The following is a 115343-nucleotide window of genomic DNA, read 5'->3' on the forward strand; positions in this document are numbered from 1 at the left end:
ACCCCCGGCAGCCCCGTGGTGAGGCCGCGGGCGAAGCCGGACCGGTCCGTGTTGAACCCGACCGCCCGCCCGTCGGTGAACACGACGGTGTTCACCGCGCCGATCGCGGCGGCGTCCGGGGAGATGTCGTCGAGGTGGGCCAGTACGTGCTGCTTGCAGGGGTGGGTGACGTTCACGCCGCGGAAGCCCTCGGCACGTGCGCGGGCGAGGACCTCACCCACGCGCTCGGGAGGGACGCCGAACACGTCGAGGTCCATCCGCACGTAGCGGTAGCGCAGGCCGAGCTGCCGCGCCTCGCACTCGTGCAGGGCAGGGCTCAGGGAGGGCCCGATTCCCGCTCCGACCAGTCCCACCGTGTACTCCACAGCGACCCTTCTCTGAACGTACTGGTTCGTTAGTTGTACCTGCCGGGCGCGTCCCGGGGAAGGGGCAACTGCGCCTAGAGTCAGGGCTCTGTCAACGGTCGGCCAGGAGGGCTCTCGGTGGTGGCATCGTCCGTCCCGTCGCAGGAGCGCACGCGAGACGCCGACCGGACCCGCGCGGAGATCCTCGACGTCGCCACCCGCGAGTTCGCCGACCACGGCTACACCGGCGCCCGCGTCGACGAGATCGCCGCCAAGACCAGCACGACGAAGCGGATGCTCTACTACTACTTCGGCAGCAAGGAAGGGCTCTACCTCGCGGTGCTCGAGCGGGCCTACGCCGGCATCCGCGCGCTCGAGCAGGAGGTCGACGTCGAGCACCTGCCCCCGGAGGCCGCACTGCGCCAGCTCACGGAGCTGACCTTCGACCACCACGAGTCCCACCCGGACTTCATCCGCCTCGTCAGCATCGAGAACATCCACCGGGCCGAGCACCTCAGGAAGTCGCCGGCCCTCGACGGGTTGGCCGGCCCCGCGCTCGACGTCCTGACCAGCATTCTCGAGCGGGGCCGCACCGCCGGGGTGTTCCGCGACGACGTCGACGCGCTGGACGTGCACATGCTGATCAGCTCGTTCTGCGTCTTCCGGACGGCCAACCGGCACACGTGGAGCGCGATCTTCCGGCGGGACATGCTCGACCCCGCTCGCCGGGAGCACTACCGGAAGCTGCTGGCCGACGTGGTGCTGGACCACCTCACCGCGCGCTGACGCCCGCCTCCTCCCGCCGCAGCCCTTGACAGGTACGGGACGCTAACTCACCATCCGGTACATCACTGAACGGTACATAACCGTTCGGTCCATAGCGGTCCCCCGCCCCTGTCCTGCAGCGACGCATCCCTCAGGGAGCCCAACGTGACGTCTGACCCCGCACCGGCCACGGGCAAGCCCCGGAAGGCGGCCCTGGCTGCCTGGATCGGCAGCGCGCTCGAGTACTACGACTTCTTCATCTACGGCACGGCTGCGGCACTGGTCTTCGGGAAGATCTTCTTCCCGTCGTCGGCACCTGCCACCGGCACGCTGCTGGCGCTGGCCACGTTCGGGGTCGGGTACGTCGCCCGGCCCGTCGGTGCGGTCGTGCTGGGCCACGTCGGTGACCGTTTCGGGCGCAAGCGGGTGCTGGTGTTCACGATCCTGCTGATGGGCGTCTCGACGTTCCTCGTCGGATGCCTGCCCGACCACGGGCAGATCGGCACCCTCGCCCCGGTGCTGCTGGTCGTCCTGCGGCTGTTGCAGGGGATCTCGGCAGGCGGCGAGCAGGCCGGGGCCAACTCGATGAGCCTCGAACACGCACCGGAGCACCGGCGCGCGTTCTTCACCAGCTTCACCCTCAGCGGGACGCAGGCCGGTTCGATCCTCGCCACCGCGGTGTTCCTGCCCGTCGCCGCCATGCCGGAGGACATGCTCCTGTCCTGGGGCTGGCGGGTGCCGTTCTGGCTCTCCGCGATCGTCGTCATCGTCGCGTACATCATCCGGCGCACGCTGGAGGAGACCCCGGTCTTCAACGCCGAGGTCGAGCAGAACGCGCGCGCCGAACTTCCGCTCGCGGTGCTGCTGCGTGACCACTGGGCCGACGTCGTGCGCGTCGTCGTGGCGGCCACCGTTGCCGCCGTGAGCACGATCTTCGGTGTCTTCGCCCTGTCGTTCGCCGTCGACACCGCCGGGCTGGACCGCTCCGCGATGCTGTGGGTGGCGATCCTCGCCAACGTCGTGGCACTGGCCGCGATCCCGCTGCTCGCCTCGCTCGCCGACCGGGTCGGCCGCAAACCCGTCTTCATCGCAGGCGCCCTGGGCAGCGCCGTGCTCACCGCCATCTACCTCTGGTCGATCACCACCGGCTCCTACCTGCTGGTGTTCCTCGCCGGGGTGCTGCTGTCCGGAATCGTCTACAGCGCGGCCAACGGGGTCTGGCCGGCCTTCTACGGGGAGATGTTCCCCGCGCACGTCCGCCTGTCGGGCACGGCCATCGGCACCCAGATCGGCTTCGCGATCGGCGGCTTCGCGCCCACCGTGGCCGCGGGCCTCGCCGGAGGGAGCACGGCTGGCTGGGTTCCGGTCGCGGTGTTCACCGCGGCCCTCTGCGTCCTGTCCGCCCTCGCCGCCGCGACAGCGCGGGAGACCTACCGGACCCCTATGGGCGAGCTCGGCCGGAAGCGGGCAGCGGCGGACGAGCCGGGGGTCCGGGCAGCCTGAGGCGGGCCGGGCGGTTGCCCCCGGCCCGGCGCGTCTCAGGCAGCGGGCACGTCGGCCCGATCATCCACGCCGACCGAGCCGGGTGGGACCGCGCGGACTCAGCGCGGACTCAGCACAGGCCGGCGCGGCGGCGCACCCAGGTCTCCGGCTCGCCGCACTCCTGGGCGATCCGGTGCCAGGACAGGCCCGCGGCGCGGCGGGATCAGCAACCTGCGGCTGAGCGAACCCACGACCTCCTGGATGCGGGGTGCCTCGAATGCCAGAGTCATCATCCGGTAGGTCGGCGGGGACCTCCTCCGAAGGTCGCAAGCGCAGCGGGTACCTGTGCACGATGTGAGAGCGAAGTCGGACCGACAGGCTGGACGGGTGACCACACATGCCCCGGTCCGGCGCTCGTCCCGCGGCACCCGGACCACGGCGCTCGCGGCCGCCGGTGCCGTCGCCGCGCTGCTGGCCGGCTGCGGTGCCGCGGCGCCCGCGACGACGCCCGCTCCCCCGATCCCGGCCTCCGGCACCGCGACGCTGACCGCGCCGGACGTCGACGCCTGGCTGGACGGGCTGGTGCCGGCCGCGCTCGACCGGTCCGGCATCGCCGGTGCCGCGGTGACCGTCGTCCACAACGGGCAGGTACTCAGCGCCCGCGGGTTCGGCTACGCCGACTCCGGTTCCGAGGGCACCCCGCCGCGTCCGGTCGATCCCGACCGGACGCTCTTCCGGGTCGGGTCGGTCTCGAAGGTCTTCGTGGCGACCGCGGTGATGCAGCTGGTCGAGCAGGGGAAGATCGACCTCGACGCCGACGTCGGCCGGTACCTCGACTTCCCGCTGCCCCGCACGTTCGACCGCGCCGTCACGATGCGCCACCTGCTCTCGCACACGGCGGGCTTCGAGGAGCGGCTCGGGAACATCATCACGCTCGGCGAGACCACGGTGAACCTGCGGGACACCGTTGCCGTCGAGCCTCCGGACCAGGTGTTCGAGCCCGGAACCGTGCCTGCGTACTCCAACTACGGCTACGCGCTCGCCGGCTACATCGTCGAGCGCGTGAGCGGCACGCCGTTCGACGACCACGTCGAGCGCACCGTGCTCGGCCGGGCCGGCATGACCTCGTCGAGCTTCGCGCAGCCGTTGCCGCCGGAACTGCGCAGCCGCCTCTCCCACGGCTACGCCACCGACTCCGGCCCCGCCGCTCCGTTCGAGTCCGTCGGGCCCGCTCCCGCCGGCGCGCTGACGGCGTCCGTCACCGACATGGGCCGGTTCATGCTGGCGCACCTCGGCGAGGCCGGTCCGGAGCAGACGCTGCTGCGCCCCGGCACGGCGGCGCTGATGAGGCAGCCCGCGCTCGACTCGACCTCCCTCGGCACCCTGGCCGACGGCCCCCGGATGGCGCTGGGTCTCTTCGACGAGAGCCGCAACGGTCACCGCATCGTCGGCCACGGCGGCGACACCCAGTACTTCCACTCCCACCTGCAGATCTATCCGGACGACCGGACCGGGGTCTTCGTCACGCTCAACAGCACCGGCCGCGGTGCGACCGACACCCTCGACCTGCGGCAGTCCCTGCTCGACGGGTTCGCCGAACGGTACTTCCCCGCAGCGGCGGCGGCCGCCGCACCCAGGACGGCGACGGCCACGAGCCACGCCGCGATGGCCGCCGGCACCTACGAGAACGCACGGGCACCGTTCAGCACCTTCCTCTCCGCGCTGACCGTCACCGGTCAGACCCGGGTGACGGCGCGTGGGGACGGGACCGTGCTCATCGAGCCGGGGCCGCTGAGCCTGTACCCGGCGCTCTACGAGGAGATCCGGCCCTGGGTCTGGCAGGAGGTCGGCGGCCGGCGGATCGTGACGATGCGCGCGGCAGGCGACCGGGTCGAGGCGATCAACGTCGCCGCGGCGTTCACGCTCCTGCCCACCGGGGCGGCCCGCGACGCGGGGATCGCCGTGCCGGTGCTCCTGGCGTCGGCCGCAGTGCTGCTCATCAGCCTGCTGACCTGGCCGATCGGCGCGATCGTCCGCCGTCGCCACTCCCTGCCCGCACCCGCGTCCCTCGGCCGGGTGGGCCGCACGGCGCGCATCCTGACCCGGGTCGCCGCGGCCGCAGGCGTGCTCGCCCTCGCCGGGTGGGCGGTCGTCATCGTCACCATCTCGGGCCTGCAGGACCTGCCGGCGCCCCTCATCCACGCGCTGCAGGCCGCCCAGTGGGTGGCACTGGCCGGCGTGGTCCCGGCCGCGGTCGGCCTGGTCGTCGCCGTCCGGCGGCGCGCAGGCCGGGCGACCGTCCTCGGCAGCGTGTTCCTGTTGCCTGCCCTGGTCGGGATCTCGTGGTTCGCGCTGGTCTTCGGCCTGCTCTCACCGTCGGTGTCGTACTGACGGCCCGGTCTGGCATCGTCCACACTCTCCGATTCACGAAGATCCGGTGATCGCATGACCTCGCACGGCGGCGGCCCCCGCCCGGATGTCCCTGCTCTCGTCGAGTCCGACATGGCGAACGGCTGGCCGGACAGGTTCTCGGCATGGGTCGACGACCGGCTCACGAGGGTGGGGCTGACCAGCAGCTTCCAGCGGGACTGCGCGCTGGCGGTGGCGGTGGTCCTGGCCTCGGCCGTCCTGTTGCTGGTGCTGTTCGCCGACTCCGGGGAGATGGAGAGCCTGGGCTTCGGGCCGTTCCACATGGCCGCGGTGTTCGTCGTCATGACCGCGCAGGCGCTCCTGTTGTGCATCCGGCGCGTGAACCCCGTGCTCTGCCTCGCCGTGGTGGCGGTGCTGCAGGTGGCGCTGATCGCCGTGCTCCCGGTCGAAGGCGCCGTCCGCGGCTTCGCACCGTTCGTCGCCGCGTACACCTGTGGTGTCCTGCTGCCGGTTCGCCGGGCGGTCCGGGTCGTCACCGGCGTCGCGGTGTTCGAGACCGCCGGGTTCGTGGTGACGCACTTCGTCCCCGGCCTGACCATGGCAGCCCAGCTCGGCGGGCAGGCACCGGACGCGTCGTGGACGTCGGCGGTGTGGCTGGCGATCGGCCAGCTGGTCTCGAGCGTGCTCACCTACGCCGCGGCGGCGGTCGTCGGGGCGTACGCCGCCACGCGCCGGCAGTACGTCGAGCTGCTGCGGGTCCGGGCCGCGGAGGCGATCGAGTCGCAGCGGGCGAGAGCGGACGCCGCCATCGGGCTGGAGCGGTCCCGGATGGCCCGGGAGCTGCACGACATCGCCGCTCACCACCTCTCCGGCATGGTCGTCCAGACGGCGGTGGTCGAACGGCTCATCGACCGCGACCCGCAGGCGGCGAAGGACGCGGCAGCGTGGATCCGGGCGCAGGGCAAGGAGACACTGCACAACCTGCGCCTCGTCGTCGGCACCCTCCGCGAACCCGGGCAGGGCGACGCCCGTGGTGACGCCGGTGTCCTGGAGGACGGCGGAGCCCCGGTGCCCGGCCTCGCGGTCCTCGATCGCCTGCTGGGGACGGCGCGTGAGCTCGGGACGCCGGTCGAGTTCGTGCAGGAGGGCGACCGGCGGGAGCTGCCGCCGATCGCCGACGTGACGTTCTACCGGGTCGCGCAGGAGGCACTGGCGAACGCCAGGGACCATGCGCCGGGTGCACCGGCGCGGGTCCTGCTCCGCTTCCTCGGGTCGGAGGTCTCGCTGGACGTCGTCACCGATGCCGGCCCGCCGCGCGACACCGCGACCCCGCCGCGCGGCCATCGAGGGTTCGGCCTGGTCGGGATGAAGGAGAGGGCACAGGTGATCGGCGCGACCTTCGACGCCGGGCCCACCCCGTTCGGCGGGTGGCGGGTGTCGCTGGCACTTCCGGTCGACCGGGAGACCCCGGAAGCAGCGGCACTGCGCGCCTGGGGCACCAGCACCGGCGGTACGTCATGATCAGGGTGGTTCTCGCTGACGACCAGTTCGTGGTCCGGGCGGGGTTCCGGGTCATCCTCGAGCTCGCCGGTGACATCGAGGTCGTGGGCGAGGCGTCCGACGGCCCGACCGCAGTGGCACTCGCCCGCCGCGTGAACCCCGACGTCGTCTGCATGGAAGTGCGCATGCCCGGCGGCAACGGGCTGGCGGCCACCCGCGAGATCGTCACCCGGGGAGTCGTCACCGGCGCGCCGCCGGAGTCGTCGCCTGCCGTGCTCGTCGTGACCACCTTCGACCTCGACGAGTACGTCTTCGGTGCGCTCGAAGCCGGTGCGAGCGGGTTCATCCTCAAGGACACCGAGCCCGACGACCTCGTCGACGCCGTCCGGCGGCTCGCGAACGGGTACGGGCTGGTCGACCAGGCCGTGACGCGGAGGGTGATCGCCGAGTTCGCCCGGCGGCGGCCCGCGCACCCCACCGGCACCGGCGCCGCGCAGCAGCTCACCGCCCGGGAGACCGACATCGTGCGGCTGCTCGCCCAGGGGCTGTCGAACGCCGAGATCGCGAAGGAGCTCGTCATCGAGACGAGCACCGTCAAGTCCCACCTCGGGCGGGCCATGACCAAGATCGGAGTCCGGGACCGGCTGCAGACGGTGGTGTGGGCCTACCGGAACGGCATGCACACAGCTCCTCAGAGCACGGGCATCGACGGGCTCCGGCCGAAGTAGAGTCCCCCGGCCCATTCCCGCATCAGCTCCTGACCCACGATGTGCTGGCCCAGCGTGGTCAGGTCACGCAGCTGTCGCTCGAGCGGGCACGTCTTCCTGATGGCGGCGGTGCCCACGGTGTCCACGAGGATCCGAACCGCGTCACGACACGTCGACACCGTGTGGACGTAGCAGCCGGCCAGGTCGGCTCGCTGTTGGAACGTCGGCTCGTCGCCGGCCTCCACGGTGGTCCACAAGGAGCCGATGGTGTCGTGCGCGTAGCTGCGGGCCGAGCCGACGAGCGCCCGGGCGCGGGCGATTCCGGATCGCATGCGAGGTTCGTCGCTGGCCGGAGTCATCTGGGGCATCAGCACTTTTCCGGCGATGATGTCGGCGGCCGTCTCGCAGGCGTCCAGGGCCACCCCCACGGGCACTCCCACAACATTGGCCACGAACATTCCGCGCCAGGCGTAGAGCGTTCCGGAGCGATGAGTCTCGCCGGGAAACCAGGTGTTCTCAGCGGGGACGAATGCGTCGGTGATCGTGTAATCGTGACTGCCGCTGCCGGCCAGTCCTGTCGTGTTCCAGGTGTCGAGCACCTGCCACCGGGCCGCGGGGAGCATTGCTATCCGGAACTCCGGCGTACCGTCGGCCGTGATTCGAGGTACCCCGTTCTCGGTCACCCGGGCACCGCCGGTGATGACGTCGGCATGGGTCGACCCGCTGCCGAACGACCATCGACCCGACAGCCGGTAGCCGCCCTCGCAGACCTCGAGGGTCCCGGCCGGGGAGATCCAGCCGGCGGTCACCGCGTCGAGGTCCGGGTAGAGCGACCGGGCGGTGGCATCGTCGACGTAGCCGCTGTAGTAGCCGCTGTCCGATCCGATCATCGCGCACCAGCCGGCCGAGGCATCGGCTCGCGACAGGGTCTCGATGATCTCGATCTGCTCGAAGATGTCGAGTTCGGGTCCGCCCCAGATCTTGGGCATCGCCATTCGGAAGACACCCGTCGATCGCAGTGCGTCGATGACCGGTTTGGTCAGGCGGCGGGCGGATTCCACCTCATCGGCGTGCTCCCGCAACAACGGCCCGATCTCGGCCGCTCTGGAAAGAATGGTCGAATTGCCCGGCGCCGACTCTGCCGCTGTTTGCATCTGCAAGGTCCCCATAGCAGAGCACCGTAATCCCGGACGTTCCGAAACGGTAGGCATCCCGACGATAATTCGGCTACCTTTACCGGGATTTGGAGCGATGCAGATTTATGAATCGCTTCCGAGAGGGAGGACACCCACGACGAGCTGCAGCCCAGCTCCTCCACGAGCGAGGAGCTGGGCTGCCGGTAGGCACTACCGGGCGGGAGTGGCCTACTTCTTCTTCGTCAGGCCGATGCCCTTCGGGTTGAGGTGCCCGATGTTGCCGCTCTCGGTGCCGGCGGAGGGGTCGATCACGCAGTCGATGAGCGCCGGGCCACCCGAGGCCAGTGCCTCGGTGAGGGCCGCGGTGACCTCGGCGGGCGTGGTGGCGCGGTAGCCCTTGCCGCCGAACGCCTCGATCATCTTGTCGTGGCGCGCCTCGATCATCAGGGCCGTCGGCGCCGGGGCGTCCCCGAGCGGGTTGACGTCGTCACCACGGTAGACACCACCGTTGTTCATGATGACCGTGACGACGGGCAGGTTGTAGCGGCAGATCGTCTCCAGCTCCATCCCGCTGAACCCGAACGCGCTGTCGCCCTCGACGGCCACGACCGGGTCGCCGGTCTCCACGGCGGCGGCGATCGCGTAGCCCATGCCGATGCCCATGACGCCCCAGGTGCCGCTGTCGAGGCGGTGGCGCGGCACATGCATGTCGATCACGTTGCGGGCGAGGTCCAGCGCGTTGGCGCCCTCGTTGACGATGTAGGTCTCGGGGCGCTCGTGAACGACGTCCCGGATCGCCTTCAGGGCACCCATGAACTGCATCGGGTGCTTGTCGGCCTTGAGGCGCTCCGCCATCTTGGCGACGTTCTGGGCCGAGCGCGCCGCCAGCTCCTCACGCCATGCGGTGGGGGCCGCGATCTGGCCCGGCTTGGTCCGCTCGGCGAGCGCCTCGAACACGGACTCGATGTCCCCGACGAGCGGGGCGGCGATGGGCTGGTTGCTGTCCATCTCCGTGGGCTCGATGTCCACCTGGACGAACTTCGCGTCGGGGTTCCACTGCGGGGCCTGGCCGTGGTTGAGCAGCCAGTTCAGCCGGGCACCGACGAGCATCACGACGTCGGCCTTCTTCAGCGCCAGCGACCGGGCGGTGGCCGCCGACTGCGGGTGGTCGTCGGGCAGCAGGCCCTTCGCCATCGACATCGGCACGTACGGGATGCCGGTGGACTCGATGAACTCGCGGATCTGGTCGTCCGCCTGCGCGTACGCGGCGCCCTTGCCCAGCACCACCAGCGGCCGCTCGGCGGTCGCCAGCACCTCGATCGCGCGGTCCACGGCCTCGGGCGCGGGCAGCTGGCGCGGCGCGGGGTCGACGAGACGGCTCAGCGTCTTGGCCCCGGCCTCCGCGTCCATGATGGAGCCGAGCACCGCGGCCGGGATGTCGAGGTACACCCCGCCCGGACGGCCGGAGATCGCGGTGCGCAGCGCGCGGGCGATGCCACGGCCGATGTCCTCGACGCGGCTCACCCGGTACGCGGCCTTGCAGAACTGCTGCGCCGCGGCGAGCTGGTCCATCTCCTCGTAGTCACCCTGCTTGAGGTCGACGACGTGCCGCTCGCTCGAGCCGGAGATCTGCACCATCGGGAAGCAGTTCGTGGTGGCGTTGGCGAGCGCGACGAGCCCGTTGAGGAAGCCCGGCGCGGATACCGTCAGGCATACGCCCGGCTTCTTGGTGAGGTAGCCGGCGATCGCCGCGGCGTGCCCCGCGTTGCTCTCGTGCCGGAAGCCGATGTAGCGGATGCCCTCCGCCTGCGCGAGCCGGGCCAGGTCGGTGATCGGGATGCCGACGACCCCGTAGATGGTCTCGACGTCGTTGAGCTTGAGCGCGTCGACGACCAGGTGGTACCCGTCGGTCTGCTCGGCCGGAACGTCGGGGGTCGGCGCAGTCTCCTGCGCTGAAGGGGCGGTCATGGTCCGAGGTCCTCCTGGGGCGGCTGTGCCTGTTCGGATGCTCCTGATCACTTTCCGCAGCGTTCGTCCTCGCGTCCAAGACCTAAAGACGACCAGCCGATAAACAACATCTATCAAATGGTGATCGTTGCATGTCCCACGGGTCGTGAGGCAGGTTGATAGATGCTCGCTATCGGCTGGTCGCCGGTGCGTATTGGACGCACGCTCCGCGCCCGCGCAGGCTCGCCGGGGCATGCTTGATCAGAACTGGCGCGAGGAGGTGGTGATCATCGCGGTTCCGACGGCGGCGTCGGTGAGCGACGCCAACCGGTACCGGCCCCCGGCGCTCACAGGCCTCGCCGACCTCCTCGACCGGCAGGTGCGCGACCACCCCCACGCCCGGGCGCTCGTCGTCACCGAGGCCAGGGCACACCTGTCCTACCACGCCCTTGCGGCACTGGTCGAGGACGTGACCGGCCGGCTCGGCGGCACGGGGCTGCGCCGCGGCGACGCCATCGGCCTCGTCTGCGCCAACACCGCCGAGTTCGTCGTCGCGCTCCTGGGCGCGACACGGGCGGGGCTGGTGGTCGCCCCGATCGACCCCACGCTCCCCGCCTCGCAGATGTCCGCCCGCATCGGGGCGGTGGGGGCGCGGGCGATCCTCCTGGGGCCCCCGGCGGCAGGCGACGCACCGGTCGCACAGGCCGACGTCCCGTCCTGGAACCTGCGGGTGGACATCTCCCCGGCCGGGACCGCGACGGTCGAGCTCGAGACCGGTGGGCCCGTGGTGCCACCCGTCCGTGGGGCTCGTCACGACCTCTCGGCCGACGACGCGCTCGTGCTGTTCACCGCGGGCACCACCGACCAGGCCAAGATGGTCCCGCTCACCCACGCCAACGTGGCGGCCTCCGTCCGGGACATCTGCGCCACCTACGAGCTCGGCCCCGACGACGCGACGGTCGCGGTGATGCCGTTCTTCCACAGCCACGGCTTGTTCGCGGCGCTCCTGGCCTCCCTGGCGAGCGGCGGGTGCGTGCTGCTGCCCGGGCAGGGGCGGTTCTCGGCCGACACGTTCTGGGACGACATGCGGGCCGCGGCCGCCACCTGGTTCACCGCGGTCCCGGCCGTCCACGAGACCCTCCTGGACCGGTCGGCGGTGGAGTACCCGGGCCCGCAGGTCGTGCCCGTGAAGTTCGTGCGCAGCTGCGGCGCCCCTCTCAACACGGCCACGCAGCGGGCGCTGGAGCGCACGCTCGGCGCCCCGCTGCTGTCCGTGTACGGGATGACCGAGTCCGCGCACCAGGTGACCAGCGAGCCGCTGCCGCAGCAGGGACCGCTGAAGCACGGGTCGGTCGGCCGGTCGACCGGCGTGGATCTCCGTGTCGTGGACGACCACGGGCACCCGTGCCCACCGGGCACCCAGGGCGAGGTGTGGGTGCACGGTCCCACCGTCACCCGCGGCTACCTCGCCGACCCGGGCGGCACGGCGCAGAGCTTCCCCGACGGGTGGTTCCACACCGCCGATCTGGGCTTCCTGGACGAGGACGGCTACCTGTTCCTCACCGGGCGCATCGCGAGCCTCATCAACCGCGGCGGCGAGAAGATCTCGCCGGAGTACGTCGAGGACATCCTCGCCGGGTGCCCCGGTGTCGCCGAGGCGGCGGTGTTCGCCATCCCCGACGCCGTCCACGGGCACCGGGTCGGCGCCGCCGTGGTGGTCGAGCGCGAGGGCGAGGGCGTCGGGCCCGAGCAGATCCTGCAGTACTGCCGCCAGCGGCTGTCCGCCTTCGAGGTACCCGACCGGCTCGAGGTCGTCGCCGCCCTGCCGCACACCGCCGAGGGCGGGCTGGACCGGCGGGCGGTGGACGCCCTGTACGCGCACTGACCCGGCCGGCCGGCCGGCCCGGTCTCACCTGACGCGGTGCTCGGTCGGCAGCGGCTGGTCGAACAGCTCGGCCAGCGACAAGCCCGTTGCCGCCTTCACGAACGCCCGGGCCGCCACCGACCCGGGGGTGGCCGAGTGGATCCCCACGGAGACCTGCGCCCTGACGACCGGGTCGACCAGGCGGACGGCCCTCGTCCTGCCGATCACCGGCATGGCCCGCAACCACGTGTGCGGCACGATGCTCGCCCATTCCCCCGCGCCCACGTGCGCATACAGCGACGCCACCGAGTCGGTCTCCACCTGCGGGGTGACCGCGACCCCGATGTCGGCGAAGGCGCTGTCAATGACCTGGCGGTTCCTCATGTCGGGCGTCAGCAACGCGAGCGGCAGCTGCGCCGCGTCCGCCCACGTCATGGTGTCGGTCTGGGACACCAGCTGGTCGGCCGACACCAGCACCACGTACCGCTCCTCGTAGAGCGGCACCACCTGCAGGCTCTCCCGGTCGTCCGGCGCGAAGTGGGCGATCGCGGCGTCGAGCTCGTACTCGCGCAGCTGGCGGTGCAGGTCCGCCGTGGACAGTCGCGAGCTGACCTGCACCTTCGCCAGCGGGTGCGCCGAGCAGAACGCGGCCACGGGGATCGCCAGGGTGGTGGATGCCGTGGGTTCCGTTCCCAGCCGCAGCGTCCCGGTGATGCCGGACTGGACGGCGGCCACCTCGGCCTTGAACGCGTCCTGCTCGGCGAGGATCCGCTTCGCCCACACGACGAGGCGTTCGCCCTCCGGGGTGAGGCCCTCGTAGTTGTGCCCGCGGTTGATCAGCGTGACGTTGAGCTCCCGCTCCAGCTTGGCGATCGCCGCCGAGAGCGCGGGCTGCGAGACGTAACAGGCTTCCGCCGCCCGCGCGAAGTGCCTCTCCCTGGCTACTGCCACGAAGTACTCCAGCTGGCGGAACAGCACGAGCGACTCCTCTCTGCCTGGGCACCGCGTCGGACCCGGCCGCTCGGTTCGGTCGCTCCGGCGACTCCTCCCATCATCCTGTGGGTGCCGGCCGACGGTGTCACCGCCTCCGCCCGGCGCTCCGTTCCGGTGGAGAGACCGCCGGGCGGCCGGCCGGACCGGTCCGCTGCCGGGCCCACGGCGTCCGGTAGCGGAGGAGGAACCCGCTGGGGTGGAGGCCGTCCTCGGCGGTCTGACGGCACGAGCCGCACGGCGCCGTCACGGGTAGGCCGAGCCCCTCCGGGCCCCTATCCGGAGATCGCCCCTGCCTCCAGCGCGGTGGGATGGTGGGCGAGCACGGCGTGGTGGTCGCGGTCGCCGGTGTCGCGCGGGCTCACGTGGACCGTGGCCGCCACCAGGCGGGGCACCCCGTGCAGGAGACTGTGCTCGGCGGTGGTGGCTATGTCGTGGGCCTCCACGATGCCCAGGCGCGGGTCGACCACGATGCCGGTCTCGGCGCGGACGCGGTGCCCGATCCAGCGCAGCCGGAGCTCCTGGACGTCCACGACGCCGGGCACGGCCCGCAGGGTGGCCTCGGCGGTGTCCACGAGCTCGGGGTCGACGGCATCCATGAGGCGGCGGTAGATCTGCACCGCCGCCCCCTTGAGCACCACCAGGATCGCGGCCGTGATCAGCAGCCCGACGATCGGGTCGGCCAGCGGGAACCCGGCCAGCACCCCGAGCGCACCGGCGACCACGGCGAGGGAGGTGAATCCGTCGGTGCGGGCATGCAGGCCGTCGGCCACCAGGGCCGCCGACCCGATCCGGCGCCCGACGCGGATCCGGTAGACCGCCACCAGCTCGTTGCCGGCGAACCCGACGAGCCCGGCGGCGATCAGCACGCCGATGTGCGTGACCGGCTGGGGGTCCAGCAGCCTGCGGACCGCCTCGTACCCGGCCACCACCGCGGACAGCGCGATCATCGCCACGATGAACACCCCGGCCAGGTCCTCGGCGCGCCCGAAGCCGTAGGTGTAGCGCCGGGACGCCGCCCGCCTGCCGAGCACGAACGCGATCCACAGCGGCACCGCGGTGAGCGCGTCGGAGAAGTTGTGGACGGTGTCGGCGAGCAACGCCACGGACCCGGTCAGCACCACCACCGCCGCCTGCGCCGCGGCGGTGATCCCCAGGGCGACCAGGCTGATCTTCACCGCGCGGATGCCTGCCTCGTCCGCCTGCAGCGCCGCATCCACGGAGTCCGCCGCGTCGTGGCTGTGGGGCCGGAACACGGACCGGGCCCACCCTCGCAGGCCATTCGCGTGCCCGTGCCCGACGGCTCCCGAGTGGTGGTTGTCGCTCACGGTTGTGACGATCCCGGACTTCCCGCCATTATGCAACCATGCGCGCGCACGATGAACTGGCAGATGCCAACCGCCTGCAGCCGCCCGTGGTGGGCGATCAGCTCGTGCTGGCCGCGGAGGTGCTGGGACATCTGGCCGACCCCACCCGCCTGCACCTGCTGCGGTTGCTCGCCGGCGGCGAGCAGGACGTCACCGGCCTCACCGCCCAGGTCCCGGCGTCCCGCTCGTCGGTCTCCCAGCATCTGGGGCGGCTACGCCTGGCCGGCCTGGTCCAGGCCCGCCGCGAGGGACGCCGGATGGTCTACCGCCTCACCAGTGACCATCTGCACGCGCTCGTCGAGGAGGCCTACCAGTTCGCCGGGCATCTCGTGCACCAGATCCCGCACCACAGCGCGGAAGGGTGATTCCTAGTCCCCGACGGGTCCGACCTCCATCGCGGGATTGCCCGCCCACCGGGTGCGTGGTGGCACTTCCTCGCCCTTCATGAGGAAGGAGTCGGGCTCGAGCACCGAACCGTCACCGACAGTCGTGCCGTAGTGGACGAAGGCGCCGACCCCGAGCGTGACCCCGGAACCGATCGTGACGCGGTCGGACTTGAAGGCGCCGTCCTCCTGGGAGTGGCATTGGATGACCGAACCGGCATTGAGGATGACGTCGTCACCGATTGTCACCATCGTCTTCTCCACGATCTCGCACCCGTCATCGAACAGCCGCTTCCCGACCCGCATGCCCAGCAGCCGCCAGATCACACTCTTGAACGGGGTGCCGTTGAAGATCGGGAAATTCGCCGTCACGGAGAGTTTCCAGAACCGCTCGTGCCGCCAGAAGTCGACGTCATAGATCGAGCAGCCCGCCGGCCGCAAGGTCTGCAATGACGTGACCGCCCGGGCAATCAGCACGAAGTAGGCGACGGTGAATACAACGATGAGCGTCGTGGCTGCGGCGATCGCGGTCGCACCGAAACTCTTGTAGAGGTCCACCCCGGCCATGGCGATGAGCGTGACACCGAGAAAGAAGACCCAGCCCGCCAGGAGGAACAGGACCATCGTGACGATGTTGTGCCGGTTCTTCGCGGCGAGGCGGCGGTGCAACTCGTCGCGGCTCTCGAGGTCGAATCCGACATCCCGCCGGACCGATCTCGGAATCTCGAAGCTCGGCGAACCCAGAAGTCCGACACCCTCTCTGATCCGACCGTCCAGCGGAACCATGACCTTCGTCGCGAGAAGACAGTTGTCACCCGTCCGGCCCTGCGCCGGGTAAGCAATCCTGTTGCCGAGAAAGTTGTGCGCCCCGATCGACGCACGGGACACCCGAAAAGATGTGCTCGAGAACTCCGCATTCATGATCGACAGCCCGTCGGCAACCATTGTCCCGCTACCGACCGAGCTCAGGTACGGGGACTCGTGCTTCACCTCCAGACCGAAGTTCGACCCGGTCTGCTCGACCTGTGAAAGGTCGTGCCCGAGGCGGCCCAGATAGTTGACGATATAGGAGCTGTCGCCGAAGAGGATGGTGAAGAACCGCAGGTTCGTCATGCGCGAGATCGCGTGATGGACCCAGTAGTGAATGCCGTACAGACGGTAGACCTGGTCCGGCTCGATCAGGCGGTTCAGGACGCGGGGCACGGTGACCATGACGAGGAGAGCTACGAGTGACGAGCCGAAGAAGAGCACGACAGAGGCGATCAGCGCGTCGAGGTAGAAGATCGGGTTCGCCATGCCCAACGACCGCGGATCCAGGAGTGCGGCCAGCTTCGGAAACTCCAGGAGCAGCATGGAGACGCCACCGAGGAGCAGCGGCAGACCGACGACCAGCACTCCCAGCAGTTGCAGGGCGGGGTAGACGACCCTCCTCAGGGTGCCGCAGCCGGCGGGCTCGACGGACTCGTAGTCCACGTCCGTCCGCCGCGCGGGCGTGCCGTGCCAGTGCTCGCCGCCGGGCACGGCCTGACCGGAGTGCAGCGACGAAGAATGACCCAACTGGGATTCGTCACCCATCGAGGTGTCGATGTCGACAACCGTCGCCTCGCCGACGAAAACGTTCTGACCGAGAGTCACCGTACCGGTCTGGATCAGTCCGGCCTGGGCGCGATAGCAGTTGAAGAACGAGTCCTTCCGGATCACCGTGCCGTCCCCGATGGTGAGCAGGTCGGTGCATACCGGCACGTTTCGGGAGAAGATGGCCACCCCTCGTCCGACACGTGCGCCGAGCGCCCTCAGGTAGAGCACGTGAAGCGGCGAACTCGAGCTCGTGCGCGACCGGCCACCCGCGACCAGCAGCAGCGGATTCGACCGCACCAGCGACTTGACGAGCCAGAAGCGCACGTACCCCGGACTCCAGATGCGGATCTGCCGGGGCCGCCACCGACCGATGAGCACCCACTTCGCCAGAATCGGAAGTAGGCACAGAGCCACGAAGCCGACGACTCCGAACAGCACGGACCGCAGATAGATGTCGACGAGGCCGGAACCTGCGGAGATCCACTCGAAGCCGCGCTCGAGGATGAGTCCGGAGAGATAGGCAAATCCGAGGAAGACCAGGAGTTGGAGCACTCCGCACAGCACGTACTGCATCCGGCCGACCGGCTGCACCTGCGGGACGGGCGCCGTTGCCACCACCTCGGCCGGAACGGGTGCCGGTTCCACGAGCGCGGTCGCGAGGCCCCGGATGGTGGGGCTCCGGTAGATGTCCTGCATCGAGACGGACGGGAGATCGGGTCGCTTCCGGACTTTCGCGCAGAACTGGGCCATCACCATCGAGTCCGCACCCAGATCATCGAAGAAGTGGCTGTCCGCCGCCACCTGCGGCACATCCACGAGGTCGGCCAGAATCTGTCCGAAGGCCTTCTCGAGGGAAGTGGACGGAGGCGCCGCGAGCGCCCCGGCAAGCGCCCTGACCGTCGGATACCGATAGACATCTGCCATCGAGACGGACGTGATGTCCGCTCGCTTCCGCACCTTTGCACAGAAGCGTGCCATCACCATCGAATCGGCACCGAGGTCGTCGAAGAAATGGTCCTCCACCGAGACCTTCGAACCGCCCACGAGGCCTGCCAGGACCTCGGCGAAAATCTCCTCGACAACGGTCGTCGGGCCAGCGCACTCCCCCTCTACGACCGCCGCGTCAACCAGATCAACCATCAATAATTCTCCAGATTTCCGCACGAGTCCGAATGCACACGAGACATGGGGCAGCACGTCCACTGGGCCATCCAGTGGAGCCTGGTCCGTGCTCTTCATTCATGTCACGCAGGACGAGGTAGCAGGGGGTGAGAGGTCGTGAGCAATCCGTGTCCGGGGCAACATTTACGGAGCCGACGAATCGTGGACTCGATCCCCGACAAGGCAGACTAGTCGCCCGTTCTGCCGAGGTGTCAAGAGCGGTTGGCAGAGTAAAAAAACGTTTGCCGACCACATCGGGGGCAGGTCCGGGCAACCACCCCGCAAAGGGGCGCGGATTCTTGGTCCGAATGCCCGGCGCTCCTACGTCGTTTGGTTCCCGAATACCGGGCGAGGCGCATGAATGTGAACACACGGCAGGGCCGCGATCGCGAAGCGTGAGCAGTCCGGCCGGCGCACCAGCAGCTGCGCCGGGCGCACCGGGACGCCGCCCGGCGAGGACCGGCGCCGGAGGCGGGGCTGAAGCACCTCGACGCTGCGTTACGGTGTTGTCTACTCTTTCCGGGTGACGCAAGGGCTGCTGCACGGCCACCTGATCGGCTTTGCCCGGACGGGAGTGTCGGCCGTCGCCACCGCGTCGTACGACGGGCACCTGGGGCGACGCCCGTTCCGGGAGAGGTTCAGCTGCGCGGTAACGCCACGCAGTCGATCTACGAAAGTCCGGGTGCCGGGTTTCGCTCAGTGTGAGCGGGTCGTCCGGTTGCTCGAGAACCGCACACACGCACCAGCACGATGCTCAGGCACAACACGGAGGAAGGGGCTGAGGCGTGACCAGCACTCCGTGGACGCCCGGGTCCGGAGCGGCGCTGCGCTTCCCGGCTCCGGTCCGTCCCGCCCGGTCCCCGTCCGGCTAGATTGTCGTCCCGCTCGCTCCCACCCCGGCGAGGTGTTCGGCCCGCTCCCGCTCCACCCGCTCGTCGTCCCGCCCGAATCCGTCGCTCGCTCCCTGTCCGGCCCACTCCCCGTCCGGCCCGCCATCGAGGAATCTGCATGAACACCCCGCCCGAATCCGCTGCTGCGCCGCTGAAGCCCGCCGAGCTGATGTCGGCAGGCTCCCTCGGGGACGGTCGCCGGAGGCAACCCGGCGCACCGCTCGCCCCAGCGGCCACCGGCGCCTTCGAGCCGATCCAGGTGGTCACCATCGACCTGGCCGAGCCGTTGGAGGCGCTCGAGCGGCTCCCGTCGACGAGCGGCGTCCCCTACTGCGGGGTTCGGGTGCTGGTGCTGCTGCACGACATCCCGATCGGGGTGGTCTGGGTCGGCTTCGACTCCGACAAGCTCTCGGCGCCGACGCTCGCCGAGGCGATCTGCGCCGAGCTCGGCGACCACCTCATGGATCACCTGATCCGCGACGGAGTCGACCCGGAGACGGCCCGCTCGGCGTTCGACCCCGAGGCGCTGGCGCTCGGCTTCCCCGGCACCTGCGCCGCGGTCCCGTCGGCGCTCCCGGGCGTCCGGGCCAGCGTCGTGCTCGCGACCCGCGGACGGCCGGCGTCCCTCCCGCACGCCCTCGACGCCCTGCTGCGGTCGGATCACCCGGACTTCGAGATCGTGGTGGTGGACAACTCGCCCTACGACCTCCGCACGGCCACGCTCATCCACGAGCAGTACGCGGACGACCCGCGCATCAGGCTCGTCCCCGAGCCCCGACCCGGCCTGTCGTACGCGCGCAACCGCGGCCTGAACGCCGCCGAGGGCGACATCATCGCGTTCACCGACGACGACGTCGTGGTCCAGCCGTCGTGGCTCAGCCGCATCAGCGCCGAGTTCGCGGATCCGGCCGTCACCTGCGTGACCGGGCTGGTCGAACCGGTGGAGCTCGAGTCGTTGTGGCAGTGGTGGTTCGAGTGCGCAGCCGGGTTCGGCCGGGGCACCGAGCGGCGCGTCTACCACCTCACCGCGTCACCCGCCGCGTCGCCGCTCTTCCCGTACGAGCTGGGCAGCTACGGCACCGGTGCGAGCATGGCGCTGCGGAAGAGCGCGCTCCCGCCGGGATGGGCCTTCGACGAGGCACTCGGCGCAGGCAGTCCGGCCGCGGGCGGCGAGGACCTCGACCTGTTCCTGGACGTGCTCACCCTGAGCGGCACGCTCGTGTACCAGCCTGCGGCGTTCTCCTTCCACCGCCACCGTGCCGACGGCGCCGGCCTGAGCGCGCAGATGCGCGGTTACGGCCGCGGGCTGACCGCTCTGCTCGCCAAGCGGCTGCTGACCCGGCCGCAGGAGCGCGCGCTCCTGCTCAAGAAGGCAGCGGCCGGCGTCCGCCACGTCCTGGGCCCGGAGTTCCGCACCGGGGCGAAGGACACGGTCGCGGCAGCGCCCTATCCCCGTGCGCTGCGGATCCAGGAGGCGCTCGGCATGCTCCAGGGCCCCGCGACCTACCTGATGGGCGTGCGGCGGGCGCGGCGGCTCAGGAAGGTCTGGGGCCCTGGCGGCCGGTAGCCGGCCGGGTGGTCGTCAGTACCACTCTTCCCAGTTGTCGTAACAGCCGGCCAGCGCGGCGCGGAACAAGCGGGGGCTGTCGAGCCGGGTGATGAACGTCCGGGGCACGGTGCCTGCCGGCCGGGTGTCGACCGACTGGGCGTACACGATCTTGTAGCCCACGTCTGCCGCCGCGGCCCGTGCCGCGTCCGACCAGTTGCGGGACTGCCCGAACGGGATCGCGAACTCCTCGACGGGCTGGCCGAGCACCTGCTCCATCCGCTCCCGGGACACCTCGAGCTCCGCGCGCGCCTCGGCCGCCCCGATCCGGCCGAAGTCGGGGTGGGTGGCCGAGTGGCTCGCGAGGCTGATCCCGTAGTCCTGGAGCGCTCTCACGCCCCTCCAGTCGAGCACGTGCCGGTACTGCTCGGGGTGCTTCCCGTCGGCCCATCCGGAGACGACGAACATCGTCGCGGGGATGCCGTGGTGGCGCAGGACCGGAGCGGCGTTCGTGAGGACGCTCGTGACACCGTCGTCGAAGGTCAGCGCCAGAAGCTGCTTCTCCGGTTCGGCCATCACCTCGGCCGGGGTCGCGAAGCTCCAGCCGTCGTCGGCCGCGAGCTGGAGATGCCGCTCGAACTCCCGTGGGCGGACGTCGTTCACGCCCCACGAGGGAGTGCCGATCGAGTGGTAGGCGAGGATGCGGCCGCGCCGCGCCGACGGTGCCCATTCGAGCATCCGCCGGGCGAGAGCCCAGCGCTCGACGCCGAGCCGCCCCGTCACCGCGCAGCCGTAGGCGACCTGCGCCGCGCGCGAACCGACCACCGCCTTGCGGATCGACGCCGCGTTGATCCCTGCCTTGCCGGTCGACGCCTCACCGGTCGACTCCGTGCTCATGTAGCAGCCACCTCTCCATTTCCGGGTCGTCGCTCCATGGCTTCCGACGTTCAGCGGCTCGGATCAGCCCCGGCACCGCGCGCCGCAGCCTATGGCCCGTTCGGGGCCCGGCCGGACCGGGCCGGGGCGCAGCCCCGCGGTCGCCGATGCACAACGAAGCTGAAGGTGCACTGAGAACACAAAGCCCACGCTCAGCGTCCCCACAGGGACGAATGAAGATCCTTCAGTTGTGCTCAGTGCCCAGCTACCCCGGACCCGCCCTCCTGCACCGCCGTCGACGACCGGGCGGGAGCCGATCGGCAGGGCGGCGCTCTCCGTGGTCGCCGTCGTCACGCTGCTGTCGGTGGTGCGAGCCTTCGGTCCGCTGACCTACCCCGGGGACATCTGGCGCCAGTCCGACACGGCGACGATCGCGCGGAACTTCGCGACGGGCGGGATGCAGCTGTTCTACCCGCAGATCAACTGGGGCGGCGCCGGACCCGGGTACGTCGAGACCGAGTTCCCGTTGATGCCGTGGCTGAGTGCGGCGCTCTACGAGGTCTTCGGGGAGCACGCCTGGCTGGGCCGGCTGGTCTCGCTGGTGTTCATGCTGGTCGCCACGGCCGCCTTCTGGGGACTCGCCCGGCGGCTGCTGCCGGTGCGCGTCGCGCGGTGGGCGCTGGTCGCCTTCGCCGTCTCCCCCGCCTTCATGCGCTACGGCACCGCCTTCATGCCGGAGGCGACGGTGCTGGCCTGCTACCTGCTGGCGCTGCTCGCGTTCTGCCGCTGGCTGCAGGAGGACCGCCGGATCTGGCTGGTGGCGGCCGCCGCCGCGACCTCGGCCGCGGCGCTGGTCAAGCCGACGTCCCTGCACATCGGCGTGGTGCTGGGGATCTGGCTGGCCCTCGCGGCGCCGTCGCGCCTGCGGCGCCCGTCGCTCTACCTGGCCGGGGTAGCCGCACTCGTGGCGCCGGCGCTGTGGCTGTGGCACGGCGCCCGGTTGCACGCCGAGTACGGCAACACCTTCGGTGTGCTCTCCGGCGGCGACAGCAAGTGGGGGAGCCTCGCGCTGTGGTTCTCCCCGGCCTTCTACCTCGGGAACCTCAAGACCGAGACGATCTTCGTGTACGGGCTGGTCGGCGTTCCGCTGGCCGTGCTCGGCGTCGTGTGGCTGTGGCGGCGCCGCTCGGCGGGTACGCCGACCGGCTCGGTCTTCCCGCTCGTGGTGGGCGGCGTGGTCGCGCTCGTCGTCTACTACTTCGCCGTCGGCCGCTACAGCAGCTCCGACCTGGGGATCCAGTACCACATCTACTCGTTGCCCTACGCCGCGATCTGCACCGGCGCCGGCCTCGGCGCGGCGGCGGAGTGGCTGCGCCCCAGGCTGTCGGCAACGGTGTTCGCCGTCGTCTCCGGGCTCGCGGTGGTCGCGCTCGGCGCGCAGTCGGTCAACGTCCTCGCCGAGTCCCTCCGGTCGAGCGCGGGAGCCTTCGGCACCTGCGCCGACGCCCTCACCCAGGTCTCCGCACCCGGCCAGCTCGTCGTGGTCGGCACGACGAGCCGGAGCGTGGAGAACGGGGTGCCCAACAACTACCAGGAGCCGGTGATCTTCTACCTGGCCGACCGGAAGGGGTGGAGCCTCGCGGCCGACCAGCAGGACCCCGCGCTCCTCGCGCAGTACCGGCAGGAGGGCGCCCGGTTCTACGTGGCACCCGACTCCGACCTCGTCCCCGCCGGTGGCGCGCTGTCCCAGTGGCTCGGCGCGAACGCCACCCAGGTCCGGTCCAGCGGGTCCGACGGCTGCGCCGTGTGGGCACTCGACCATCCGGTCACCACCTCCTGACGACCTCGGAGCGCGGTGATCGGGTCACCCGACCGGGGTTGTACGATCGCGCGGTGCATGTCGACGACAAACAACTCGTCGACGCCGAAACAGTGCACGGAGGCCTCCAGAGGGTCCACCGGGGATGACGCAGCCCAGCAACGCTCCCCACTTCGGTCGCCCGGATCTGGAGGCCACGGTCCGCCTCATGGCGGTCTCGGCCGACGGGCCCGAGCCCGCGGCGGAGGATCGCCGGCGCGGCGTGCGCAAGCTGCTCGGCGGCGGCCTCGAACTGAACGCGATCGCGCTCATGGCCACCTCGGGGATGACGGCGCTGTTCGGCCTCGTCTTCTGGGGTGTGGCCGCGAGCTACCCGGCGGAGGAGGTGGGCCGGTCCTCCGCGCTGATCTCCACGGCCATGATGATGAGCGTCGTGGCCAGCCTCGGGGTCGGCCTCCTCTTCACGCGGTTCCTCGGGTCGGCCGGTCACCGGGCGCGCGCGATGGTGCTGGCGGGATACGGGGTGGCGGCCGTCGTCGCCGTGGTGCTCGGCGGCGCCTTCGTCCTCTTCTTCACCGACGACACCCTCTTCGGTTCCGGTTCGGAACGCGCCGCGTTCCCCCTGCTCGTCGTGATACTGGCCCTCTTCGCGCTACAGGACTGGGTCCTGATCGGCATGCAGGCCGCGCGGTGGGTCCCGATCGAACAGCTCCTGTACTCGGGCCTGAAGCTGGGGCTCGTCGCGCTGTTCGCCGTCACGGCGATGCGGAACGGGATCGTGCTCGCGTGGGTCGCGCCCGCCGCGCTGGCCGTTCTCGTCGTCACCCCGGTGCTCCTGCTGCGCGTGCTGCCCCGGCGCGGTTCCAAGGAGGGCGCGGTCGCGCTGCCGGGCAGGCGCACGCTCGTCGGTCTCTTCGTCGGTGAGTACGCCACCGGCGCCACGTCGGTCATCGTGCCGCTGTTCATGCCGCTGATCGTGGTGACGATGCTCGGCACCGAGGCCAACGCCTACTACGCGCTCCCGTGGCTGATCAGCGAGGCCGTCACGGTCCTGCTGTGGAACATCTCGTCGTCCTACATCACCGAGGCGTCGAACGACGTCCGGCAAGGGCCCGCGCTGATGCGCCGCGCGTGGCGGCTCTCGTGGCTCATCGGGGTCACCGGAACGCCGTTCCTGCTGGTCGGCGCCCCGTGGTTGCTCTCCCTGCTGGGCGACGCCTACGCCGAGGAGGGCACCACGCTGCTCCGGCTCATGGCCGCGGCGCTGCCCTTCACGATCGTGCACAGCATGTACATCGCGTTCTCCCGGGTGAAGCAGCAGATGGGCCGGGTCGTGGCCCTGCAGACGCTGAGCGCCGTGATCGTCGTCGTCCTCGCCCTGGTCCTCGTCCGGCCGCTGGGGGTGGCCGGGGTCGGCGTGGCGTACCTCTGCGCGGAGGCCATCGGCTGCGCGATCGCGGCCGTCCCGCTGATCCGCGCCTTCCGCGCAGCCGCCGCCCAGGACGGCGCGCAACAGGGAGAACCCGAATCCGAACCGGTGACCGAGCCCATCGGCTGGGTCAGAGCGGAAGGTAGAACGTGAACCCCACCTCGTCGATCCACGACAAGCGGGTGGCTCGTCCGCTGCGCATCCTGGTCGCCGTCCACCAGCTCGACCTCGGTGGCAGCCAGATGAACGCCGTCGACCTCGCGTGCGGCGCCGCCGCCCGGGGCCACGACGTCCTCGTCGCCGGCCCGGACGGACCCCTCGTCGACGTCCTGCGCGAGCGCGGCGTCCGCCACATGCACATCCAGCTCGACAGCATGGACGGGGCAGCGGGGTCCTACCGAAGGCTCTCGGAGCTCACCCGCATGTTCCGGCCGGACATCCTGCACGCCTACGAGCTCACCCCGTCGCTGCTCGCGTTCTTCGGCCCGCACCGCAACAGCGGGGTGCCGATGACCATGACGATCAACAGCATGTCGGTGCCGGACTTCATGCCGGGGTCGGTGCCCCTGCAGGTCTGCAACCCCGTGATCGCCGCGGCCGTCCGGCCGCGCAGCGGGCGGGTCGGCGTGCTGGAGATCCCCACCGACTGCGTCGGCCAGAACCCGGGCTTCCCCGGCGACGGGTTCCGCACCGAGATCGGCGCCGCCGACGACGAGCTGCTGGTCGTGGTCGTGAGCCGCTTCGCCCGCGTCCTCAAGCAGGAGGGTCTGGAGACCGCCATCCGGGCCGCGGGCCGGCTCGCGCCGCGCCACCGGATGCGCCTGGTCCTCGTGGGCGACGGCCCGGCCATGCCCGACCTGCGCGCGCTCGCCGACAAGACCAACGCCCAGGCGGGCCGGGAGGTGGTCGTGCTCACCGGCCAGCGCCCGGACCCACGCTCGGCCTACGCCGCCGCCGACGTCATGCTGGGCATGGGCGGTTCGTTGCTGCGGGCGATGGCCTTCGGCAAGCCGTGCGTGGTGCAGGGCGAGCACGGGTTCTTCCGCATCCTCGACGCCGGGTCGGCCCGCCAGTTCCGCTGGCACGGCTTCTACGGCATCGGCGACGGCGGCACGGGCGAGGACACGCTCGTGCAGCTCCTCGACCGACTGCTCGGCGACGAGGGGCTCCGCAAGGAGAACGCCGACTTCGCGCTGTCGCTCGTGCGCCAGTTCTACAGCCTGGAACACGCCATCGACGTGCAGCTGGACTGGTACGACCAGGTGCTCGCCGACCACCGGCCGCCGCCGCTGAGCGAGGTCGCGCGCACGGCCAAGGCGGTGGGTACCTGGGTGGCCGAGCGCGCGGTGAACCGGCGCCGGGGCACCGCCCAGGAGGACGTCTTCAACAGCGCTGAGCGGATCCGGCCCGGGTTCGTCAACCCGGTGCCCGACTGGTTCGACCCCGAGCCGGTCCGCTGAGCGTCAGAGGGCGCGCAGGCCCGCTCCTGCGCGCTCGTGCTTCGTGCCGCAGTCGGGGCAGACCAGGTCGTCCCCGAGCCGCTCCCCGCAGGCGCAGACCCAGCCCTTGACCCGGGCCGGGTTCCCGGCCACGAACGCGTGCGCTGGCACGTCCCGCGTGACCACGGCTCCGGCGCCGGCGAACGCGCTCTCCCCGATCTCGATGCCGCAGACGACCACGACACCGGCGCCGAGCGACGCGCCGCGGCGCACGGTGGTGCGCAGCAGCTCGTCGCCGCTCCGCTTGATCGCCGCGCGCGGCCGCATGTCGTTGGTGAACAGCACGTTCGGACCGAGGAACACCTCGTCCTCGCACGTCACCCCGGAGAAGACCAGCGTGCCGTTCTTGACCGTCACCCGGTCGCCGAGAACGGCGCCGTCCTCGACGAACGCGCCGTCGCAGATGTTGCAGTCGCGGCCGACGCGGGCCCCGGGGAGGACGTGGGCGAAAGCCCAGACGCGGGTGCCCTGACCCACGTCCGTGCTCTCGCAGAGGCCCTGCGGGTGGACCCGGACCCCCGTGAGGGTCACCGGCGGACCGCCGCGGCGAGCACGGACACGACGCGCTCCTGCTGTGCCGGGGTGATGTCGGGGAACATCGGCAGGGAGATGATCTCGTCGGCGAGCCGCTCGGTGACCGGGAAAGCGCCGGACCCCAGGCCGAGGTGGGCGAAGGCCTCGGTGCGGTGCACCGGCACCGGGTAGTGGATCCCGGCGCCGATTCCGGACTCGTGCAGCTCCCGGAGCACGCGCGCGCGCTCGGCGACACGCACCACGTACAGGTGCCAGACCGGCTCGTTGCCCTCGGCCACCACCGGCCCGACCACGCCGTCAACATCGGACAGGAGCTCGTCGTAGCGAGCCGCGGCGGCGCGGCGGGCGGCGTTCCAGTCGTCGAGCCGGCGCAGCTTCGCCGACAGGACCACGGCCTGCAGGGCGTCGAGCCTGCTGTTGAACCCGAGCACGCTGTGCTCGTACTTGCGCGGGGAGCCGTGGTCGCGCAGCAGCCGGATGGCCTCGGCGAGGTCGTCGCGGTCGGTCAGCACGGCGCCCGCGTCGCCGTAGGCGCCGAGGTTCTTGCCCGGGTAGAAGCTCGTGCCCGCGATGTCCCCGAGCTTGCCCGCGGCCACCCCGTGCCGGCGCGCGCCCTGCGACTGCGCGGCGTCCTCGAGGATCGCGACACCCTCCGGGAGCACCGCGCGGAGCTCCTCGACGGCAGCCGTCTGCCCGTAGAGGTGCACGGGCAGCACGACGCGCGTGCGCTCGGTGACGGCGGCGGCCGCGGCCTCGACGTCGATGAGCGCGGTGTCCTCGTCGCAGTCGACGAGCACCGGGGTGGCGCCCGCCCTGGCGACCGCTTCGGCGGTGGCGATGAACGTGTTGGCCGGCATGATGCACTCGTCACCCGCCCGCACGCCCAGTGCGCGCAGCGCCAGCTCCAGCGCGTCGGTGCCGTTGCCGACCCCGACGCAGTGCCGGATCCCGGACCACGTGGCGTAGTCGGTCTCGAACGCGGCCACGCGTGGCCCTCCGACGAACGCGGTGCGCGCCAGGATGTCGGCCCATCCGGCGGCGATCTCGTCGGCCACCTCGGCGTGGGCGGACGCCAGGTCCAGCAGCGGCACCGGGTCGGTGGTGGGGAGGGTACTGGTCACAGGTGTTCCTCGGTCGTCGTCGAGTGGGTCGTGGTCATCGCAGCGAGGGTCGTCGAGCCGGGGTTCATCGATACGACGGGGCGGCGCTCTGCAGGCCGATCGCCGCGGCGAGGGCCGACACCACGAGGTCCTGGTCGGCGTCGGACAGCTCGTGGTGGAGCGGGAGGATCAGCGTGCGGGCGGTGAGGTGCTCGGTGACGGGAAGCGGCCCGTGCGGGTGCCCCGCGTACGCGGGCTCCAGGTGGGCGGCCATGATCCCCCGACGCGCCGACACCCCGGCCTCGGCCAGCGCGGTGAGCACCTCGCTGACGGGCGGCGCCGCCTCGGGGAGCTCCACCCAGAAGGACTGGACGTTGGACGTCGCGTTGTCGGGGTCACGCACCGTGCGCAGCCCGAGCGGAGCCAGGAGAGCGCGGTAGCGGTCGGCACGCTCGCGGCGGTGGGCCACGATCGCCGGCAGGCGCCGCAGCTGGACCAGGCCCATCGCCGCCTGCATGTCGGTGAGCCGGTAGTTGAACGCCGTCTCCCCGTACTCCTCCATGACGTTGCGCCCGCCCGCGTGCCGGTCGGCCGCGGACACGCTCATGCCGTGTTCGCGCAACCGCCGCAGCCGCGCCGCCTGGTCGGCGTCGTCGGTGGTGATCATCCCGCCCTCGCCGGTGGTCAGGAGCTTGCGGGGGTGGAAGGACCAGGCCGCCATCAGTGCGCCGTGGCCGACCGGCTTGCCGCCGAGGGTGGAGCCGGCCGCGCAGGCCGCATCCTCGACCACGGGGATCTCGCCGCAGGCGGCCCGGATGGCGGGGACGTCGGCCGGCACGCCGGCCTGGTGCACCACCAGCACGGCGCGTGTCTGCGGCGTGCGGACCGCGGTGATCGTGTCGGGGGTGAGGTTCCCGGTCAGCGGGTCGACATCGGCGAAGACCGGCACCGCGCCGCAGTACCGCACGGCGTTGGCCGTGGCGATGAACGACAGCGACGGGACGATCACCTCGTCACCCGGTCCGACGCCGAGCACGTGCAGGGCGAGGTGCAGCGCCGTGGTGCAGGACGACGTCGCGACACCGTGGGCCGCGCCGACGGACGCGGCGAACTCCTTCTCGAACTCCGCCACCCTCGGTCCTTGGGCGACCCAGCCGGAGCGGACGACGTCAGCGACGGCCTGGGCCTCCTCCTCACCGAGCAGCGGGCGCATCACCGGGATCATTGGTCACCTCTCTGCGGACGGACGGTGTTCGTGGGACGTGCCGGGCTCACCCTGCAGCCGGCTGGGCGGCGTGGCGCCACCACTTGACCAGGTCGTCCAGGCCGTCCTCGAGACCGATCTCGGGAGTCCACCCCAGGTCCTCGGCCGCGGCGGAGATGTCGGCGAGCCGCCGCGTCACCCCGTTCACCGCGCGCTCTGGCCCGTGCTCGGGAGTCATGTCGGAGCCCATGACCTTGAGCAGGGCCTCGGCCAGCCCCTTGAGGCTGGTCTCCGTGCTCGTGGCGATGTTGTAGACGGAGTCGGTGACGTCGGCGCGCGCCGCGAGCAGGTTGGCCCGGGCGATATCGCGGACGTGCACGAAGTCCATCGTGGCCGCGCCGTCGCCGAAGATCAGCGGCGCCTCGCCGCGCGAGATGCGCTCCATCCACCGGATCAGCACCTCGGTGTAGAGCCCGTGGGTGTCCATGCGGGGGCCGTAGACGTTGAAGTACCGCAGCGCGACGTAGTCGAGCCCGTTCATGGCGTGGAAGCTGCGCAGCATGCCCTCGTTGAAGGCCTTGGCGGCCCCGTAGAAGGTGTCGTTGTTGTAGGGGTGGTGGCGCTCGGTGGTCGGGAACGACTCGGCGAGCCCGTACACCGATGCGGACGAGGAGGCGACGACCTTCTTCACGCCGGCCGCCACCGCCGCCTCGATCACGGTGAACGTGCCGTCGACGAGCGACTCGAGTGCGAGCCGCGGCTGTTCGGCGCACTGCGTGATGCGCAGCGCAGCCAGGTGGAAGACGACGTCGATGCCGTCCATGAGGTCGCGCACGAGCTCGGGGTCGTTGATGTCGCCGGTGACCACGTCGAGCCGGCGGCCGCCCGTGGCCACCGCGTCGGCGAGGTTCTCCATCCGGCCGCGCGCGAAGTTGTCGAGGACGACGACCTCAGCGGCGTCGGCCTCCAGGAGCAGGTCGACGACGTGGGAGCCGATCGTGCCGGCACCGCCGGTGACGAGGATGCGCTGCGCGGCCAGCGGCTGGCCGGTGCTCGTGGTCACTGGGAGATCTCCTGGGGGGAACGCGTGTGGTCGGTCAGAACGGGCATGAAGACGCCACCCTGCTGGAGGCTGGCCGTGGCCGCTTCCAGCAGGGCGAGTACCTGGAGGCCGGAGCGGCCGTCGGTGAGCGGCGCGCGCTTCTGCGTGATCGAGTCGGCGAACTCCTCCATCACCGAGCGCAGCGCTTCCTTGTCCTTGAGCGCGGGGGCGACCATGTCGCCGGTGCGGTAGGAGACGATCGTGGCGGCCCGGTCGTCGCGGCCCAGGTCGGCCGGGTCGGCCCGGTCGACGCCGCGGTCGTACACCGACAGCCGCTGCAGCGGGTTGAGGTCGTCCCACACCACCGTGCGAGCCGAACCACCGATCACGATGGTGCGGATCTTCGTGGGCGAGAGCCAGTTGACGTGGATGTGGGCCATCGCGCCGGTGTTCATCTGCACGTTGAGATGGGCCAGGCAGGCCCGGCCAGCACCGACCGGGTCCGACCCCTGCGCCGACACCGAGACCGGCGTGACGCCGTCGGGGAGGATCGACAGGAAGATCGACAGGTCGTGGGGGGCGAGGTCCCACAGCACGTCGACGTCGTGCTGCACGAGACCGAGGTTGATGCGCACGGAGTCGAGGTACTGCAGGGTCCCCAGCCCGCCCCCGCGCACGAGCTCCCGCAGGTACTGGGCCGAGGGCGTGTAGCAGTAGGTGTGGTCAAGCATCAGGACGAGCCCGCGCTCCTCGGCCGCCTCGACGAGCTCGCGGCCCTCGACGAAGCTCGCCGCGAGCGGCTTCTCGACCAGGACGTGCTTGCCGGCCTCGATCGCCGCCATCACCACCGCGTGGTGGGTGGCAGCGGGGGTCGCGACGGCGACCGCGTCCACGGCCGGGTCGGCCAGCACCTCGTCGAGGGAGGCGGAGGCGCGGACGGTGGAGTACTTCCCGAGCACGCGGTGGGCGCGCTCGACGTCGACGTCGCACAGGTACTGCAGTTGGAAGGCCGCAGTGGCCTGGGCGTTGCGTACGAGGTTGGGACCCCAGTAACCGGCCCCGACGACGGCTAGGCCGATGGGACTCTGCGTGTTCTCCACGCGTTCCTCCTCCAGCGCGAGCTTCGCGCCGATCGCTACAGCATCAACGGGCCACGTCATGAGCAGTTGCTGTGACCCTGCTCGCCCGGCAGTTGTCGGACAGAACGGGACGCCACCCGGCAGAAGCTCCCCCAGCGCAACCCATCACGTCAGCGATGCCCGACCCGGTCGGCCACGTGGGACGGGCCTGCGTTCCCGTCATCGGCCCTGGACGGTACAACGTCAACAGAAGCGGACCGCGACATGGTCATCGGACCGCCGGATCCGGCGCCTGCGGGAGCGGGACGGGCGCCGCTCATGACACGGGGTGCGACGGTGCGCGATCGGCTCGACACCCGAGCTTGGTCGAATTGCCGCTCGTCAACGGCCGTCACGCACACGTTCAGCCTATCGCCGTGATCCGCGCCCCGTTACCGACCGCGACGACCATGATCGGTCCGCTCGGCAGCTACCGGCGCGCAGTCAGCCCTGGAGGGGCTCCAGCAGCGCGAGGCGGACCGCCGGCGGCAAGGAGCGGGCGCCGGGGCGGGCGGCGAACGACTGGATCAGCAGCGCCGCGAAACGGCGGGAGGCAGCCACCGCGGACGCGGACGAGGTGGCGCGGATCCCGCCGTTGGCCATGAACACCATGACCAGGTCGTCGACGACGAAGTCGGGACGGAGCTTTCCCGTCTCCCTGGCCCGCGCGGCGAGTTCGGCGAGAGACCGCAGTGCCTGGTCGCGGGCCTGACCGAAGTCGACAGCGCTCGGGAACGCGGACACGAACGCCGCGGTGAAGCCGCGGTCCAGTGCGTGCATCACGCAGACCTTCTCGATGACCGTGCAGAAGCCGTGCCAGGGGTCCGGGTCGGCGAGTGCGTCGTCGAGGACGGCCGTGCACGTGGCCATCTGCTCCGCGAACGCCTCGACGACGAGCGCTTCCTTCGTCGGGAACCGGCGGTACAGGGTGGCCACCCCGACCTCGGCCCGGCGGGCGATCTCGCGCATCGTCACGTCGAGCCCGTCGCGGGCGAATGTCGCGCGGGCGACCTCGAGGATCCGGTCGCGGTTGTCCCGCGCGTCCGAGCGCAGGAACTGAGGCGATCGCTCCGTCACCGTTCCCACTTTAGCTAAGTGGACGCGGTGTTCCACTACCGTCCGAGCCATGGAAGCACTGCAGTTCTCGACGTACGGGCCCCCTGATGTCCTCACCGTCGCCGAGGTCGACGAGCCCCACGCCGGTCCCGGTCAGATCCGCATCGCCGTGCTGGCCGCCGGCGTGACGCCGGGCGACCACTACCTGCGATCGGGCCGGATGCGGGACATGGTTCCGATCGCCCTCCCCCACGTCCCCGGCGTGGATGCCGCCGGGATCGTCGACGAGATCGGCGCCGGCGTCACGGGCGTCCGGCTGGGCGATGCCGTGTTCGGCCTCGTCGACATCGCCCGGCTCGGCGGTGCGGCGGCCGGGTTCGCCGTGCTCGTGGCCTGGGCCCCGAAGCCGGAGTCCTTCAGCTGGGAGCAGGCGGGGGGCGCGGCCGCCAACGTCGAGACGGCCACCAGAGCCCTCGACCGGCTCGGTGTCGAGGCAGGCACGACGCTGCTGGTCGAGGGCGCAGCCGGCGGTGTCGGCACGGTCGCGATCCAGCTCGCCGTCGCCCGCGGAGCGACCGTCCTCGGCACGGCGCGCGAGCCCAACCACGGCTTCCTCGCCGCTCTCGGAGCGATCCCGACCACCTACGGGCCCGGCCTGGCCGACCGGGTCGCCGCACTGGCGCCCCACGGCGTCGATGCCGTGCTCGACTGCGCGGGTTCCGGATCGCTGGCCGACCTCGTGGCCATCGCCGGCGGTCCGACGCGCGTCGTGACGATCGCTGACCTCCGCGCCGCCGAGCACGGTGTCGAGATCTCCCGCACCGGCGGGCCCGGTGCGACGGAGGCACCCCACTACGAGAGCCTTGCCGTGGCCGCGGCACTCGCCGACGAGGGCCGCTTCACCGTGCCCCTGGCCGCGGTGTTCGAGCTGAAGGACGCCGCCGCAGCGCACGAGCTGAGCGAGTCCGGGCACGCCAGGGGAAAGATCGTGCTGACCCTCTGACCGGGCGGGTCCCGGATCTGCTACAGGTCGGCCGCCAGGCGGTCGAGCCATTCCCCCAGCAACCTCCGCTCCGCGCGGCTCAGCGCCGAGAGCTGCGGCAGTGCGGCGCGCAGGGTGACCGCCGTGGCGACGGGCCCGGCGTCCGACCCGGCGTGGACCGACCGGTCCGTGGTGACGGTGGCCAGCACCGATTCCCGGGCGAGCTCGGACAGGGCCGGGTCGCGCTGCTCGGGAGGCAGCCCGATCAGCGTGAACGTGATCCCGCAGCCCGCGGAGTGCACCAGGCGCACTGCACGTTCCTCGCTCACACGCAGCCGACCGGCCTCGGCGATGCGCCGGATCATGCCGGCGAGCACGGCGGTCGCCTCGCGCTTGGCGGCGGACTCGACGCCCGGCCGCGGCTCGCCGTAGATCAGCGCGTAGAGCGCGGGATGAGCCAGGCCGAAGCCGACGTGCAGGTCGAAGCCCCGCCGCAGGTCCTGCACCGGGTCCGGGTCGCGCTCACGCGCGGTCTTGCCGCGCAGGTAGTCGGCGACACCGCGGCTGGCGACCGCGTCGAGCAGGCCCTGCTTGTCACCGAAGATCCGGTAGATCGTCGGCGCCTGCACGCCGGCGGCCGCGCTCACCGCGCGGGTGGACACCGCCTCCCGCCCACCCTCGGCCAGCAACGCCGCGGCTGCGTCCACGATGCGCTCCCGGGTGACCGTCGCTTCCATGCTGCCAACGGTAACAGCTCAATGTTAGCGATGTTGCGCTGACGTCGGCAGCGTGTTTCAGTTACCGGCGGAAGCACGCTGCCGTCGAGCAGGAGAGTTGGCCATGAGAGGGATCGCGAGAGGACTTCGTACCGCGTTGCCGGCGCTGGCCGTACTCACGCTGGCGGCGGGATGTGCGGCCGGAGGGGGCGGGTCCGACTCCGGCCGCCCCGGCAGCGCCGCCCCTCCCGCCCGGAACTACGCCGACGACAACAGTGCTCCCGCCGTCAGTCCGGTCGTCCCGCCGGTGACCGCCGCACCACGGGGACCCGTCGCGCCCGTCGACACGTCGACGCCCGGGCGCGTCACCGAGATCGCCTCGGGGCTCCGCATGCCGTGGGGCCTGACGTTCCTGCCGGACGGCTCGGCCCTGGTGTCGAGCCGCGATTCCGGGGAGATCAGCCACGTCCCGGCCGAGGGTGGGCCGGTGACGCGGCTCGGGACGGTCCCGGGCGTGACCGAGAGCGCCGAAGGGGGCCTGCTGGGCATCGCCGCCTCCCCCGGCTTCGCCGTCGACCGCACCGTCTACGCCTACGTCTCCGCCACCCCGGCCAACCGGGTCGTCGCGGTACACGTGGGTGCGGACCTGCGCTCCATGACCCCCGGGCGGACCGTGCTGGACGGGATCGGCACGGCGGACCGTCATCACGGGGGCAAGCTGGCCGTCGACCCGGACGGCAACCTGTGGATCGGCACCGGCGACGCCTTCGAGGAGAACCGCTCCCCCGACCCCGGGTCACTCAACGGCAAGGTGCTGCGGATCCGGCCCGACGGTTCGGTGCCCCCGGGCAACCCGGACGGCACCGCGGTGTACTCGCTGGGCCATCGCAACGTGCAGGGGATCGCCTTCGGCCCCGATGGCACGGTGTACGCCTCGGAGCTCGGCCACCGCACCTGGGACGAGGTCAACGTGCTGCGCCCCGGCCTGGACTACGGCTGGCCCGGGGCCGAGGGCGTCGACGGGTCGACCGGCGAGCCGCCGATCTTCGCCCTGCATCCGGATGAGGCCTCGCCGTCGGGCATCGCCTTCGCCGGCAACTCGCTGTGGATGGGGGCGCTGTCCGGGCAGCGGCTCTGGCAGCTCCCGGTGAGCGCCGGGCAGGCTGCCGGGCCCCCCGTCTCCCACTTCGTCGGCGAGCACGGGCGGATCCGCGCGGTCGAGGCGGCGCCGGACGGCGCGCTGTGGATCGTCACCTCCAACACCGACGAGGCGACCTGGGGCGGCACCGACCCGCGCCCCGGCGACGACCGCATCCTCCGCGTCGAGCTGGCCGGATAACGGGTGGGACGGCGTCTCCTGCCCTACCGTCCAGGCGTGAGACACGAAGGCATCACCGCTGCCGTCAACACGGCCATGGGCGCCATCCGGCTCGTCGTGGCCGAGCACGAGAACAGGTTCGAAGGCTCCGGCAACGCGGTCGTCGAGCTGCTCGAGGCCCTCGGCGAGGAACACGGGCACCGTGCCGTCGAGATCGCCGGCCTCTTCCTGGCCCGGGCGGCGGCCGCGGGTTTCGAGAACCTCGCCCGCGCGGAGGGCGATCCCGTGGAGGACGTGCTGGCCCAGTACCAGGAACATGTCGAGACGAACGTCGACTTCACGTTGATCGTCGCGGGGCTCGACGAGGACGACCCTCCGGCCGCTCCCTAGAACCCAGGTGTGATCCCGAGGCGGAATCAGGTGAACCTCCGGTTCGCCGGATCCGTGCGAACAGTGTGGATCGAACATCATCCAGCGACTCTGATCCGGTCCGTCGATCACGTGGACCGGTCCCCCCGTGCTGCGCGGGAGGCATCTCCCGCCCGCCGAACCACGGGCACCGGACCGCCGCACAGGAAGGATCTCCAGCTTGTCGCTTCGCACCCCACCCCGCCCGCACGCTCGGAACGAGCCGGCAGGGGGTGCCACGGCAGCCCGGAGCGACAAACGATCCCGACGCGCCGCGATCCCGGCGGTTCTCACGTGCCTGGCCGGGGTACTGGTGTTCGTCGCCCTCGTCGCGCCGCGGGAGGTAGGACAGGTCAGCCTGCCTGCGCTCCTGCGCATCCCGATCGAAGGGCTGCTCGGCGTCGCGCTCCTGATCGTCCTGCCCCCGCGGGCCCGTCGGGTGGTGGCCCTCGTCGCCGGGGCGGTGCTCGGCCTGCTGACGCTGCTGCGGGTGCTGCAGATGGGCTTCCTCGCGATCCTGTCCCGGCCGTTCGACCCGATCTTCGACTGGTCGCAGCTGGTCAGTGGCGCGACGCTGGTCGAGGACTCGATGGGCCGGACCGGCGCGATCAGCGCCGCGGTCGGCGCGCTCGTCGCGGCCGCCGCCCTGGTCGTGCTCATGGCCCTGTCCGTCCGGCGCCTGGCGAGCCTCGCGGCCCGTCACCGGACCGCCTCGATCCGGACCGTCGCGGTGCTCACCGCCGCCTGGCTCGCCTGCGTCGCGTTCGGTGCCCAGATCGTCGCGCCCGTGCCCGTGGCGGCCAGGAGCGCCGTCGCACTCGGCGTCCAGACTGCCGAGCAGGTGTCCACCAGCCTGCGGGACCAGCAGATCTTCGACGAACAGGCCGCGTCGGACCCCTTCAGCGGCACACCGGACGCTGACCTGCTGACCGCGCTGCGCGGCAAGGACGTCGTCCTCGCCTACGTCGAGAGCTACGGGCGCTCGGCGCTGGAGAGCCCGGAGTTCGCGCCGACGGTCGGTGCCGTCCTCGACGACGGCACCCGCACGCTGAACGCGGCCGGGTTCGCCTCCCGCAGCGCCTACCTCACGTCCTCGGTGGCAGGCGGCGGCAGCTGGCTGGCGCACGCCACGCTGCTCTCCGGGCTGCGGGTCACCAACCAGCACAGCTTCGACAAGCTCGTCACGAGCGACCGCCTGACCCTCACGAGCGCGTTCCGGCGCGGCGGCTGGCAGACCGTCTCGGTCATGCCGTCCAACACCGGCCCCTGGCCGGAGAAGGAGTTCTACGGCTTCGAGCGGAGCTACGACTCCGCCAACCTCGGCAACCGGTCGGAGACCTACTCCGGCTTCCAGACCCCCGACCAGTACACGCTGTCGGCCTTCGAGCAGGCCGAGCGCAGCAAGCCGGACCGCGGGCCGCTCATGGCCGAGATCCCCCTCGTCTCCAGCCACTGGCCGTGGGCGAAGGTCCCCCGGCTCCTCGACTGGGACGCCGTCGGCGACGGTTCGGTGTACGACCGCCCGGGCGCCGGGCAGAACGATCCCGTGCAGGCCGTCGAGAGCGACCCCGACCGCATGCGCGACGGGTACCGCCGCTCCATCGAGTACTCGCTGTCGACCCTCGTGTCGTACGTGCAGACCCACGGCGACGACGATCTGGTGCTGGTCTTCCTCGGCGACCACCAGCCCGCTGCCTTCGTCGCCGGGGACGGCACCGGCCGGGACGTCCCGATCACGATCGTCACCCGGGACCGCGCCGTCCTGGACCGGACCGCGGGGTGGGGATGGCAGGACGGGCTGCGGCCCGGCCCGCAGGCTCCGGTCTGGCCCATGGAGTCCTTCCGCGACCGGTTCCTGACCGCCTTCGGCCCGTAGGCAGGCGGCCCAACAGTGGTCGTGGTTGTGGTCGTGACCGGCGGGGCGCTGGACCGACGTCCTGGCTCGCGCGGTGACCTCGTCGGCGAACCGCGGGTCCCGGCCTGCCGGCACATCCTCCAGCGCGCCCAGCCAGTGCACGTAGTAGTTCCAGCTCTCGTCCCCGGTGGCGGCGGCCTCCCAGGCCGCGATCCGGGCGACGAGCGTCGAGGTCCAGCGGGGCGGTCATGGCGCGCTGGCCTTGGCCACACCGACCATTTCGTCCCGGGTGACCAGCGGCACGAGCTCGTCCTCGGTGAGGCCCTCGGTACCGGCCGGACGTTCGGGCAGCACCAGCCAACGCACCTCGCTGCTGGAGTCGTGCACCCTGATCTGCACGTCGTCGGCGAGCTCCAGGCCCATCTCGGACAGCAGCGTGCGCGGTTCCCTGCCACCCGCGCCCGATAGGCGGGGTCCGATCCCGGACCCGATGAACCGGCGGATCGGGGAGCTACCGGGCTGGTCGAGCGCCGGCGTTCACGTCGACAGTCTTCTGCCACGGCCACCGCCCGGTGATCTCCAGCTCCAGCGAGAAGCTGAGGAAGGTGCGGATGGCCACGATCAGAGCCAGCACCCCGACGCTCGCGTAGGTCGGTGAGACCGCGACGGTCCGGATGATGTCGCCGGCAACGAGGAACTCCAGCCCGAGAAGGATCGACCGGCCGAGGCGACGGCGATAGTCGCTGTACACATCTGCCCGCCGGTGGGCCAGCCCGAGAGCCGCGAGAACGCTCGCCACGACCGTTCCCACGACGATCGTGGCCACCCCCACGGCATCGACGGCCGTACCCACCAGCTCCACCACGTGTTGGAACTGCACCGGTTCTCCTCCGTCATCGACCCGCTCATCGGCGGACCGCTACGCAGCCTGCGGCCGGCCACGGGCCTCCCACCACCCACGGCCGATCGCTTCACCTCATGTGGTGAGTGGTCACCGCATGCGGACCGCGGCGAGGACGAGCCCGTAACTGAGCGCGTCCTCCGCGACCGCCGCCGCCAGCTGAGCCGGTCGGCCCTGCACCGTCGTCCGCAGCCGCGAGCCGGCGAACGCGGCGGCCAGCGCCGCGACCGCGGCGATCCCCGCGCCCTCCCAGCCGCCCAGATCACCTCCCCCGGTGCTCGAGAAACCGAGCCGTAGCCCCAGGCCCCGCGGGGCCAGCCGGCTGCCCATCTGCGGCTGCTTGTCCGCGATGACCTCGCCGACAGCTGCACCGAAGGCGATGAACCGGGCAGCTCCGGCGAGGGGCCCACGACCGTGCAGGGCCAGTGCCACGGGTGGCGCGAAGGACCGCAGACCTCCGCCGAGGCCGAGCAGGGCGGCAGCAACCAGTCGTCGATCACTCACGAGAATCTCCCTCCGACTGCGGTGTGCACCATCGTCCAGCCGTCAGTGCGGACTGACGCCGTGCGCCGGACGCAGGCTCCGGGACTGGTGTTGGCCCAGCCGATGCGCCGCGTACGTCAGCAGCCAGAGACTGATCGCCGCGAGGACGACGAACCCGACCGTGCTCCCGATGCTGTCCCATGCGGTGTGCAACGCCACCGCGGCGAGGAAGACGAGGACGAAACCGCCGATCGTCCTGGCCGACCAGCCCTGGCCAGCGGCGCGCCACAGCGCTGCGGCTGTGAGGCCCGTCCATGCCATGTGCGCCGCGGGGCTCAACAGGCCTCGCAACAGCAGCACACCGTCGACCGCGGCGAGGTTGCCGCCGGACTCGACGAGCACCACGAACGCGTAGCCCATGGTCTCCAGCACGGCGAAACCAGCGCCGGACGCGACACCCAGCACCAGCCCGTCCGCGGGATGGCGGGGCCGGATGACGAACAGGAGCACGACGGGGACGACGAGCTTGGCGGCCTCCTCGATGAACCCGACGGCGATCATGGGCACGACGTCGAGGTCGCGCAGCGTGTCGTACTCGAGCGTCCCCGCGGTGACCACGCCGACCACACCGCCGAACAGGGCCGTGAGCCCGATCGTCGCGCTGCCGACCCCGTACTGCAGCCTCCGGCCCGCGATGAACGCGACGAACGTGACCGGTACGACGGCCGCACCGAGCAGGATGAGCGCCGGCACGAGGTTCGGGTTCCCCGTGTCGATGAGGGTGTGTCGGACGGCCTCGAACAGCAGCAGCCCGACGACCAGCACCCCCAGCCAGGCCCAGCGCCGCGTCATGTGCATGCCATTCCTCCGGTCGGGTCGTCTGCCTGCCCGGCAGCAGCCTCCCCGCGGCTGCTTCCCGCGCACATCACATGAACGCGTGATCCGTGCGGGACGCGGCGGTCCTGGCCGGGTCTCCCCGCGACGCAGGCCGGCCCGCGTCACAGCGGTTCGACGACCTCCGACTCGCCGGGGACGCCCTGCTCGACCTCGACCGGCGGCCCGTCCACCCGGCTCCACAGCCGGTAGTCCCGGAAGGACATGGGAAGGCCACGCGCTGCGAACGGGTCGGCCGAGTCCATGACCTGGATGTGCAGGTGGGGCTGCGTGGAGTTGCCCGAGTTTCCGCAGGCGCCCAGCTCCTGGCCGAGCGCGACCGACTCGCCGTCGCCCACCCGGATCGAACCGGCGCGCAGGTGGGCGAGCACGACGTACCCGGCATGACCGGCCAGCTCGAGAATCACGTGGTTGCCTGCGATGGCGCCCGCACCCCCGCGGACCCGGGCCGCCTGGGTCAGGGCGTAGGGCAGCAACGCGAGCTGCGACCGCCGCGCCTCGTGGTCGGTCTCCCCGTCGTGGACCGCCACCACCCGGCCGGCCGCCGGCGCGAGGATGGGTTGGCCGAAGGCGAAGAACCGGTCCGCCGGCTCCGTGGACACCAGCGTTCGCCAGTCCCGCGTCATTGCCGTGCGCCGTCCCCTGACGGCGATGAAGTCCACGGCGTACGTCGTGGCGAAGAGATGGGTGCCGTGGCTCGGGACGCGCCGCGCCGGGCTGTTGCGGGTGAGCCATGTGCCACGGAACGGCAGCGTGAGTGCGACGTGGTCGAGGGTCATGGTGGCCCCTCCCGTGTCACGCACTCGTGGCCCGGCGGCGAACCCTACCGTTACGGCTCGGTGCCGCACCGCTCCATCGCCACGGTCGGCCGGGCCGTCACGATGACCTCACCGCCGCAGTTCCAGCAGCTCGGCTCGTTCTCCAGGTCACGCCCTTCGACCTCGCACGTCCGGCAGAGCCACTGCGCAACGACGTGGAACCTCATGGCCGTCTCCCCTCCGGGTGGGGACCACCCTGGTACCGGATCACCGCTGCCGTCATGCGGCGTCGGTGATCTGGAGGTCCAGTTGCAGGAACATGCGCCGCTCGAGCAGCAGGTCGATGTCCGCCCAGAGGTCCTGGATGGAGCTCGCCGATTCCGCGCCGTCGATCCGCCGGTACAACCAGGCGATGTGGTTGTCGACCGCCGAGACGTCGGGGCAGGCATACGGAGTGCCGCGTACTCCGATCACCGAGATGAGGTGCACGTCGTGGGCGCGATGGCCTGACCCGGCGCTCCGTTTGGGCATGCCACAAGCTTCGCGGCCACACCTGCTGCGCGCATCACCGCCAGCAGCCGTCGCGGTCTGGTGCTGGCCGGGGTGGACCACCCCTGCTGGCAGGGAGCCACGCCGGCACGTCGCCAGCGGCTTTCCCCGGCCGAGGCTTCCGCCACGATGAGCGGATGGTGAACGAGGGGCCGAGGACGACCGGGGATGTGCCGGTCGGAAGCCCGGGCACGTGCCTGGTGATCCTGCGTGGCAACTCCGGGTCCGGGAAGTCCACCATCGCCCGCGCCGTCCGCGACCGCTACGGCCGCGGCTGCGCGCTGGTCGAGCAGGACTACCTGCGCCGGACGGTGCTGCGCGAACGCGACGTGCCGGGCGGCAACGCCGCCGCGCTCATCGAACACGTCGTCCGTTTCGCCCTCGACGTCGGCTACCACGTCATCTGTGAAGGCATCCTGCACGGAAGCCGCTACGGCCCGATGCTCACCCGTCTCGCGCACGCGCACCGGGGTGCGACGACGGTCTTCTACCTCGACGTGCCCTTCGACGAGACCCTGCGTCGCCACACCGGCCGTCCGCAGGCACGCGAGTTCACCCCTGACGACATGCGCGGTTGGTACGTCCCGCACGACCTGCTCGGCATTCCCGGCGAGCAGGTGATCGACGGCAGCAAGTCCCTCGACGACGCCGTCGGGCTCGTCGCCGCGCACCTCCCGCCGATCGCCACACCGTTGCCCGTCGCGAACGGCAGGGAGGAGTGGCGACCGCGCACATGACGGGGCTCCCGTGCACGCGAACCGGGTGCACGGGAGCCGCCTGGTGGACTTGTCGGTCGGCTACCGCCGTTGGGCGTGGTCCTCCTTCAGGGAAACCGCAGCGATCACGATCACGATCCCGATCACGATCACCGGCAGGACCGCGGCGTACGGGTGCGCGTGCTTGAGCAACCAGGTGCCCACGAACGCGCCCAGGATCAAGGCCACGACGACCCCGGTCAGGCGACGTGCCGCGGGCGCCTTGTGCGACCAGGTTGCGGCACCGGTTGCCAAGGTGATGAAGGTGGCGGTCGCGGCCGTGGTGGAGATGCCCGGCACGTGGAGCGCCCGGATGGCGTTCATCTGCATGCCCAAGGCGAATGCACTCAGGGCGACCAGGATGTTCTCGACATCGCTGGACAGCGGGAAGGCGACCCACAGGGCGAGAAAGGCGACCTGTGCGACAAGCGCGACCCCGAGTGCGGCCGACACGCGGCGCGGCCAGACCTGGAAGACTTCGTCGTCCTCCAGTTCCTCGTCGCCGTCGAACGCCTTCAGGATCCGCACCGCCACCATCGCGCCTATCGCGAACGCGGCGAGGGATATGAGGACGCGTACCTGGTCCGGACCATCGGGCGGCCGGACGCCGGCGATACCGAGACCGAGAAACACGATGTTTCCGGTCTGGAACGCCGTGAAGACTTTACCGAAGGAAATGAAACAGACCGCCTCGTAGATACCTGACGCGAACGCCAAGCACACGAGCAGCCGATCCCGGACCGCCAAAAGGCCTGGTGACGCGGTTGCGGCGGCCAGGTCCACACTACGGTCGTCCGGTCGGTCGTCAGGTCTGGTACTTCTGGACGTGGTCAACCGATTTCACCCCCATCGCGGAATTCGCGCGGCGTCACGCTGACGCACACGCCGGCGCTCTGACGTCTCCGCAAGGGTCGGTCGATCCCGCTGATGCTCGACGTCGTCGTCTTGTACACGCCGACTACGTTCAACCGCCGTTTCGCTGATGTCAAGCTCGGATTCGAGTCGGTACTTCCGCTGTAACAACCTTCCCGCACTCCCGGTGCGGTTTCGCCGGATTCGGATGCCGGCGCAATCGGTCGGTTGTTGTCAATCGCCCCGGATGGGCCGTTCCGGTTCAATCGGACGAACAAGGATCCGGCACGACCGGCGCGGCATCAGACGGGGTGAGGAGCGAGAGAAGACTGCCGACGCTCCGGTGCTCGGCTATCCGTCCGGAACCACGCCCATGGCGTCGACGACTCGAACCGACCCTCGCGGCAGGCCCGGGGCAGCGGTCAGGACCCCGCGACGGGAGCGCGGTCGGATGCCCAGGCGATGTCCATCTCCTTGACCAACGGATCCTCGTTGGTGCCGAGAATGCGCCACTCCTCGCCCGGCTCCAGGATCTTCTCCGCCGAACGGACCTCGCGGTAGTCGTGGTCGGCGGAGGTGGCAGGCGCCGCGCCGCCGTCCCGGACGTGCTTGGCTGCGGCGATCAGCAGCCGGCGCATCCGGATGATCGCCTTGTCGGAGGTGCCCAGCCGCTCCTGGGTGCGGTCATAGATCGGACCCATCGACTCGGTCACCATGAGGTCCTGGCTGGCGAACTCGGCGACGCCCGAATAGGTCGTCGACCGCTGCTCGTCACGGTCGATGCCGTAGTCGTTCTCGGCCGTGTACTCACGGGGGACGATCCCGTTGCCGTTCACCTCGGCCCGGGCGAGCCGGAACGGCGCCACCGCGAACAGGTTCGCCCCGCCCACGCCGCGGGAGTTGTCGATCACGCGGGTGGTGAAGCTGTACCGCCAGCAGTTCTCGTCGTCGATCGGCACGAACATGCTCTGCCGGACCCCGAACGGAATGGTCGCGACAGCCGTGTTGTACGGGTAGCAGAACGCGGTCATCCGGACGTGGGTGAACCCGTTGGGAGTGGTGCGGATGCCGGCGTACTTGAAGCCGTACCAGGTGTCCTCGATCTCCAGTCGCGGCGCGCGGTCGTGGCGCCAGAACTTCCACGACATCGCATTCGACGGGTAACCGGGCTTGTCGCTGCCGTCGTCGGGGATGTCGTCGACGCCGTCCCACTGGTGCAGCCACGAGACGTGGGAGGTGTCGAGGTTGCCCTCCATCGCCTGCACCCAATTGCACGTGGTGTGCATCTTCGTGGCGGCGACGTGCTCGGGCGCGAGGGACTCGGTGCCGAAGTCCCGGAACGGGGTCATCTCCTCCGGCGGGCCCATGTAGGTCCACACGATGCCCCCCGACTCGTGGGTCGGGTAGGCCGTGAGCTTCACCTTGTCCTTGAAAACGCTGTTCGGCGGCTCGCTGGGCATGTCGACGCACGCGCCGTCGGCGTCGAACTTCCAGCCGTGGTACGGGCAGCGCAGCCCGCACCCCTCGTTGCGTCCGAAGTAGAGCGACGCGCCGCGGTGCGGGCAGTTCTCCTGGATCAGCCCGACCCGCCCGTTTGTGTCGCGGAACGCGACGAGGTCCTCGCCCAGCAGCCGGACCCGCACGGGATCGCCGTCGGGGGTGGGCGCCTCGCTGACCAGGAGCGCCGGGGTCCAGTAACGGCGCAGCAGCGCGCCCATCGGCGTGCCGGGCCCCACGCGGGTCAACAGCTCGTTGTCCTCGGCTGACAGCATTCGTCCTCCTCGCCGCGACACCGTCCGGGCGCCCACCATGGCGTCCGGATGTGCATTGCTAACCATAACGGCCGCCACCGGCAGTGGCAACGAGATTGTTAACAATCTGGCCCAGCCGGATGCGCTCAAGCGGCTTGATCGTCGTCCACGGACGCTGAACGCTCGAACCCCGACAGCTCCCCCACGGAAGGAACCCCATGCGGATCACCGGCGCGGACGTCATCGTCACCAGCCCGGGACGCAACTTCGTCACGCTCGCGATCACCACCGACGACGGCCTGACCGGCTACGGCGACGCGACGCTCAACGGCCGCGAGCTCGCGGTGGCCAGCTACCTCGCCGACCACGTCGCTCCCCTGCTGATCGGCCGCGACGCGCACCGGATCGAGGACACCTGGCAGTACCTCTACCGCGGTGCGTACTGGCGGCGCGGCCCGGTGACCATGGCCGCGATCGCCGCGGTGGACGTGGCACTGTGGGACCTGAAGGCGCAGGTGGCGGGGCTGCCGCTGTACCAGCTGCTGGGCGGAGCGAGCCGTAGCGGGATCCGCGCCTACGGGCACGCGAGCGGGCGCGACCTGCCGGAGCTGCTCGACTCGATCCGGGCCCGCCGGGAGCAGGGCTTCCGATCCATCCGGGTGCAGTCCGGCGTGCCGGGGCTGGAGACGATCTACGGCATCTCCGACGCCGCCGACCGCAGGTCCGGGGACGGCCGCCACCCGCAGCCGCCGGAGGAGATCTGGGACACCCAGGCCTACCTGCGCCACCTGCCGACGGTGTTCGAGGCGGTGCGCAACGAGTTCGGCCCCGAACTGCCGCTGCTGCACGACGTGCACCACCGGCTCACGCCGATCCAGGCGGCGAAGCTGGGGAAGGCGCTCGAGCCCTACGACCTGTTCTGGCTGGAGGACTGCACACCGGCGGAGAACCAGGACGGCCTGCGGCTGGTCCGCCGGCACACCACCACCCCGCTGGCGATCGGCGAGGTCTTCAACTCGGTGGTCGACTACCAGACGCTGATCCGCGAGCAGCTGATCGACTACGTCCGCTCGGCGGTCACGCACGCCGGCGGCGTCACGGCCATGCGCAAGCTGTTCGACCTCGCCGCGCAGTACCAGATCAAGTCCGGCATCCACGGCCCCACCGACATCTCGCCCGTCGGAATGGCCGCCGGGCTGCACCTCGACCTGGCGATCCACAACTTCGGCATCCAGGAGTTCATGCCGCACAGCGCGCAGACCTACGAGGTGTTCCCGCACTCCTACACGTTCCGGGACGGCTACCTGCACCCCGGCGAGACGCCCGGCCTCGGCGTCACCGTGGACCGCGCGGCCGCGGCGCGCTTCGAGTACCGGCCCGCCTACCTCCCGGTGAACCGGCTGCGGGACGGGACCGTCCACGACTGGTGACAATCGGTCCATTTCGGACACTTCGAGGCGGGCGGCGAGTTCACACCGGCGCAACCTCCGGGTCGCACCCGCCATCCATACTCTGGCCATCCTTCACGACGTCGACCCCTTCATCGGGACCGCCGCGACGAGCCTGCCTCCCGCGAGCGGTCTCGCAGCGACCTGGTGGTCCCCCAAGCCGCAGGTCGGCAACACCCACCCCGGGGCCACGTCGCCGCTGGGCATGGTGTCGGCGTGCGCCTACTCGGGGGCGTACCCCACCGGTTACGGGCGCTACGCGAAGAGCACCGAGGGCGTGCCCGAGGAGATGCTCGAGTCCCTCCAGGCGTCGGGCTTCACGCACTTCCAGCAGTCCGGCACCGGCGCGATCCGCAAGTACTACAACTACGTGCGGGTCACGCCGATGGTGCAGCCACTGGACGACCTCGGGGAGGCGTGGCCGCTGCAGGACGAGACGGCCGCGGCCGGGTACTACGCCGCCACCCTGGACACCGGCATCCGGTGCGAGCTCACGGTGGGCGAGAAGGCCGCCGTTCATCGCTACACGTTCCCCGCGAGCAGCAGCGCCCGCCTGGTGCTCGACCTGTCGTGCGGCGGGCTCGCCATCGAGCACGGCCGGACGGTCCCCCTGCGCGCCCACGTGGAGAGCCTCGGGCACGGCCGGGCGCAGGGCACGGTCGTGATGGAGGGCGTGCCCCTGTCGGTGTACGTCGAGGTCCACAGCCCGAACTGGCGGCAGATGCTCTGGTACGACCGCCGGCTCGTCGAGGGCGGCACCCGGCTCGACTTCGACAGCATCCGGCAGACCACGCTGCGCCCGTTCGGGCTGCTGTTCATGGGCCGCGCGCTCGCGGGCCAGGCGGTCGAGGTGCGGCTCGGTTTCTCCCTGCGCGGCTGCGACCAGGCCCGGGAGAACCTGCGGCGCGAGTGCGGCGAGGGGGAACAGTCCTTCGACGACGTGAGGACCCGGACCAGCGCACGGTGGGCCGACCACCTCGACCGCGTCCGGGTGGACGGCGGCACGCCCGCGCGGCGGACGGTGCTGACCACGGCGCTCTACCACTCGCTGATCAAGCCGTGCTTCGGCGACGACGAGAGCCCGTTCTGGCCGGCGTCGGGCCCGTTCGCGTTCGACGTCTGCACGATGTGGGACATCTACAAGACCCAGATCCCGCTGATGATGGCGATCACGCCCGACCGGGCCGCCGACCTGCTGGAGTCGTTGATCCGGGTCTGCGAGGAGGAGGGCAACTTCCCCATCGGGTACCGGATGGCCCGCGGCGCGGACCGGTTCTTCCGGCAGGCCAGCGCGCTCGCCCACACCGCGCTGGCCGACGGCCACGCCGCCGGGATCGGCGACCTGGACTGGAGCTGGGCGCTCGTGCACATGGAGGCCGACCTGCGACGCCTCTACGGCGAGGACTTCTTCGAGCACGGCGTGGCCTACCCCATCTCGCACACGCTCGACCTCGCCTACGCACACCAGTGCACGGCCCGGATCGCCCGGGCACTGGGCGACAAGAGGCTGGCCGACGAACTGGAGGCGCGGAGCCGGCTCTGGGTGAACGCGTTCGACTCCTCCACCGGCCTGCTGCGCGACTCGGAGTTCTACGAGGGCGGCAAGTGGAACTACTCGTTCCGGCTGCTGCACGACATGCGGGCGCGGATCACCATGGCGGGCGGCGACGACGCGTTCGTCGCCATGCTCGACGCGTTCTTCGGCTTCGGCGCAGGCCCCGTCACCCAGCCCGGCCGGCGTCCCTCGCCCACCACTATGGCCGCGGGCTACGCCCTCAACCGGTTCGAGGGGCTGAACAACGAACCGGACATGGAGGCGCCGTGGGCCTACCACTACGCGGGCCGCCCCGACCGGACCGCCGAGCTCGTGAACGCCGCCCTGACCTGGCAGTTCGGCACCGGCGCCGGTGGGCTGCCGGGCAACGACGACTCCGGTGGGCTCAGCTCGTGGTACGTCTGGGCGTCGCTGGGGCTGTTCCCGGTGGCGGGCCAGAGCCTGTTCCTCGTCAACACGCCGGCCTTCTCCCGGGCCGCGCTCAGGGTTGCCGGCGGCGAGTTCGTCATCGAGACCACCGGGCACCGAGATACGCCGATCGGCGCCGACGGCGCCGAGACGACACCCCCCACCCAGTACGTGCAGTCGGCGACGCTGAACGGACGGCCATGCGAGACAACCCACATCAGCGCGGCGGACGTGTACCGCGGCGGCGTCCTGCACGTGGAGCTCGGCCCGGAGCCGTCCCCATGGGGACGCTCGGCCCGCCCTCCCTCGCTGTCCGACTGCCGACCGGAGGCAACGAGGGCGTAGAGCGTCCCGAGCGGCGGCTCGTCATCGTCGTGCGCGCGGACCCGGTGATCTGCGGCCACTCCGGCGAGGCCCGCAACCTCGCCGAGGTGGCACTGACCCGGGGGTTCGACGACGTGCGCCTGTTGACGTGGCCGATCGCGACGCTGCAGGCCGCCGGGCTGCCGCTCAAGCCACTGGACCGGCTGCAGCCCTACAGCGCCGGGATCACCGTGGAGCGCCCGGAACCCGTCGGCGACTACCGGGTGCCGGACGGCCGGCACCTGGCCGGTCTCACCGGGCGGCTCGTCGAGCTGCTCGCCGAACCGGTACCGACCACGTGCCTGTCGATGTACCTGGCGCCGCACGCGAACGTCGTCATGGACGCCGTGACGGCGGCGGACGCGGCCGGCGTCCTCACCGACGTCCACACGATCGCCAAGGCGGTGGGATCGGACATCACCAACGTCATCCGCTCCAGCCTGCGCGAGCAGCGGTTCGGCGCCGCCATCACGACGCTGACCACCTACCTGGCCCACGACGAGGTCGTGGCGGTCTCCGAGTACACCCGCGAGCAGATCGTCGCCTCCGCCGAGGACGTCGACCGGCACTGCGGCACCCTGTTCGCCCAGCAGTGCCGCGCCAGGGTGACCGTCAGCTACCCGCCGATCGACACCTCGGCCTACCTCGACCTCGATCCGCAGGCGGTGGACGCCGCGCTCGCCCGCCGCGGCCTGCACCGCGACGGCTACGTGCTGTTCCTGTCCCGGGTGACCAGGGCGAAGGGCATCCACGACCTGGTGGCGGCCTACGCAGCGTCGCGGGCCCGGGAGCAGGTCAAGCTCGTCGTCGCGGGCACCGGCCCGGGACTGGCCGAGGTCCGGGAGCTGGCGGGCGGCGACGACCGCATCGTCTTCCTCACCGACGTCGACGACGACGAGAAGCCATTGCTGATGCAGGGCTGCGCCACCTACGCCCTGCCCACCAAGGAGGAGCCGGACTTCGTCGAGACGTTCGGCATCGCGCTGGCGGAGAAGCTGCTGGCCGGCGGAGGGCCCGTGATCACCGCGCTGACCGGCGGCTCCGGAGAGGCCGTCGGCGACGCCGCCGTCATCGTGGAAGCCGGCAACGTCCCGGCCCTGACGGCGGCGCTGGACCGCGTGGTGCTGGAGATGTCGGAGCACGAGCGCCGCTCCCTGGAGCGGCGCGGCCGCGAGCACGCCATGGCCTTCGACCGCGCCCGGGTCTTCGACGACCTCTTCCGCACCGAGATGCCCCCACGCCGGACGATCACGTCGCTCGGGCCCCACGACGACTAGCGCTCGCCCAGCACGGCTGCCGGGACGGCCACCGCGAACTCCAGCTCGGGGCTGTAGCGCGGCGCGCCGTCCGCCGCGCCGCCCAGGTAGAACCGCGTCGCCATCGTGCCCAGCTCCAGGTCGAACACGGTGCGCCAGACCGTCCGGACGGGATATCCCATGTCGGTGGCGGCGTCGACGCGCACCGCGTCGAGCGCCTCGCGCATCCGCTCCCCGGACAGGCCATCGCCCGCCGAGCGCTCGGAGATCGTCCGGTAGCGCTGGTAGGTCAGCATCGTCTCGGCGTTGTCCGCCGGCAGGTCAGCCGGGTCGCGGTGGCGGTGCACCAGATGGTTGGTCACGCAGAGCGCGCCGCTGTCGGCCCGGACGACGTGCTCGTCACCGCCCGGACCACGCTCCCAGACGAAGGCGTCCCCGGAGCGGTCGGCCACGAGGTAGTGCAGCGGGGTGCCCAGGTCGTACTGCTTGGCGCCGAGCAGCGCGTCCACCGCCTCCGCGGCCGTCGCGCAGGTGTCGAGCAGGAAGCGCGGCAGCTGGACGCTGGACACCCCGACCTGCGGGCCGGCGTCCACCGGACCGGACGCGGACTCGGCGTCGGCGATCAGCAGGGCCACCGCGAGCCCGTGCTCGTTGATGCCCTCCATGCAGCCGTCCAGCTCGTTCATGCTGAGCACGGTGGTGGCCGGTCCGCCGTCCGGCACGCTCGTGAGCACGTGCGGCCGGGAGGACATCGGTGGCTCGTTCCCGTCCGGGGCCGGGGCGCCGGCGAGCAGCGCGAACAGCGCCGTCGCGCTCGTGGTGAAGAAGTCGTAGTTCCGGCCGAGCACCGCGCGCCCGTCGACCGTGCTCGCCGGCGGGTAGTAGCTCGCCGAGCAGGCCGATCCGGTCGGGATGCCGGTGAGGCCGTCCAGGTACACCTCGTCGGCCTCGAGGTCGAGACCGAGAGCCTCCGCCGCGCCCTGCATCCGCTCCAGGTGCTGGGGCCAGTGCCGGGCGAACCAGGCACGGCGGGCGCGGGCCTTGACCCGGTTGGCGGGGACCGGCGCCCAGTCGTAGGCCAGCCGGGCCTGAGCTGCGAGCGCCCGACCGATCTCGACCTGGCTGCCGGACGCGGTGACGTGCCGCACGGCCATGAAGTCGGTGCTGCTGCCGGCGACGATCTCGGTGGTGACGGGCATGGTTCCTCCGGTTCGGGTGGGGTTCAGGGACGGGGGTCGCGCCACATGGGCCACAGCGGCGGACCGTCGGGCAGGGTGATCGGATCGCCGGTGACGCGGAACCCGTGGCGCTCGTAGAGCGGCAGGTTGCGGGGCGAGCTCGCCTCGAGGTACGCGGGCATACGGGCGTCGTCGGCCCGGGAGAGGCGGTCACGCAGCAGCGCCCCGCCGAGCCCGCGGCCCTGCGCGTCGGGCCGGACGCCGAGGAACACGAGGTAGAGGTGCGCGCGGCCGCTCGGGTGCCGCCGCTCGGTCAGAGTCATGAAGGTGCGCAGCCGCACGAGGTGGTCCGGGAGCGACTCCACGTCGGGTGCGGGCGGCTCCGCTCCCCGCGGCAGCCAGACGGCGACGGCCGCTCCGTCGGCGGAGACGGCGAGCTCGCCGAGCGCCGCCGACTGCTGCACGACCGGACGGAACACCCGCTCGGCCGCGCCACCGGGAAGGAGCCACCGCGCCACGGGATCGTCGGCGAACGCCGTCACCAGCACGCGGACCGCGAGCTCGCAGTCGGCTGTTGTCGTAGGCATGCGTACACCGTATGAGCAGCGTCCATGACGACGCGAGCACGAGCAGTGCACTTCTCTAAGTGCACCATTAAGACCGATCGATCCGAGAGGAAAACTCGAACTCGCCGCTGTTCCAACACCAATACGTACTAGTGCAGTTGAGTCGTCGCGTGACCTGGACGGCCCGGCAGCAGGGCCGGCTCCGCCCTCCGCCCGGATGTGCGACGGCAGCGCGCCTCAGGAGAACCCGAACGCGACGGGCAGCCCGGCACGGGGTCCCCGACTGGGACGCCCCGCGCGAGCCGGTCCGGTCCTGCCCCACCTCGGATACCTGCCAGCACCACCTCGAGGACGCCCGTCAGCACCTGACGATGACGACCGCTGGCGGTGATGCGCAGGAGTGGGTGTGACCGCGATGCTCCTCGTATGAAGCGGAAACCGGTCACGCTCCTCGTCGGTGGCGGAATCGGTGGTGATGGTGGGGAGGTCGGCGGCATGAACCAGCGGGAGCCCCGTGGTCAGGTGCGCAGCTCGACCGATCATGACTTGGCACACTGGCTGTCCGCGGAGGACCAGGCGGAGGACGCCGGCCGGGTCGACCCCGACGATCGGCTCACATGCCACGTGCACGGCCGGTGGATCCACCAGTGCGTCTCTTCACCGGTTCACGTCAACCCGGTCACGCGACACCGCTGGTGTCGTGACTGCGCAGCGGAGCTGACCGTTGCGGTGGACGAACTCGCACGAACGGTGACCATGCGATGCCCACAGTGCAACCTGGGCAGCAGCGTCGCCACCGCCCGGCTGTTGGCGGCCTGCCGTGCCAGCCTCAGCCAGGCCGGCCGCAAGATCCAGCCCCGCCTCGTGGCTTGACGCAGTGACGTTCGGGTTTGACCGCCGGTAGCGCGCCCACGTGACCGGCACCCCTGCTCACCGGTCCAGCCACGTCGTGGCGAAGAAGATGTCACGGCCGATAGTCCGGTCGATCCCCTTCACCTCCGGTTTCGTGATCGTCGACGCGTAGCTGCGGCTGAGGAACAGCAGCGCGATGTCCTCGTTGACCAGCCGCTCGACCTCCTGGTACGCCCTCGTCCGTACGCCGGAATCGAGAGTGGCCGCAGCCTCGTCGAGCAGCCGGTCGACGTCCGGGTTCGAGTACTTCCCGAAGTTGATCGCGCCGCTCGTTCCCAGCAGGCGCGCGATGGCCGGGAACGGGTAGTCCACCGGGGCGAGGTTGCTGATCAGCTGGAAGTCACCGCCCTGTAGCACCCGGGACGTGAACTCGGCCAGGTCGAAGAACTCCACGTCGACCTGCATTCCGACGGCAGTCAGCTGCGCCTGCACGAACTCGCCGAGCGAGACCTCACTGCGGCTGGTCGTGAACGTGATATGCGGACTGCCGCCGTCCGCCACGTACTCCTGCACGAGCCGGCGAGACTGCTCCGGGTCGTACTCCGGCCAGAGGTCCGACGCGGCCTCGGTGTGGTACGGGCTGCGGGCCTCGAACAGGCTGTCCGAGCCGACCAGCTGGTTGCCGTACTGGCTCGCGGCCAGGGCACGCAAGTCGATCGCGCGCACGGCCGCCTCCCGCATGCGGCGGTCGTCGAACGGCGTGCGGGCGAAGTTGAAGGTGAAGAAGAACCCTGCGCTGCCCGGCCCGTAGTAGACGGTGAACTTCGGGTCGACGTAGGCCCGGACCAGCTCGGTGTTGTAGCCGCCGTAGATCAGGTCCACGTCTCCGTTGACCATCGAGGCGTACCGGGTCTCGGTGTCCGACAGCGGCCGGAACTCCAGCCCGTCCAGGCGCGGCAAGCCCGGCTGCCAGTAGTGCTCGTTTCGGGTGAGCTCCATCCGGTTGTCCCGCTGCCAGCTCGTGACCTTGAACGGGCCCGCCCCGACCGGGTTGTTGCCGATGTCGTCGCCGTACTGCGCGAGTGCGGCAGGCGAGATGATCATGCCCAGGGTCCCCGCGAAGATCGACCCGGTGAACACCACCGGGAAGTCGCCGAGCGGCGCCGCCAGCGTGAACTCGACGGTGAGCGGATCGAGAGCCCTCATCGCGGTGATCTGCTTCGCGTACACGGCCGCGGGCGAGGCGGGCGCATCAATGTGCCGCTGGGTGTTGACGATCACCGCGCGGGCGTCCAGCGGCGTCCCATCAGAGAACAGCACCCCCTCACGCAGGCCCATCACCCAGGTGCGCCCGTCGTCGGTGGTCTCCATCGACCGGGCGAGGTACGGCTCGACCTCGCCCTCGGGCGTCAGCCGCAGCAGCAGGTCGTACACCGCCATCGCCACCGCGTTGCCGTTCTGCACGGTCGGGTCGAAGCTCACGACCTCGCGGTCGTTGCCGATGACCAGGGTGCCGCCGCGGCGGGGCTCCCCCTCGGTGGCCGGGTCACCGCCGTAGGGGCGCATGGCCTGCAGCGGAGGCCGACCGTCCTCACCGCCCTGGTTGGCGCCGACCGCCCCACAAGCGGCCAGGACGACCGCGGCCGCCAGCGCGGCGCACATCCTCGACGCACGAGATCTCCAGAGCACCGGGTCCTCCTCGTCGAGTCCACCGCGGATCCGCTCCGAGCGTCCGCCATCACCGACCGCCGGCCCAAACGGCTGCGCGCACACTTTCCTGGCGATACGTGCGCAGGGACAGATCAACACCCGCTGGTCGGTGAGCGCACGTGCGCAGTAATGGACGACGTGTCCGCCAACTGGCTCATGCGACCTCTGCTCCTGCGCATCGAAAGCTGCCGGGAAGGAGCCGGCGCACCACGGGATCGTCGGCGAACGCCGCGACCAGAACGCCGACCGCGGTATCGCGGCCGACGGTTGTCGTTGTCATGCGTACACCGTATGAGTGCTGTCGGCGACGACGTGATCTTGACAGTGCACTTTTGAAGTGCCCTAGTTGGCCCGATCCATCTGAAGCGGGGAATCCACACTTGCCGTCGTTCCAGGCCCGTTCGTACTAGTACAGTTGGACGGTGTCGCCAGTCGAGGAGAGCGAGCGGCCCTACCTTCGGGTCGCCGCGGCCATCCGTCACCGGATCACGTCGGGCGCGCTCCGGCCTGGTGATCGCGTGCCGTCCACCCGTCAGGTGGTTCGCGACTTCGGCGTCGCCATGGCCACGGCCACGAGGGCTCTCGCGGTCCTGCGGGACGAGGGACTGGTGGTCACCCGGCCGGGATCGGGCACGGTCGTGCGCGCCCCGGAACCGCCGGCGCGGCGCGCCGGACGCCCACCGGACCGGGCACTCACGACGGAGCGGATCGTGGCCACCGGCATCGCGGTGGCCGACGCGGAGGGCCTGGACGCCGTGTCGATGCGCCGGCTCGCCGCCGAGCTCGGCGTGGGCCCGATGTCGTTGTACCGGCACCTGTCCGGGCGCGAGGAGCTGGAGCACCTGCTCGTCCGGGCCGTGTTCCGTGCGCATCGGCTGCCCGACCCGGGGCCGCCCGGGTGGCGCGCGAAGCTGGAGCTGGTGAGCCGCGTGGAATGGGCGGCGTACCGCAGGCACCCGTGGCTGCCCGAGCTGATCTCCCTGACCAGGCCACTGCTCGCGCCGGAGGCGATGGCCCACACCGAGTGGACGTTGCGGGCGCTCGACGGGCTGCCCCTGACCTCCATCGAGAAGACGCGGGAGGCGCTCACCCTGCCCGCCATCGTCCGCGGCCTCGCCGCCACCGCGGCAGCGGAGATGCGGGCCGAGCGGGAGACCGGGATGGCCAACGACCAGTGGTGGGTCACGCTCGACGACGAGGTGCGCGCCCTCATGGCCTCCGGCCGCTACCCTCGGCTGGCCGCCGTCGCGCCTGAAGGGGTGCAGGACCTGGACGCCCTGCTGGATCACGCCGTGACCCGCCACCTGGACGGCCTCGCGGCCCGGCTGGCCCGGAGCACTCCGGAGCCATAGCGCTGTTCTCCGAGCCGCCAGACAGCACTATGGCTCCGAACTGCGCTCTCCTAGTAGGCCCGCCCGATCAGGACCGTGTACTTCGCGGGTTCGCCCGTCATCAGACACGTGGGTGCGGGAGGGTCGGCGTCGACGATGCATCGGATCGTGGCACCGGTGCCCTCGCTGAGCGCGCGCTCCGACCCCTCCGCGCCGGACCAGGCGGCGAGGTACAGCCCTCCGTCGCCGACGCGCTGCGTGAGCTCGTCGAGGTCGGTGACGGGATGGGTGTGCTGTTCGCGGAAGGTGCGGGAGTCCTCGAACAGCGTCCGCTGAATCTCCTCGAGCAGGCCTTCGGCGGCCCGTGCGGCCCCGTCCAGCGGCACCGGACGCTTGGTACGGGTGTCGCGCCGGACCACGGTGGCCTGCCCGGCGGCCAGCTCCCGCGCACCCACCTCGATCCGGACGGGGACGCCCTTCAGCTCCCAGTCGACAGTGCGCCGGCCGAACGAGGTGTGGGCACGCGTGTCGGCGTGCGCGCGGACGCCGGCGGCGCGCAGCTCCGCGACGATGCGCTCGGTCGCCTCTGCGACCTCGTTCTCCTCTCCCAGCTGCATGACCACCACCTGGTGCGGCGCGATCGACGGGGGCAGGCGCAGCCCGTGGTCGTCGCCGTGGACCATGATCACCCCGCCGATCATCCGGGTGGACGTGCCCCAGGAGGTGGTGGCGGCGTAGCGGCGGTGGCCGCGCGCGTCCAGGTAACGGATGTCGAAGGCACGCGCGAAGCTGTGGCCGAGGTTGTGGCTGGTGCCCATCTGGAGCGCCTTGCCGTCGCGCATCAGCGCCTCGCACGTGAAGGTGTGGTCGGCACCGGCGAAGCGCTCATCAGGCGACTTCTCTCCCACCGCGACCGAGATCGCCAGCGTCTCCTCCATGAACCGCTGGTAGACCTCCAGCATGCGCCGGGTCTCCGCAACCGCGTCGTCATAGGTGGCGTGGACGGTGTGGCCCTCCTGCCAGAGGAACTCGGTGGTACGCAGGAACAGCCGCGGCCGCAGCTCCCAGCGGACCACGTTGTTCCAGAGGTTGATCATCAGCGGCAGGTCACGATGGGACTGAACCCATTTGGCGAAGTAATGGTTGATGACCGTCTCGGAGGTGGGGCGCACCACCAGCGGCTCGGCGAGCTGCTCCCCCCCGCCGTGGGTGACCACGGCCAGTTCGGGGGAGAAACCCTCGACGTGCTGCTTCTCCTTCTCCAGGAAGCTCATGGGGATGAACAGCGGGAACGCGGCGTTCTGGGCGCCGGTCGCCTTGATCCGACGATCCATGTCGGCCTGCATGAGTTCCCAGATCGCGTAGCCCCACGGTCGGATGACCATGGTCCCTCGAACCGGACCGTTGTCGGCCAACTCGGCGCGAGCAACGACATCCTGGTACCAGGCGGGGAAGTTCTCCGCCTGCGAGGTGAGTACGGCTGTGGCCACGATCCTGCCTCTTCTTGTGTGCCGGCGGCACATCGGAACGGACAGTCATGACGGTAGCCGGAGCGAGCAAGCAGTTTTCGGGGTCGCCGGATCGACAGGCGCTTGTCGTACTACTCTTCGAAGGTGACCTTTACTTCAGGCACGTTCATTTTCCCGGCCAGCCTTCTCTTGTTGGGGGCCACCATCCCGTTCCAGGTGATGTAGGCACCATCGGCTTCCCCGCCCTCGACGAAATGGGCGTCGGGCAGGTGCCCCTCCCTCTTGAGGTACTGCATCGTGCCCTGCACGGAGCCCCCGATCAGGGTGAGCGTGAAGCCGGCCCCCTGGCCGATGCCGCCGACCAACGCCCGCAAGCCGGTGATCAGGTCGATGCGGCCCTTTCCGCCGGTCCCCGTGGAGTCGCTGTGGATCATGAAAGCGATCTGGCCGTTGTACCCGCAGACAGCGACACACGGCCCCATGTCCGTGGTGGACAGCGTCTTCGAGGTATCGGTGGCGCTGATGACCTTGCCCTTGCCGTTGCCCTGGGTGACCTCGACACCCGTGAGAACGGTGGGGGCGCTTTCAGCTCCGTCCTCGTCCATTCTTTGAGCGATCAGCTGGTTGACCGCCTGATTGCCGCTGGAACGCTGGAGTTGCACGATGTTGTGCGGAGAGAGCAACGGAGACGTGGCGCCGGCGTGATCGACATCGGCTCGCTGCGGCGCCTGCCGCTTGGGTGCGACCTTTTCTTTGCCCGGATGTTGCTCTTTCGCCCTCACGCTGTGACTCCTCCCGACCTACGTGAAACATGCCTGATCACACGGGTATTCGGAATTGCGGATCCCACGCTGCGCATCACGAAAGCAGCTTGACCGGTACCTCCACAACCCTGCTGCGCAGGTACTCCCCCAGCCCTTTCGCCTGCGGGTCCGGGCGGGTGGAGGAGGCGACACCCGCGCCGAGGATCCCGTGCACGACGACGTTGAGCGCCAGCAGGTTGGGGAGCGCCCACACGTCGATCGTGAGGTCCGCCGCCTCGGGTCCGAGCAGTTCGCGGGCCTTGTCGGCGGTCAGGAAGCGCCGCAGCCACGCGTACTCGGCCTCGGTGCGGGTCCACAGCCCGATGTTGGCGTTGCCGCCCTTGTCCCCGGACCGCGCGCCGCACACGACACCGAGCGGGACCGCCGTGTGCGGCCCGTCCTCGACCGGCGCGGGGGCGGGAGCCTGCGGCGGCGCAGGCGCCTCACCGACCTCCGGATCGTCGATCACCAGCCGCTCGCCGCCGGGCAGGACCACCGTGTGCCGCACGGCCGAGCGCGGGACGGCGGCGGGCCGGTAGATCCCGAAGGCCGACTCCGGGGTGGGCGGGGACGTGGTGTGGAAGCCCGCGTACCCGCCCAGCGCGAGCTCCATGGCGGCGTTGGAGAACGCGCGGCCGACCGTGCGCGGGTCGAGGTCCTTGACCGTGATCCGCAGGTGCGCGGTGGCGCGCTCGTTCGACGGCGCGTCCGGGGTGTCGAAGCGCAACAGCCGGACATCGACCTCGGCGAACCGGTCCCTGCCCCCGAGCACCTCGAACAGCAGAGCCTCGGCGTGCGCGGCCTTGGCCTCGATGTCCAGCCCGGTGAGCACCAGCGTCACGGTGTTGCGGAAGCCGCCCGCCTCGTTGAGCGCGACCTTGAGCATCGGCGGCGGCGCGCTGCCGCGCACGCCGGAGATCGCCACCCGGTGCTCGCCGTCCTGGGCCAGCCGGATCGTGTCGAAGTGCGCGGTGCAGTCCGGGCCGAGGTAGGCGGGCTCGGCGATCTCGTAGAGCAGCTGGGCGGTGACCGTGCCGACCGAGACCAGGCCGCCCGTCCCGGGGTGCTTGGTGATCACCGACGATCCGTCCGCGGCGACCTCGGCGATCGGGAACCCGGGGTAGCGGCGGTCGGTGAGCTCGTCGAGGAAGGCGTAGTTGCCACCGGTCGCCTGCGGTCCGCACTCGATCACGTGCCCGGCGACCACCGCGCCGGCCAGCGCGTCCCAGTCCCCGCGGCCCCAGCCGTGCCACCACGCCGCGGGCCCGACGACGAGCGAGGCGTCGGTGACCCGCCCGGTCACCACCACGTCGGCCCCGGCCGCGAGGGCCCGCGTGATCCCCCAGCCGCCGAGGTAGGCGTTCGCCGACACCGGCTGGCCCTCGACGGGCGGGACGACCGCCCCCAGCGAGCCGCGCAGGTCGTCGCCCTCCACGTGCGCCACCCGCGCCGTGAGCCCCAGCCCGGCGGCGACCTCACGGACGGCCGCGGCCAGCCCGGCGGGGTTGAGACCGCCGGCGTTGGCGACGATGCGGATGCCCCGCTCCAGGCACGTCCCGAGCACCGCCTCGACCTGGGTCAGAAACGTCCGCGCGTATCCCGCCGAGGGGTCCTTGGCCTGCGCCTTCGCCAGGATCAGCATGGTCAGCTCGGCGAGGTAGTCGCCGCACAGCACGTCGATCGGGCCCCCCTCGACCATCTCGCGGGCGGCCTCGATCCGGTCGCCGTAGAAGCCCGAGCAGTTGCCGATGCGCACGGCGCGCCTGCTCACGCCGGCCCTCCCGCGAACTGCCCGGGCTCGCGGCCGGTGCCCGCCGTCCCGGCGAACGCCTGCCCGATCTCGACCCACTCCCGGGCGGCCGGCCCCGTGACCTCCAGCGCGAGGTCGTCACGGTGGCGCCGCTGGGTGACGAGGAGGGCGAAGTCCAGCGCCGGGCCGGCGATCCGGTTCGCGGCGTCCGCCGGACCCCACGTCCACACCGACCCGTCGGGGGCGTCCAGCTCGACCCGGACCGGGACGTCGGGCAGCGCACGGTCGTGGACCGCGTAGCTGAACGCCCGGGCTCCGACGCCGATGTGGGCGACGTGCCGCAGCCGCGCACTCGGCTCCCGCACGACCCCGAGCGCGTCGGCGACGTCCTGCCCGTGCGCCCAGGTCTCCATGATCCGTGCCGTCAGCGACGACCCCGCGCTCATCTCCGGCCCGAACCACGGCACCCGCAGGCGCGGATCGAGCCCGCGGAACGTCTCGACCAGCCGGTCGCGCGACCGGTCGAACCAGTGCAGCAGCTCGGCACCGGACCGGTCGCGGTACCGGGCGGCGACGGCGTCCGGGTCCACCCCGCCCGCGGCCTCCACCCGCTGCCGCTCGGCGCGGAAGCCGTCGGGATCAACGGCAGACTGCACGGCCAGGTCGTCGAAGAAGGCCAGGTGCGAGACCTGGTCGGCAACCGTCCACCCCACGGCGGGGGTGTCGCGCCGCCACCCGCCCTCCTCCAGGCCGGCGACCATCGCGCGCAGGACGGCGGACTCGGCCGCGAGGTCGTCGGCGAGCGCCGTCATCGATACCGGCATCGGCTGCTGCCTCCCGCGCTGGTCATCGTCGACCGTCCACGCCGGCCTCCTCCACCACGGCCAGCACCTGCCCGGTGTCCACCTGGGCGCCGGGCGCGACCGCCATGTCGGCGACGATCCCGTCGACCGGCGCTGCGACGGTGTGCTCCATCTTCATCGCCTCCAGCACCACGAGCGGCTGCCCCGCGGTGACGGCATCACCGGGCCCGGCGAGCACCCGCACCACGCCGCCGGGCATGGGCGCCAGCAGCGACCCGGGGTGGGCGACGGCGTTCGGATCGGCGAAGCGCGGCACCTCGGCCAGTGCGGCGGACCCGTCCGGTCCGTCCACATAGGACCAGCCGGGCACGCGGTGCACGGCGTAGGTCCGCCGCACGCCCCCCACCTCCAGGTCCACGGCGTCCGGTGCCGCCCCCAGGAGCCGGACGGGCAGCGGCTCGCCGTTCACCGCCAGCTCCAGCCCGGCCCGGCGGAAGGCGTAGGTGACCTCGAACGCCTGCTCGCCCAGGGTGTAGCCGGCGCGCTGCGGCGGCCCGCCGACGTTGCGCCAGCCGGACGGGAAGCCGCCCAGCACCCGTGCCGACGCCCGGTTCGCGGCCTGGGCGGCGAGCGCGGCGGCCGCGGCGTGCACCGGCCCACCGGCGGCCCCCGCACCGAGCGCGCGAGGGTCGTGCCTGGTCAGGTAGCCGGTGTCGGTGCGCCCGGCGAGGAACTCCGGCTCGCGGAGGATCCCGACGAGCAGGTCCCGGTTGGTCGTCACGCCGTGGATCTCGGCCCGCTGCAGCGCCCGGGCCAGCACCCGCACCGCCTCGACGCGGGTGCGGCCGTGGGCGATCACCTTGGCCAGCATCGGGTCGTAGTGGGTGCCGACGACCGAGCCGTCGACCACGCCCGAGTCGACGCGCACTCCGGGCAGCGCCGGGACGCGGAAACGGTGCAGCGTCCCGGTGGCAGGCAGGAAACCCGAGGCGACGTCCTCGGCGTAGAGCCGGACCTCGACCGCGTTCCCGGTGATCGCGGCGCCGGTGACCTCCGGCGGCAGCGGCTCCCCCTCGGCCACCCGCAGCTGCAGCTCCACCAGGTCCAGTCCGGTGACCAGCTCGGTGACCGGGTGCTCCACCTGCAACCGGGTGTTGACCTCGAGGAAGAAGAAGCGCCCCTCCCGGTCCAGCACGAACTCCACGGTCCCGGCGCCGGTGTAGCCGATCGCCTTCCCGGCCGCCACGGCCGCGGCGCCGAGCTCGGCACGCAGCGCGTGGTCGACGACCGGCGACGGGCTCTCCTCGACGATCTTCTGGTAGCGGCGCTGGATGGAGCACTCCCGCTCGAACAGGTGCACGACCTCGCCGTGGGCGTCGCCCAGGATCTGCACCTCGACGTGGCGGGGGTCGACCACGAACCGCTCCAGGAACACCGTCCCGTCGCCGAACGCCGACGCGGCCTCCCGCCGCGCCCCCTCGACGGCCGCCGCCAGCTCAGCGGGCTCCGCGACGGTCCGCATCCCACGTCCGCCACCGCCGAACGCGGCCTTGACCAGCACCGGGAACCCGATGCCCGCGGCGACCGCGGCCAGGTCGGTATCCCCGGTGACGACGGCGCCGGGCAGCACCGGCACCCCGGCCTTCTCCATCAGAGCCTTGGCCTCGAGCTTCGACCCCATCGACGCGATCGCGTCCGGCGAGGGTCCGACGAAGGTCAGCCCCGCCTCCGCACAGGCCCGGGCGAAGCCGGCGTTCTCGGACAGGAAGCCGTACCCGGGGTGCACGGCGTCGGCGCCGGTGGCCCTGGCCGCGGCGACGACGAGGTCGCCGCGCAGGTAGGTCTGCGCCGGGGCGGATCCGGGCAGCCGCACCGCCTCGTCGGCCAGCCGGACGAAGGGGGCGTCGGCGTCCGGGTCGGAGTACACCGCCACGGTGGCGACACCCATGGCGTGGGCGGTGCGCATGATCCGCGCGGCGATCTCCCCACGGTTGGCGACCAGGAGCTTCGAGATCCGGGTGGACGGCATGGGGGCGCTCACATCCGGAAGACGCCGAAGCCGCGGCGGCCGGCGACGGTGGTCGAGTGGACGGCGGACAGCGACATGCCGAGCACGGTCCGGGTGTCGCGGGGGTCGACGATGCCGTCGTCGTAGAGCCGGGCGGTGATGTGGAAGGCGTGCGACTCGGCCTCGATCTGGGCCTCGATCGCGGCGGTCCGCCGCCGGTCGGCCTCCTCATCGAACGGCTTGCCCTGCGACTCCGCCGAGGCGCGTCCGACGATCGACATCACGCCCGCGAGCTGCGCCGCGCCCATCACGGCCAGCTTGGCGCCCGGCCAGGCGAACAGCAGCCGCGGGTCGTACCCGCGGCCGGACATGCCGTAGTTGCCCGCCCCGAACGACGACGCCATGGTGATCGTCAGGTGCGGCACGGTGCTGTTGGTGACCGCATTGATCATCTTCGCGCCGTCCTTGATGATCCCGCCCTGCTCGTACCGGGCCCCGACCATGTATCCGGTGGTGTTCTGCAGGAACACGAGCGGCGTGTCGGTCTGGTTCGCGAGCAGGATGAACTCGCTGGCCTTCTTGGCCTCCTCGCTGAACAGCACGCCGCGGTGGTTGGCGAGCACGCCCACCGGATAGCCGTGGATGCTCGCCCAGCCCGTGACGAGGGAGGTGCCGTAGAGCGGCTTGTACTCGTCGAAGTCCGAGCCGTCGACGGTGCGCGCCAGCACCTCGCGGGGGTCGAACGGCACCTTCGGGTCCGGGGGGATGATCCCGAGGATCTCCTCCGGGTCGTAGCGCGGCGGTTCGGGGGCCGCCGACGGCGGCGGCCCGAGCTTGCGCCAGTTGATCCGGGAGATGATCTGCCGGCCGAGCCGGATGGCGTCGTGCTCGTCGACGGCGAAGTAGTCCGACAGCCCGGAGACGCGGGAGTGCATCTCGGCGCCACCGAGCGACTCGTCGTCGGACTCCTCGCCGGTGGCCATCTTGACCAGCGGCGGGCCGCCGAGGAACACCTTCGCCCGGCGGTCGACCAGCACGGCGTAGTCGCACATGCCGGGCACGTACGCACCTCCCGCGGTCGAGTTCCCGAAGACGATCGCCACGGTCGGGATGCCCAGCGACGACAGCTCGGTGAGCTCGTGGAAGATCCGCCCGGCCGGCACGAACAGATCGGCCTGCGTGGGCAGGTCGGCACCACCGGACTCGACGAGGTTGACCACCGGCAGCCGGTTGACCCGGGCGATCTCCAGCGCGCGCAGCGCCTTGCGCAACGAGTAGGGGTTCATCGCGCCGCCGCGCACGGTGGGGTCGTGGCCGACGACCATGCACTCCACACCGCAGACCACGCCGATCCCGGTGAGGACGGACGCGCCGACGGTGAACCCGGTGCCCCACGCCGCCAGCGCCGAGAGCTCCAGGAACGGGCTGTCCGGGTCGAGCAGCAGCTCCAGGCGCTCACGGACCGGGAGCTTCCCCCGCTCGCGGTGCCGCTGGGTGTAGCGCTCGCCGCCGCCCGCGACCACCAGCTCCAGCTGCTCGTCCAGCTGCGCCAGCACCTCGAGCTGGGCCGTGCGGTGGCTCGCATACGTCTCGGAGGACACGTCGAGCTGCGACCTCAGTACGGTCATCGGGCTCCCTGGTAGTGCCCGGCGTGCAGCTCCCGGACCACGTGCTTCTGGATCTTGCCATTGGACGGGGGCGGCGGGGCGTCGACCGTACCGCGCGGTTCCAGGTGCGGCCGGGCGCCACGGGGTCATGAGCGGCACGGGCGAGTCGAGCAGGCGGACGACCGCTGATCCGCCCCGCACCGCGTGATGCTTCTCCCCCGGGGACTCACATTTTCCGGCGGTAGCCTCGCGAGCGTGGCGCGTCCCTCGACCCGAATGCTCGACACCGTCGGCACCCTCGCCCGGCTGGGCCTGGCTGCCGTGTGGCTCGTGTCGGGCGCGATCAAGCTGGCCGACCCCGGGGGCACCGTGGCGTCGGTGAAGGCCTACGAGCTGATCCCGGACGGCCTAGTGAGCGTGGTGGCAGGGGTGCTGCCGTTCCTGGAGCTGGCACTCGGCCTGCTGCTGGTGCTCGGCGTCGGCGTCCGCCTGGTGGCGGTGCTGTCCGGGATCGTGCTGCTCGTCTACATCGCCGGCATCGCGCAGTCGTGGGCCCGCGGCCTGACCATCGACTGCGGCTGCTTCGGCGGCGGCGGGCAGGTCGCGGCGGGCCAGACGCACTACCCCGAGGAGATCCTGCGCGACACCGGGTTCCTGCTGCTCGCCGTGTGGCTCGTCGTCCGACCGAGGACGTTCGCCTCCGTCGACGGCTGGCTCATCCGCTCGCAACCGGAACCCGTGACACTGGAGAACGCATCGTGAGCAACACCCAGCAGAGCAAGGGCACAAAGCGGAAGTCGGCCTCGTCGGGCCGGGCGGTCGCCGCCGCCCGGGCCGACCGCGACAACAAGCGCAAGAACATCGTCGCCGCCATCGTGATCGTGGTGATCGCGGCGGCGGTCTTCGGCGGGGTCTTCCTCCAGAAGCAGAAGGCCACGACCGCGGCACAGTCGGTCATCCCGACCGTGACGGTGGCCGGTGCCGCCCAGTACCCGGTGGTGCTCGACCCGGCGACGGCCACCGTGCTGGCCGGAAAGCCGACCGCACCCACCACGATCGACGCGTACGAGGACTTCCTCTGCCCGATCTGCGGGGAGTTCGAGTCGGCCAACTTCCCCGCCATGGAGAAGCAGCTCGAGGCGGGCACCATCAAGGTCCGCTACCACATGCTCAACCTGCTCGATGACCGCTCGACCCCGTCGGGCTACTCGACGATGGCCGCGAACACCGCGCTCGCGGTCGCTGCGGCGGCACCGGACAAGTTCATCGACTTCCACGACAGCCTGTTCAGCAAGCAGCCCGAGGAGAACGGACCCGGCTGGACACAGGCCCAGCTGTCCAACCTGGCCGGGCGGCTGGGCGTCAGCGGCCCCGCCTTCGACTCCGTGGTCAACGGCAACACCTACGGCGCCAAGATCCAGTCGAACCTGACCGCCGCGGAGGCCGACCCCGCCCTCCAGCAGCAGGGCGCCTTCGGCACGCCGACCGTGGTGGCGAACGGCAAGGTCGTCAACTGGCAGCAGGACCCCAACTGGCTCAGCTCGGTGGTCCCGACCCACTGACCGGCGCGGTCGTACACATCGCTCGGACGCGTGATGCCATGCTGTATCGCGGCTCTTAACGTGGGGCTCGGCGCCCGGACCTCCGGGACCGTCGCCGTTTCCTACGAATGATCGAGGAGCTGGCATGGCCGACCGCTACCCGATTCCCCCCTACACGCTGGAGACGGCGCGGGAGAAAGCGCGCCTCGCCGAGGACTCCTGGAACAGCCGCGACCCGGAGAAGGTGGCGCAGGGGTACACGATCGACTCCCGGTGGCGCAATCGTCACGAGTTCCTGCACGGGCGCGACGAGATCATCGCCTTCCTGACGCGGAAGTGGGAGCGAGAGCTGGAGTACCGGCTGATCAAGGAGCTCTGGGCCTTCGAGGGCAATCGGATTGCCGTTCGCTTCGCCTACGAGTGCCACGACCTGGACGGGAACTGGTTCCGCTCCTACGGCAACGAGAACTGGGAGTACGACGAGCACGGCGTCATGGCTGTCCGGCACGCCTCCATCAACGACCTGCCGATCACCGAGTCGGAGCGCGCCTACCACTGGCCGCTCGGTCGCCGTCCGGACGATCACCCGAGCCTGAGCGACCTGGGCTTCTGACCCCGTCACCGGCCGGGGACGCTCCGTCGAGGCGGATGATGTCGTCCCAGTGGAGGGTGCGGTCGGCGACGGCATCCAGCAGCGGCTGGTCGTGGGAGATCGCGAGCACCCCGATCCCCGCTGTCCGGGCCCTGGTCAGCAGCAGTTCGGCGAAGACCACAGACCCGCGAGTCGCCCCGACCGAGTCCTCGCAGAGCGGGCGTGCTCCTCGCAGACCCCACAGCCCCTGCGACGAAACCACCCAGGCTGCGAAGACGCCCCACCACCCCGCGAGTCGCCCGGTTCAGGCGCGCGAGTCGCCCAGTTCGCGCGCCCACCCCCCACCACGTCCTCGCAGAGCCGCTGCACTCCTCGCAGACCCCACAGCCTCTGCGACGAGCCCACCCGGTCTGCGAAGACCTCGACCACCGCGCCCGCCGGGTCGGGTCAACGGGTCGGGTCAGCGCGTTTCCCGCGGGGCGGCGCCGGATGCGGACACCGAGGGCGCGCGGTTGACCAGTTGCCGCAGGGCCTCGACGTGGCCGTCGAAGGCCTTGCGGCCTTGCGGGGTCAGGGTGACCAGGGTGTGCCGTCGGCGGCCGGCGCCTTCCTTGCGGATCTCGGCGTACCCGGCGTCGCTGAGGGTGGAGACCTGTTTGGAGAGTGCGGAGTCGGTGAGCTCCAGGCTCTCCTTGAGGAAGCTGAACTCCGCCCACTCGGTGGCCGCGAGGAGTGCCATCAGGCCCAGCCGGGTCGGCGGATGGATCAGCTCGTCGAAGCCGGCTGGGGTGGTCATACCGTCGTCCGGCGCAGCAGCACCCGGTAGAGCGGATCGCCTGCCGCGACGAGGACGACGAACAGCACGCCGACGAGGGTGCTGCGCAACGGGATGTCGGTCTGGTCGACGAGCCACATCAGACCGAAGAGGAGGGCGCCTGCGGCGAGCGCCATGCCACCGAGGACGGCCCAGAACCGGCCCGTCATCTGGGACTTGTGCATGACGACCGTGCTGCGCCGCCCGGCGCGGGTGAAGCAGATCAGGGCGGCGACCATGCCGATGAAGAAGAGGGCCAGCCCCAGGGCCTCGGACACCGGAAGGTCCATTGCTGCGAAGCCGGCGAGCATCGCGAGCATGCCGGTGGCGTCCCAGCCGCGGTGCCGGCCGCGGGACGCGCCGTCGATGGCCTGGTTGCGGCGCTTGGCGACCTCCGCGAGGCCGGCGTGGGCGTCCTCGATGTGGTTCATTCCGATCCCCTCCGACTTTTGACTTGCCTGGTAGGAAAGTTACCACTCGACTTTCCTCCCGGGCAAGTCAAACTCCGAACACCGGCCAGGTGAAGTAGCGGAGATCGACGAGGTGTTCCAGGCCGTGCACCGCATCAACCCCGACCCGAACCTGCTCGCCTACCAGTACCCGCAGGTGCTGCCCAGCTCGCCCAAAGCGCGGGCTCGACGTTCTGGATGGTCCCCACCGAGGTCACCGCCGCCATGAGAGCCGTCTCGCGGGCGTTCACCGACCCTGCGACCGTGACGGACGACCGGCCGGGGCAGGAGGCCCAGTAGGATTTGCCCGATTCGGGGGCGGCGACATCGGGAGGCGAGGACGTGCAGCAGTCGAGCGCGCTCGTCCGGCGCCTGCTGGGTTCGGTGCTCGTGCTGCTCGCCACGCTCGCACTCACGGCCGCGGCTCTGCCCACCGCCCCATCGGAAACGTCCGCCCCGGCGCCGGCCGGCCCCGCCGCGTTCGGCTGGGGTGTCGACCAGTCGCCTGCAGGCGACGCCACGGTGCGCACCGACCGCCCCCTGGTGATCTGCGCGGGGATCGGCAGCCACCCCGCGATCGTCCCCGCACCACCCGCTCCCGTCGCTCCTGCGGTGTGCTCACACGCGCCCGTCCGCGGCACGATCGGGCAGCGGACGGGCGAGTCCACCGCGGTACCAGGGCGGGCGCCGCCCGCCGGGGATCAGCCGACCATCTGATCCCCCGGCCCCGCGCATGCGCGGCGGCCCTGTTCGCAAGGACCCCTGTGCACCGATCCGTGCTGGTGCGCGCCCTGTTGGCGCTCGCCGTGCTCGTCCCGTCCATCTGGTCAGCCCTGACCCTGACCCCCACCCTCGGCCTCGACCTGCGTGGCGGCACGCAGATCGCGCTGGAGACCCGCGACGCCCCCGGCATCGTGGCCGACGCCGCATCCACCAATCGGGTGCTGGGCGTCCTCCGCGACCGCGTCGACGGCCTGGGCGTCGCCGAGCCCTCGCTGTCCCGCTCGGGCGAGCGGCGCATCGTCGTCGAGCTACCCGGCCTGGAGGACCCGGCGGAGGCGGCCGACGTTCTCGGCCGGACCGCCCAGCTCACGATCCACCCAGTGCTCGGCCCGGCAACCGGCGTCGACGCGGCCCGCGTCCTGCCGGACGAGGACGGAACGCCGCTGGCGCTCGGCCCACCCGCCCTGGCCGGCGAGGACGTCTCCGGGGCCCGCGCCTCCAGCGCGACGCCCGGCGTCATCGGATCGGTCGTGGACGTCACGTTCGCCGGGGACGGGCGGGAGCGCTGGCGGGCGCTCACCGCGCAGGCGGCGTGCGCGGCGCCCGGCGATCCGGCCCGGCGCATCGCGATCGTGCTCGACGACAGCGTGATCTCCTCCCCGCAGGTCGATCCGTCGATCGCCTGCGGGGCAGGCATGCCCGGCGGCTCGACGCAGATCACCGGGTCATTCGGCCGGGAGCAGGCAGGCGACCTCGCCGTGCTCATCTCCGGAGGCGCGCTGCCGGTCCCGGTCGAGATCATCGAGCAGCGGACGGTCGGCCCCACGCTCGGCGCGGCCGCGATCGAGGCCAGTGCGGTGGCCGCGGCGATCGGGGTGGCGCTCACCGGGGTGTTCCTGCTGACGGCCTACCGGCTCGTCGGGCTGGCCGCCGTGGCCGCGCTCGTCGGGTACGTGGTGATCAGCTACGCGGGCCTGACCGCGCTGGGGGCGACGCTCACCCTGCCCGGGCTGGCCGGCTTCGTGCTCGCGATCGGGATGGCGGTCGACGCCAACGTGCTGGTGGCTGAGCGGGCGAGGGAGGAGTACCAGCGCGTACGGCGGCTGGACCGGGCCGCCGAGATCGGCTACCGCAGCGCACTGCCCGCCGTGGCCGACTCGGCCGTGACGACGCTGCTCGCCGCCGGCCTGCTCTTCGGCCTCGCGTCCGGACCGGTGCGCGGGTTCGGGGTGACCCTGACTCTCGGCGTGCTCGTCTCGCTGTACTCCGCGCTCGTGCTGTCGCGGATGCTGACGATCTGGCTCGTGCGCCGCCCGTCGATCCGGCGGCGGCCGGCGTGGTCGGGACTGGCCTCGCCAGGGCCGGTGCGTACCTGGCTCGGGCGCTGCGACCCCGACCTGCTGCGCAGGCACCGGCGGTGGCTGGCGTGCTCGGCCGTCGTCGTCCTGCTCGCGCTGGCCGGGGTCGCTGTCCGCGGGCTGAACTTCGGTGTCGAGTTCACCGGGGGCCGCGCCGTCGAGTTCTCGACCGCCCAGCTGCTCGACCCCGAGGTCGCGCGCGAGGCCGTCGCCGACGCCGGGTTCCCCGGAGTCGCCGTGCAGAGCACCGGCACGGGCGGGCTGTCCGTCCGTAGCGGCAACCTCACGGACGAGGACGTCACGGCCCTGCGCGACGTACTGGCCGACGCCGCGGGCGGTGCGGACCTGCTGCGCGATGAGCGGATCGGCCCGAGCCTCGGCGAGGAACTGCGCCGCGGCGCACTGGTCGCGCTCGGTGTAGCGCTCGCCGCGCAGCTGATCTACCTGGCCGTCCGCTTCCGCTGGGTCTTCAGCGCGGGCGCAGTCGTCGCCCTGATCGCCAACGTGAGCGTGGTCGTCGGGGTGTTCGCCTGGTGGGGCCGGCCTGTGGACGGGGTGTTCCTCGCGGCGCTGCTCACGGTGATCGGCTACACCGTGAACGACTCGGTGGTCGTGTTCGACCGGGTCCGCGAGGGCTGGACGACCCAGCACGGGCCTGCCCTGCGCAGGCTCGTCGGGTCGGCGGTGCTGGCGACGCTTCCCCGCACCGTCAACACCGGTGTGTCCACCCTGGTCATCCTCGTGGCGCTGCTCCTGCTGGGCGGCGACACGCTCGTCGACTTCGCGCTCGCCCTGCTCGTGGGCATCGTCGTCGGAACGGCCTCGACGATCAGCGTGGCGGCTCCGCTCGCGATCGAGCTGCAGGGCAGGCGCCGGCCGCCGGCACCGCGGCGCGCGCCCGCCCGGCGCCGCAGCACCGGAGCGGTGGTGTGACCGTGCCCCAGCCGGCGGCCGGGAGCACGCGCGCACAGCAGGGCTCGGTACGGCGCCCCGAGCTGCAGGGACTGCGCGCGCTGGCGATCATCCTCGTCGTGGTCTACCACGTGTGGATCGACCGCGTGCCCGGCGGCGTCGACGTGTTCTTCCTGCTCACCGGGTTCCTGCTCACCGGAGGGCTGGTGCGGGCGGCCGAAGCGCGCACTCTCGACGTCCGGCGGCAGTGGAGCCGCACGCTGCGGCGTCTCGAGCCGGCGGCAGCCGTGGTACGGGACGCCACCCACCCCAGCGCGATGGCCCTCCGGACCGGAGCCGTGGACCCGGCACCCTGCTCCCGCCACCTGTGTCGATCTACGACGACTGGGTGCGTATCGAGAACTGGGACTGCACGCCCATGTGCGGGACACGCCCCGGTTCGCCCACTCCGTCCCCGACTGCGTGCAGAGCCGGCCGGACGACCTCGACTCCTCTGCGGAACCGCGCGCGCCGACGTCTACCCGCGGGCCCCGCCGTGGACACGGCTGCCGGACATCCCGTCCAACCTCACGTTCCTCGACATCGCCGACACCGTCTGCGACACCGCCCGCTGCCCGGCCGTGATCGGGAACATCGTGGTCTATCTCGACGACAACCACCTGAGCGCCACCTACAGCACCACGATGGCCGATCTGCTCGCCGAACCCCTCCGCACGACGCAGTAGCGGCAATCGGTCAGAAAAGGCGGGTGAGGGCTGTGTCGAGGTCGGGCAGTTCAGAGAGATCGAGCAGGAAATGCTCCTCCAGCGCAGTCCGGACCGCAGCGGGTGACTCCAGGTCGCGTCGCTCCGACGGGCCGCCGAGATGATGCACGGCGAGGCTGGCGCCGCCGGACTTGGTGCCTTTGAGGGTGAAACGGCGATCGGAGTCCGGACGCCCGATCAACAGCCCGTTGACGAACTTGGAATCGGGGTGGTGCGCGTTGTACCAGCTACTGACCTCGTAGTCCGCGAGATACTGCTCGGCGAGGTCGAACCGGTACAGCGTGCGCCACTGACTTCCCGTCCGGGCCTCCATCACGAGGGCTCGCCCGTCCGGCCGGAGACGGAACGGCTCGTGCGGCGTGGCCTGTTCCACGTCGGGTTCGAGCGCCAGCACTCCGGTGAGCGTGAGGACACCGAAACCGACGTCGACGATGTGCGGGCCTTCCGGCAGGTCGACCTGCAGCAGCATGTGGCTGCGCGGGGGCATCGGCGCGCCGGCGTCCCGGTTCCACAGCACCCGCGCGGCAAGGCCGGTCGTCGTGTAGCCGAGGGCGTCGAGCACCCCACGGAGCAGCATGTTCTGTTCGAAGCAGCCACCGCCACGGGCCCGGTGGACCAGCTTGGCGGTCAGGGTGGCCGGGTCGAGCCGCACCTCCCGCCCGGTGAACTTGTCGAGGTTCTCGTACGAGATCGACCGCGCGTGCCCGGCGACGATCCGCCGCAGGGTCGCGAGACCGGGGGCCGGGGCATCGGTCTCCGCACCGGGCATGCCGATCCGGCGGAAGTAGGCGGCGAGGTCGGAGTCGAGCACGGGTGCGTCCATGACACTCACGGATTCGTCCGCGGCGCTGGACCCGGTGTGGACAAGGGCCATCGGTTCGTCGTCCAATCCGTTCCGACGTGATGCACACGGAGGTACTGGACGCTTGCCCTGGGCTCGAACCTCTCCGGTGCCTGTACTACAGGTATACCGTCAGGTTTTGTGTCACGGTCGGTGGTGTCCACCACGCCCGCGTTTCGGAGTCGTAAGCTTTCGGAGCCGTAGTGCTGTTATGGCCCCTTTCCGGTAGCAGCACGGCTCCGAAACGCCCGTAATGTCAGCGGAAGGTGAGCTGGAAAGTCGCCGGGTGTGCGTGCAGCTGGTATCGCGGCAGCACACCCGGGCCGCACGACTCGGTGCCGAGCCCGTTCTGCGCGATGTCGAGGTTCAGGTGCACCAGCGGGCCGGGCACGAGCTCGGCCGCGTGCCGGGCCTCCGCCAGCTCCTCGCTGGTCCAGCGCCGGGCCGTGAGCTCGAACGTCGGGCTGCCCTCGATCCGCAGGCCCCGCCCGTCGGCTCCGGTGAGCGTCGCCCACCGGACGTTCGCGCGGTTCCCGTTCTCCTGCGGGACGACGTACGGGGTCTGCATCTCGTCGACGGTCGAGCTGAACCGGCCCACTCTCACGGCCTGCCGGCTGTCGGCGTACGCCTCGCCGGGCCCGAGCCCGAACCACGTGACGCGGTCCAGCGCGGCGGGCAGGGCCATCCGCAGGCCGAGCCGGGGCAGGGTGGCGGGCCACTCCCCCTCCGGCTCCACGTCGAGGTGCAGGTGCACCGCGTCCGGCGCGACCGTCCAGCGGTAGGTGGCGAACATCCCGAACGCCTGCGCGGGCGGCGCGACCCTGCTGCGCACCACGACCTCGTCCGCGGCGTGCTCGACGCTGATCACGCGGTGCTGGAGGCGGTGCAGGCCGGCGGCCCGCCACGCCTTCGCCTCCACCGGCTCGTCGTTCTCCGTCGGGGCGCGCCACAGGTCCAGCCGCGGCCCCGCGACGGGGTATCCGCCGAGCTCACGCAGCGTGCCATCGACGGGGTCGAACACGGGAGCGGCGAACGTCCGGGACTGCGCAACCTTGCCGCCCGGGACTCCGGAGGCGGTCGCGCTCACCGGCACCTGCCCCCACCCGACGACGTGCCCGGCCGCGGCCCACGGCGCGTCCTCGGCCAGTGCCGCGGTGACGGTGAGCCACGACTCGCGCGACGTGGCGGGCAGCTGCGGCAGCGGCATGCAGACCGACGCGCCCGGTGCGACCTCGGGCGCGTCCAGCACGCCGGACGCCCGCGGCTCCCCCTCCTCCTCCAGCACCCACGTGAACGTCAGATGGTCGAGCCCGATGACGTCGTGGTGGTTCTCGATCGTGAGGCCCTCCGAGCACTGCGAGATCCGCACCGGCTCGATGACCTTCGCGAGCTCGAGCAGCCCGGGCGACGGTGTGCGGTCGGGGAAGAGCAGGCCGTCTATGACGAAGCTGCCGTCGTGGATCGGCTCGCCGAAGTCGCCGCCGTAGGCGAAGTACTCGCGGCCCCGGGCGTCACGCCGGGCGATGCCGTGGTCGATCCACTCCCACACGAAGCCGCCGTGGCAGGTCGGATACCGCTCGAACAGCTCGCGGTACTCCAGCAGGCCGCCCGGGCCGTTGCCCATCGCGTGGGCGTACTCGCACTGGACGAACGGCATCCCGCCGGCACGCCCGATCTGCTCGACCTCGGCGTGGCTCGCGTACATCCGGCTGTGGACGTCGACGTACTCGCACGCGCGGTCGCCCTCGTAGTGCACCGGGCGGGTGGGGTCGCGCCGGTGGACCCACTCCGCCATGTCGGCGAGGTTCTTGCCGGTGTGGGCCTCGTTCCCGAGCGACCACATGATCACGCTCGGCCGGTTCTTGTCGCGCTCGACCGTCCGGGCCATCCGGTCGAGGCAGGCGTCGCGCCACTGCGGGTCGCCGGTCGGGTTGCGCTCCCAGCCGACCGCGCTGAACCCGTGGGTCTCCAGGTCGCACTCGTCGACAACCCAGAGCCCCAGCTCGTCGCACAGGGCCAGGAACGCCGGGTGCGGCGGGTAGTGGCTGGTCCGGACGGCGTTGATGTTGTGCTGCTTCATCAGCAGGACGTCGGCCCGCGCCGTCTCGTACGGGACGGCCCGCCCGTGCTCGGGGTGGAACTCGTGCCGGTTCACGCCCCGGAACATGATCGGCAGGCCGTTGACCGTGATCCGGCCGTCGGTGATCGCGACGGTGCGGAACCCGATCCGCACCGGCACCCGCTCGGTGTCCGTGGCGAGGGTGCCGTCGTAGAGGCGGGGGCTCTCGGCGCTCCACGGCTCCACCACGCCGGCCTCGATCGGCTCGTCGACGGCCCTGTCGACGATGCCCAGCTCAGGAACCGACAGCCGGGCAGGCGCCGCGGTCTCCACGCGCAGCAGGCCGTGGCCGGTGGTGTGGTCGTAGTCGGCGCGCAGCCAGTAGTCGTCGATGCCGCCTGCCGGCCGCGCGACGAGCGTGACGTCGCGGAAGATCCCCGAGAGCCACCACATGTCCTGGTCCTCGAGGTAGCTGCCCGACGACCACTGGTGCACACGCACGACGAGTACGTTGGGGCCCGTCCGCAGCACCGCGCTCACGTCGAACTCGGTCGCCAGCCTGCTCCCCCGCGTGACGCCGAGCTCCGTGCCGTTGAGCCACACGCGCCCGCACGAGTCGATCCCGTCGAACCGCAGCAGTGCCGCGAGCCCGGCCCACTCCTGCGGGACGTCGAACACGAGGCGGTGGTCGCCGGTCGGGTTCTCCGACGGGACGAAGGGCGGGTCGATCGGGAACGGGTAGGCGACGTTGGTGTACGCGGGGCTGCCGTGCCCGTGCAGCTGCCAGTGGGACGGCACCGGCAGCAGCGACCAGCCGGAGTCGTCGAAGTCCTCGCGCTCGACGCCGTCGGGCGCGGCCGCCGCGCTCGGCGAGAGGTGGAAGCGCCACTGCCCGCCCAGATCGAGCGACGGCGCGTCGGAGCTGAACCAGGCACGAGCCGGGCGGGCACCGTGGCCCGGTGCCGGGTCGTCGATGTAGGACATGCGGGCAGCTCAGCCTTTCACGGCGCCGGCGGCGATGTTCTTGATGAAGTGGCGGGAACCGATGAGGAACACGACGAGCAGGGGCAGGATCGCCAGCAGCGTGCCCGCCATCACCAGGCTGTAGTCGGTGCCGTACACCCCGTTCAGCTGGGAGAGCGCGACCTGCAGGGTGAGGTTGCGCGAGTCGACCATGATGATCAGCGGCCACAGGTAGTCGTTCCACGCGCTGATGAACGTGAAGATCCCCAGGAACGCGAGCGCCGGGCGCAGCACGGGCAGTGCCACGTTCCAGTACGTCCGGAAGAACCCGCAGCCGTCCATCCGCGCTGCTTCCAGCAGTTCGTCGGGCAGCGCGCTCGCGCAGTACTGGCGCATCCAGAAGATGCCGAACGCGTTGGCGGCGGCCGGGATGATCAACGCCTTGAGGTCGCCGACCCACCCGAGCGTCGCCATGATCGAGAACTGCGGGATCGCCGCGAGCTGGGTGGGCACCACGAAGGTGGCGAGCAGGATCCCGAACAGCACGTTCCGGCCGGGAAAACGGTACTTCGCGAACGTGAACGCGGCGAGCGAGTCGAAGAACAGCACCAGCACGGTGGTCGCCACCGCGACGATCACGGTGTTCAGCAGCGAACCGAAGAAGTCGATGCTGGCGAAGACCTCGGCGAGGTTGTCGAACAGGTGCGAGCCGAACGTCAGCTTGGGTGGTGTCGTGAAGATGTCCGACGTCGTGTTGGTCGCCATCACGGCGAGCCAGTAGTAGGGGAACAGCGTGATCACCGCGCCGACGGCCAGCAGCCCGCCGCCCAGCAGCTTGACCCGCAGCGACGGGGTCATCGGGAGACCTCCGCGCGCTCGGGGCGCTGGATCAGCCGCCAGTTGATGATCGCGAAGATCACGACGACGACGAAGATCCCCCAGGCGATCGCGGCCCCGTAACCGAAGTCGTTCTCGAGGAAGGCCATGTTGTAGAAGTAGAGGACCATCGTGGTGCCGGCGTCCTGCACGCCGCCGCGGTCGCCCACCAGCACCTGCGCCTCCGTGAAGACCTGCATCCCGTTGATCGCCGACATCACCACGGAGAACAGCATCACCGGCCGCAGCAGCGGGAGCGTGACGCGGAAGAACGTCTGCACCGGCCCGGCCCCGTCGATGCGGGCGGCCTCGTAGATGTCGGCCGGGATCGCCTGCAGTCCGGCCAGGAAGATGATCGCGTTGTAGCCGACCCACCGCCAGATGATCATCACCGAGATGGCGACCTTGATGCCCCACGGATCGGTGAGCCAGCCGACCGGGTCGAGGCCGATCGCGCTGAGGAACGAGTTGAGGATGCCGAACTCGGTGGAGAACACCGAGCTGAACACGATCGCCATGGCGACGACCGAGGTCACGTTGGGCATGAAGTACGCGATCCGGTACAGCCCCTTGAAACGGATCGAGGAGTTCAACCCGAGCGCGATGAGCAGTGCCAGCACCGTCATCGGCACCGTCGACATCACCCAGATGATGAACGTGTTGCCGATCGCGTTCCAGAACTCGGCGTCGGTGACCAGCAACGCGAAGTTGTCGAGCCCGATCCATTGCATCGGCCCGATGCCGTCCCAGCGGTGCAGCGCGAGGTACAGCGAGTAGAACACCGGGTACGCGCCGAAGACGAGGAACAGGATGTAGAACGGCGATATGGCGAGGTACTGCGGAAGGTGGCGGAACCGCCGCCGCTGCGGAACCTGCGCAACAGCCGGCGCGCTCGGCGCTTTGCGCGGGAGCAGATCCGTCATCACAACACCCCCGATCGCTGCAGGAGCCGGTCGATCGCGGAGCGGGCGTCGCGCCACGCCTGCTGTGGGTCCTTGCCCGCCGACTCCACGTTGACCAGCTCGTCGGTGAAGCAGTTGCTGATGTCGATGTCCCACGGGCTGAAGTAGGCAGGCTGCACGCCCTTCGCCGACTCACCGAACACGTCGGCCGTGATCTGGCCGCCGAAGAACGGGTCGGGCTGCCGGGCGGTGACGTCGGTGAACGCGGCCGGCGCCGAGGGGAAGATCCCGACGTCGGCGTAGTGGCGCGCCTGGTTGGTGGGCGAGAGCAGCCAGCTGACGATCTCGAACGCCGCCTGCGGCTGCGGGCAGTACCGGGTGATCGCGATGAACGAACCGCCCTGGTTGCCGGGCCCGCCGGGGCTGCGGCACAGGCGCCACGCTCCCGCGGTGGTCGGCGCCGACTCCTTGATCTCGCCGGTGATCCACGAAGCGTTGACGAGGCTGAGCTCCGTGCCGTTGGTCCACGCGGCGTGCCGGTCGACGGAGCCCGTGGTGCTCCCGTTGTCGAAGTAGCCGGCCGTCAGGCCCTTGCGTACGGCGCTCAGCGCCCGTTCCCACGCGCGCCTGACGGGCTCCTCGTCGCCGATGAACCGCCCTTGGCGGTCCATGTACTTGCGCGGCTCCTGCGCCATCGAGTACGTGAAGACGGTCTTGGCGTCGGTGATCAGGTACCGGCCGGGGAGCGCTCTCTGCAGCTCCTCGCCGAACGCGAAGTAGTCCTCCCACGTCGCCACGGCACGGGCGACGTCGTCGGGCTCGCTCGGCATCCCGGCCTGCGCGAACAGGTCGTGGCGGTAGAACAGCGCGGCGGGCCCGGTGTCGACGGGGAACCCGAGCAGCCGCCCGTCCGGCGTGGTGCCGGCCTCCCACTTCCACGGCAGGTAGTCGCCGCGGAGCCGCTGCGCGCCCATCGTGTTGAGGTCGACGAACTGGTCGGCGTCGCCGAAGTACCCGGCGATGTCGTCGTTGAGCATCGTCATGTCCGGCAGGTAGGCACCGCCGGACATCGTCGCGAGCAGCTTGTGGCGCAGGTCGTGGCTGACGTTGGCGGGGTCGAACCCGGCGCCGGCGAAGCGCACGGCGGCCTCGTCGAGCACGGCGGGCGAGAGGCCGCGGGTCCAGTACCAGAGGGTGAGCTTCCCGGGGCTCGCGGTCCTCGGGCTCGCGCACCCGGCGAGCGCGAATGCGAGAGCGCCTGCCGCCAGGAAACGGCGGCGGGTCAGTGCAGTCATCACACCTCCGGCGACGATGCCGTGACCGGTCACGTGACCGGTCACGGAGAGTGTGGGACCGCGTCGATCCACTGTCAAGGAGAGCGCTCAGGCCGTTCCGCGCAGCACGAGCGTGCCCGTGATCGTCGTGACCTCGGGGGTCGCGCCGGCCAGCAGCGTGGCCACCTGCTCGACGGCCAGCGCCCCGAGCTGCCGCGTGTCGATGCGGACCGTGGACAGCGGCGGTTCGACGAGGCTGCCGATCTGCACGCCGTCGAACCCGATCACCGCGCAGTCCTGGGGCACCCGGCGCCCGAGCATCCTGGCCCTGCGGACGGCGCCGATCGCGATGACGTCGTTGTAGGTGAGCAGGCCGTCGAGATCAGGGTGCGCGTCGAGCAGCGCCGCGACACCGATCTCCCCGCCCTCCACCGACTGCCCGGCGCCGAGCACCCAGCCGCTCAGCCCGTGCGAACGCAGCGCGTCGAGGTACCAGCGGCTGCGCGCGCTCGGCGCCGCGTGCTCGTGGTCGAGCATGCCGATCCGGCACCTGCCGCCCGCCACGAGGTGAGCGACGGCAGCGTGGATCCCGGCCTCACCGTCCACCCGGATCGAACCGAAGCTCGCACCCGCGCTCTCCCGTCCGATGTAGACCACGGGGATGCCGCCCGTGTACCGGGCGACGACGTCGGCGGGAGCGTTCAGGTACCCGACGATCGCGTCGACCTGCGAGCCGATCACCTCGAGCGTGCCGAGCTCCTGCTCACCGTCGCCCGCGGTGTCGTAGACGACCACGTGCCAGCCGCGCTTCCTGGCCGCCTCCAGCGCGGCCGAGGCGACCTCGGTGAAGAACGGGTTCAGCAGGTCCGGGATGACCAGCCCGACGGACGTCGTGTCCTGCCGGACCAGCGCGCGGGCGAACCTGCTGGGCCGGAAGCCGAGCTCGCGCGCGGCGTCGAGCACCCGCTCCTTGGTGGTCGCGTCGATCTCAGGCTTGTCGTTGAGCGCCCGCGACACGGTCTGGTACGACACCCCCGCCGAAATGGCGACGTCGCGGATCGTCACCCGCTTGCCGGCCATCGGTCCTCCTTCACGCGGGAGGTGACGCTAGCAGCCGGCGCCGGGCACGACCCGCCGCGCGATCCTCCCCGGACCGGCAGGACGCGATCCGACGTCGGTCATCACCTCTACGCAGATCGCGGTCGCCCTGGATCGTCTTTCTCGCGCCCTCCCTCGCCCGGCTCGTCCCGGACCATCCCGCCGTGTTCCTGGCCTCCGGCCTCGCCCGCGAGGTCCTGCTCGCCCTGACCGGCCCCCACAACCACGACGGCACCGCGCCCGGCCGCAGCCGCTCCGCGCGCTCCCGCCTCCTCCGAGTCCTGGTCGATGAGCTCCGCGAAGCACCCGAACAGCCACTGCACCTGCCCGAACCACGCGACGACCGGCTGCAGGCCATCGCCCGGATGCTGCAGGAGTCGCCTGCGGACAACGCCACGCTGGCCGAACTCGGGAAGACGATCGGAGCCAGCAGCCGCACCCTCAGCCGGCTGTTCAACAACGAGCTCGGCATGACCTTCTACGAGTGGCGCACCCAGCTACGCGTCCACCACGCGCTCGTGCTCCTCGCCGAGGGCCACGACACCATCCGAACCGCCTCCGCCTGCGGATGGGCCAACCCCAGCAGCTTCATCGCGGCCTTCACCACCATCATCGGGACGACCCCGGGCCGCTACCGAACCTCTGCCGGCACCTGAGACGAGTCACCGCGGGAGTCCGTCATCGCGGGCGGCGGGACCGGCTCTCCGCGCAGCGGATGCACGTCTCGGCCGCGGGCACCGCCTCCAGGCGTGCCTCGCCGATGTCGCGCCCGCACGACACGCACCGGCCGTAGGTACCGGCCGCCACGCGGTCCGCCGCCCGGCCCAGAGCCGTGAGGTCCCGGCGGGCGCCCGCCAGCAGACCCAGCACCTGCGCACGCTGGACCGCGATCGTCACGCCCTCCGGGTCGTGCTCGTCATCGTGCGTATCGAACGCCTGCTGCTCGGCCATCCCCTCGACCTGCCGCTCCAGCGCAGCGATCCGGTCCGCCGTCTCCGCCCGCTCCGCGGCGAGCCGCGCCGAGACGTCCCGTCCGTCCATACCGGTGGAACGGGCGGGGTCGCACCACCGTTCCGCGCAGCGATCACGGCGCGCCCGGCGCGAGTCAGGCGTTCAGACGCGCTGGGCGTGCTCCTCGCGAGCACGCGCCACCGCTTCCCCGTGTTCGGCGTTCCACGCGCAGCTCGCGGCGAGCGGCTCGAAGAGCGTGTGCCCGAGCGGGGTCAGCTCGTACTCGACCCGCGGCGGCATCTCGTCGTAGACGGTTCGCGTGATCATGCCGTCGCGCTCCATCGCGCGCAGCGACTCGGTCAGCACCTTCGGCGTGACGCGCGCGAGCGGCACCTGCAGCTCCGAGAACCGGCGCGGCCCGTCGCGGAGACAGACGAGGATCTTCGCCGTCCACTTGTCGCCGACCCGGACGGGGAACGGCATGTGGTCGGCGCAAGCCGTGAACAGCGCAGGATCCAGGGGCTCACGCACCGTCCGACCCTACGTCGGCGCAGGTCGGCGCCACTACCGTTGCGGGAACCGCACCCGTGGCGCCTAGCGTCCTGCCCATGAGCCGGATCGTGATCTTCGGAGCAGGTGGACGCGCTGGTCGGCGGACGGTCGAGGAGGCGGTGGGCCGCAGCCACGAGGTCACGGCGGTCGTGCGGGACCCCGACGCCCACCACGGTCCGGGTCGCGCCGGCGTCAGCGTCGTGGCCGGCGACGTCACCGACCCCACGAGCGTCGCGGCCGTCGCCGCCGGGCACGACGCCGCCGTCACCGCGGCCGCGCGCCTCGACGTCCCGGCCGTCGACTTCTACACGGCGGCGACCGAGGCTCTCGTGGCCGGGCTGGCGAAGGCGGGCGTGTCCCGGCTCGTCCTGGTGGGCATGGGGCCGGTGCTCGAGGTGGCGCCGGGCGAACGGCTGCTGGACGCTCCCGGCTTCCCGGCCGCGCACCGCGACTTCGCCCTCGGCCACGTCGCCCAGCTCGACGTCCTGGCCGCCGCGCCCGACCTCGACTGGGTCGTGCTCGCCCCACCCGTGGTCGTCCTGGACGAGACGGCCGCGCGCACCGGCCGGTACCGGACCGGCGGAACGCGGCTGCTGTCGCCGCCCGGTACCGGCGCCCCGTTCTCCTACGCCGATCTCGCCGTCGCCCTGCTCGACGAGATCGACACCCCCCGCCACCACCGGGCACTGGTCGCCGTCGGCCCCTAGCATCAGGAACCAGGCACGAGGGTGTTCTGCCGCGCCACCACCCACCACCGCTCACCCTCCTTGGTCAGCACGTACAGGGCGCTCATCGCATGGCCCACGTCGACCGGCTCACCTGCCGCGTCCGTCGCCCACGCGTGCTTGTGCGCCACGGCGACGTCGGGCCGCACGAAGACCACGTCCGCGAGCCGGTAGCGGGCGCGCTCGTCGCGCAACGGTCCCGCGAGCGCAGCCCTGCTCACCTCGAGCATCATGTCGCGGCCGTCGAGCTGCCGCCCGTTCACGGAGACGGCCGAGCCGTTCTCGGCGAAGTGCTCGACCAGCAGGTCGGCGTCGTTGTCGTTGAAGCCCTTCTCGACGTCGGCGATCACCTGGCGGATCGCCTCGACGTCTGCGGTGTGGTCGAGCGAGTTGTCCTCGATACGGGGTGCGGTCATGCAAAGATCGTCGGCCCTCAACTCGGCTTCAGGTCAACGGCGGAACCAGGCCCCGTCTCGTTCTCCAGGCTCAGCAGGAGGTCGCGGACCGCGGCGGGCTGTGACAGGAACGGCGTCGCAGTCCTGCAGGAACGTGTCCACCAGCAGCTCGGGGCGAACCCCGAACGTCCCGGCGGCGAGGTCGACGTCGAGGAACGGCGCGGGGGTGCCGTCGCCGAACTCGGACAGGCTCTGCCCGACCTCAGGCAGGTAGCTGGAGATCAGCAGCAGGTGGCGCACCGACGCCACACCCGCAGCCGCCTCTGCCGTCACGATGCCGCCGTAGCTGTGGGCGACCACGACGGTGGGCTCGTCGCTGTCCTGCAGCACCTGCCGCACCGCGGCGACGTCCTCGGTCAACCCCGGGCCACCGGCGCCGACAGGGCGTTCTCCGATTTCCTCAGCTCGCTCGATCACCAGATCGTCCGCGAACGTCCGACCGCGCAACGTCGTCCCGGGTGAGCCGGCGGCGTCAGCCCCGTTGTTCGAGGCCCAACAACGCGAGGACGTTGCGGAGACCTTGCTCCAGGACCGCGTCTGCGAGATCCCGGTCGGCCAGTGCGCGGGACAGTTGCAGCGTCCCGACCATCGTGGCGAAGACGCTGAGCGTCCTCGCCCGCGCCGCCTGCAGATCGTCCGGTGCAGAACGGGCGAGGATGGCGTCGATGGTGGCCAGCAAGCCATCGGTATATGCCCGTCTGGTGCCGTCACTGCAGCGCCCGATCTCGTCGAGCAGGGCAGCCGACGGGCAACCCTCCTCCGGGTTGTCCCGATGCCGGACCGAGAGGTACGACCGCACGATCTGCTCCGCTCCCCCGCCGGACGCCAGCTCCGTGAACTGCTGTCCCTGCGCTCGTAGCTGGTCGGCGACCGCGGTGGCGACCAGGTCCTCCTTCGAGGCGAAGTGGGCATAGAAGGCACCGTTGGTCAGCCCCGCATCCGCCATGAGGCTCGCGACCCCGGAACCGTCGATGCCGTCCCTCTTGAACCGGCGCCCGGCCGCCTCGACGATCCGCTGCCGCGTGGCCTGCTTGTGGTCTTTCCCGTACCGCATGACCGCCTACCTCCACTCCCCAGCAACAACCGCTTGCCTGTGCGTCGCGGCCTCTATAGCATTACGATCATACTTCAAAGCGTGAGGTGATGGCGTCGTCCACCACTCACCCATCCGGCGCCGTACGTCTCGCTCGCCACATCCGGCAAGGAAGTGAACCCCCGCCATGAGCACCTAGCTGGCCGACGCGGCCGAAGACCTCTCCGTCGCGGGCCCCTCCGCCCGGTTCACCTACCGGCGCATGGGCCCGCGGGGCGGCGTCCCCCTCGTCCTGCTCAACCGGTTCCGCGGAACGACTGGTGGGACCCGGAGTTCCTCGACCATCTGGCCGCCGATCACGACGACATCGTCTTCGACAACATCGGGATCGGCTACACCACCGGCGAACCACGCGACGCCGTCGAGGGGTTCGCCGACGGCGCGATCGAGTTCGTCGAGGCACTCGGCCTGACGCAGATCGATCTGCTCGGCTGGTCACTGGGCGGCATCGTGGCCCAGCAGGTGGTACTGCGCCGCCCCGCGCTGGTGCGCAAGCTGATCGTGGCCGGCAGCAGCCCGGGCGCCCCCGTGCCCGGCGCGCCGCCCATGAGCGACAAGGTCCGCGAGATCATGGCCAAGCCGGGCGGGGGCGCCCCGGACGACCTGCTGTACCTGTTCTTCCCCGAGACCGACCGAGCCCGCGCAGCGGGACGCGAGCACCTCGCTAAGGTGTCCACCCGCCTGGCCGCCGGCGGCCCCCAGATCTCGGATGCCGCCGCGAAGGGCCAGCTCGTCGCGGTCGCCAAACTCCAGTCGATCCCGTTCGACCAGGTCCGGGCGAACCTGGAGAGCATCACGCAGCCCGTCCTGTACGCCAACGACGCCCATGACGTTATGATCCCGGCCCTCGCGTCGTACGTCGCGACGCAGCACCTCGAGTCGGCCGTCCTCGTGCTCTACAGCGACGCGGGCCACGGGTTCCTGTTCCAGCACGCCGAGGAGTTCGTCACGCAGGTGAGGAACTTCCTCGCCGCCTGATACCCGGGACGTTCGCCAGCCAAAGATGGCGAACGCCCGCGCGGTCCAGCTGTTCCGAGAAGGGCGGGGGCACGGGACTCACCCCACCGCCGTCAGATCGTGACGTGACGGCGGTCGATGGCGTCGAGCACGCGTTCGGGAGTCATCGGCAGCTCCGTGAGCTGCACGCCGACCGCGTCGGCGATCGCCGCGGCGATGGCGGGCGGAACCGGCAGCATGCCGCCCTCGCCGAGCCCCTTGGACCCGAACGGCCCGGAGCCGTGGCCCTGCTCCTGAGTGATGCTCACGAACGAGGCGGGCAGATCGTCGGCCATCGGCACGCGGTAGTTCAGCGCTTCCCCGTTGAGCAGGTCCGTGCCCTCGTAGCGCAGTTCCTCGAACAGCGCCTGGCCGAGTCCCATCACGGCGGCGCCCTCGTCCTGCCCGCGGGCGCCGAGGTGGTTGATGACCTTGCCGGCGTCGCCACTGATCACCAGTTGCAGCACGTCGACCTTGCCGGTCTCGACGTCGACCTTGACCTCGGCCGCAGCCCAGCCGATCTCCCAGAACGCGGCTTGGGTCTCGAACGGTGTCTCCGAGGAGAAGGCCGCCTTGTACTGCCCCTCGGCGCTGAACTCGAACCCGGTGCCGCCGTACACCTGCTGGATCATGGGGGGCAGCGGGTGGCCCACCCCGTCGGCGATGACCTGCCAGTCCCGCAGGTCGAGCTGCTCGACGGGCAGATCCAGCGACTCCGCCGCGAACTCCAGCACCTGCCGGCGCGCCCGCTCGGCGGCTTCGGCCACGGCCCGGCCGGTCACCACGATGCCGGAGGAGGAGTTGGTGCCGGAGTCGAACGGTGAGTAGTCGGTGTCCACGTCCGTGAAACGGACCCTGGCCGGCTCGGTGCCCAGCACGTCGGCGGCGATCTGGCTGAGCGCGCTGTGGCCGCCCTGCCCCATCTCGGTCAGGCCCGCGGCCAGGTAGACGTTGCCGTTGACGTCGATCTTCACCCGGGCCTGCGCGAGCTTGTTCATGCCACCGCCGTCCTTGCACGCCATGGCGATGCCGATGCCACGGCCGGGGACGTGGGGCCGGGCGTGGTACCGGATCGCGTCGGCGACGAGGTCGAGACCGAGCTTGAGGTCGCTGTCGATCGGCCTCTCGCCGGGCACGGTCTGCTCGCCCAGGTCGAGCATGTTCCTGCAGCGCAGGTCGAACGGGTCGATGCCGAGCCGTTGCGCGATCAGGTCGAGCTGCCGTTCGTTGGCCCAGGTGGCCTGCGTGCCGCCGAACCCGCGGAAGGCACCTGCGGGGACGGTGTTCGTGTGCACGGTCCAGCACGTGGTGTCGATGTGCTGCCAGCGGTAGGCACCGGGCATCCGGTACCCGGCCTTCTCGGCGACGAACGGGCTGTACTCGGAGTAGGCGCCGGCGTCCAGCAGCACCGTGCTCTGCCGGGCGACGAAGGTCCCGTCCGCCTTGATGCCGGTCTTCAGGGTGAGCGTCGCCTTGTGCTGGCTGATGGTCAGGAACGCCTCTTCCAGCGTCATGCAGAACCGGACCGGACGGCCACCGGCCAGCTGCGACAGGCGCAACCCGATGTGCTCGGTGCGGCAGTTGCTCTTGCCGCCGAAACCACCGCCGATGTACTCGCCGTGGACGCGCACCACGCTCTCCGCCACGCTGAACAGCCTCGCCAGCTCCTGGCGCAGCTGGAACGGCATCTGGTTGCTGGTCCACACCTCCAGCCGGTCGGCGGCCGCGGTCGAGACGCTCACGTACGGCTCCAGATGCATGTGGTGCATCCGGGGGAAGTGGAAGGTGTCGGTGAAGATGTGGTCGCAGTCGTCCCAGGCGTCCGGTGAGCCCGTGGTGTGGCCGTACTCGAAGCTGACGTTGCGGGCGGGCCGGAGGGTGGCGTGGGCGCCGGGACCGTAGTGCGGGGTGAAGCCGGGCGGCTCCTCCGGGAACAGCTCCGGCGCGTTCTCGGCCAGTGCCTCGGCGATGTCGGCGACCGTGGGCAGCAGCTCGTAGGTGACGTCGATGAGGTCCAGTGCGGCCAGCGCCGTGCGCTCGTCGACGGCGGCGACGGCGGCGACCACGTCACCGACGTAACGGACGGTGTCCACCGCGACGACCGGCTGGTCCTTGATCAGGGAGCCGAACGTGGTCATCATCGCGCCCAGCCGGTCACGGGTGAGGACCGCCGCGACGCCGTCAAGGGCGTCAGCGGCGCTGGTGTCGATGGACACCACCCTGGCGTGGGCGTGCGGGCTGCGCAGCACCTTCGCGTGCAGCATGCCGGGCAGTGCGACGTCGTAGCCGTACCGGGCGCTGCCGGTGACCTTGGCCCGCGCGTCCCGGCGCGGCGCGTTGTGTCCGACGACCTCGGTCACGAGCGCTCTTCCTCCCCTTCGGTGTCGGGGTCCTCACCGGGTTCACCGGACTCGGCTGCGAGCGTCTCCGCGGCCCGCTCCACCGATTCCATGATCATTTCGTATCCGGTGCAGCGGCAGATGTTGGAGCCGATCCAGCGTCGGATCTCGTCGCGGTTCGGCTTGGCCTCGCTGCGCAGCAGCGCGGTGGTCAGAATGATCATGCCGGGGGTGCAGTAACCGCACTGGAATCCGCCGCACTCGGCGAAGGCCTGTTGCACCGGGCCCAGGGCGTCGCCGTCGCGCTGGCCCTCGATGGTCTCGACGGTGGCGCCGTCGACGTCGAACGCGAACAGCGAGCACGAGGCGACCGGTTTCCCGTCCAGCAGCACGGTGCACACCCCGCACACCCCGCGCTCGCAGGAACCGCGCACTCCGGTGAGGCCGAACTCGTTGCGCAGCAGGGAGAGCAGCATGGTGTTCGTGGGCACGTCGGCGTGCCTGCGGGCGCCGTTGAGGATCATGTCGACGGGCACCGCCGCGCCTGCGGGGACCTCGTCGTCCGGGTCGTGGCTCATGCAGCCGCCTCGAGCTGGCGGCGCAGCAGCACCTCGACGATCCGGCGGCGATAGCGCGCCGAGCCCGCGTAGTCGCCGACCCGGTCGGGCAGCTGCCCAGCCATCTCGTGGGCGGCGCCGGCATGATCGATCGCCGTCACCTCGGCCACCGGGACGTCGGTGCGCACCAGCACGGCTCGGCGGTACTCCGAGCCGACCCCCGCGGTGAGGCGCAGCCCGTCGCGGGATCGGCGGACGGCCAGCGCCACCGTGGTCACCGGACGCATGGACCGGTCGTAGCGGAAGGCGACCAGCGATGCCGTGTCGACGGAGAGGGTGTGCAGCAACGTCCGGCCCTCCGGTGCGGCCGGATCGCGCCGGACGAACTCGTCGACGGTGCAGCGCCGCTCCCCCGCCGCGGTGCTGAACTCCATCGCGGTCTCCAGCGCACCGAGGATGACGGGCATCTCGTAGCGGTACCGGCGCGCCATGAGGTTGCCCCCGACCGTCGCGCGGAACCGGATGCGCACGGTCGCGATGGCGGACCAGGCATCAGCGAGTTCCGGGAGTGCGGCACCGAGAACGGGATGCGCCGAGCCGTCGTGGTGGGTGTTGAGCGCACCGATCCGGAGCGCGGTGCCGTCGTGCTCGACAGTCCGCAGCTCGTCCAGGTTGCGCAGCGACACCAGCGTCGAGGGCACGAGACCCTCGCGGATGGCCGCGACCAGGTCCGTGCAGCCCGCAGCGATGACCGCCTCCGGACGGTCGGCGAGCACGGCACGGGCATCGGCCAGGCTCGTCGGCCGCAGCAGGTCGAACGGCGGCAGGGCGGCTTGCGTCGGGGTGAGCAACCCGGCGCCGCGGGACTGCAGGCGCATCGCGCACGTCCTTCTCCGGTCCAGCCTGGACACAGGGCGGAATACCTCTTCGCTAAATATATTAGCGCCAAGATAACATCAGAACAACCGGAAGTGAGGCCTGCCGAAATCGACACTTCGGACGGAAATGGTCAGAACGCCACTGAGAGCTGAGAGATCAGCCCACGTCATCGAGACGGTCGGCAGCCTGGCCATCGGTGCGCGACATCGTCTCGTACACGTCGAGCGAGCGCTCCAGCCTGCTGAGCAGCTGGGCGAGCTGGCGCCGTTCGGACGACGTCAGGCCGACCAGCAGGGTGTGCTCGTTGGCGAAGTGCGCGGCCGCGACCTTCTCGATCAGCTCCAGGCCCGTGTCCGTGAGCTGGACGTAGACCACCCGCTTGTCGACCTCGTCCCGCTCCCGGGTCACCAGCCCGGCCTTCTCCAGCCGGTCCACCCGCAGACTGATGCCGCCCGACGTGATCAGCGAGCTGTCCGCCAGCGCGCCTGCGGTCTGCCGGTACGGGGCTCCGTGCCGGCGCAGGACGGCGAGGATGTCGAACGCTGCGGCGTTGATGCCGTAGTCGGCGAACACGTCCGTGACGTAGGCGTGGTAACGGAGGAACACCCGGTGGATGCGGCCGAAGACCGCCAGCGGCGTGGCGTCGACATCCGGCAGCTCGCGGCGCCACTGCTCCAGAATCGCGTCGACCGCGTCCGGCCGGACCGGGTCACGCCGAGCCATCGAGTCTCCTCCCGGCGGCGGATTATCTCACCGCTCAACATCCGACACCTCGCTCAGCATAGGGTTCCGCCTGAACGGCGTACAGCCACGCGGCTCGGTCCAGCGCGTCGGCTCCGGTTGCCCGGACACCTCGGCGACGGCGCTCCCTCTCCCCGTCGCGAGCCGGCTACGGCACGCGACGTGCGTACGCCAGCAGGGTCGGCTCGGCGTTCCCCGGCCAGGTCCCGGTGAGGGTCTCGACATCGTCGTCGGCGCCGGCCGGCCCGTCGAGGACGCGCCGCACCACGAGCTCGAGCTCGGACGCACCGACCGTCGTGGTGGTGCCGTCGTCCACGACCGACACCGGGACGACCGGCAGAGCCTCGACGCGCCCGGCACCGGAGCCGACCACGCGGACGGAGGGCTCCCGGCGCCCACTGCTGCCGTCCGCCTGCTCCACCCACTCGGCGGCCTCCCGCCCGCCGCCGAGGATCGCCGTCGCGAGGGCGGCGACGTACACGGGGTCGCCGCACCCGTCGTAGATCCACCTGCGCCCGAGCACGGAGTGCTCCGAGGTGCCGACGAGGAAGTCCTCGGCACCCGCCAACGGCGCGTCGCGGTAGGTCAGCGGCACCTGGAACAGCCGTGCGTCGGCGGTCCGGACCAGGAGCGTCTCGATCCCCACCACACCGGACGGGTCGTCGAACCGATAGGCGCCGACTGCTTCGACCTGCCCGGCCCCGGGGCTCCCGGACCACGGCCGCGCCGGCAGCCAGTCGGCGATCAGGTCCCGCTTCGTCGGGGTCAGCTGTACACGGTGGATCACGGCCATGAGCGGAAACTACTGCCGGACACGCACAGCAGGACACAGCAACCACGATCATCCGGACGGGACAATTCGGCCACACCGTCGGTTGTCACCGCTACGCTCTCCGTGACCGCGAGACGCTGCGACTGGTGCGGGTCCCGGTAGGTGACGCCCACTCATGACCGTGAGCAGCGCCTGGGCATAGCCCGCCGAGCTGGCCGGGCTGCCGCAGCAGACGAATCCGCGCCCGCTGTGTCCGTGACGCATCACGATGAGAGGACGCCTCATGGAACCGGACCTGCGCGAACTGCTGGGTGAGCTGGAGGAGTTCGGGTCGGCGAACGACGCGTCGACCGACGACCGCAGCCGGCGGATGCTGAACATCACGCACGACACCGGGGTGTTCCTCGCCCTGCTGGTCAAGGCCACGGGGAGCCGGAACGTCCTGGAGATCGGCACGTCGAACGGCTACTCGACACTGTGGCTCGCCGACGCCGTGGGCGCCGAGGGCTCGGTGACGACGGTCGAGAAGGCGCCGTCCAAGATCGCGCTGGCACGGCAGAACTTCGCCCGGGCCGGCCTGGAGTCACGGATCCGGCAGGTCGAGGGCGACGCCGGCGACGTCATCCGGTCGGCAGGCGATGCCGGCTACGACTTCGTCTTCCTCGACAGCGACCGCGACCAGTACGTCGGCTGGTGGAGCGACCTGCGGCGGATCGTGGCCCCCGGGCGGCTGATCGTGGTGGACAACGCGATCTCCCACGCCCACCAGCTCGTGGACTTCACCGAGGCCGTCGGGGCAGCGGCGGGCTACCTGAGCTCGCTGTCCCCGATCGGCAACGGCGAGTTGGTGATCCTGAAGGAGGGATAGCCGGGCACGGCCCGGGCGAGTCGCCCCCTTCTTCACCGCGAGTCGCCCGATCCCCGCCGGCGAGTCGCCCGATCTGAGCGGGCCCGCGTCAGTTCACGAGCACGATCTTTCCGCGGGCGTGGCGGCTCTCGCCCAGTTCGTGAGCGGCCACGACGTCGGAGAGCGGGAACGCCGCCGCGACCGGCACCCGCAGCCGACCCTCGCCGGCGAGCGTGACCGCGATCGCGAGGCCGTGCACCGCCAGCGGGTCGGCGGCGGCTCCCACGACCGCGGCCGTGTCGTCCGCGGGCGCTCCGTGCGACATGTGCACGCCGTGGGCCGCCGCTGTGACGTCGGCGATCGTCACCACGCGGGCCGGGTCGCCTGCGATGGCGATGAGGTCCGGCAGCGCCCCTCCGGCACAGTCGAACACCGCGTCCACTCCGGATGGTGCGAGCGCACGGACCCGTTCGGGAAGCCCCGCCCCGTACGTCGTCGGCTCCGCGCCGAGGGAGCGCAGGAAGTCGTGGTTGTGCTCGCTCGCCGTACCGATGACGGTGGCGCCGCGGGCGACCGCGAGCTGGACGGCGACGGTGCCCACCCCGCCGGCCGCGCCCTGCACGAGCACGGTGTACCCGGCGCCGACCGCGAGCCGGTCGAGGACCCGGGTAGCGGTCTCGACGGCGCCTGCGGCTCCGCCCGCCTCCTCCCAGCTCCACGAGGCCGGCTTGGGCGCCCACGCGGCCAGAACCGCGAAGTCGGCATTGGCGCCGCGGGCGGCCGACGTGGTCATGCCGAACACCTCGTCGCCGATGTCCACGCCCGTGACGCCGTCGCCGACCTCGTCCACCACGCCCGCGGCGTCGAACCCGGTCCGGAAGGGGAAGGTCACGGGCACCACGTCGCGCATCTCCCCGGAACGGACGCGGATCTCGCCAGGCGAGACTCCGGAGGCCCGCCCCGCGATGCGGATCTCACCCCGCCCCGCGTGCGGTGCCTGCACGTCGGCGACGTGCATGACGTCGGGCGGTCCGTACCGGACGAACTGGATTGCTCTCATGCGCCGGACCGTAAGCGAAGCACCCCGTCCGTTTACCTAAAGTGAGAGCGGTGACGACCCAAGTGGTAGCGACGCTCCGCTCGGACGCCCGCGACAACCGCCTGCGCATCCTCGTGGTCGCTCGCGCAGCCTTCGCCGCCGTCGGTCTCGACGTGCCGATCCGGGAGATCGCCCGGCGGGCCGAGGTCGGCGTCGCCACCGTCTACCGGCATTTCCCGACCAAGGAAGCATTGCTGGCCGAAGCCTTCGCCGAGCAGCTGACCCTGTGCTCGCCGATCGTGGAAGAGGGCCTCGCGGCGGCCGACCCGTGGGAAGGGTTCTGCCTGGTACTCCAGAAGCTGATGGAGGTGCACGCCCTCGACCGAGGCTTCTCCCGCGCCTTCACCTCGCAGCTCCCCGACGCGGCGGGCTTCGCCGCCGACCGCGACCGCACACTGCGCCTGCTGCTCCACCTGGTCAGGCGCGCGAAGGAAGCGGGCGCCCTGCGGAGCGACTTCGTACTGGAGGACATGAGCCTGGCGCTGATGGCGAACGACGGCATCCGCACCGAGTCACCCGAGACGAGGGTGGCGGCTTCGCGTCGGTTCGCCGCGCTGATGATCCAGTCGTTCCAGGCCCAACCCGTCCCGATGCCGCTTCCACGGGCCGTCCGGCTGCCTCTCTCCCGGCGCTAGCGGTGGTGAGTCGGCTGTACGGTCTTCGACGTGCGGGTTCGAACGGGCGAGCCGTCCGACGCGGCGTTCATCGTCGAGATGGCCCGACTCGCCTCGGCGATCGAGGGCCGCCCGCTGCCCCCGGTCGACGATCCCACGCTGGCGAGAGGCCTGCCCCCGGCACCGGACACCAGTGTCCTGGCGCTCGACCACAATGGTCATCCCGTCGGCGCAGCCTGGTGGCACTTCCGGACACCCCTGCTGGTCGCGACACCCGACGGCACGCCGGTCCCCGAGATCGTCGTCGCCGTGACGCCCGCCGACCGCGGCCACGGCGTCGGGCGTTGCCTGCTCGACGCGCTCGCCGCCCACGCTGCCCACCACGGCTACGACCGGCTGGCCCTCAACGTCCACATCCACAACCCCGCGGTCCGGCTGTACACTCGGGCCGGCTTCGTCGTGGAGGGCAAGGGCCGCGGTCCGCTCGGCGTCGCCATGGTCCGCCCCGTGCCGTGAGCGCCCCGGCGCTGATCTCAGCCCCAGGTCAGGAACCGGTAGTGCAGCCCGCTCGACGACTCCTGCCACGTCCCGACGGAGTCCGGCGGGCGCCCCACGTCCGGTGCGTGCGTGTCACCGTCGAACAGCTCCCGGATCTCGGTGACCACGATCCGGTCCGCGAACGGCAGCGCTGCCCGGTACACCGCGGCGCCGCCGATCACCCACGCGTCCCCGGACACCGCGGCGAGCGCCTGCTGCGGATCGGGGAAGGTTTCCACGCCCTCCTGCGGCGTGCGCGACAGCACGAGATTGCGCCTGCCCGGCAGGGGCCGGAACCGCGGCGGCAGCGACTCCCACGTGCGGCGGCCCATGAGCACGGTCGCGCCCGTGGTGAGGGAACGGAAGTGCGTCAGGTCCTCGGGCAGGCGCCACGGCAGCGTGCCGTCGCGGCCGATGACGCCGTTCGCCGACTGCGCCCAGACGAGCCCGATCACACCGCGACCGGGGCCTTGATGCCGGGGTGCGGGTCATAACCGGCGAGCGCGATGTGCTCGTAGGTGTAGTCGAACAGGCTCTCCGCCGGCTTCAGGCTCAGCGTGGGGAACGGCCGCGCCTCGCGTGCGAGCTGGGTGCGGACCTGGTCCTCATGGTTGTCGTAGAGGTGGCAGTCGCCTCCGGTCCAGATGAAGTCCCCGACGCCGAGGCCCACCTGCTCGGCGACCATGTGCGTCAGCAGCGCGTAGCTCGCGACGTTGAACGGCACACCGAGGAACAGGTCCGCGCTCCGCTGGTACAGCTGGCAGGAGAGCAACCCGTCGGCGACGTAGAACTGGAAGAACGCGTGACACGGCGGCAGCGCCATCCGCGGGATGTCCGCGACGTTCCACGCGGACACGATCATCCGCCGGGAGTCGGGGTTCTCCCGCAGCGTGCGCAGCACCTCGCTGATCTGGTCGACGTGCCCGCCGTCCGGGGTCGGCCACGACCGCCACTGCACGCCGTAGACCGGGCCGAGATCACCGTCGGGCGCCGCCCACTCGTCCCAGATCGTGACGCCGTTGTCCCGCAGCCACGTGACATTGGCGTCGCCACGCAGGAACCACAGCAGCTCGTACGCGATCGAGCGGAAATGGACCTTCTTCGTCGTGATCAGCGGGAAGCCGTCGGACAGCCGGTAGCGCAGCTGGTGACCGAAGATCGACCGCGTGCCCGTGCCGGTGCGGTCCGCCTTGCGCGCGCCCGTCTCGAGCACGTGGCGGAGCAGGTCCTCGTACTGCGTGTCCGGCATGCCCGCGACGATAGCGCCTGTTTTTCTGCCATCAGGACCGGACAAATGGGAAGATCTCCGGATGAATCTCCGGCGCCTGCTCCCCGTCCTCGCCCTCGGTGCTCTCCTGGCCGGGTGCGGGGGCGGTGGAGTCTCCGCCGGCCCACTGGCGCCTCACGCGCTGGACGGCCCCGACTACTCCGGCTACCTCACCGCCGTCGAGGGCATCCCGTTCTTCCGAGGGCCGCACGCCGCCGCCACCGCTGCCTGCGAGCGGAAGGCGCGGGACATGACGCGCGAGGAGGCGATCGACCTGGTGGCCCGGGCGATGGCCGACGCCGGGTTCGGGCGACCGGAGGCCCAGCGCACGATCGACGCCGTCGACCAGTTCAACATCTGCCCCGACTCGACGGCCTGGGAGAGCTGACACCTGCCAGGCCCGTACGCAGTCCGCTCGCGCGGCGCGGATCACAGCGGGGTCAGTCGAGGGACAGCCCGGCGGCGGGAGTCACGCGGGCGGCCCGGCGCGCCGGCAGAACAGCGGCGAGGAGTCCGGCCAGTACGGCGATGAGGACGACGGCGCCGAGTGACGGCCAGGGGATGTGCATGGTGGCGCGGGTGAGGGCCCGCTTCACGAACGTCTCGTAGCCGACCCAGGCGAACGCGACGCCGATCGTGGTGCCGAGCACAGTGGCCGCCACCGACAGCAGCACCGCCTCGGTCGCCAGCATCCGCCGCAGCTGCTTGCGGGTGAGCCCGAGCGCGCGCAGCAGCGCGTGTTCTCGGGCGCGTTCGAGCACGGACAGTCCCAGGGTGTTCGCGATCCCGATCAGGGCGATCGCAACGGAAATGCAGAGCAGGCCGAGCACCGACCAGGTGAGCAGGTCCAGCTGTCCCTCCCCCGCCGCCCGGGCCTGCAACGCGTCCTCGACCTCCGCGCCGGCCGCGTCCGCCAGCCCGTCCAGATCGTCGACGAGCTGCAGCGAATCCACGCCGGGGGCGGCGCGGACCCAGATGACATGCGGTTCGGGGGTGCCGGTGAGCTGAGCCAGGGTCTCGGGCGCGACCATGCCCGCCCGACCCGAGCCGAGGGAGACGACCTGCAGCTGGGCATGACGATCGCCGACGCTCACCGTGACCCGGTCACCGGGCCGGACGCTCGGGTCCACGAAGGACCCCAGGTCGATCCGGATCGTCCCCGGCGCCGCCTGGGCGAACGCCCCGCCGTCCCGGGCCACCTGCGCCGCGTCCGGCGCGGTGACGACCGGGATCGGTGCGTCGAACCCGGTGATCCGGGCGACGGCGCCGTCCACGGCGACGGCCTGCTCCACGCCGGGGGTGCGACGCACCCGGTCGAGGAGATCGGTGGTGACCGGCTCGTCGAGCGAGACGAGCGCGGCGTCGATGGGGAGATGCCTGTTGCGCTGCTCGTCCATCGCCGCCCGCCAGGTGGCCATGCCGGTGAGGACGGCGGTCGTCAGGGTGACGCCGACCAGCAGCGCGGCGGTGGTGGTGGCGGTCCGGCGCGGGTTGCGCACGGCGTTCTCGGTCGCCAGCCGCCCGGCGGGGCCGAGCAGCGCGCCGGCGACCCGGACCAGGCGGGGGACGAGCACGGGCCCGAACAGCAGCACCCCGGTGAACACCGATGCGCCGCCGGCCACCATGAGCACCGTGCTGTCCTGGATCATCGCCATCCCGAGCAGGGCCAGCCCGGTGACCAGGAGCAGCGCAGCGAGCGCCAGCCGGGCCCGGCCGGTGGCCGTGTGCACGTCTACCGCGGCCAGCGGGCGCAGCGCTGCCAGCGGGCTCACCCGGACCACGTGCCGGGTCGGCAACCAGGACTCCACCGACGTGACGAGCAGGCCGACGGCGAACCCGCCCAGCAGCCAGGGCGTGGGCGGTGCGGGGGCGGCCATCGGGGTGGTGGGGGCGAGGGTGTTGATCAGAGGGAGCAGGCCGTAGCCGAGTCCGACGCCGGCCAGTGTCCCGGTCAGCGACGCGAGCACGCCGACCGCGGCCGCCTCCCGGCGTACCGAACCCAGCACCTGCCGCCGGGTCGCGCCGACACAGCGCAGCAGCGCGAAGTCGCGCAGGCGTTGGGCGAACAGGATGGAGAACGTGTTCACGATGACCAGGGCCGAGACGAACAGCGCGACGCCGGCGAACAGCAGGCCCATCAACGCCAAGGTGTCCACGTCGTTGGTGAGCCCGGCCAGGCCTTCCGCGACGTACTGTGCCGCAGGCTGCACCGTCATGCCGTCCGGGAGCTGACCGACCTCCCCGCGCACCGCCACACTGCCCACGTGGAAGGTGGGCTGGTCGCGCCACTGCACGTACTGCGGCCAGGTGACGTACACCGAGGCCTGCGTCCAGGTGGAGGGCGACTCCACGAGGCCGACCACGTCCAGGTCGGTGGCGGTGGCGCCCTCGCCGACCCGGATCCGGTCTCCGACCGCGACCTCGTAGGCCCGGGCGTCCCACACGTGCACCACCGCCTCACCCGTGCGTGCCGGGAATCGGCCCGAGACGAGCTTCTGCCAGCGCAGCTCCTCCGCGGCCGCGATCGGTCCCACGGTCGTCTCGCCCAGCACGTTGCCCGCGCCGGCCGGGACCCCGCCTTCTTCGTGCGCGGGCAGCAGGACCCGGCCGAGCCCGGACGCGTTCTCGCCGAGGCGCTCGACGAGCTCGATCGCGGCTGACGTGTCGAGGGTTCCGGGACAACACGACGGGCCCCGCGGGGGTTCGTCCCCGGAGTCAGCGGCGACCACCTGGTCGGCACCGCGGTACGGCGCTCCCCCGCCTTCCATGATCCCGGCGCGTGCCCCGGAGGTGAGCATGCCGATCACGACGACGAAGGCGACCGAGACGATCACCGCGACCGCCGCGGCGACGTACCTGCGGGCGTGGGTGCGCAGCGACGCGAGGAAGACGGTTCGCATCAGGCGATCCGTCCGTCCTGCATCGTGACCACGTCGTCGGCGTAGGCCGCCGCGTCCCGCTCGTGGGTGACCATCACGACGGTCTGGCCCAGCTCGCGCACCGAGCGGCGCAGGTGCTCCAGCACCTCCGCCGACGTGGCGCTGTCCAGGTTCCCGGTGGGCTCGTCGGCGAACAGCAGGTCCGGCTGGGTGACCAGCGCCCGGGCGATCGCGACCCGCTGCTGCTGGCCACCGGACAGCTCCGCGGGCCGGTGGCCGAGCCGGTCGGCCACGCCGAGGGTCTCGGCGAGCGTGTGCGCGCGCTCCCGCGTCGCGTCGTCGACCCGCACGCCGCCCAGCTCGAGCGGGAGCAGGATGTTCTGTTCCGCGGTGAGCATCGGCAGCAGGTTGAACGACTGGAACACGAAACCGACGTGCTCCGGCGGAAGGTCGTGAGCGCGTCGTCGTCGAGAGCCCCGATGTCGATCGCGTCCCCGGAGACGTGAAGAGAGGTGTCTGCGGTGGCGACCCATCGTGCGGCCTCCTTTTCCGAGCCGTACTCGGCGATCGCCTCGCGCAGCAGCTGGTCCTGGTACTCGGGAGACCGCCAGCCGCTGTTGACGTGGGACGTGGTTCCGTCGCCCGCAGCATCCGTTGCGGCCTGGCGCAGGGCACCGAGCAGATCGGGGTCGAGGTTGGCCACGGCCGGAATCCCGTCATCGAAGACCGTCACGCCGCCGGGGACAGCACCATCGGCCTCGCCGAGCGCACCATTCCGGTCGCCGCGTGGTGGAGGGTGGCGCGGGACGTCATCAGCCTGCGGGACCGCCGTTTCCGAGCTCGTTGCCGGAACCGATCGCGGGCGGGCGTCGGGTGCCGCCGAGGGGAACGAGGCCGCCCACGACAGGTAACCGAGGACTCCAACGACCGCGGCGACGACCACGAGGGTCGTCGATCGAGGAGGGCGGGCATCGGGAGCACGCGGGTGCCGCTGGTCGGGAATGGGCCCGACCCGGCCGCGGCCTACCACGATGGGTTGGGTCGGGAAGCGATCGTCGAACGCATCGTCGACGCCGGTTGCGGCACGCAGGTCGGCGCCTGCCGGCGCCCACGTCGTCCGGCTCACCGGCCCCGGTCCTCGGCCAACCCGGCGGGATTCGGAGCGGTGCCGGCGGCGGCGTTCTGACCGCTACTGCCGCCGGTCACGGCGGGTCCGTTGGATGTCATGCCGTCAGTCAAGGCAGCGTGGTGATGCCGGCACGTATCCGGTTTTCGATATGCCGAAGATATGGCCCGGCTCGTAGCATCGATCGGCGATGCGCGTGTTGATCGTCGAGGACGAACCCTTGCTGGCGGGCGCCATCCGCGATGGCCTACGCCTGGAAGCGATCGCCGCCGACATCGCCGGTGACGGTGACACCGCTCTGGAACTGCTGAGCGTCAACTCCTACGACATCGCCGTCCTCGACCGCGACATCCCCGGGCCCTCCGGCGACGAGATCGCCGAACGCATCGTGGCCTCCGGGAGCGGCATGCCCATCCTCATGGTCACCGCCACGACCGGCTCGACGACAAGGCGAGCGGGTTCGGACTCGGCGCCGACGACTACCTCACGAAACCCTTCGAGCTCCGGGAACTCGTGCTCAGGCTCAGAGCGCTCGACCGCAGGGCGCCCACAACAGGCCACCCGTGCGAGAGATCGCCGGCCTGCGTCTTGATCCGTTCCGCCGCGAGGTCTACCGCGACGGCCGCTATGTCGCGCTGACCCGTAAGCAGTTCGCCGTGCTCGAAGTCCTCGTCGCAGCCGAAGGCGGTGTCGTCAGCGCCGAAGACCTCCTGGAGCGAGCATGGGATGAGAACGCCGACCCTTTCACCAACGCCGTGCGCATCACCGTCTCGGCGCTCCGCAAACGCCTCGGCGAACCCGCGATCATCGCCACTGTGGCCGGGGTCGGCTACCGCATCGACACCCAGCGGAGCGCATCGGAGCGAGCAGAGGAAACAGCACCCGGCACCCGGGCGTGAAGGAGCAGACCGTGGACCGGCAACCTGGTGTGAGCGTTCGCCTCAAACTCACTCTCAGCTATGCCGGGTTCGTCATGCTCGCCGGTGCTCTGCTGCTCACTGCTGTGTCGGTGTTCCTGCTGCGGGGCACGCCGAACGGCATCTTCGTTCCGAACCTCTCGAACCTGTCCAACCTCCTGCTCGCCTTCGACCCGACCAACTTCGGCCCAGCCATCTTCGGCCCGGTGGCAGCCGCAATGCTGGCGTTCCTGCTGGTGTTCGGTCTCCTCGGAGGATGGATCCTCGCCGGCCGCATGCTCGCCCCGCTGACCCGAATCACCGACGCCACCCGCATGGCCACGAACGGATCGCTCTCGCACCGGATCCGGCTACCGGGGCGCAGCGACGAGTTCCGCGAACTCTCCGACGCCTTCGACACCATGCTCGCGCAACTCGAAACACACGTCGCCGAGCAGCAGAGATTCGCCGCCAACGCCTCCCACGAACTGCGCACCCCGCTGGCGATCACGAAGACACTCCTCGACGTCGTCCGCACCGATCCGAACCTCGACACCGGCGACCTCGTCGACCGCCTCCACGCCGTCAACACCCGGGCGATCGACCTCACCGAAGCGTTGCTGCTGCTCAGCCGCGCCGATCAGCGGTCCTTCGATCGAGAGTGCGTCGACCTGTCCCTCCTGGCGGAAGAAGCCACCGAAACGCTGCTCCCGCTCGCGGAGAAGCGCGGCGTCAGCATCGAGACCTCCGGCGACATGGCCTCCACCATCGGCTCACACGCGCTCCTGCTGCAGGTGACCACGAACCTCGTGCACAACGCGATCGTCCACAACCTGCCTGACCAGGGCACCGTGTGGGTCACGACCAGCGTTCGCCCCCGGACTGCGGTGCTCACGGTCGAGAACACCGGCGAGAAGCTCACGCGCGAGGTGGTCTCCACGCTCGCCGAGCCGTTCCGGCGCGGCAGGGAACGCATACGCGCTGATCCTGCAGGTGTCGGCCTCGGCCTGGCGATCGTCACGAGCATCACCCAGGCACACGAGGGAACCCTCACCCTCGCCCCCCGGGCCGCGCGAGGGCTCTGCGTCACGGTGCAGTTCCCCGCTGCGCCACCGCACACCGGCAGATGACGAGAGCCACAGCCTGCGGCGATGTGTTCTGCATCACATGATCTTGTGAGTGCGGCCGACGGCACGATCCCGGGGCTCCCACGCTGCGGCGACGGGTTTCACCTGGTAGGGGGCAGCCCCGCAGGCAGCCTGACGTACTGAGCGTCACAGCACGTCCGGCACACCGTCTCCGACGGGTGAACATCACCAAGTAACCCCGGTGGTTTTGTGCCGTTTGGGTAACCGGGACGCCTTTCCACGGTTCGGTCGTTCCCACGATGGGGGGAACGTGATCGAGCTCGAAGCCGTCTCCAAGCTCTACCGCACAGGACCGATCAAGGTTCATGCGCTGAGCGCGGTCGACCTGACCATCGACGAAGGCGACTTCGTCGCGATCATGGGCCCGTCCGGTTCCGGCAAGAGCACGATGATGAACGTCCTCGGCTGCCTGGACGTGCCGACGTCCGGCAAGTACATGCTGAACGGGATCGACGTCAGCAAGCTCCGGGAGAACCGGCTCGCCGAGATCCGCAACCGGCAGATCGGGTTCGTCTTCCAGTCCTTCAACCTCATCGCGCGGACGTCCGCGGCACGCAATGTCGAGCTACCGCTCATCTATGCCGGAGTCGGCCGCCGCAGTCGCCGGGCGCGCGCCCGCGCGGCGCTGGAGCGGGTCGGGCTCGGCGACCGCCAGAACCACATGCCCAACGAGCTCTCCGGCGGCCAGCAGCAGCGCGTCGCGATCGCGAGGGCCCTCGTCACCGATCCGGCGATGATCCTGGCCGACGAGCCGACGGGCAACCTCGACTCGGCATCCACCGTCGAGATCATGCGGCTGCTCGTCGAGCTGAACGAGACGGGCCGCACCGTCGTGCTGATCACGCACGAGAACGAGGTCGCCGGGTTCGCCAAGCGGGTGATCGAACTGCGCGACGGCAAGATCGTGCGCGACGTCAGCAACGGCGTGGGCAGCGGAGTCGGGGGCGAACGGTGAACCTGCTCGAGACGGCCCGGATCGCACTGCGCGGTCTCCGGGCGAACCGGCTCCGCTCCGCACTCACCACGCTCGGCATCGTCATCGGCGTGGCGTCGGTCATCATCCTCGTCGCCCTCGGCAACGGCATCCAGTCCGGCTTCAACGACATCTTCGGATCGCTGGCCACCCAGATCACCGTCACCCCGACCCAGGGCAGCGCGCCCAGCGGCGGACGCGCCCGGGACCTCACCGACGCCGACCTCGAGGCACTGCAGGACTCGGCCAAGGCGCCGAACGTCGAGTCGATCACGCCGGTCGTCGGCGGCACCGGGCTGCTCCAGCTCGTTGGCGGCGGCCAGTACCGGACGTCGATCACCGGCACCACCGCCGACTATCTCGAGGTCAACGCCCGCGACCTGCAGGTCGGCCGGAACTTCACCGAGTTGGAGGCCCGGACGAAGGCCAAGGTCGTGATCCTCGGCCCGAACCCGGTCAACGAGCTCTTCAACGGCAACGCGGCCGCCGCGCTGGGGCGGGAGATCCGGATCGGCCGCACGATCTTCCGGGTCATCGGGGTCGCAGCAGTCAGCGGCCAGCAGGACGACGTGGCGATCATGCCGCTGGGGGCGGCACGCAGCTACCTCCTCGGCGGCGGCGACACCCTGAGCAGCATGATCGCCAGGGCCGACTCCGTGGCAACGGTGCCGGCAGCCACCGACCAGATCACGAACATCCTCTCCGCCCGGCACGGCATCCGGGAGCCGGCCGAACGTGACTTCAACGTGCAGGCGCTGCAGAGCCTGCTCGACCAGTCCTCGCAGTTCCTCACGTTCCTGACGCTGTTCACCGGTGCCGTCGCAGGCATCTCGCTCGTCGTCGGCAGCATCGGCGTCGCGAACATCATGCTGGTCACCGTCACCGAGCGGACCCGGGAGATCGGGATCCGCAAGGCGATCGGTGCCCGCCGGCGGGCGATCCTCCAGCAGTTCCTCCTCGAGTCGATGTTCCTGAGCGGGCTGGGCGGCCTGGTCGGGATCCTGATCGGCGTAGGCGTCTCGCTCGCGGGCGCCGCGGTGCTTCCCCAGCTCGTCCCGGACTTCCCACCGCCGTCGGTGTCCGTCGGCTCGGTGGTCCTCTCCTTCTCGATCAGCTTGCTGATCGGCCTCGTCGCCGGCGGCTACCCGGCGAACCGCGCGGCACGGCTGCGCCCCATCGAGGCCCTCCGCTACCAGTGAACGTGACCATGGCAGGAGCTCTCATGTCCCGAACGACCCGGCGGCGCACCCGGGTGACGCTCTCGGTCGCCGTGCTGGCGGTGGTCGGCGCAACCGCGTGCACGGCAGAGCAGCCGCCTCCGCCCACCCTGCGGGTGGATCGGGGCACGGTCGCGACGTCCGTGTCGGCGTCGGGCACGCTGGTGGCGATCACCGAGCAGAACCTCGGCTTTCCCCAGGCCGGGAAGCTCGCCGAGGTGCTCGTCGGCGTCGGCACCCGGGTCGAACCCGGCCAGGTGCTGGCCCGCCTGGACGACTTCGCCCTGCGCCAGACGCTCGAGCAGCGCCACGCCGGGCTCGCCCAGCAGCAGGCGCAGCTGGCCAAGATCCGCAACGGCAACTCGGTGGAGGCGGCCCAGGCGACGCTGGAGCAGGCCGAGAAGATCCTCGACGCCACCGAGGACCAGGCCGAGGCCACGAACAACGCCAACTACTCCGCCACAGACCGGGCCGAGAAGCAGCTCGAGTTCGACCGGAAGGTGCTCGACCAGGCCGAGCACCGGCTGGAGGCCGACAAGAGGGCCTGCGGATCCGGGCCCCCGAAGACCACTACTCCGCCGCCGCCCGTCAGTTCACAGCCGGCACCCGCAGAGAAGCCGTCGTCCGGGCTCCTCGGGACGGGCGGTTCGCAGAGCGCCACCGCTGACGCCGCACCCGCCGGCTCCCAGACCGGCAGCGGGGGCGGCCTCGTCGCGAACCCCGCCTGCGACCGGATCCCGGCCGACAAGCAGGCGGTGACGGACGCCAAGCGCGTGGTCCTGTCCTCGGAGACGGCCCTGGACACCGCCGAGCAACGGCAGAACGTCGACGAGGCGGCGGGGCGGCTGTCGATCGAGAACGCCAGGCAGAGCGTCGTCACGGCCAAGAACGAGGTCGACAGCGCCGGCAGCGACAAGCCCGCCGACACCTCCGCTCAGGAGGCCGCGGTCCGCGACGCGGAGGCCCAGGTGGCACTCGCTCAGCGCGACGTCGACAACACGGTGCTTCGCGCTCCGGTCGCGGCCGTCGTCTCGGCCGTCAACGGAGCGGAGGGCGAGTACGTCGGGGCGGCGACCGGGACCACGGCGTTGGCACCAGGCAGCTCCGCGGCCCTGCCGGAGATCGCCGCCACCTCGGGTGGAGGCGCCGGCGGTGGCGCGGGGGCGGCTCCGGGCGGCGGCGCGTTCATCGTGCTGAACAACATCGACTCGTTCCAGCTCGTCGTGCCGTTCGAGGAGTCCGACGCAGCGCGCGTGGCCGCCAACCAGCGGGTCGAGATCACCGTCGACGCGGTCCCGGACCTGCGGGCACCGGCCACGGTGCTCGCCATCGCCCCCTCCGGGAACTCCACCACGGGGGTCGTCCGCTACTACGCGACGATCGTGCTCACCGAGAACGACGACCGCCTGCGCGACGGGCAGACCGCACTGGCCGACGTCATGGTGCAGTCCGTGGACAACGTGCTGCGGGCGCCGTCCGCCGCCACCCGCACCGACGCCGGCCGCCTGGTCGTCGACGTGCGGGGCCCGGACGGTGCGCCGGTCCCGACCCCGTTCCAGGCCGGACTCGTCGGCGACGAGTACACCGAGGTGGTCTCCGGGCTCACCGAGGGGCAGGAGCTCCTGCTGCCGCAGGGGCAGTCCACCACCTGATCCCTGGCCCCGTCACGGGGCCACCGATCCTCGTCGCAGTCGGCCACCGTCAGCCAACGTCGATCGTCACGGTGGCCGTGCTGGTCGCCGCGGAGCTGCCGGTCAGCTTGGTCATGTCGATGCGCAGGTACTCGCCGTTGTCCTGCTGGTCGGTCGCAGGGCTGAGCTTCGACTCGAGGTTGTACGGCGGCTTCGGCGTCGCGTCCGAGATACCGGAGATGCCGAAGTCGCTGTCGTTGCTGATGATCAGCGTCTTGCCACCGTCCAGCGCGGCGACGCCCTCGACCTTGTCGTGGGAGAAGAAGCGGCTGTACCCGTCGACCGGATTCGGGTCCAGTGACGCCAGCAGGCCGTCCAGATCCAGGTACTGCGACTCGGCGACGGGCTTGATCCCGAGACCCTGGTAGGTCTTCAGCGCGTCCGCGGTCGGCTGCGGCTTCGCCTCGTCCGTGAGCGAGAGGGCCTCGATCGTCTTGCCGCCGACGAGCAGGCCCTTCGACGCGTCGTAGGTCGCGCCGGGCACGTTCGCCGACGGGCCGACGTCCGTCGCACCGCTCAGGTCGATCTTCCAGAGCCGCTTGTAGCCGTCCGCTTTCGGGAACTTGGAGTCGCGCTCGTCGACGAGGAACGTCGTGTTCGACAGCGCGGTGATCTCGCTGTTGGCCGTCTTGTTCGACTTCGGATCGTGCAGCAGATAGAGGTACTCGTGCAGGGCGTGCGTCTGCAGGTCGTAGGTGACGATCCGCGTGGGCGCGAGCTCCGTCGCGTCCTGTCCGTCGAGGTCGGGCTGCTGGAGCCCGGACTGCATCAGTCCGACGAGGGTCCTGCCGTCCGGCGTGACGGTCAGGGCCTCCATACCGCGGTTCGGCACGCGGTTGAGCAGTTCCTCGGGGAGCGTTCCGTCCTTCGGCGAGAGGCGCTGGAGCGTGCGGCCGCCGGCGTCGAAGTGCGTGATGAACGGGCCGTACTCGTCCGAGACCCAGAACGTGCCGTCGGGCAGCGCGACGAGACCCTCGGGGTCGTAGCCGTCCGGGTCGGCCGCGAGGGCATGGCCGCTGAGGTCCTCGGTCTTCTCGCCCGTCGGGTTGTCGGTATTGACCCGCCCCGAGTACGGATGACCGGAGTGGTCGGTGAGCGGGATCTCCCGGATCAGCGTCGCCCGGCCGCCCGAATCGAGCTTGAAGAGGGCGATCGCCGGGTCGTAGTCGGGGATCGGCTCGATGACGTCCCCGTTCGCAGCGGCGGCGTTGGGGCCGCGGTCCTCGAGTCCGTAGACCTCGTCGGAGTGGCCCGGCACCGGCGTCACTGCGGAGCCGAACGAGCCTGCGTTCAGCTGCACGTTGCCGTAGCTGCCCAGGGACGGGAGGTGGTCGGTGTAGAGCGAGACGGCATTGCTGACCGTGTAGGTGAAGCTGTCGTGGCCGGTGAACCCGGCGGCGGGGACGTATCTGAACGACCCGTCGGGGTTGAGCTGCAGCGAGCCGTGCTGCGGATCGGAGTGCACCAGCAGTTGCGCGCTGTCGCCCGCCAGCACGCCGTGGGCGGCGTCGACCGCGAGCGCGCCGCCGGTCCCGGTCGAGTAGGTGGCGGCCTTCGCAGTGGCTTTCGCGGGATCGTCACCGGCGTGGGCCTGGCCCGGCGTCAGCGGCCCGGCGAAGGCCGCCGCGGCCAGGACGAGGGTCGTGGCGGCGGCACGCCGGACGAGACGTCGGGGCGCGGAGGAGCGCGACGCTGGCATGGGGTCTCCTTGGCGGGGGCGGGCGACGCCGGAAACCTCTGGGCGTCTCGCGCGAGAATATGATCGGCCCGTTGCCAGCTGTGATCTGCCTGTGATGTGTAGCAGCCGGACCAGAAATGTGATCTCAAATCTACGAGATCGAGAGCCGGCAGGGCGGCGCCAGTGGTAAACGGCACAATGGAAGGGTTTCGATCACACTCAACGATCAGTCCCGACAGTCGTGAATCCTGGTCGGTCGACAAGCACACTCGGGGCGATTCGCCCCCGCAGTGCACCTATTGTTCGCGAGTTCTTCTCGGTCGCTTCTCCGGCCCGACGACCCATGACCTCGTGTTCCTGATCGCGGCTCAGCGGGTCCGGTAGCGCGCGTAGATCAGCCCGCTGCCGAAGGCACGCTCCCCCACCAGCTCGAGATCGAGACGCACGCCGTCAGGAAAGAACCGCTTGCCGCCGCCGACCACGCTCGTGGTGATGAACAGGTGGTACTCGTCCACCAGGCCGGCCCCGATCGCCTGGGCCGCGAGGTTTGGGCCGTCGACGGTGAGGTCGTGATCAGCCTCGGCCTTGAGCTTGCGCACCGCGTCCGGGTCGAAGGTCCGCTCGATCCTGGTCTTCGCGCTGGACACCGACTCCAGCGTCGTGGAGTACACGATCTTCTCCGCGGCCTGCCAGTCGCGGGCGTACTGCAGGATGTGCGGCGGCTGGTCGGGCTCGGCGTGCGCGGTCTCCCAGTAGACCATCGTCTCGTACATCCGTCGGCCGTAGAGGTACGTGCCGACGGGGCGGAAGAGGTCGTTGACGAAGGTGTGCACCTCCTGGTCGTCGGCGCCCGTGCCGAGGTCGCCCTCCGCCGCCTCGGCGTAGCCGTCGAGCGAGGTGATCATCGAGTAGATGAGCTTCGCCATGCGTCTCCTTCGGGTCCGGGCGCGCCAGGCCGCCTGCGGCCCTGCAGGCTGTGACCTCCGCATGACCCGGAACTCATCGATCAGCCGGCGCCCGAGCCGCCTCGGAGAGGAGCCGGTCCGGGTCGGCGGCGTAGACGGTCATCCACGTCGGCCGGAGCCGGTAGTAGACGACGTCGGACCAGTCGAACGACCCGCCGCCGTAGAACGCGTGCAGGTACTCGTGGGTCGCCGGCCAGTCGGGGTGACCGGGGCCGTCCACCGGGTTGAGATTCTCGACGACACCGTGGACGAAGACACCGAGATCCTCCCCACGTAGGTGCGCGACGCTCGCGGCGGGCCGCGCCCGCAGGTGCCGCGCCTTCGCCGCTCCCGGGCTGGTGCCGAACACCCAGCGGCCGTGCAGCAGGTGCCCGTCGACGGCACTGACGCGCGGCTCACCCTTCGCGGTGACCGTGGAGAGCACGAGGACGCACATGCCGGTGAGCACACCCACCAGCTGCTCGGCGGTCAGGCTTCGCTCGCCGGTGATGATCGACTGCAGGTGCGCTGTCGCGCGTCCGCGCGAGGTGTCGATGAGGGTTTGCAGGGCCTGGAGCTCCGGTTCGGTTTCGTACACATCAACAGCGTGACGCCTAAACCTGACAGGTCCCGTCCTCGAATCGCGTGGATCTTCACCAGAGCTGGACCCACGGGCGGCAGGTTCGGGCGGTCCGGGGTCTGCCGCCGTGCACCATGTCGCACGCCATCAGAGCAGGTGGGGTGCGGTTCCACGACCTCCGCCGCCTGGCTCGTGATCGAATCGTTCTGGGGAGGCGTGCAGACCGAGCTGCTCAACCACCGACGGTGGCGCACCCGAGCGCGTGCAGCACCTGCTGGACGCGATCGTCGAGCTTGCCAACGCCTTGTTCGAGCACCTCCAGATCTTCCACAACCGCCGCCGCCACACCGCCCTCGGCATGCTCACCCCGACTCGGTGCGGGCCGCGGGCCTTCCACCGACTACGGCTCGACCTCGCGCGGACGACCTCTCGGTCGAATGTCGTGCAACTCGGTCATGGGCTACCGCAAACGGGCGAGGACGCCTACCACTGGCGGCCGACCGTACATCCGGTGGATCAGGGCGAAGACACATCGGCCGTCCGACGCACGAACCCGGCCCGGCGACCACCATCGATGCCGTGAAACGCCGCCGATCGGAGGGAACATGATGGCGCGACGGACGTTGCCGACACGGGCGCTGCTGGCGTGCGGCGCCGTGGCCGGCCCGGTGTACGTGACGGTGGCGATGGCCGAGGCGCTGACCCGCGACGGGTTCGACCTGACCCGGCACCGCTTCACGGCGCTGACCGCCGGAGACCTGGGCTGGATCCACAAGTCGAACATGCTGCTGGTCGGGATGCTCACGGTGCTGTTCGCGGTCGGGGCCGCACGGCTGCTGCGGACGGGTCAAGGCGCGGTGTGGGGACCGCGGTTGCTCGGGCTGTTCGGCGTGGCGTACGTCATCGGCGGCGCGCTCACCGCGGACCCGCTGGCCGGTTTCCCGCCCGGCGCCGCATCAGAGATGGTCCAGACCACCTGGCAAGGGGCTGCCCAGAACGCCTCACGGGGGGCCAGCACTGCCCTCCTCATCGCCATGAGCGTTGTGATCGCGAGGCACTTCGCCACCACCGGACGCCGGGGATCGGCCTGGTTCTACGCCCTCTACGGAGCCGCCGTCCCGGTCGCGTTCGCAGCCCTGATCGCCGTCAACTCCGCCGTTGGCAACTACCCCTACGCCATCGCAGTGGTCTTCCTCGTGACGCCCTGGATCTGGGTGACCATCCTCGCTGTCCACCTGTACGGACGGGAGTCCGCGCAACGAGGTGGTGTTCCGGCGTTCACGGCGACGAGAGGTGCGCCGGTGGGCTGACCCGGCGATGGTGCAAGCCCGACGTCCGATCGCCAGGAAAAGAAGGAGCACATCATGTCCGTCTCTTTTGCGCTCGCCGCCACCGCTGCCGAGCACGTTTGCACAACGCCGGCAGAATGCGCGAACCAAGGTGTCGGCACTTTCGTCGGGACACCCGCGCGAATCTGGGCCAGTGTGGCTGCACTGGTGGCGCTGGTCGGCGTGGCCGTCGGCGCGCCGGCGCTGGCCCGCTCCCGCCGCCGTGTCGGCAACGGCGGGAGAAAAGGGGCCGTCGTGGCCCTGGTGGCCGGGCTGACCGGCGCGGTCAACGGCGCGGTGAACCTGGCCGTCGCCGACGGTGGTCTCGGCACCGGCAACGGAGTAGCCGGTGGCGCCCTGGCCCTGATGCTCGGGCTGGTCGGCGCGGTCCTCGGCGGGCTGGTTCTGGCCCGCTCCCGCCGTACCGAACCGACCGGCTGACCGGCCGACCGGCCGACCGGCCGACCGCAGCGAATACGAGCGCGATGCCGTTGTCTCGCCGGATCGGCCAGACCGGGCGGCTCCGGGCGGTTGCGCCGACTGCGCGTACCGCAGTCCTGCGCGCCCGGTGAGGGGCCTCGGCCGCCCGCCGGCGGCTGGACACGGTCATCCCGGACGGGTAGGACAGCACGTGAAAGCTCCTGGTTGGACGGATTGATCTCAGCAATCGCCCGTCTACCAGGAGCTTCACCCGTTCGTGATCACGCCACGCCGTACGCCCGCCGACCAGCCCACTCTTCAGGTTGGCAATACCTCAGTACGAGAAGGACACGTTCGCCGGGGGGGAACAGATGTCACCACGATTCGGAACGTCCTCGCAAACCTTAATCTGCGCCTTCACCTGTTGAGCATCGCCTCTCAGCTGCTTTGACAAACTTGCAGTCGCCCACGTCGCGGTCTGAGTACGCGAAGTCTGCGATGCATTTTCCTGTACCCACCCCTTGGGGAGGCCGGGGGCGGGACTGCGATAGAACCACCAATCTACCTGAACGTAGACACCGCGTCCATTGTTCCTCAAGTCGGTGTAATTGATTCCCGCTGTCGCGTATACGCCACCATTGTTAGCAAAGTCGCCCTTTGCTTGGGCAAGTTTCGTACTTCCACTGGAGGCGGTGACCGTCCACGGCGTGCCGGCCGCGTAGGCAGGCGACGGCAAGGCCAGCGCCGTCGCGAGAAGAATTGTAACGGCAGCGACTGACACCTTGATGGTTCGGCCGAAGAATATCTCAGCAGCTCGAGTCACTCGAATACGGGCCATCGATGGTTCCTCTCATGAATCGTGGGAGCTTGCACGCGACTCGGCGCGATCGGCGCCAGAGAAACATTTGATGCAGCATTGACAGACGCGCCGAGGGTGTCGCCGCGACATGGTGACTAGCGCGCCATGTTGTCCCCGAGTATCAGCATGGCCTCGATCTTGATGGCGCCTGATAAAGCTATGCAACGAGAACTTCACAGTAGGTGTCATCATTTCGTCACCATTTCGTCACCACGCCGTCCTCTCCGGTCCTGAACCGTCTGGGGGAGGTTTCCGGATAACCCGAGACGCAGTTCTGCACGTGCTTGGTGGCGGTGGTCGGTGAGTCTTCCGCGGTCGGGCCCAGTGAACCGCCCCGGTGTGTCCGGAGACTTTGATGTGCCTCGGGTTCTGTGGAGTCAGGTTGCTGGGTTCACGCGGTGGCTGGGGTGTGGAGCTTCGGCCGTTCCCCCAGTGGGCGGCCGGACGACGCACGATCCCCGAGCCGGCTGGTGCCGATCATCCGGACCCACCTCGCGCTCTGGTCCACCCAGGTCAAGGCACCGATCTTCGTAAACGAGGTCGGCGCCACTGCACGCTCTTCCGCACCCGGATCTGGCGGCCGGCACTCGTACGCTCCGGGCTCCTCGGCGACGTCGTCCGGGTCGACGGCGGATTCGTGCCGCGTGGACCGACGCGCACGGCAGGAAACACACCGAACGACTCCGCACCGAGCCCGCCGCCGTCAATCACGTCTCACGACACAAGAGGGGCGGGCTCGGCTTTCACGACCTCCGCCACTCCTACCCCACCTGGCTCGTCGACGACGGCGTCCCGCCCAACATGGTGCAGCGGATCATGGGACACGAACGCTCGTCCACGACGCTGGACCTCTACACCCGGCGCACCGACTACAGCGCCCGCATCCTCAAAGAGCCTCTGACCAGGCCGTTCGGCTGTGGGCGATACTCGGATCGAACCAGTGACCTCTGCGGTGTGAAGCAATGCAAGCCGCCAGCCCGCAAGGGCCTTTCCGCAGGTCACCCGGCAACTCGTCCGTGGACATCCGTCGCCGACATTGAATGTGCGCGCCGGTTGTCACGCAGTTGGTCACTCACGCGAGCACCCCCGCTGCGGACAGCCACACCCCACGCCGCGAACATCCCGCAGTGCCGATGATCGAAGTGCGACACGTTTCCCGGCTCTCGGGTTCATCGGCGTGGACCACGCACGGACGCGCGTGGCGCTAGAGGAACACCACCCTCGCATCGCCGGCCGGCTGCTGCGCCTGCGCCGGGCGACCATCCCGCTGATCGTTTGGATGGGACGCCGCTCCGCTGCGTCCTAGGAGCGCCAATTCTTCAGGCTGTCCAGGGCGACGGCGACGATGATCACGACGCCCTTGATGATGAGCTGGGTGAAGAACGGCACGTTCATCAACACGAGCCCGTTGCTGAGGACGCCGATGATGAGCGCGCCCACGAACGTGCCGTGGATCCGGCCGCGGCCGCCGAAGAGCGAGGTGCCGCCGAGCACGACCGCGGCGATCGCGTCGAGCTCGTAGCCCTCACCGGCGCGGGGTTGGCCGGACTCGACGCGGGCGGCGAACATGACGCCGGCGAGACCGGCCGTGAGCCCGGCGAGCAGGTAGACCTTGAGCAGCACGCGCTTGACCTTGATGCCCGCGAGGCGAGCGGCCTCGACGTTGCCGCCCACGGCGTAGACGTGTCGGCCGAACGTGGTGCGTTCGAGGACGAACCACACGGCCAGGTAGGTGATCACCATGACCACCACCGGCGAGGGGATCGCGGCGATGTTGCCGTTGCCGAGGAGGCGGAAGCCCAGCTGACCCTCGGCGATCAACGGCTGGCCGTCGGTGAGGGCGTAGGCGGTGCCGCGCAGGTAGGTGAGCGCCCCGAGCGTCACGATGAACGCGGGCAGCGCGAGGTAGGCCACGAGCAGGCCGTTGAGCAGCCCGGCGGCCGCACCGACCAGGATCCCGCCGAGCACGGCGACGAGGGTGGGCGTGCCGCCGTTCCACAGCAGCACGGACGTCACCCCGGCAACGCCGATGATCGACCCGACCGACAGGTCGATGCCGCCGGTGAGGATCACGAGCGTCATTCCTGCGGCCAACACGGCGTTGATCGAGACGGCGCGGGCGACGTTGAAGCCGTTGCTGAGGCTCCAGAAGTTGGGCGCGATCACCGCCATGAGGGCGACCATCGCGAGCAGCACGATGATGATGCCGTAGCGGTCCCACATCTGGCCGAAGCCGGGCCGGGAGCGCCCGGATCTCTCGAGCGCGGACGTGCCCGCCGGGACGGTCCGGGTCATGCGGGGGTGCCTCCGTTCTGGTAGCTGCTCGCCGCTGTGTCGGACCCGGCCACCCCGGTGGCGTGCAGCATCACGGCCTCCTCGGTGGCCTCCTGCCGGTCGAGCTCGGCGACGATCCGGCCGCCGCGCACCACCAGCACCCGGTCGCTGATGCCGAGCGCCTCGGGAAGGTCGGAGGAGACCATGAGCACGGCGACGCCGCGCCGGACCTGCTCGTTGATGATCCGGTAGATCTCGTACTTGGCGCCGATGTCGACGCCGCGGGTGGGCTCGTCGAGGATCAGCACGCGCGGGCCGACGGTGAGCCAGCGGCCGAGCACCACCTTCTGCTGGTTGCCGCCGGACAGGTGCCCCACGTCCTGCGACGGCGAGGTGCGGATGCCCAGGGCGTCCATCTGGCGGCGGGCCGCGTCCCCGATGGCGCGGCGGCGCAGCACCCCGAGCCGGGAGAGCCTGCCGAGCGCGCCGGCCACGAGGTTGTCGCGGATCGACATCAGCGGGAACAGCGCCTGTTCCTTGCGGCTCTCGGGGAGCAGCCCGATGCCGTCGCGGATGCTGGCGGCGGGAGATCGGTTGTCGAGGAGCTTGCCGTCGAGTTCGACGGTGCCGCCACGGGCGCGGTCGGCGCCGTAGATCATCCGGGCGATCTCGGTGCGGCCCGCGCCGATCAGGCCGACCATCCCGACCACCTCGCCCGCCCGTAGCTGCAGGTCGACGGGCCCGATCCCGGCGCCGTCGGTGAGGCCCTGGACGCGGAGCACAACCTCGCCCGGCGTGCGGTCGTCGTGGACGTAGAGCTCCTCGACGTTGCGCCCGATCATCTGGGTGATCACCTTCTCGGGCGTGATGTCGGCCTTCTCGCTGGTGCCGACCGAGCGGCCGTCGCGGAACACGGTGACCCGGTCGGCGAGCTGCCAGACCTCCTCCATCCGGTGGCTGATGTAGACCAGCCCCATCCCGGCGGCCCGCATCTCGTCGATCAGGCTGAAGAGCTGCCGCGCCTCCCGGTCCGACAGCGCCGCAGTGGGCTCGTCGAGCACGAGAATCCGAGCGTCCTCGGCGAGGGCGCGGGCGATCTCGACCATCTGCTGGCGGCCGACGGACAGCCGGCGCATCGGCAGCCGGGGGTCGATGTCAGCGCGGACGCGGGCCAGCTTGTCGGTGGCGTCGCGCAGCACGCGCCTGCGGTCGAGGCCGCCCCAGCGCGTGCGGGGTTCGGCGCCCAGCGCCAGGTTCTCGGCCACCGTCATGTCGGGGACGGTGTTGAGCTCCTGGTGGATGATCACGATCCCCAGCGCGGCCGCCTCGATCGGGGACGAGACCGTGACCGGCTCCCCGTCGATCCGGATGGTGCCGGCGTCCGGGGCGTGGACACCGGCGAGCACCTTCATCAGCGTCGACTTGCCGGCACCGTTCTCCCCCATGAGGGCGTGGACCTCACCGGCGCGCAGATCGAAGTCGACGCCGCGTAGGGCGGGAACCCCACCGAAGGACTTGGTGACGCCCTCCATGTCGACCAGGGCGGTCATCGGGCCTACTGCCAGCCCTTGTACTGCGCCAGGTTCTCCCTGGTGATCATCTCGGTGGGCACGAGCACGGACTGCTCCTCCAGCGCCTCGCCCGCGAACAGCTTCTGGGCCATCTCCAGCGCGATCGCGCCCTGGGTGTTGGGGTCCTGAGCCGCCGTGGCACGGAACATCGAGTCGGGCTTCTGCAGTTCGGCGACCGCCTCCGGCGATGCGTCGACGCCGACGATCACCAGCCCACCGATGCCGGCCTGCTGCGCGGCGAGGGTGGCACCCAACGCCGTCGGGTCGTTGATCCCGAATACGCCCTTCACGTCCGGGTGTGCGGTGAGCATGTCGGTGGCGATCGTCAACGCCTCTGCGCGCCCGTTGTCGCCGTTCTGCTCGGCGACGATCGTGATCTGCGGGTAGCCCTGCAGCGCCTGCTTGCAGCCGGTGACCCGGTCCTGCACCGACGAGATCGGCGTGCCGTTGATCAACAGGATGTTGCCTGCGCCGCCGATCTGGTCGGCCAGGTAGGTGCAGGCGAGGTTGCCGGCCGCGGTGTTGTCCAGGGTGACCTGCGCCTCGGCACCACGTGCGGCGACGTCGACCGCGACCACCGTGATCCCAGCCGCCTTGGCCCGCTCGACCGCCGGCCCGATGCCGTCGGAGTCGACGGCGTTGATCAGCAGCACGTCGACCTGCTGCTGGATGAAGGCGTCGATCTGCTCGTTCTGGGCACCGAGGTCCTGCCGGCCGTCCTGCACGTTGACGGTGGCGCCGATCTTCTCCGCCCCGGTCTGTACGCCGTTGGCCATCGACTGGAAGAACGGGTTGGACAGATCCTGGACCATCAGCCCGATGGTCTTGACGCCCGCGCCGGGCTCGCTGCCACGGTCGGTGCTGACCGGGTCACCCTCGCTACAGGCGGTGGCTACCGTGCATGCCAGCACCAATCCGCTCGCCACAAGCAGCCGCTGCCGCAGCCTCATCGCTCGTACCCCCTGCTCGCGCCGTTGCGAGAGGCGATGTTAACGCACACATCAGAGCAGAAGGAGCGTCCGGAGCACGGTGCCCACCGAGCGGTCGGCCAGTTTCATCGCAACCGGGTGGCGGCGCAGAACGCGCTCAGCGTGACGTCGACCCAGCTCAGACCGGCAGGTGGTACTGCTCTCGAGCACCGAGGTGCACTACCGCGTCCTAACGGCGGACGCGGCCCGGGACGCGGTCCCCGTCGGCGCGCACGCCATGCCCCACGAGTGACCGCCGGTCCACCAGCACGGTGCCGGTCCACCGGCCGCCGAGGCCGCGGTGCTCCCGGCTGCGCACGATCCCCACCAGACTGACCAGCCCCCACAGCACGGCGATCGCGGCCAAGCCCCCGCCTGCGTTCTGCAGCAGCAGGAAGCCACCCGTCCCGGCCAGGCTGCGGAGCAGCAGTCGAGTCCGTGCGGGGCGCACGCCGTCGAGGAGAACCGGCTGCAGCAGCACGGCCCGCTGCCCGAGCGTCCCGCCAGGGCCCAGCATCGGCAGCGCGACGAACAGTGCCAGCCACCCGAGCCAGGCGACGCCCGCGGCGGGGTCGCCGGCCTTCCGGGTGCCGGACACGAAATCCCCGCCCACCGCGAGCGACAGAGCGTTGACCAGCACGGCGACGAGCAGGGCCGCGAGCCAGAGCCCGAGCAGGTCGCACAGCACCCCGAGCAGTCTCCGACCCGTGGTGACCGGCCGGGGCGCGCCCGGGGCGGCCGCGACGCCGCGCTGTCCGGGCACGCGCTGCAGCACCGGGGCGACGAGCGCACCGACGAGCGCGCCCGCGGTGTTCGCAATGAGGTCGTCGACGTCGAACAGCCGGTAGGGGCACGGGTAGAGGAACCAGTTGCCGGTGAGCTGCGTGAGCTCGATGAACAACGAGATTGCGAACCCGACGAGCGTTGCAACCACCACCGATCGGCGGCCCAGGTGGCGCAGCAGCGCCCCGAGCGGCACGAACAGCGCCACGTTGAACCCGACCTGCTGCACCGCCGGGTTGCCCAGGAGTCCGCGGACGCCCGTGCGCACCTGGTCGGTGCGGATGTCGGTCAGGAACTGCAGCGGGTGCAGCTGGGCTCCGGCGGCGGCGATCCGGCTCGTGCAGAACCCGGGGTCGACGTCCGGCAGGGGCAGCAGGGTGTAGGCGACCACACCGAGCGCGTAGACCAGCGTCGTGGCGGCGAGCAGGGCGTGCCCCGGGCCGAGCTCACCGCGCCGGCGGTAGCTGCGGGCCACGAAAGGCACGAAGGCAGCGACGACCAGCACCGCGCCGACGCCGATGGCGACCACTCCGGGCAAGATCCGCACGTTCACCGTGAGGAGTCTGTGGCGACGGCCGCGGCTGCACCTCCCACCACGGGAGGAAAAAGATCTCCGACCGTGGGGCGATGTCCGGCGGCGGCGCGGGGATCAGGCTCGACGCCGTGACGGAGACAATGGTGCCGGCCGCGACGAGCCGGGACGCGAGGCAGGACAGGCGCCTCAGAGGTCTCGACGCGGCACGCGGGCTCGCGGTGATCGGGATGATCGTGGTCCACGTATCCGGGGGCGCGCCGCTCGGCGGAGGCCTCGGCGGGACGGTGTTCGGCATCGCCGAGGGCCGCTCGGCGATCTTGTTCGCGGTGCTGGCCGGGGTCTCGCTGGGCCTGCTCAGTGGGGGCCGGCGAGGGCTGGCCGAACACCGGGCTGGGACGCGCGAGCAGCGGGACCGGACACGCATCGCCGTGCGGGCGGTGCTGCTGTTCGTGCTCGGCGTGGCCCTCGCCGCGATCAGCAGCGGCCCGATCGTCATCCTCAGCTACTACGCCGTCCTGTTCGCGCTGGCCCTGCCCCTGCTGTGGCTGCGGCCCGGTGCGCTGCTGGCGTGGGCGGCGGGGTGGGCGCTCGTGGGCCCGCAGGTTTCGTTCCTGCTGCGTACCAAGATCCACACGGACGAGCTGGGCGGCACGGTCGCGCCGGTGGACCTCACCTCGTGGAGCGCGGCGGCCGACGCCGTGCTGCGGCTGCTGCTGACCGGGACCTACCCGGTCGCGACGTGGATGCCGTTCGTGCTGGCCGGGCTGGCGATCGGTCGACTCGACCTGCGGAGCGCGGCCGTGCGGGCGCGGCTCGCGATTGGCGGGGTGGCAGCCGCCGTGCTCGG

The 115343-nt window shown here is 71.0% G+C and carries 105 protein-coding genes and 3 pseudogenes (1 of these 108 running past the window's edge); 44 read left to right on the forward strand and 64 right to left on the reverse strand.

All coding sequences use genetic code 11. From position 1 onward, the window contains the following. Positions 1-353, reverse strand: a pseudogene (locus tag HF577_RS00005) (shikimate dehydrogenase); the annotation flags it as partial. Positions 354-485: 132 nt separating this feature from the next. Here HF577_RS00005 and HF577_RS00010 point away from each other — a divergent pair. From HF577_RS00010 to HF577_RS00030, 5 genes are all read left to right on the forward strand, one after another. Then, complete coding sequence (locus HF577_RS00010; protein ID WP_169393604.1) at positions 486-1130, forward strand: TetR/AcrR family transcriptional regulator; 645 nt, start codon at positions 486-488, stop codon at positions 1128-1130. Between the two features lie 144 nt (positions 1131-1274). Then, a complete protein-coding gene (locus HF577_RS00015; protein WP_169393605.1) occupies positions 1275-2612 on the forward strand; it encodes an MFS transporter in 1338 nt (445 codons plus the stop codon). A gap of 366 nt (positions 2613-2978) precedes the next feature. Continuing rightward, positions 2979-4982 carry a serine hydrolase domain-containing protein gene (locus HF577_RS00020; RefSeq protein WP_169393606.1) on the forward strand — a complete coding sequence of 668 codons (2004 nt, stop codon included), beginning with the start codon at positions 2979-2981 and terminating at the stop codon, positions 4980-4982. Positions 4983-5036: 54 nt separating this feature from the next. Beyond that, positions 5037-6482, forward strand: coding sequence for a sensor histidine kinase (locus HF577_RS00025; RefSeq protein ID WP_211173573.1), 1446 nt, complete (start codon positions 5037-5039; stop codon positions 6480-6482). Next, positions 6479-7189, forward strand: coding sequence for a response regulator (locus HF577_RS00030; protein WP_169393607.1), 711 nt, complete (start codon positions 6479-6481; stop codon positions 7187-7189). Before HF577_RS00025 ends, HF577_RS00030 begins: the two co-directional genes overlap by 4 nt. On the opposite strand, the gene HF577_RS00035 is transcribed toward HF577_RS00030, so the two are convergent. Further along, entirely contained in the window at positions 7153-8322 is a 1170-nt protein-coding gene (locus HF577_RS00035; RefSeq protein WP_169393608.1) for an acyl-CoA dehydrogenase family protein, read from the reverse strand. The genes HF577_RS00030 and HF577_RS00035 overlap by 37 nt on opposite strands. Before the next feature lie 210 nt (positions 8323-8532). Then, positions 8533-10272 (reverse strand): oxalyl-CoA decarboxylase, encoded by a 1740-nt coding sequence (gene oxc, locus HF577_RS00040; protein WP_169393609.1) that lies wholly within the window; start codon positions 10270-10272, stop codon positions 8533-8535. A 232-nt stretch (positions 10273-10504) separates the two neighbouring features. On the opposite strand from oxc, the gene HF577_RS00045 reads away from it, so the two are divergent. Further along, positions 10505-12136, forward strand: a complete 1632-nt coding sequence (locus tag HF577_RS00045) for a FadD7 family fatty acid--CoA ligase (RefSeq protein ID WP_169393610.1) — start codon at positions 10505-10507, stop codon at positions 12134-12136. Between the two features lie 24 nt (positions 12137-12160). On the opposite strand, the gene HF577_RS00050 is transcribed toward HF577_RS00045, so the two are convergent. Then, positions 12161-13093, reverse strand: a complete 933-nt coding sequence (locus HF577_RS00050; RefSeq protein ID WP_169393611.1) for a LysR family transcriptional regulator — start codon at positions 13091-13093, stop codon at positions 12161-12163. 287 nt (positions 13094-13380) lie between these two features. Beyond that, positions 13381-14433: a cation diffusion facilitator family transporter gene (locus HF577_RS00055; RefSeq protein WP_169393612.1), complete on the reverse strand. Its 1053-nt coding sequence runs from the start codon at positions 14431-14433 to the stop codon at positions 13381-13383. 38 nt (positions 14434-14471) lie between these two features. On the opposite strand from HF577_RS00055, the gene HF577_RS00060 reads away from it, so the two are divergent. Continuing rightward, positions 14472-14837, forward strand: a complete 366-nt coding sequence (locus HF577_RS00060; protein WP_169393613.1) for an ArsR/SmtB family transcription factor — start codon at positions 14472-14474, stop codon at positions 14835-14837. Between the two features lie 3 nt (positions 14838-14840). On the opposite strand, the gene HF577_RS00065 is transcribed toward HF577_RS00060, so the two are convergent. Further along, on the reverse strand, positions 14841-17636 hold the full coding sequence (locus tag HF577_RS00065) for a Pls/PosA family non-ribosomal peptide synthetase (protein ID WP_312858845.1): 2796 nt from the start codon (positions 17634-17636) through the stop codon (positions 14841-14843). A 966-nt stretch (positions 17637-18602) separates the two neighbouring features. On the opposite strand from HF577_RS00065, the gene HF577_RS00070 reads away from it, so the two are divergent. After that, positions 18603-20051 (forward strand): glycosyltransferase, encoded by a 1449-nt coding sequence (locus tag HF577_RS00070; protein WP_169393614.1) that lies wholly within the window; start codon positions 18603-18605, stop codon positions 20049-20051. 15 nt (positions 20052-20066) lie between these two features. On the opposite strand, the gene HF577_RS00075 is transcribed toward HF577_RS00070, so the two are convergent. Continuing rightward, positions 20067-20927 carry a polysaccharide deacetylase family protein gene (locus HF577_RS00075; protein WP_169393615.1) on the reverse strand — a complete coding sequence of 287 codons (861 nt, stop codon included), beginning with the start codon at positions 20925-20927 and terminating at the stop codon, positions 20067-20069. A gap of 229 nt (positions 20928-21156) precedes the next feature. On the opposite strand from HF577_RS00075, the gene HF577_RS00080 reads away from it, so the two are divergent. The 3 genes from HF577_RS00080 to HF577_RS00090 all read left to right on the forward strand — a co-directional run bounded on the left by HF577_RS00080 (position 21157) and on the right by HF577_RS00090 (position 25614). Next, the gene (locus HF577_RS00080) at positions 21157-22746 is read left to right on the forward strand and encodes an ArnT family glycosyltransferase (protein ID WP_169393616.1); all 1590 of its coding nucleotides are present in this window, start codon (positions 21157-21159) and stop codon (positions 22744-22746) included. Between the two features lie 124 nt (positions 22747-22870). Further along, complete coding sequence (locus HF577_RS00085; RefSeq protein ID WP_169393617.1) at positions 22871-24307, forward strand: lipopolysaccharide biosynthesis protein; 1437 nt, start codon at positions 22871-22873, stop codon at positions 24305-24307. Beyond that, positions 24304-25614, forward strand: coding sequence for a glycosyltransferase (locus HF577_RS00090; RefSeq protein ID WP_169393618.1), 1311 nt, complete (start codon positions 24304-24306; stop codon positions 25612-25614). Before HF577_RS00085 ends, HF577_RS00090 begins: the two co-directional genes overlap by 4 nt. 3 nt (positions 25615-25617) lie before the next feature. Here HF577_RS00090 and HF577_RS00095 read toward each other — a convergent pair whose 3' ends face one another. The 6 genes from HF577_RS00095 to HF577_RS00120 all read right to left on the reverse strand — a co-directional run bounded on the left by HF577_RS00095 (position 25618) and on the right by HF577_RS00120 (position 31728). Beyond that, on the reverse strand, positions 25618-26184 hold the full coding sequence (locus tag HF577_RS00095; protein ID WP_169393619.1) for an acyltransferase: 567 nt from the start codon (positions 26182-26184) through the stop codon (positions 25618-25620). Continuing rightward, on the reverse strand, positions 26181-27308 hold the full coding sequence (locus HF577_RS00100) for a DegT/DnrJ/EryC1/StrS family aminotransferase (protein ID WP_312858846.1): 1128 nt from the start codon (positions 27306-27308) through the stop codon (positions 26181-26183). The genes HF577_RS00095 and HF577_RS00100 overlap by 4 nt, the downstream gene beginning before the upstream one ends. A 64-nt stretch (positions 27309-27372) precedes the next feature. Further along, entirely contained in the window at positions 27373-28512 is a 1140-nt protein-coding gene (locus HF577_RS00105; RefSeq protein WP_246265117.1) for a DegT/DnrJ/EryC1/StrS family aminotransferase, read from the reverse strand. A gap of 46 nt (positions 28513-28558) precedes the next feature. After that, the gene (locus HF577_RS00110; protein WP_169393620.1) at positions 28559-29554 is read right to left on the reverse strand and encodes an SDR family NAD(P)-dependent oxidoreductase; all 996 of its coding nucleotides are present in this window, start codon (positions 29552-29554) and stop codon (positions 28559-28561) included. After that, on the reverse strand, positions 29551-30693 hold the full coding sequence (locus HF577_RS00115; protein WP_169393621.1) for a Gfo/Idh/MocA family protein: 1143 nt from the start codon (positions 30691-30693) through the stop codon (positions 29551-29553). The genes HF577_RS00110 and HF577_RS00115 overlap by 4 nt, the downstream gene beginning before the upstream one ends. Before the next feature lie 402 nt (positions 30694-31095). Beyond that, positions 31096-31728 carry a TetR/AcrR family transcriptional regulator gene (locus tag HF577_RS00120; protein ID WP_169393622.1) on the reverse strand — a complete coding sequence of 211 codons (633 nt, stop codon included), beginning with the start codon at positions 31726-31728 and terminating at the stop codon, positions 31096-31098. Between the two features lie 49 nt (positions 31729-31777). Here HF577_RS00120 and HF577_RS00125 point away from each other — a divergent pair, with 49 nt between their 5' ends. Next, positions 31778-32710 (forward strand): NADP-dependent oxidoreductase, encoded by a 933-nt coding sequence (locus tag HF577_RS00125; RefSeq protein ID WP_169393623.1) that lies wholly within the window; start codon positions 31778-31780, stop codon positions 32708-32710. A gap of 20 nt (positions 32711-32730) precedes the next feature. On the opposite strand, the gene HF577_RS00130 is transcribed toward HF577_RS00125, so the two are convergent. Then, entirely contained in the window at positions 32731-33426 is a 696-nt protein-coding gene (locus HF577_RS00130; RefSeq protein WP_169393624.1) for a TetR/AcrR family transcriptional regulator, read from the reverse strand. A 103-nt stretch (positions 33427-33529) separates the two neighbouring features. Between HF577_RS00130 and HF577_RS00135 the strand changes: the two genes are divergently transcribed. The 3 genes from HF577_RS00135 (at position 33530) to HF577_RS00145 (ending at position 37007) form a co-directional block, all read left to right on the forward strand. After that, on the forward strand, positions 33530-34744 hold the full coding sequence (locus HF577_RS00135) for a PQQ-dependent sugar dehydrogenase (RefSeq protein ID WP_169393625.1): 1215 nt from the start codon (positions 33530-33532) through the stop codon (positions 34742-34744). A gap of 36 nt (positions 34745-34780) precedes the next feature. Continuing rightward, complete coding sequence (locus HF577_RS00140) at positions 34781-35113, forward strand: hypothetical protein (protein WP_169393626.1); 333 nt, start codon at positions 34781-34783, stop codon at positions 35111-35113. A 331-nt stretch (positions 35114-35444) separates the two neighbouring features. Next, positions 35445-37007: a sulfatase-like hydrolase/transferase gene (locus HF577_RS00145; protein WP_312858847.1), complete on the forward strand. Its 1563-nt coding sequence runs from the start codon at positions 35445-35447 to the stop codon at positions 37005-37007. A gap of 225 nt (positions 37008-37232) precedes the next feature. On the opposite strand, the gene HF577_RS00150 is transcribed toward HF577_RS00145, so the two are convergent. The 7 genes from HF577_RS00150 to HF577_RS00180 all read right to left on the reverse strand — a co-directional run bounded on the left by HF577_RS00150 (position 37233) and on the right by HF577_RS00180 (position 40553). Further along, positions 37233-37409, reverse strand: a complete 177-nt coding sequence (locus HF577_RS00150) for a nitrile hydratase subunit alpha (RefSeq protein ID WP_211173575.1) — start codon at positions 37407-37409, stop codon at positions 37233-37235. 88 nt (positions 37410-37497) lie between these two features. Continuing rightward, a complete protein-coding gene (locus HF577_RS00155; protein ID WP_169393627.1) occupies positions 37498-37866 on the reverse strand; it encodes a DUF1622 domain-containing protein in 369 nt (122 codons plus the stop codon). A gap of 111 nt (positions 37867-37977) precedes the next feature. After that, entirely contained in the window at positions 37978-38391 is a 414-nt protein-coding gene (locus HF577_RS00160; protein WP_169393628.1) for a hypothetical protein, read from the reverse strand. Positions 38392-38433: 42 nt separating this feature from the next. Beyond that, complete coding sequence (locus tag HF577_RS00165; protein WP_246265118.1) at positions 38434-39222, reverse strand: PrsW family intramembrane metalloprotease; 789 nt, start codon at positions 39220-39222, stop codon at positions 38434-38436. A gap of 146 nt (positions 39223-39368) precedes the next feature. Then, a complete protein-coding gene (locus tag HF577_RS00170) occupies positions 39369-40043 on the reverse strand; it encodes a M23 family metallopeptidase (protein ID WP_169393630.1) in 675 nt (224 codons plus the stop codon). 50 nt (positions 40044-40093) lie between these two features. After that, on the reverse strand, positions 40094-40249 hold the full coding sequence (locus tag HF577_RS00175) for a hypothetical protein (RefSeq protein WP_169393631.1): 156 nt from the start codon (positions 40247-40249) through the stop codon (positions 40094-40096). Between the two features lie 52 nt (positions 40250-40301). Then, the gene (locus HF577_RS00180) at positions 40302-40553 is read right to left on the reverse strand and encodes a hypothetical protein (protein ID WP_169393632.1); all 252 of its coding nucleotides are present in this window, start codon (positions 40551-40553) and stop codon (positions 40302-40304) included. 155 nt (positions 40554-40708) lie between these two features. Between HF577_RS00180 and HF577_RS00185 the strand changes: the two genes are divergently transcribed. Beyond that, entirely contained in the window at positions 40709-41308 is a 600-nt protein-coding gene (locus HF577_RS00185) for a kinase (RefSeq protein WP_169393633.1), read from the forward strand. Positions 41309-41368: 60 nt separating this feature from the next. On the opposite strand, the gene HF577_RS00190 is transcribed toward HF577_RS00185, so the two are convergent. Both HF577_RS00190 and HF577_RS00195 read right to left on the reverse strand, forming a co-directional pair. Beyond that, the gene (locus HF577_RS00190; protein ID WP_169393634.1) at positions 41369-42109 is read right to left on the reverse strand and encodes a YoaK family protein; all 741 of its coding nucleotides are present in this window, start codon (positions 42107-42109) and stop codon (positions 41369-41371) included. A gap of 491 nt (positions 42110-42600) precedes the next feature. Then, on the reverse strand, positions 42601-43950 hold the full coding sequence (locus tag HF577_RS00195; RefSeq protein WP_169393635.1) for a Rieske 2Fe-2S domain-containing protein: 1350 nt from the start codon (positions 43948-43950) through the stop codon (positions 42601-42603). A 197-nt stretch (positions 43951-44147) separates the two neighbouring features. Here HF577_RS00195 and manD point away from each other — a divergent pair, with 197 nt between their 5' ends. From manD to HF577_RS00210, 3 genes are all read left to right on the forward strand, one after another. After that, complete coding sequence (gene manD, locus HF577_RS00200; protein WP_169393636.1) at positions 44148-45359, forward strand: D-mannonate dehydratase ManD; 1212 nt, start codon at positions 44148-44150, stop codon at positions 45357-45359. A 112-nt stretch (positions 45360-45471) separates the two neighbouring features. Continuing rightward, positions 45472-47685 (forward strand): GH92 family glycosyl hydrolase, encoded by a 2214-nt coding sequence (locus tag HF577_RS00205; RefSeq protein WP_312858864.1) that lies wholly within the window; start codon positions 45472-45474, stop codon positions 47683-47685. Further along, the gene (locus HF577_RS00210; protein ID WP_169393637.1) at positions 47622-48980 is read left to right on the forward strand and encodes a glycosyltransferase; all 1359 of its coding nucleotides are present in this window, start codon (positions 47622-47624) and stop codon (positions 48978-48980) included. Before HF577_RS00205 ends, HF577_RS00210 begins: the two co-directional genes overlap by 64 nt. Here HF577_RS00210 and HF577_RS00215 read toward each other — a convergent pair. Both HF577_RS00215 and HF577_RS00220 read right to left on the reverse strand, forming a co-directional pair. Further along, on the reverse strand, positions 48977-50158 hold the full coding sequence (locus tag HF577_RS00215; RefSeq protein ID WP_169393638.1) for a C45 family peptidase: 1182 nt from the start codon (positions 50156-50158) through the stop codon (positions 48977-48979). The genes HF577_RS00210 and HF577_RS00215 overlap by 4 nt on opposite strands. Before the next feature lie 23 nt (positions 50159-50181). Beyond that, positions 50182-50724, reverse strand: a complete 543-nt coding sequence (locus HF577_RS00220) for a GNAT family N-acetyltransferase (RefSeq protein ID WP_169393639.1) — start codon at positions 50722-50724, stop codon at positions 50182-50184. Between the two features lie 474 nt (positions 50725-51198). Between HF577_RS00220 and HF577_RS00225 the strand changes: the two genes are divergently transcribed. Further along, the gene (locus HF577_RS00225; protein ID WP_246265119.1) at positions 51199-51576 is read left to right on the forward strand and encodes a hypothetical protein; all 378 of its coding nucleotides are present in this window, start codon (positions 51199-51201) and stop codon (positions 51574-51576) included. 57 nt (positions 51577-51633) lie between these two features. On the opposite strand, the gene HF577_RS00230 is transcribed toward HF577_RS00225, so the two are convergent. Further along, positions 51634-53244 (reverse strand): ABC transporter substrate-binding protein, encoded by a 1611-nt coding sequence (locus HF577_RS00230; protein WP_312858848.1) that lies wholly within the window; start codon positions 53242-53244, stop codon positions 51634-51636. Positions 53245-53419: 175 nt separating this feature from the next. Continuing rightward, positions 53420-53545, reverse strand: coding sequence for a hypothetical protein (locus HF577_RS39050; RefSeq protein ID WP_281359613.1), 126 nt, complete (start codon positions 53543-53545; stop codon positions 53420-53422). A 142-nt stretch (positions 53546-53687) separates the two neighbouring features. Here HF577_RS39050 and HF577_RS39530 point away from each other — a divergent pair, with 142 nt between their 5' ends. Further along, a complete protein-coding gene (locus HF577_RS39530) occupies positions 53688-54617 on the forward strand; it encodes a GntR family transcriptional regulator (protein WP_169393640.1) in 930 nt (309 codons plus the stop codon). Between the two features lie 50 nt (positions 54618-54667). Here the strand turns inward: HF577_RS39530 and proS are convergent, their stop codons facing one another. From proS to HF577_RS00265, 6 genes are all read right to left on the reverse strand, one after another. Then, complete coding sequence (gene proS / locus HF577_RS00240) at positions 54668-56086, reverse strand: proline--tRNA ligase (RefSeq protein ID WP_211173576.1); 1419 nt, start codon at positions 56084-56086, stop codon at positions 54668-54670. A gap of 110 nt (positions 56087-56196) precedes the next feature. Beyond that, entirely contained in the window at positions 56197-56847 is a 651-nt protein-coding gene (locus HF577_RS00245) for a hypothetical protein (protein WP_169393642.1), read from the reverse strand. A gap of 76 nt (positions 56848-56923) precedes the next feature. Next, complete coding sequence (locus HF577_RS00250; protein ID WP_246265180.1) at positions 56924-58567, reverse strand: acyclic terpene utilization AtuA family protein; 1644 nt, start codon at positions 58565-58567, stop codon at positions 56924-56926. Between the two features lie 68 nt (positions 58568-58635). Further along, positions 58636-59442 carry a TIGR03084 family metal-binding protein gene (locus HF577_RS00255; protein WP_169393644.1) on the reverse strand — a complete coding sequence of 269 codons (807 nt, stop codon included), beginning with the start codon at positions 59440-59442 and terminating at the stop codon, positions 58636-58638. Between the two features lie 22 nt (positions 59443-59464). Next, on the reverse strand, positions 59465-61450 hold the full coding sequence (locus HF577_RS00260) for an acetyl/propionyl/methylcrotonyl-CoA carboxylase subunit alpha (RefSeq protein WP_169393645.1): 1986 nt from the start codon (positions 61448-61450) through the stop codon (positions 59465-59467). Positions 61451-61458: 8 nt separating this feature from the next. Next, complete coding sequence (locus tag HF577_RS00265) at positions 61459-63057, reverse strand: acyl-CoA carboxylase subunit beta (RefSeq protein WP_169393646.1); 1599 nt, start codon at positions 63055-63057, stop codon at positions 61459-61461. 255 nt (positions 63058-63312) lie between these two features. Here HF577_RS00265 and HF577_RS00270 point away from each other — a divergent pair, with 255 nt between their 5' ends. From HF577_RS00270 to HF577_RS00280, 3 genes are all read left to right on the forward strand, one after another. Continuing rightward, positions 63313-63798, forward strand: coding sequence for a MauE/DoxX family redox-associated membrane protein (locus tag HF577_RS00270; RefSeq protein ID WP_169393770.1), 486 nt, complete (start codon positions 63313-63315; stop codon positions 63796-63798). Further along, entirely contained in the window at positions 63795-64598 is an 804-nt protein-coding gene (locus tag HF577_RS00275; RefSeq protein ID WP_169393647.1) for a DsbA family protein, read from the forward strand. The genes HF577_RS00270 and HF577_RS00275 overlap by 4 nt, the downstream gene beginning before the upstream one ends. A gap of 124 nt (positions 64599-64722) precedes the next feature. Beyond that, complete coding sequence (locus tag HF577_RS00280) at positions 64723-65190, forward strand: nuclear transport factor 2 family protein (RefSeq protein ID WP_169393648.1); 468 nt, start codon at positions 64723-64725, stop codon at positions 65188-65190. Positions 65191-65629: 439 nt separating this feature from the next. Here the strand turns inward: HF577_RS00280 and HF577_RS00285 are convergent, their stop codons facing one another. Both HF577_RS00285 and HF577_RS00290 read right to left on the reverse strand, forming a co-directional pair. After that, a complete protein-coding gene (locus tag HF577_RS00285) occupies positions 65630-65965 on the reverse strand; it encodes a winged helix-turn-helix domain-containing protein (protein ID WP_169393649.1) in 336 nt (111 codons plus the stop codon). Further along, entirely contained in the window at positions 65962-66414 is a 453-nt protein-coding gene (locus tag HF577_RS00290) for a hypothetical protein (RefSeq protein ID WP_169393650.1), read from the reverse strand. The genes HF577_RS00285 and HF577_RS00290 overlap by 4 nt, the downstream gene beginning before the upstream one ends. Positions 66415-66774: 360 nt before the next feature. Here HF577_RS00290 and HF577_RS00300 point away from each other — a divergent pair, with 360 nt between their 5' ends. From HF577_RS00300 to HF577_RS40030, 3 genes are read left to right on the forward strand one after another with little or no spacing between them, the layout of a single operon-like run. Then, positions 66775-67149, forward strand: a complete 375-nt coding sequence (locus tag HF577_RS00300) for a hypothetical protein (protein ID WP_169393651.1) — start codon at positions 66775-66777, stop codon at positions 67147-67149. A 47-nt stretch (positions 67150-67196) separates the two neighbouring features. Then, positions 67197-69446: a protein translocase subunit SecD gene (gene secD, locus HF577_RS00305; RefSeq protein ID WP_169393652.1), complete on the forward strand. Its 2250-nt coding sequence runs from the start codon at positions 67197-67199 to the stop codon at positions 69444-69446. Then, positions 69443-70150: an acyltransferase family protein gene (locus tag HF577_RS40030; RefSeq protein ID WP_169393653.1), complete on the forward strand. Its 708-nt coding sequence runs from the start codon at positions 69443-69445 to the stop codon at positions 70148-70150. Before secD ends, HF577_RS40030 begins: the two co-directional genes overlap by 4 nt. A 10-nt stretch (positions 70151-70160) precedes the next feature. Here HF577_RS40030 and HF577_RS00315 read toward each other — a convergent pair whose 3' ends face one another. The 6 genes from HF577_RS00315 to HF577_RS00340 all read right to left on the reverse strand — a co-directional run bounded on the left by HF577_RS00315 (position 70161) and on the right by HF577_RS00340 (position 78184). Beyond that, the gene (locus HF577_RS00315) at positions 70161-71012 is read right to left on the reverse strand and encodes an arylamine N-acetyltransferase family protein (protein ID WP_246265193.1); all 852 of its coding nucleotides are present in this window, start codon (positions 71010-71012) and stop codon (positions 70161-70163) included. Positions 71013-71286: 274 nt separating this feature from the next. Then, positions 71287-74073, reverse strand: coding sequence for a glycoside hydrolase family 2 TIM barrel-domain containing protein (locus HF577_RS00320; RefSeq protein ID WP_169393655.1), 2787 nt, complete (start codon positions 74071-74073; stop codon positions 71287-71289). A 9-nt stretch (positions 74074-74082) separates the two neighbouring features. Beyond that, positions 74083-74910 carry a carbohydrate ABC transporter permease gene (locus HF577_RS00325; protein WP_169393656.1) on the reverse strand — a complete coding sequence of 276 codons (828 nt, stop codon included), beginning with the start codon at positions 74908-74910 and terminating at the stop codon, positions 74083-74085. Then, a complete protein-coding gene (locus HF577_RS00330) occupies positions 74907-75851 on the reverse strand; it encodes a carbohydrate ABC transporter permease (protein ID WP_169393657.1) in 945 nt (314 codons plus the stop codon). The genes HF577_RS00325 and HF577_RS00330 overlap by 4 nt, the downstream gene beginning before the upstream one ends. Then, positions 75851-77125, reverse strand: coding sequence for an extracellular solute-binding protein (locus HF577_RS00335; RefSeq protein ID WP_169393658.1), 1275 nt, complete (start codon positions 77123-77125; stop codon positions 75851-75853). Before HF577_RS00335 ends, HF577_RS00330 begins: the two co-directional genes overlap by 1 nt. A gap of 87 nt (positions 77126-77212) precedes the next feature. Further along, a complete protein-coding gene (locus HF577_RS00340; protein WP_169393659.1) occupies positions 77213-78184 on the reverse strand; it encodes a LacI family DNA-binding transcriptional regulator in 972 nt (323 codons plus the stop codon). A gap of 182 nt (positions 78185-78366) precedes the next feature. Between HF577_RS00340 and HF577_RS00345 the strand changes: the two genes are divergently transcribed. Then, complete coding sequence (locus tag HF577_RS00345) at positions 78367-78858, forward strand: helix-turn-helix transcriptional regulator (protein ID WP_312858849.1); 492 nt, start codon at positions 78367-78369, stop codon at positions 78856-78858. 22 nt (positions 78859-78880) lie between these two features. Here HF577_RS00345 and HF577_RS00350 read toward each other — a convergent pair whose 3' ends face one another. Next, positions 78881-79243, reverse strand: a complete 363-nt coding sequence (locus HF577_RS00350) for a TraR/DksA family transcriptional regulator (RefSeq protein WP_169393660.1) — start codon at positions 79241-79243, stop codon at positions 78881-78883. Between the two features lie 72 nt (positions 79244-79315). Continuing rightward, positions 79316-79684 (reverse strand): winged helix-turn-helix transcriptional regulator, encoded by a 369-nt coding sequence (locus tag HF577_RS00355; protein WP_312858850.1) that lies wholly within the window; start codon positions 79682-79684, stop codon positions 79316-79318. A gap of 77 nt (positions 79685-79761) precedes the next feature. On the opposite strand from HF577_RS00355, the gene HF577_RS00360 reads away from it, so the two are divergent. Beyond that, positions 79762-80412 (forward strand): NAD(P)-dependent oxidoreductase, encoded by a 651-nt coding sequence (locus HF577_RS00360; protein ID WP_211173577.1) that lies wholly within the window; start codon positions 79762-79764, stop codon positions 80410-80412. 2 nt (positions 80413-80414) lie between these two features. On the opposite strand, the gene HF577_RS00365 is transcribed toward HF577_RS00360, so the two are convergent. The 3 genes from HF577_RS00365 to HF577_RS00375 form a co-directional block, all read right to left on the reverse strand. Further along, entirely contained in the window at positions 80415-80846 is a 432-nt protein-coding gene (locus tag HF577_RS00365; protein ID WP_169393661.1) for an SgcJ/EcaC family oxidoreductase, read from the reverse strand. Between the two features lie 33 nt (positions 80847-80879). After that, the gene (locus tag HF577_RS00370) at positions 80880-81245 is read right to left on the reverse strand and encodes an alpha/beta fold hydrolase (RefSeq protein WP_211173578.1); all 366 of its coding nucleotides are present in this window, start codon (positions 81243-81245) and stop codon (positions 80880-80882) included. Between the two features lie 112 nt (positions 81246-81357). After that, positions 81358-81939: a TetR/AcrR family transcriptional regulator gene (locus tag HF577_RS00375; RefSeq protein WP_169393662.1), complete on the reverse strand. Its 582-nt coding sequence runs from the start codon at positions 81937-81939 to the stop codon at positions 81358-81360. Positions 81940-82092: 153 nt separating this feature from the next. Between HF577_RS00375 and HF577_RS00380 the strand changes: the two genes are divergently transcribed. After that, positions 82093-82956 (forward strand): alpha/beta fold hydrolase, encoded by an 864-nt coding sequence (locus tag HF577_RS00380; protein WP_312858851.1) that lies wholly within the window; start codon positions 82093-82095, stop codon positions 82954-82956. A gap of 92 nt (positions 82957-83048) precedes the next feature. Here the strand turns inward: HF577_RS00380 and HF577_RS00385 are convergent, their stop codons facing one another. The 5 genes from HF577_RS00385 to HF577_RS00405 all read right to left on the reverse strand — a co-directional run bounded on the left by HF577_RS00385 (position 83049) and on the right by HF577_RS00405 (position 88283). Beyond that, entirely contained in the window at positions 83049-85334 is a 2286-nt protein-coding gene (locus tag HF577_RS00385) for a xanthine dehydrogenase family protein molybdopterin-binding subunit (protein ID WP_169393663.1), read from the reverse strand. Continuing rightward, positions 85331-85891: a (2Fe-2S)-binding protein gene (locus tag HF577_RS00390; protein ID WP_169393664.1), complete on the reverse strand. Its 561-nt coding sequence runs from the start codon at positions 85889-85891 to the stop codon at positions 85331-85333. The genes HF577_RS00385 and HF577_RS00390 overlap by 4 nt, the downstream gene beginning before the upstream one ends. Then, the gene (locus tag HF577_RS00395; RefSeq protein ID WP_169393665.1) at positions 85888-86748 is read right to left on the reverse strand and encodes an FAD binding domain-containing protein; all 861 of its coding nucleotides are present in this window, start codon (positions 86746-86748) and stop codon (positions 85888-85890) included. The genes HF577_RS00390 and HF577_RS00395 overlap by 4 nt, the downstream gene beginning before the upstream one ends. 157 nt (positions 86749-86905) lie before the next feature. After that, entirely contained in the window at positions 86906-87472 is a 567-nt protein-coding gene (locus HF577_RS00400) for a MarR family winged helix-turn-helix transcriptional regulator (RefSeq protein ID WP_169393666.1), read from the reverse strand. Between the two features lie 166 nt (positions 87473-87638). Beyond that, positions 87639-88283, reverse strand: coding sequence for a CG0192-related protein (locus HF577_RS00405; protein ID WP_169393667.1), 645 nt, complete (start codon positions 88281-88283; stop codon positions 87639-87641). Between the two features lie 262 nt (positions 88284-88545). On the opposite strand from HF577_RS00405, the gene HF577_RS00410 reads away from it, so the two are divergent. Continuing rightward, positions 88546-89130: an O-methyltransferase gene (locus HF577_RS00410; protein ID WP_169393668.1), complete on the forward strand. Its 585-nt coding sequence runs from the start codon at positions 88546-88548 to the stop codon at positions 89128-89130. A gap of 88 nt (positions 89131-89218) precedes the next feature. Here the strand turns inward: HF577_RS00410 and HF577_RS00415 are convergent, their stop codons facing one another. Then, positions 89219-90169: an NADP-dependent oxidoreductase gene (locus tag HF577_RS00415; protein WP_169393669.1), complete on the reverse strand. Its 951-nt coding sequence runs from the start codon at positions 90167-90169 to the stop codon at positions 89219-89221. 50 nt (positions 90170-90219) lie between these two features. On the opposite strand from HF577_RS00415, the gene HF577_RS00420 reads away from it, so the two are divergent. Together HF577_RS00420 and HF577_RS00425 are read left to right on the forward strand one after the other, a co-directional pair. Continuing rightward, positions 90220-90843, forward strand: a complete 624-nt coding sequence (locus HF577_RS00420; RefSeq protein ID WP_169393670.1) for a TetR/AcrR family transcriptional regulator — start codon at positions 90220-90222, stop codon at positions 90841-90843. A gap of 30 nt (positions 90844-90873) precedes the next feature. After that, positions 90874-91338 (forward strand): GNAT family N-acetyltransferase, encoded by a 465-nt coding sequence (locus HF577_RS00425; RefSeq protein ID WP_169393671.1) that lies wholly within the window; start codon positions 90874-90876, stop codon positions 91336-91338. A gap of 17 nt (positions 91339-91355) precedes the next feature. Here HF577_RS00425 and HF577_RS00430 read toward each other — a convergent pair whose 3' ends face one another. Then, the gene (locus HF577_RS00430; RefSeq protein ID WP_169393672.1) at positions 91356-91814 is read right to left on the reverse strand and encodes a dihydrofolate reductase; all 459 of its coding nucleotides are present in this window, start codon (positions 91812-91814) and stop codon (positions 91356-91358) included. Continuing rightward, positions 91811-92608 (reverse strand): thymidylate synthase, encoded by a 798-nt coding sequence (locus HF577_RS00435; protein WP_169393673.1) that lies wholly within the window; start codon positions 92606-92608, stop codon positions 91811-91813. Before HF577_RS00435 ends, HF577_RS00430 begins: the two co-directional genes overlap by 4 nt. A gap of 61 nt (positions 92609-92669) precedes the next feature. Here HF577_RS00435 and HF577_RS00440 point away from each other — a divergent pair, with 61 nt between their 5' ends. Further along, positions 92670-93014 (forward strand): Ntn hydrolase family protein, encoded by a 345-nt coding sequence (locus HF577_RS00440; protein WP_169393674.1) that lies wholly within the window; start codon positions 92670-92672, stop codon positions 93012-93014. 52 nt (positions 93015-93066) lie between these two features. Here the strand turns inward: HF577_RS00440 and HF577_RS00445 are convergent, their stop codons facing one another. From HF577_RS00445 to HF577_RS39535, 3 genes and pseudogenes are all read right to left on the reverse strand, one after another. Next, positions 93067-95526 (reverse strand): ABC transporter permease, encoded by a 2460-nt coding sequence (locus HF577_RS00445; RefSeq protein ID WP_169393675.1) that lies wholly within the window; start codon positions 95524-95526, stop codon positions 93067-93069. Beyond that, positions 95526-95930 carry an ABC transporter ATP-binding protein gene (locus HF577_RS00450; protein WP_407692175.1) on the reverse strand — a complete coding sequence of 135 codons (405 nt, stop codon included), beginning with the start codon at positions 95928-95930 and terminating at the stop codon, positions 95526-95528. The genes HF577_RS00445 and HF577_RS00450 overlap by 1 nt, the downstream gene beginning before the upstream one ends. Positions 95931-96022: 92 nt before the next feature. After that, positions 96023-96631, reverse strand: a pseudogene (locus HF577_RS39535) (hypothetical protein); the annotation flags it as partial. 190 nt (positions 96632-96821) lie between these two features. Here HF577_RS39535 and vanR-Sc point away from each other — a divergent pair. The 5 genes and pseudogenes from vanR-Sc to HF577_RS00475 all read left to right on the forward strand — a co-directional run bounded on the left by vanR-Sc (position 96822) and on the right by HF577_RS00475 (position 102517). Then, positions 96822-97530 (forward strand): annotated as a pseudogene (gene vanR-Sc, locus HF577_RS00455) (VanSc-type vancomycin resistance response regulator transcription factor VanR). 11 nt (positions 97531-97541) lie between these two features. Then, positions 97542-98657 carry a sensor histidine kinase gene (locus HF577_RS00460; RefSeq protein ID WP_169393676.1) on the forward strand — a complete coding sequence of 372 codons (1116 nt, stop codon included), beginning with the start codon at positions 97542-97544 and terminating at the stop codon, positions 98655-98657. 268 nt (positions 98658-98925) lie between these two features. Beyond that, complete coding sequence (locus HF577_RS00465; RefSeq protein ID WP_169393677.1) at positions 98926-99630, forward strand: ABC transporter ATP-binding protein; 705 nt, start codon at positions 98926-98928, stop codon at positions 99628-99630. After that, entirely contained in the window at positions 99627-100847 is a 1221-nt protein-coding gene (locus HF577_RS00470; protein ID WP_169393678.1) for an ABC transporter permease, read from the forward strand. Before HF577_RS00465 ends, HF577_RS00470 begins: the two co-directional genes overlap by 4 nt. Before the next feature lie 23 nt (positions 100848-100870). Beyond that, a complete protein-coding gene (locus HF577_RS00475) occupies positions 100871-102517 on the forward strand; it encodes an efflux RND transporter periplasmic adaptor subunit (protein WP_169393679.1) in 1647 nt (548 codons plus the stop codon). Between the two features lie 49 nt (positions 102518-102566). Here HF577_RS00475 and HF577_RS00480 read toward each other — a convergent pair whose 3' ends face one another. The 3 genes from HF577_RS00480 to HF577_RS00490 all read right to left on the reverse strand — a co-directional run bounded on the left by HF577_RS00480 (position 102567) and on the right by HF577_RS00490 (position 105776). After that, positions 102567-104255, reverse strand: coding sequence for an esterase-like activity of phytase family protein (locus HF577_RS00480; RefSeq protein ID WP_169393680.1), 1689 nt, complete (start codon positions 104253-104255; stop codon positions 102567-102569). A gap of 347 nt (positions 104256-104602) precedes the next feature. Continuing rightward, the gene (locus HF577_RS00485) at positions 104603-105160 is read right to left on the reverse strand and encodes a dihydrofolate reductase family protein (RefSeq protein WP_169393681.1); all 558 of its coding nucleotides are present in this window, start codon (positions 105158-105160) and stop codon (positions 104603-104605) included. Between the two features lie 73 nt (positions 105161-105233). Further along, entirely contained in the window at positions 105234-105776 is a 543-nt protein-coding gene (locus HF577_RS00490) for a pyridoxamine 5'-phosphate oxidase family protein (protein WP_169393682.1), read from the reverse strand. 244 nt (positions 105777-106020) lie between these two features. Between HF577_RS00490 and HF577_RS00495 the strand changes: the two genes are divergently transcribed. The 4 genes from HF577_RS00495 (at position 106021) to HF577_RS40035 (ending at position 109502) form a co-directional block, all read left to right on the forward strand. Continuing rightward, positions 106021-106341, forward strand: coding sequence for a hypothetical protein (locus HF577_RS00495; protein WP_169393683.1), 321 nt, complete (start codon positions 106021-106023; stop codon positions 106339-106341). Between the two features lie 22 nt (positions 106342-106363). Beyond that, entirely contained in the window at positions 106364-107068 is a 705-nt protein-coding gene (locus HF577_RS00500; RefSeq protein WP_169393684.1) for a DUF998 domain-containing protein, read from the forward strand. A 162-nt stretch (positions 107069-107230) separates the two neighbouring features. Next, positions 107231-107527 carry a DUF6223 family protein gene (locus tag HF577_RS00505; RefSeq protein WP_312858865.1) on the forward strand — a complete coding sequence of 99 codons (297 nt, stop codon included), beginning with the start codon at positions 107231-107233 and terminating at the stop codon, positions 107525-107527. Positions 107528-108998: 1471 nt separating this feature from the next. Continuing rightward, positions 108999-109502: a tyrosine-type recombinase/integrase gene (locus tag HF577_RS40035; protein ID WP_407692177.1), complete on the forward strand. Its 504-nt coding sequence runs from the start codon at positions 108999-109001 to the stop codon at positions 109500-109502. 165 nt (positions 109503-109667) lie between these two features. On the opposite strand, the gene HF577_RS00515 is transcribed toward HF577_RS40035, so the two are convergent. The 4 genes from HF577_RS00515 to HF577_RS00530 form a co-directional block, all read right to left on the reverse strand. Continuing rightward, positions 109668-110660 carry an ABC transporter permease gene (locus HF577_RS00515; RefSeq protein ID WP_169393686.1) on the reverse strand — a complete coding sequence of 331 codons (993 nt, stop codon included), beginning with the start codon at positions 110658-110660 and terminating at the stop codon, positions 109668-109670. Further along, a complete protein-coding gene (locus HF577_RS00520; RefSeq protein ID WP_169393687.1) occupies positions 110657-112189 on the reverse strand; it encodes a sugar ABC transporter ATP-binding protein in 1533 nt (510 codons plus the stop codon). Before HF577_RS00520 ends, HF577_RS00515 begins: the two co-directional genes overlap by 4 nt. A gap of 5 nt (positions 112190-112194) precedes the next feature. Continuing rightward, on the reverse strand, positions 112195-113022 hold the full coding sequence (locus tag HF577_RS00525) for an ABC transporter substrate-binding protein (protein ID WP_211173581.1): 828 nt from the start codon (positions 113020-113022) through the stop codon (positions 112195-112197). Between the two features lie 346 nt (positions 113023-113368). Next, complete coding sequence (locus tag HF577_RS00530) at positions 113369-114514, reverse strand: VanZ family protein (protein WP_169393689.1); 1146 nt, start codon at positions 114512-114514, stop codon at positions 113369-113371. Between the two features lie 110 nt (positions 114515-114624). On the opposite strand from HF577_RS00530, the gene HF577_RS00535 reads away from it, so the two are divergent. After that, positions 114625-115343, forward strand: partial view of a DUF418 domain-containing protein gene (locus HF577_RS00535; RefSeq protein ID WP_312858852.1) — the 5' portion only. 538 nt of this gene lie beyond the right edge of the window; the window shows 719 of its 1257 coding nt (coding positions 1-719); its start codon is at positions 114625-114627; its stop codon lies off the right edge, out of view.

This window comes from Pseudonocardia xinjiangensis, assembly GCF_012911925.1.
Classification (GTDB): Bacteria; Actinomycetota; Actinomycetes; order Mycobacteriales; family Pseudonocardiaceae; genus Pseudonocardia; species Pseudonocardia xinjiangensis.

Coding starts and splice junctions, on each gene's coding strand:
- HF577_RS00025 (WP_211173573.1), top strand. CDS start 5,037: ATGACCTCGCACGGCGGCGGCCCCCGCCCGGATGTCCCTGCTCTCGTC.
- HF577_RS00030 (WP_169393607.1), top strand. CDS start 6,479: ATGATCAGGGTGGTTCTCGCTGACGACCAGTTCGTGGTCCGGGCGGGG.
- HF577_RS00035 (WP_169393608.1), bottom strand. CDS start 8,322: ATGCAAACAGCGGCAGAGTCGGCGCCGGGCAATTCGACCATTCTTTCC.
- oxc (WP_169393609.1), bottom strand. CDS start 10,272: ATGACCGCCCCTTCAGCGCAGGAGACTGCGCCGACCCCCGACGTTCCG.
- HF577_RS00045 (WP_169393610.1), top strand. CDS start 10,505: ATGCTTGATCAGAACTGGCGCGAGGAGGTGGTGATCATCGCGGTTCCG.
- HF577_RS00060 (WP_169393613.1), top strand. CDS start 14,472: ATGCGCGCGCACGATGAACTGGCAGATGCCAACCGCCTGCAGCCGCCC.
- HF577_RS00070 (WP_169393614.1), top strand. CDS start 18,603: ATGAACACCCCGCCCGAATCCGCTGCTGCGCCGCTGAAGCCCGCCGAG.
- HF577_RS00075 (WP_169393615.1), bottom strand. CDS start 20,927: ATGAGCACGGAGTCGACCGGTGAGGCGTCGACCGGCAAGGCAGGGATC.
- HF577_RS00085 (WP_169393617.1), top strand. CDS start 22,871: ATGACGCAGCCCAGCAACGCTCCCCACTTCGGTCGCCCGGATCTGGAG.
- HF577_RS00105 (WP_246265117.1), bottom strand. CDS start 28,512: ATGATCCCGGTGATGCGCCCGCTGCTCGGTGAGGAGGAGGCCCAGGCC.
- HF577_RS00115 (WP_169393621.1), bottom strand. CDS start 30,693: ATGACGTGGCCCGTTGATGCTGTAGCGATCGGCGCGAAGCTCGCGCTG.
- HF577_RS00125 (WP_169393623.1), top strand. CDS start 31,778: ATGGAAGCACTGCAGTTCTCGACGTACGGGCCCCCTGATGTCCTCACC.
- HF577_RS00130 (WP_169393624.1), bottom strand. CDS start 33,426: ATGGAAGCGACGGTCACCCGGGAGCGCATCGTGGACGCAGCCGCGGCG.
- HF577_RS00135 (WP_169393625.1), top strand. CDS start 33,530: ATGAGAGGGATCGCGAGAGGACTTCGTACCGCGTTGCCGGCGCTGGCC.
- HF577_RS00150 (WP_211173575.1), bottom strand. CDS start 37,409: ATGGGCCTGGAGCTCGCCGACGACGTGCAGATCAGGGTGCACGACTCC.
- HF577_RS00165 (WP_246265118.1), bottom strand. CDS start 39,222: ATGACGCGGCGCTGGGCCTGGCTGGGGGTGCTGGTCGTCGGGCTGCTG.
- HF577_RS00170 (WP_169393630.1), bottom strand. CDS start 40,043: ATGACCCTCGACCACGTCGCACTCACGCTGCCGTTCCGTGGCACATGG.
- HF577_RS00175 (WP_169393631.1), bottom strand. CDS start 40,249: ATGAGGTTCCACGTCGTTGCGCAGTGGCTCTGCCGGACGTGCGAGGTC.
- HF577_RS00180 (WP_169393632.1), bottom strand. CDS start 40,553: ATGCCCAAACGGAGCGCCGGGTCAGGCCATCGCGCCCACGACGTGCAC.
- HF577_RS00185 (WP_169393633.1), top strand. CDS start 40,709: ATGGTGAACGAGGGGCCGAGGACGACCGGGGATGTGCCGGTCGGAAGC.
- HF577_RS00195 (WP_169393635.1), bottom strand. CDS start 43,950: ATGCTGTCAGCCGAGGACAACGAGCTGTTGACCCGCGTGGGGCCCGGC.
- manD (WP_169393636.1), top strand. CDS start 44,148: ATGCGGATCACCGGCGCGGACGTCATCGTCACCAGCCCGGGACGCAAC.
- HF577_RS00210 (WP_169393637.1), top strand. CDS start 47,622: ATGGGGACGCTCGGCCCGCCCTCCCTCGCTGTCCGACTGCCGACCGGA.
- HF577_RS00215 (WP_169393638.1), bottom strand. CDS start 50,158: ATGCCCGTCACCACCGAGATCGTCGCCGGCAGCAGCACCGACTTCATG.
- HF577_RS00220 (WP_169393639.1), bottom strand. CDS start 50,724: ATGCCTACGACAACAGCCGACTGCGAGCTCGCGGTCCGCGTGCTGGTG.
- HF577_RS00225 (WP_246265119.1), top strand. CDS start 51,199: ATGAACCAGCGGGAGCCCCGTGGTCAGGTGCGCAGCTCGACCGATCAT.
- HF577_RS39050 (WP_281359613.1), bottom strand. CDS start 53,545: ATGACAACGACAACCGTCGGCCGCGATACCGCGGTCGGCGTTCTGGTC.
- HF577_RS00250 (WP_246265180.1), bottom strand. CDS start 58,567: ATGGTCGAGGGGGGCCCGATCGACGTGCTGTGCGGCGACTACCTCGCC.
- HF577_RS00255 (WP_169393644.1), bottom strand. CDS start 59,442: ATGCCGGTATCGATGACGGCGCTCGCCGACGACCTCGCGGCCGAGTCC.
- HF577_RS00260 (WP_169393645.1), bottom strand. CDS start 61,450: ATGCCGTCCACCCGGATCTCGAAGCTCCTGGTCGCCAACCGTGGGGAG.
- HF577_RS00265 (WP_169393646.1), bottom strand. CDS start 63,057: ATGACCGTACTGAGGTCGCAGCTCGACGTGTCCTCCGAGACGTATGCG.
- HF577_RS00270 (WP_169393770.1), top strand. CDS start 63,313: ATGCTCGACACCGTCGGCACCCTCGCCCGGCTGGGCCTGGCTGCCGTG.
- HF577_RS00280 (WP_169393648.1), top strand. CDS start 64,723: ATGGCCGACCGCTACCCGATTCCCCCCTACACGCTGGAGACGGCGCGG.
- HF577_RS00285 (WP_169393649.1), bottom strand. CDS start 65,965: ATGACCACCCCAGCCGGCTTCGACGAGCTGATCCATCCGCCGACCCGG.
- HF577_RS00290 (WP_169393650.1), bottom strand. CDS start 66,414: ATGAACCACATCGAGGACGCCCACGCCGGCCTCGCGGAGGTCGCCAAG.
- HF577_RS00315 (WP_246265193.1), bottom strand. CDS start 71,012: ATGGACGCACCCGTGCTCGACTCCGACCTCGCCGCCTACTTCCGCCGG.
- HF577_RS00320 (WP_169393655.1), bottom strand. CDS start 74,073: ATGTCCTACATCGACGACCCGGCACCGGGCCACGGTGCCCGCCCGGCT.
- HF577_RS00325 (WP_169393656.1), bottom strand. CDS start 74,910: ATGACCCCGTCGCTGCGGGTCAAGCTGCTGGGCGGCGGGCTGCTGGCC.
- HF577_RS00330 (WP_169393657.1), bottom strand. CDS start 75,851: ATGACGGATCTGCTCCCGCGCAAAGCGCCGAGCGCGCCGGCTGTTGCG.
- HF577_RS00335 (WP_169393658.1), bottom strand. CDS start 77,125: ATGACTGCACTGACCCGCCGCCGTTTCCTGGCGGCAGGCGCTCTCGCA.
- HF577_RS00340 (WP_169393659.1), bottom strand. CDS start 78,184: ATGGCCGGCAAGCGGGTGACGATCCGCGACGTCGCCATTTCGGCGGGG.
- HF577_RS00350 (WP_169393660.1), bottom strand. CDS start 79,243: ATGGACGGACGGGACGTCTCGGCGCGGCTCGCCGCGGAGCGGGCGGAG.
- HF577_RS00360 (WP_211173577.1), top strand. CDS start 79,762: ATGAGCCGGATCGTGATCTTCGGAGCAGGTGGACGCGCTGGTCGGCGG.
- HF577_RS00365 (WP_169393661.1), bottom strand. CDS start 80,846: ATGACCGCACCCCGTATCGAGGACAACTCGCTCGACCACACCGCAGAC.
- HF577_RS00375 (WP_169393662.1), bottom strand. CDS start 81,939: ATGCGGTACGGGAAAGACCACAAGCAGGCCACGCGGCAGCGGATCGTC.
- HF577_RS00390 (WP_169393664.1), bottom strand. CDS start 85,891: ATGAGCCACGACCCGGACGACGAGGTCCCCGCAGGCGCGGCGGTGCCC.
- HF577_RS00395 (WP_169393665.1), bottom strand. CDS start 86,748: ATGCGCCTGCAGTCCCGCGGCGCCGGGTTGCTCACCCCGACGCAAGCC.
- HF577_RS00400 (WP_169393666.1), bottom strand. CDS start 87,472: ATGGCTCGGCGTGACCCGGTCCGGCCGGACGCGGTCGACGCGATTCTG.
- HF577_RS00405 (WP_169393667.1), bottom strand. CDS start 88,283: ATGGCCGTGATCCACCGTGTACAGCTGACCCCGACGAAGCGGGACCTG.
- HF577_RS00410 (WP_169393668.1), top strand. CDS start 88,546: ATGGAACCGGACCTGCGCGAACTGCTGGGTGAGCTGGAGGAGTTCGGG.
- HF577_RS00415 (WP_169393669.1), bottom strand. CDS start 90,169: ATGAGAGCAATCCAGTTCGTCCGGTACGGACCGCCCGACGTCATGCAC.
- HF577_RS00435 (WP_169393673.1), bottom strand. CDS start 92,608: ATGCCGGACACGCAGTACGAGGACCTGCTCCGCCACGTGCTCGAGACG.
- HF577_RS00440 (WP_169393674.1), top strand. CDS start 92,670: ATGAATCTCCGGCGCCTGCTCCCCGTCCTCGCCCTCGGTGCTCTCCTG.
- HF577_RS00445 (WP_169393675.1), bottom strand. CDS start 95,526: ATGCGAACCGTCTTCCTCGCGTCGCTGCGCACCCACGCCCGCAGGTAC.
- HF577_RS00475 (WP_169393679.1), top strand. CDS start 100,871: ATGTCCCGAACGACCCGGCGGCGCACCCGGGTGACGCTCTCGGTCGCC.
- HF577_RS00480 (WP_169393680.1), bottom strand. CDS start 104,255: ATGCCAGCGTCGCGCTCCTCCGCGCCCCGACGTCTCGTCCGGCGTGCC.
- HF577_RS00485 (WP_169393681.1), bottom strand. CDS start 105,160: ATGGCGAAGCTCATCTACTCGATGATCACCTCGCTCGACGGCTACGCC.
- HF577_RS00500 (WP_169393684.1), top strand. CDS start 106,364: ATGATGGCGCGACGGACGTTGCCGACACGGGCGCTGCTGGCGTGCGGC.
- HF577_RS00515 (WP_169393686.1), bottom strand. CDS start 110,660: ATGACCCGGACCGTCCCGGCGGGCACGTCCGCGCTCGAGAGATCCGGG.
- HF577_RS00520 (WP_169393687.1), bottom strand. CDS start 112,189: ATGACCGCCCTGGTCGACATGGAGGGCGTCACCAAGTCCTTCGGTGGG.
- HF577_RS00525 (WP_211173581.1), bottom strand. CDS start 113,022: ATGGTCCAGGATCTGTCCAACCCGTTCTTCCAGTCGATGGCCAACGGC.